Source organism: Chondromyces apiculatus DSM 436, assembly GCF_000601485.1.
GTDB classification, from domain to species: domain Bacteria; phylum Myxococcota_A; class Polyangia; order Polyangiales; family Polyangiaceae; genus Chondromyces; species Chondromyces apiculatus.
In genome coordinates this window covers 1-115,343 of the sequence record NZ_ASRX01000038.1, presented here as the reverse complement: position 1 = coordinate 115,343, position 115,343 = coordinate 1, and the positions used below count along the sequence as shown (strand labels likewise).

Genomic DNA, 115,343 nt, shown 5'->3' with positions numbered 1-115,343 from the left:
ATCTGGCGCGCCCGCTGGGCGGCATCGTGATGGCGCACTTCGGCGACCGCACCGGCCGCAAGAAGATGTTCACGCTGAGCGTGTTCATGATGGCCGTGCCGACGCTGCTGATCGGGCTCCTGCCGACGTACGCGACGGCCGGCTACGCGGCGCCCCTGCTGCTCCTGCTCCTGCGCATCCTCCAGGGAGGCGCGGTGGGCGGCGAGGTGCCAGGGGCGTGGGTGTTCGTGGCGGAGCACGTGCCGGAGCGCCGGATCGGGTTCGCCTGCGGGACGCTGACCGCGGGGCTGACCTTCGGGATCCTGCTCGGGTCGCTGATGGCGACGGCGGTGAACAAGGCGTTCACCCCGGCGGAGGTCCTGGCGTTCGGGTGGCGGGTGCCCTTCCTGGTCGGCGGGGTGCTCGGGTTCTTCTCGGTCTTCCTGCGCCGCTGGCTCGCAGAGACGCCGGTCTTCGAAGAGATGCGGCAGCGGCGGGCACTGGTCGAGGGGTTGCCGCTCAAGGCCGCGCTGCGCGGGCACGGCGGCTCGGTGGTGGTGTGCATGCTGCTCACGTGCGTGCTGACGGCGGGCATCGTGGTGGTCATCCTGATGACGCCGACGCTCCTGCAGAAGCTGCACGGGATCACGCCAGCGCAGGCGCTCGCCGCGAACAGCCTGGCGACGCTGACGCTGACGCTCGGGTGCGTGACGTTCGGGGCCCTCTCGGACAGGTTCGGGGCGCCCTGGGTGCTCGGCCTGGGGCTCGCGGCGCAGCTCGTGATGACCTACCTGCTCTACCAGGGAGCGCGGGAGACGCCGGAGCATCTCGCGGCGCTCTACGCGGTGACGGGGTGGTTCGTGGGGACGACGGGCGCGATCCCGGGGCTGATGGTGCGCTCGTTCCCGCCGGCGGTGCGGTTCTCCGGGCTGTCGTTCTCGTACAACATGGCGTACGCGCTGTTCGGGGGGCTCACCCCGCTCGTGGTGACGCTGCTGCTGAAGACGACCCCGATGGCGCCCGCCCATTACGTGGCGGCGCTGTGCGCGCTGGGGGTGCTCGTGGCGATCTACCTGCCCTTCCGCCGCGGGGCGCCAGCGCGAGGATGAGGTGCCGCTGTTCCGCCGGTGACCCTGCGCCGGCGACGGGAGGAGGGAGCCCATGATCGCCGACATCGACATCACCGCGCCCGAGGTCCTTCGCAACCCTTACGCGCTGTTCGCGGAGCTGCGCCGCACCTCGGCGGTGGGCCGCCTGCAGCCCCAGGGCTTCATGGCCGTGGGGCGCTACCAGGACGTGGCGCGCGTGCTCCACGATGCGAAGGGATTCTCGAACCGGGGCTGGGCTGCGAGCCTGCCCAGAGGGGTGAAGTGGGACACGAGCATGCCTCCCTCCATCGTGCAGGTCGATCCGCCCCGCCACGGGAAGCTGCGGACCCTGGTGACGAAGGCGTTCACGCCGCGCACGGTGGCGCAGCTCGAACCGCGCATCCGCGACATCGCCCATGAGCTGGTGGACGGGCTGCGGGGGAAGAGCACCTTCGAGGCCACGGTGGAGGTCACCGTCCCCATGCCGATGATCGTCATCGCCGAGATGCTGGGCGTGGCGCCGGAGCGGCGGGCGGACTTCAAGCGCTGGTCGGACGACATGGTGGGGTCGCTGGCGCTCGTCCGCGTGGGCAACGCGGCGCAGCTCGAGCGATCGACGCAGGAGTTCTACGCCTACTTCAGCGAGGTGCTGGAGGAGCGGCGTCGAGAGCCGCGGGAGGACCTGATCTCCCAGCTCCTCGCCGCCGAGGTGGACGGCGAGAAGCTCACGGCGGGGGAGGTGCTGAGCTTCGCGAACACGCTGCTCATCGCCGGCAACGAGACGACGACGAGCCTCATCGGCAACGCGCTGGTCGCGCTGACGGACCACCCCGAGCAGCTCGCCGCAGCGCAGGCAGACCTGTCGCTCGTGCCCGCGGTGGTGGAGGAGGTGCTGCGCTACGAGAGCCCGGCGCAGTGCATCTTCCGGCAGACCATGACGGACGTGGAGATCGGGGACGAGCGGATCCCGGCGCGCTCGGTGGTGCTGCCGCTCCTGGCGTCGGCGAACCGTGACGAGAGCAGGTTCCCCGATCCGGACCGCTTCGACATCCACCGGGACACGAAGGGACACCTCGCCTTCGGGCTCGACATCCACTTCTGCATCGGGGCGCCGCTCGCGCGCCTGGAGGCCAAGGTGATGCTGGAGGTGCTGCTGGCGCGCCTCGGCGACATCCAGCGGGTCTCGCAGGAGGTCTCGTGGTCGCCGTCGTTCTTCATCCGGTCGCCGAGCACGTTGCCGCTCCGGGCCACGGTGGCGAGCGCCTGAAGCGCGCCCCCGAGCCCTCCCCGCTCAGCACTTCACTGTACGAGGATCCACTTGATGCCGCTGCGCACCTCCATGTGGAGGTGGTCGCGGTGGGCCCAGTCGTGGTTGGGTGACAGGATCAGGTTGAACGAGCGGAGCGCGCTCGTCTCGCACACGACGGCGCGCCAGAGCCGCGCGCCGGGGGTGTCGCGGCGGGGCTTCGCGGCGCCGTCGCCGCAGGTCTTCACGCCGCGCATGCCCTGGAAGTCGCCGCGGACCCCGTAGGTCTTGCCGTCCGCGAGGACGAGGTTCACGAGGTCGATGGCGCGCCCGCCCGGGTGGCGCATGCCGCGCTTCATGAAGCCGGCGCCCCGGCGGCGGTACATGGAGAAGTACTCGGCGCGGACGACCTGGTGCTCCGCGAGGACGCTGGCGAGATCATCGAGCGCGAGGACGAGGCGGCAGTCGGCGATGGTGCGGTCGTCCTTCTCGGGCGGGGCAAGGGCGTCGATGGGGACGAAGCGGACGCCGTGGAGGAAGCCCGTGAGGCGCACCGGAGTGTCCACCCCGCGGGTCGGGGCGACGGGCTGGAAGGGGACGTCGCGGAGCGCGAGGAGGGCGAGGCAGTGCTCGCTCTCCATGGCGCCGTAGCGGTAGGCGCGCGCCAGCATGGCGTCGGGTGGCTCGATGGCGTAGCGGTTCGCGGCCGCCGCGGGCGGGGCGACCGCGAGCGGCAGAAGGAGCGCGACGACCGCCACGAGGAGCAGCAAGAGCGCCCGCGCTCTCACGCCCGCGCCCGCGCCGCCGCCCACGTCGCTGCCCACGCCCTCCACGGGTTCACAGCGTACACCCGGCCAGAGGACACGCTACGTCTGCACCTCTGCGCAGGAAGGCGTGGGCGTGTGTTCGTGCCGCGTGCCGCGATGCGTCGCGCGCGCGCCTGGTCGGGACGGGGCCGTGCCGGATTGCCGCACTCGAACACTGCTGTTGAACGGCGCGCGTTCCTCGTGCTACCGGCCCTGGGGAGGGACCATGAAGCTGGCAACGCTGCGAGGGCCGGGGCGGGACGGAACGTTGATCGTCGTGCGCAGGGACGGGCTCTCCTATGCGCCGGCCGGCACTGCATTTCCCACGCTGCAGTCCGCACTGGACGACTGGGAGCGCGCCGAGCCCGCGCTGCGCGCCCTCGCCGACGCCCTGGAGAGCGGGAACGCGGCGGCGGAGGCGCTCGATCCCCACCGGCTGCACGCGCCGCTGCCGCGCGCTTACGAGTGGGTGGACGGGTCGGCGTACATCAACCACATCGTCCTCGTGCGCAAGGCGCGTGGCGCCGAACCGCCGGAGACGCTGCGCACCGATCCGCTGGTGTACCAGGGCGGCTCGGGTGTGCTGCTGGGGCCCACGGACGACATCGTGCTGCGCGACGCCCGCTGGGGGCTCGACTTCGAGGCCGAGGTCTGCGCGATCCTGGGGGACGTGCCCATGGGGACCACGGCCGAGGAGGCGGGGCGCCACGTGCGGCTGCTCTGCCTCGCCAACGACGTGACGCTGCGGAACCTGGTGCCGGCGGAGCTGGCGAAGGGGTTCGGGTTCTTCGGGTCGAAGCCCGCGACGGCGTTCTCGCCCTTCGCGGTGACGCCTGACGAGCTGGGAGACGCATGGCGCGGCGGGCGGCTCCACCTCACGCTGCGCTCCACGTACAACGGCGCGCTGGCGGGCGATCCCGAGGCGGGACCGGAGATGCACTTCTCGTTCTTCGATCTCATCGCGCACATCACGAAGACGCGCGCCTTCACGGCGGGCACGATCCTCGGCAGCGGCACGGTGTCGAACGCGGACCGGGCGCGCGGGGTGTCGTGCCTGGCGGAGCGGCGGATGATCGAGACGCTGGAGCAGGGCGAGGCGAAGACCCCGTTCATGCGCGAGGGCGACACCATCGCCATCGAGATGCTCGACGAGGCGGGTCACAGCGTGTTCGGGCGCATCGCCCAGAAGGTGGTGGCAGGATGAAGCTCTACGGCTACTGGCGCAGCTCGGCCACGTGGCGGGTGCGGATCGCGCTGGCGTACAAGGGGCTCGCCCACGAGGTGGTCCCGGTGAACATCATCCGCGACGGCGGGGAGCAGAACCAGGCGCCCTACACCGCGCTGAACCCGATGCGGCAGGTGCCCACGCTGGAGCTCACGGTGGACGGCAAGGCGCTGCACCTCGCCCAGTCGATCGCGATCATCGAGCTGCTGGAGGAGATCCATCCGGCGCCGCGGCTCCTGCCGGAGGACCGGGTGCTGCGGGCGAAGGCGCGGCAGCTCGCGGAGATCATCAACGCGGGGGTCCAGCCCTTCCAGAACACCGGCACGACGGGCTACCTCAAGGAGCTGTTCGGCGACGACAAGGGGTTCTCGCGGCGCTTCATCGCGCGCGGCCTCGATGCGTTCCAGGCAGGGATCGAGGAGACGGTGGGGCGCTACTGCATCGGCGACGAGGTGACCCTGCCCGACCTGTTCCTCGTGCCGCAGCTCTACGCCTCGCGGCGGTTCGGGGTGGACGTGTCGGCGTACCCGGCGCTCCTGCGCATCGAGGAGGCCTGCATGCAGCTCCCGGCCTTCCAGGGGGCGCACCCCGACCGGCAACCCGACGCCGTGAAGGCGGGCTGATCCTCGTGGCGCGCGTGTCCGGAGCGCGCGAGGCACGTCGCCCTGCGCCCCGAAGAGCCCCTGGATCAGGGCACGCAGCGCCGGAACGCGGTACACCGCGGTACACTCAGGGAGAATCACGCCGGCGAGGGCCGGCGAGGAGCGGTCACGACATGAGCAAGGTGGAGTCGATCGGGATCAAGCGGCTGGAATCCATGCACTACTACGTGCGGGATCTGGAGCGGAGCCGCAGGTTCTACACGGAGAAGATGGATTTTGCCGAGATCGCGTCGAGCTCGCCGGATCTCGAGGCGAGCGCGAAGCAGCGCTCGGTGGCGTTCCAGGCGGGCAACTGCGTGGTGCTCTGCTCGCAGCCCCTCGGCGAGGGCGGACGGGCGTCGCGCTTCCTGCGCAAGCACCCCGACGGGGTCGGCACGCTGGTGTTCGAGGTGGAGGACATCGACCGGGCGTTCCGGCTGCTCGACAGCCGTGGCGGGACGCCCATCGACGAAGTCTACCGGCACGAGGAGGGCGGCGGAAAGTTCGCCTCCTTCTCCATCACCTCGCCCTTCGGCGACACGACGTTCCGGTTCGTGCAGCGCGACGGCTACCGCCCGCTGTTCCCCGGCGCCGTGCATTACGACATCCCCCGGGGCGGCAAGAACGCCTTCGGGATCAACGACTTCGATCACATCACCACGAACTTCCAGACCATGTCCCCGGCGCTCCTGTGGATGGAGCACGTGCTCGGGCTGGAGAGGTTCTGGGAGATCCAGTTCCACACCGAGGACGTGAACAAGGGCTCGGACCACGGCTCGGGGCTCCGCTCGGCGGTGATGTGGGACCCGGCATCGGGGGTGAAGTTCGCGAACAACGAGCCCTACCGGCCCTTCTTCAAGAGCTCGCAGATCAACATCTTCAACGAGGAGCACCGGGGCGACGGCGTGCAGCACGCGGCCATCACCGTGACCGACATCCTCGGCGCCGTGCGCGGGATGCGGGAGCGCGGCGTGCAGTTCATGCCGACCCCCGGCTCCTACTACGACGCCATGCCCACCCGGCTGAAGCAGCTCGGCATCGAGAACATCGACGAGGACGTGGACACGCTGCGGGGCCTGGAGATCCTCGTCGACGGCGACGCGAAGCACTCGTACCTCCTCCAGATCTTCCTCAAGGAGTCGGCGGGGACGTACGCCGACCCGGAGGCGGGCCCGTTCTTCTACGAGATCATCCAGCGCAAGGGTGACCGCGGCTTCGGCGGCGGCAACTTCAGGGCGCTGTTCGAGAGCATCGAGCGGCAGCAGAAGACCGAAGGCAAGGTCGCGTGATCGAGCGGGTCGCCAGGGGCACCTTCCCCCGCAAGCACCACATCGCCCTGCGCGGCGACGACGGCGCGCTGCGGTGGGAAGAGTGCCTGACCCGCAAGGGCTTCGACGGCCTCTACACCATCGCCTACCACGAGCACCGCCCCCACGAGCACCGCGTGGCCAGCGTGGAGCATGGCTTCACGCTGCCCGTGGCAGCGCCCCCGCAGGGCATGGCCAAGCGCCACTACCGGAGCCTCGACGTGCCCGTGCGCGCTGGCGCGCAGGTCGACGTGCGGGTGCCGCTCCTCTTCAACGAGGACGTGGTGGTGGGCATCGCCAGGCCCGACCAGGCCGATCCGGTGTACTACGCCAACGCCGACGCCGACGAGGTGCTGTTCATCTTCCAGGGCGGCGGGGTGCTCCGGACCATGCTCGGCGATCTGCGCTTCGAGCAGGACGACTACGTGGTGATCCCGAAGGGCCTCTTCTACCGGACGCTGCCCGACGCCGGCCCCCAGACGTGGCTGACCGTGGAAGCCCTCGGCGGCGTCCACATCCCCACCCAGTGGCGCAACGAGGCGGGGCAGCTCCGGATGGACGCGCCCTACTCGCACCGCGACTTCCGCGCGCCCACCTTCGTCGGCCCACTCGACGAGGGCATCCGCCAGCTCCTCGTGAAGCGCGGCCACACCTTCAGCGCGTTCACCCTGCAGCACTCCCCGCTCGACGTGGTGGGCTGGGACGGCGCGGTGTACCCGTTCGTGTTCCCCATCCTCAACTTCCAGCCCCGCGCCGGCCTGGTGCACCTACCGCCTGACTGGCACGGCACCTTCGCCGCGCGGGGAGCGCTCCTCTGTAGCTTCGTGCCCCGGGTGGTCGACTTCCACCCCGAGGCGATCCCCTGCCCGTACCCGCACTCGTCGGTCGACTGCGACGAGGTCCTCTTCTACTGCCGGGGCAACTTCACCTCACGGCGTGGCGTGGGCCCAGGGAGCATCTCGTACCACCCCGCAGGAATCCCGCACGGCCCGCACCCGGGCGCCTACGAGGCCAGCCTCGGCGCGCAGCGCACCGACGAGCTGGCGGTGATGATGGACACCCTCCGTCCCCTGATCCCCACCGCAGCCGCGCTCGCGGTCGAGGATCCCGGCTACCAGGACAGCTTTATCTCGTAGTCCCGACGAGGGGACGCGGGTCCCCTCGACCCGCCGGGATTCACTCCCCGCGAACCGCTCGCGCCCGCAGGCGACGGAAGCGTGACTGGGCAGAGCGTCCAGCACGCTGAGGCCGTCGCTCGACGTCACCGGACGCGCGCCCCCCTCGCGGAAGGGACGGGGCAGCCGCGGGGGCGGGCGCTGTCCCTGCACGAATGGTCATGGTACGAGGAGACTTCCTCATGGGTTTGCCGAGGCTCATCACCATCACCTTCAGTCATTACTGCGAGAAAGCGCGCTGGGCGCTGGAGCATGCGGAGGTGGCGTTCACCGAGGAGGCGTATCCCCCTCCCTTCCACGCCACGGCCTCCTGGCGGGCCGGAGGGCGGCGCACCGTGCCGGTGCTCGTCGCGGACGACGGGGTCTTCGCGGACTCGTCCGACATCGTGCAGTGGGCGGATCGCAAGGCGCCCCCGGAGCGGCGCATGTTCGGAGACGGCGCGGCTGAGAGGCGCGAGATCGAGACCCTCGAGGAGCAGTTCGACAAGGTCCTCGGCCCCCATGCTCGCCGCGGCATCTACTTCTACGTGCTGCCCCGCCGCGCCATCATGATGCAGCTCGCCGCGCAGGGCGCGCAGCCCTGGCAGACGGCCATGTTCACCCTGATGCTGCCGGTGGTGTGCTTGACGATCCGCAAGAGCCTGCGCATCGACGCCGCGTCCGCGGCGCGCTCGTTCGACAAGGTGCGCGCCATCTTCGACCAGGTGGGTGAGAAGCTCGCCGACGGGCGGCCCTTCCTGGTGGGCCAGCGCCTGAGCGCTGCAGACATCACCTTCGCCAGCCTCGCGGCGCCGCTCCTCTTGCCGGCGCGCTTCGGGGCGCGGCTGCCGCCGGTGACCGCGCTGCCCCCGGAGGCGGCGTCGCTCATCCACGAGTTCCGCGCGCACCCTGCGGGCGCGTGGGCGCTGCGCATCTACGAGCAGCACCGGGGCGCCTGACCACCGCCGCCGGTCCGTCTCAGGCCCTCGCGTCCCGCTCTCCCCTGGTCCGTCTCAGGCCCTCGCGTCCCGCCCTCCCCTGGTCCGTCTCAGGCCCTCGCGTCCCGCCCTCTTCTGGCAACGGGGGTAGCGACCATCGGGAGCGTAGGGGCCGACAGGCCCCTGCACCAGGGTACGCAGTACCTCAGTCGTCGTCGGGTTCGACGGTCAGGCGGAGGGGCATGCCGTATTCGCGTGCGTGCTCGAGCACCTGGGCGGCCTTGGTCTCGGCGATGTCCTTCGTGTACACGCCTGCGACGCCACGACCGTGCTGGTGCACGATGAGCATGAACGCGGTCGCGGTGGTCTCGGACATGTGGAAGAAGGTCGTCAGCACGTCGACCACGAACCACTTGGTCGTGTAGTCGTCGTTGTGGAACACGACCTGGAAGCGCTTTGCGCGCTCGACCTTGCGCTGACGCTGGACGGCGACGCCGCTGTCCTCGCCGTTGTCCGGGTTCTGCTCGCTCGCCATGACCTCTTTGATCCTACCATTCCCCCGCTGTGACTCGCCACGCTGGGCATGAGGCTGCCCTGGGATAGATAGAGGCTCCACGTGCCCGACGTATTCCCCGGATACGCCCCGCCGCTACACGATGCACCACGCAGCCGCCGCGTTGCTCGTGCGGCCGGAGATCCAGGCGCTGCGGTGAAATGGAAGCACATCATCCGGCGCCTCCGCTTGACCTGCGGCGTCACCCCCTGTTGGCTTGGCTCCATGGATCCTCTCACCCCCGTAGCCGGGCTCTCGGTCGAGCAGTACGCAGAGATCTGCGCCGAGGTCGCGGATGCCCCTCACGACCCCGGCCGCGTCGCTCAGGCCCTGGCCCCGCGTGGCATCGCCCGGGCCGACTGGGAGACGGCGCGCTCGGGGTGGACGACGCGCCTCCAGGACCTCTCGCTCGGTGGCGCGGTGGTGCTGCGCTTCCAGCAGGCGTACCAGGCCGCGCTCACGAACCGACGCGGACCTGCGCCGCTGCTCTCGTTCGAGGACTACGCCGCGGTTTGCGGTGAAGCGATGGCCTCGGGCCTGACGGTGACCTTGCTCCGCGCCGGCATCGAGACCCTGCGCTGGTCGCAGATCGCGTTTCACTGGAATACACGCATTGCCCGCGAGCCGACCCGGTTTGCTCCGTTCATGGCCATGGTCGAACAGGAAGCTGCGCGGCTCGCCTCCGGTGGCGTGCCGAGGCCCGCACCGAAACCCGTGTCGGCACTGGAAGCACCTCCGCCTGAGCCAGCGCATGCGGCTCCCCTTCCTGCAGCCCCGCTGCCCGAGCCCGTAGGCGTGGCTCCCCTTCACCCGGCCTCGCCTCCGCCCGACCCGGCCCGTGGCGCGCCCTTCCAACCGGTCCACCCGGCCTCGCCCCTGCCTGACCCGGCCCATGCAGCGCCCCTCCACCCGGCCTCTCCGGCGCATCCTGTTGCACCGATGACGCCTGCCGCCGGTGCTTACGCGTCGCCTCCTCCGGGCGCCGTGCCCCCTCCAGCGCCTGGGCAGCCTCAGGGTGGCAAACGGCTCGAGCAGCAAGCAGGCCAGGCGGTCGCCTCGGTGGGCTCCGCGCTTGTCTCGGGCTTCAAGGAGCTGGGCTCTGCCCTCGACGCCTTCACCAAACCTGCTCCCCGCGTGGGCGCGGGTGTCCTCGTCACATGGTCGGATGGCAACCGATATCCGGGGACGGTCGTCCAGCTCGCACCCGGTCAGGTCCTCGTCTCCATGTCCGATGGGCGCCAGCACTGGGTCCCGGACACTGCGGTGAAGTCCGGCTGACCTCGGTGGACACACCGACATGCGCGATGCCTTCGCCACCTGAGGCGCTATGCGACCACACCTCCGCGGCTCAGGCACAGAATCCGCTTGACCGATTTTCGTCCCTGACCATACGGTCATAATAGAGACATGGCTGTGCTCGCTGCACGGCCGTACGGTGAGCGCGAATCGATCGACGTATTGATCTCGCGTTGCGGACGGTGGGAGGGTAAAGCAAACCTGCCAGCCGTGACGCCTTTGCGCCTGAATGCGTCACGGATGCCATGCGGCTGCCTGGTATGTGTTGCGCGTCCGTGCCTGTCCGGGGGGGGGAAACGAGCCAGAGCGAGAAACCTCTGGCAGGGTGTACGGAAGAGCCTGAATGCCGGCAGCGGCGTTGGTGCTTTCGTGTAGCCACGGGGGAGGTTTTCGTAGCCACGGGGGGTGAGTAGCCACTGGGGGGGGTCTGTCAGAGTGAATCGTCAATGCATTGCCCGGTCGTTCGCGATCGAGGGGCATCGGCAGGTGCACCAATGAGCTGTTCGGAACGACCCCAGGGGAGCAATGACACCACCAAGCGAACCGCGAACCACATTCGTTCACGAGACATTCGCGGCGTATGCTGCACGACAGCCCCAGGCCGAAGCCATCATCTCCGACGCCGGTCTCCTGAGTTACGAAGCGCTGAATGCGCGGGCCAACCGGCTGGCGCATCACCTCAGGGCCCTCGGTGTGGGTCCGGACGTCCTCGTCGGCCTCTATGTGGAGCGCTCCGAGGACATGATCGTCGCGGTGCTCGCCATCCTCAAGTCGGGCGGCGCCTACGTACCCCTCGATCCTGCATACCCGAGCGAGCGGCTGCGCTTCTTCATCGAGGATTCCGGGGTGCGGATCGTGGTCACCCACCGGGGGCTCGCCGCCACCTTGCCGTACGCCGGGCTGACGGTGCTCGACCTGCAGGAGGAGGAGGCCCTCCTCGCCACGCAGCCTGACGAGGACCCGGCGCGCACGGTGACCCCGGAGCACGCGGCTTACGTGATCTACACCTCGGGCTCCACGGGCAAGCCCAAGGGGGTCGTGATCCCTCACGGAGCGCTCGGCAACTACACCCAGGCGGCCATCGAGGGGCATGGCTCGCGCGCCGGAGACCGCGTGCTGCAGTTCGCCTCGATCAACTTCGACGCGAGCGCGCTGGAGATCTACCCGTGCCTCGCCGATGGCCGGACGCTCGTGCTGCGCGACGATCGCATGCTGGAGTCCATTCCCACCTTCCTCGCGCGCTGCGAGCAGCTCGGGGTGACGGTCCTCAGCCTGCCGGCCGCGTACTGGCACGAGATCGCCGGCAGCCTCGACCGCCCCGGCGTGCGCTTGCCGCCTTCGGTGCGCCTGGTCCTCGCGACCGGCGAGATGATCTTGCCGGCGCGCCTCGCCGCGTGGCGAGAGCGCTTCGGGGAGTGGCCCAGGCTCCTGAACGGATACGGCCCGACCGAGACGACCATCGTGGTGTCGATGGCCGACATCACCGCGCCCGCCGCTCCTCCGGGCGACGAGGCGCGGGAGAGCATCCCGGCAGGGCTGCCCATCCGGGGCGCACGCGCCTGCATCCTGGATCCTGCGCTCCAGCCCGTCGACGCTGGAGCCGTGGGGGAGCTTTACCTGGGCGGTGCGGGGCTCGCGCGGGGGTATCTGCGGCGTCCGCAGCTCACGGCGACCCGGTTCATCCCCGATCCCTTTCACGGTGGCGGCGAGCGCCTCTACAGGACGGGAGATCTCGCGCGCTTCTTGCGGGATGGCAGCCTCGAGATCCTGGGCCGCGCGGACAACCAGGTGAAGCTGAGGGGGTTCCGGATCGAACTCGGAGAAATCGAGAGCGTCCTCTGCGAGCACCCCGGCGTGCTCCATGCCGTGGCGGTCGTCCGGGAAGATCCGCCCGGTGACAGGCGGCTGGTGGCCTACGTCGTCAAGAAAGCCGCGAAGACCTCCGGAGCTTCCGGAGCTTCCAGCGCCGCCGAGACGGGGGCCCATGCGCGCGCGCCCAGCGCGCAGGCCGCAGGAACCATCGTGACCGGCGAGTCCGTGAAGCAAGACGCGGACGAGCTGCGGGCCTTCCTCCGCAACAAGCTGCCTCACTACATGATCCCCTCGCACGTGGTGCTGCTCGACGCGATGCCCATGACCCAGAGCGGAAAGCTCGATCGGGGGGCGCTCCCGGCGCCTGCACGGAGACTGGCGGAGGAGGAGGGCGAGGTGCCCCCGCAGTCGGCCGTCGCGCAGGGGCTCGCCAGCATCTTCGCAGCAGTGCTGGGGCTCGACCGGGTGGGTCTCAGTGACAGCTTCCTGGAGCTTGGAGGTCACTCGCTGCTCGCGATGCAGGTGGTGGCCAGGATCCGCGGCGCCTACCAGGTCGAGTTGCCGCTCCGGCGCCTGTTCGAGACGCCCACCGTCGCCGCGCTGGCCGGGGTGGTGGAGGCTGCGCTGCAAGGGGGAGCCGAGCGCCCCGCGGATCCCGCAGCGTCCGAGGTTGGCGCGTCCGAGGCCGAGGCGTCCGAGGTCGGCGCCCTCCAGGCCGGCGCACCCGAAGCTGCGATCACGCGGGTGCCGCGCGGCCAGCGTATCCCCCTGTCGTGCGCCCAGCAGCGGCTCTGGTTCGTCGACCAGATGACGCCTGGACACGCCTTCTACAACTTGCCGGAGTCGGTCCGGCGCATCGTCGGCCCCTTGAACGTGCCTGCCCTGGAGCGGGCGCTCGCCGAGATCGTCAGGCGCCACGAGGTGCTGCGCACCACCTTCGACACGGATCAAGGTGAGCCCGTCCAGCGCATCCAGCCCCACCTGCGGCTGCCGCTTCCCGTCGCAGACCTTCGTGGCTTCGCGCCCGAGGTCCAGCAATGGATGGCGCGCACCATCCTCGCGGAGGACATCCGGCAGCCGTTCGACCTGCGCGAAGGCCCCCTCGCCCGGGTCAGGCTCCTCCAGCTCGACGAGGAGGAGCACCTGCTGGTGCTCGTCGTGCACCACATCGTGTGCGATGGCTGGTCGCTCGGGGTGCTCTTCACGGAGCTTGGGATCCTCCACGAAGCCTTCGCCTCCGGGCTCCCCTCGCCCTTGCCCGAGCTGCCCATCCAGGTCGCCGACCACGCCGTGTGGCAGCGACGCTGGCTCCAGAACGCGGCCTGCGCGTCGCAGCTCGCGTACTGGCGCAGGAAGCTCGATGGCCTGACCACCCTGGAGCTCCCGACCGATCACCCCCGGCCCTCGGTGCCGACCTACCGGGGCGGCAGCCACCCGGTGCGCCTCCCGGAGGAGCTCACCGCGCGCCTCCGGCGCCTGGGCCAGGAGGAGGGCGTGACGCTCTTCATGACGCTGCTCGCGGCTTACCAGGTGCTGCTCGCGCGCTACAGCGTCGCCGAGGACATCCCGGTGGGTGTCGCTGCCGCCAGCCGGACACACCGCGAGCAGGAAGCGCTGATCGGCTTCTTCGTGAACACCCTGATCGTGCGCGGTGATCTCTCCGGAAACCCGAGCTTCCGCGCGCTGCTCCGGCGGGTGCGGGGCGTGGCCCTGGAGGCTTACGCGCACCAGGACCTGCCCTTCGATCACCTGGTGAACGAGCTGCAGCCCGAGAGGAATCCGAGCCGGCATCCGCTCTTCCAGGTGGGCTTCACCTACTACCCCGAGGCCCCTGCCGCGAGCGCCTCCTCGGAGCTCCGGTTCCTGCCCGTGGACGCGCACAATGGCACCTCGAAGCTCGACCTGCTCCTGATGCTCGCGGAGACGCCGGAGGGCGTCCACGGCACGCTCGAGTACAGCACCGACCTCTACGAGCACGACACGGCGAAGAACATGGTCACGCACTTCCTGACCCTCATGGATGCCCTCACCAGGGAGCCGTCCGGAGACATCTGGACCGCGCGCCTCCTGCCTCGGTCCGAGGAGATGATCCGCCTCCAGGCCCGCGGCACCGAGGCGTCGACGCGCAGGGCCTGCGAGGGCGTCCACGCGCTCTTCGCGCAGCAAGTGGCCCTGTCCCCGGAGGCCACTGCCGTGACCTTCGAGGGCACGACGCTGACCTATGCGGAACTCGACAGGAGATCGAACCAGACCGCGCACCACCTGATCGCCCGCGGCGCCGGCCCTGGCTCACGCGTGGGCCTCTGCATGGAGCGATCCCCGGACCTCCTCGTGGCCATCCTCGCGGTGCTCAAGGCAGGCGCGGCGTACGTGCCCCTGGACCCGGCGTACCCCGAGGAGCGGCGCGCGTTCATGATGCAGGACGCGCGCGTACAGCTCCTGCTCACGCAGCAGCCCCTCCTCGGCGCGATGGCCGGGCACGGCGCCGAGGTCCTCTGCGTCGACGCGGACCTGGACGCCGCCGGGCAATGCCCCACGACACCGCCCGGGTGGCGCGCGACGGCCGAGGACCTCGCCTACGTCATCTACACCTCGGGCTCCACGGGCAAGCCCAAGGGCGTCATGGTCACCCACGGCGGCGTCTGCAACCTCGCGGAGGCCCAGCGCAAGCTCTTCGACATCGGCCCGCAGAGCCGCGTGCTGCAGTTCGCATCGGCGAGCTTCGATGCGTCGGTGTGGGAGATCCTCATGGCGCTCACCGCGGGCGCGACGCTCTGCCTCGCCCGGCAGGACGCGCTGCTGCCAGGACCAGGGCTGCTCGATCTCCTCGACGCGCAGAAGATCGACACCATCACCCTCTCCCCTTCCATCCTCGCGGCGCTCCCCTACCGCGACCTGCCATCGCTGCGGACCATCATCGTCGCCGGAGAGGCGTGCTCCGCGCAGCTCGCCGCGACGTGGGGCCGTGGCCGCCGCTTCTTCAACGCCTACGGACCCACCGAGTCCACCGTCTGCGCCACGGTCTGCGCCACCGCGGGCGCCTGCGCAGCCGGAGGCCGCAAACCGCCCATCGGGAAGCCCATCGACGGCGCTCGGGTCTACCTCCTCGATCGCCACCTCGCGTCCCTGCCCGCGCTCGTACCGGGTGAGATCTACCTTGGGGGCACGGGCATCGCGCGGGGGTATCTCGCCCGGCCCGCGCTGACGGCCGAGCGGTTCCTCCCCGATCCCTTCAGCCCCATCCCCGGCAGCCGCATGTACAGGACCGGAGACCGAGGCCGGGCCCTTGCCAGCGGCGACCTCGACTTCCTCGGCCGCATCGACCGCCAGGTCAAGGTGCGCGGCGTCCGCATCGAGGTGGGCGAGCTCGAGGCCGTGCTCGGACAGCACCCGCGCGTCACCTCGGCCACCGTCGTGGTCCGCGAGGACGCGGCCGGCCAGAAGAAGCTCGTGGCGTACGTCACGACGTCCACCCCCGAGGAGGAAGCGGCCGCATCGCAGCAGCGCCTCGTCGACGCTCCCCCGAGGAGCGAGCCCTCCGGAGCGCTGATCCGCGAGCTGCGCCGGTTCCTGCAGGACAGGCTCCCGAGCACCATGGTGCCCTCGTCCTTCGTGTGGCTCGACGCCCTGCCCCTGTCACCGACCGGCAAGGTGAACGTCGACGCCCTCCCTTCCCCGGAGGAGAGCCGCGTCATCGAGACCACCTACGTGGCGCCTCGCACCGAGATGGAGCGGGCCGTGGCCCGGACCTTCTGCGACGTGCTGCAGGTCGAGAGCGTCGGCGCGCACGACAACTTCTTCGACCTCGGGGGCAGCTCGCTCCAGACGACCCAGGTGCAGACCAGCCTGCGCCAGTCCCTGGGCGTGCGGATCGCCATCATCGACCTCTTCAAGCACCCCACCGTCTCCGCGCTCGCCCAGCTCATCCGGCAGGTGCTCATGGAGCAGGAGACAGTGCCTCGCTCTGCGCCTGGCTCGGGCCTCCGGACACGCGCCGAGCCCCCCGATCGCATCGCCCAGCAGCAGGCCCGCTTGCAGGCAAGGAGGGCGACCCGTGGCCCCGTCTGATCCCTCTCCGCCCGACGCCATCGCCGTGATTGGCATGTCCGGGCGCTTCCCGGGCGCGCCCGACCTCGCGCAGTTCTGGCAGAACCTCCGCGACGGGGTGGACTCCATCGCCATCTTCTCCGCGGAAGAGCTGCGCCGGGTGGGCGTCGACGAAGCCCTCCTCCGCGACCCGCGCTACGTCCCCGCGAGGGGCGCGCTCGACGGCATCGACCTGTTCGACGCGCCGTTCTTTCAGGTCAGCGCGCGCGAGGCGGAGCTGATGGACCCCCAGCACCGCCTCCTCCTTGAGTGCGCCTGGGAGGCGCTGGAGCACGCGGGCTACGACCCGCAGCGCTACGAAGGCGCGATCGGCGTGTTCGCCGGCGCGGAGAGCCTGGACGGCTACTTCCTGAACAACCTCTACCCGAACGCCGCGCTCCGGGCGGAGGTGGGCGACTATCAGCTCTTCCTCTCGAACGACCGGGACTTCCTGAGCAGCAGGGTCTCGTACAAGCTGAACCTGAGGGGCCCGAGCGTGAACGTCCAGACGGCGTGCTCGACCTCGCTGGTGGCGGTGAGCATGGCCTGCGAGAGCATCCTCGGCGGCCGCTGCGACATGGCGCTCGCGGGGGGAGTCTCGGTCAGCGTCCCCCAGCGCGTCGGCTACCTGTACCGGGAGGGGATGATCCTGTCTCCGGACGGGCGTTGCCGCGCCTTCGACGCGGAGGCGTCCGGCACGGTCCCCGGCAGCGGCGTGGGCATGGTGCTCCTCAAGCGGCTCGACCTGGCGCTCGCCGACGGCGACATCATCCACGCCGTCATCCTGGGCACGGCCGTCAACAGCGACGGGGCCTCCAAGGTCGGTTATGCGGCGCCGAGCGTCGAGGGCCAGGCCGAAGCCATCGCCATGGCCATGGCCATGGCCGGCGTCGAGCCCGAGACGATCTCCTACGTCGAGGCCCATGGCACCGCCACCCGCATCGGGGATCCCATCGAGATCGCCGCGCTCAAGCAGGTCTACGAGCCGCGGACGCAGCGGAGAGGGTACTGCGCCGTCGGCTCGGTGAAGACCAACGTCGGTCACCTCGGCGCCGCGGCCGGCATCGCGGGCTTCCTCAAGACGGTGCAGGCCCTCGCGCACCGCGAGATCCCCCAGAGCCTCCACTTCCGCGCCCCGAACCCCCTCGCCTCCTTCGAGGACAGCCCCTTCCACGTGAGCACCCGGCTCACGCCCTGGACCACGGCCGGCGGGCCGCGCCGTGCTGGCGTGAGCTCCTTCGGGGTCGGCGGCACCAACGCCCACGTGGTCCTCGAAGAGGCGCCCCGACAACCGCAGGCGACGCCTTCAGCAACGGACGAGCGCCTCGACGAGCGCCCGCACCTGCTCCTGCTCTCGGCCCGATCGCGCACCGCCCTGGAGGCCGCGACGGACAGGCTCCGGGATCACCTCGCGCAGCACCCGGATCTCGACCTCGCCGACGTCGCCCACACCCTGCAGGTGGGGCGGCAGGCGTTCGCGCACCGGCGGGTGGCCGTGTGCGTCGAGGCATCTCCCGGGGACGGCGGCGCCGCAGCCGCAGCCTCGCTCGACCCGGCGCGCCTCGCCACCACCGTCGCCGCAGCGCAGCGCTCGGTGGCGCTCATGTTCCCGGGCCAGGGCACCCAGCACCTGCACATGGCCTCCCGGCTCTACCGGACCGAACCGGTCTTCCGCGAGCATCTGGACGCCTGCGCCGAGATCCTCAGGGCCGAGATCGGCCATGACCTGCGGCAGATCCTCTACCCCCAGGCCGACGCGCAGAGGTCTGCCGAACTCCTCAACCAGACCGCGATCGCCCAGCCCGCGCTCTTCGCCGTGGAGCTGTCCCTCGCCAGGTTGTGGATGTCCTGGGGCATCGAGCCCGACGCCTTAGTGGGCCACAGCCTCGGCGAGTACGTCGCGGCTTGCCTCGCAGGCGTCTTCTCCCTCGACGACGCGCTGACGCTCGTCGCGCGGCGCGGGCGGCTCATGCAGCACATGCCCCCCGGGAGCATGCTCGCCGTGGCCCTCCCCCCGAACGACCTGCGCGCCCTCCTCGGAGACGACCTCTCCCTGGCAGCCGTCAACGGCCCCTCATCCTGCGTCGCGGCCGGCCCGACCGCATCCGTGGCAGCGCTCGCGGAGCGGCTGACGGTGCGCGGCGTGCAGTCCACGCGGCTGCGCACCTCGCACGCCTTCCACTCCGGCGCCATGGACGGCATCCTCGACGCCTTCGCGGGGGAAGTGAGCAAGGTCGCGCTACGGAGGCCCGAGATCCGCTTCCTCTCGAACGTGACCGGCACCTGGATCACCGACGATGAAGCGACCCACCCGCGCTACTGGGCGCGGCACCTGCGCCAGACCGTGCGCTTCGGAGACGGCCTCGCGGTGCTCTTCGAGGAGCCCACGGCGGTGCTGCTCGACATCGGACCTGGCCACACCCTGGCGACGCTGGCCCGCAAGCACCCGGCCCGCGCCCCCTCGCACGCCGTCGTCGCCGCGCAGCCTGCCCCCTCCGATCCCCGGAGCGACGTCGAGGCCATGGTGAGGGCGCTCGGCGACCTCTGGGCCTCGGGCGTGGACGTCGACTGGCGCGCCTTCAACGATCACCGCCCTCGCCGCCGCGTGCCGTTGCCCACCTATCCCTTCGAGCGGCAGCGGTACTGGGTCGACCCACCAGCGACAGCGCGCGCCCCGGAGAGCCCCCCGAGCGCACAGCACGCGGACCAGAAGGCCTCCTCTGGCGAGACGCCCCCCGCCTTCGCCCCGGCGAGCGCCACGTCCTCGGACCAGGAGGCAAGACCTCCTGCCGCACAAGCCGCACAAGCCGCACAAGCCGCACAAGCCGCACAAGCCGCACAAACCAAGCACCCGCGGCCCGAGCTGCGGAGCGGGTACGTCGCCCCCGGCACGGAGGTGGAGCGCGCGATCGTGCAGCTCTTCGAGGAGCTGCTCGGCTTCCGGCCGCTCGGCATCCACGACGACTACTTCGAGCTCGGCGGCGACTCCCTGCTCTCCGTCCGCCTGAGCGCACGGTTGCACGGCCTCCTCGGTGTCCCCCTCTCGTCCGGGGACGTGCTCGCCGCCCGCACGCCGAGGAACCTCGCGGCGCGCATCGAGGCCGCGCGCTCTCTCCGCCACGAAGCCCCCCCGGCGTCGCCCCGGCCCACCCTCCTCCAGTCCGGGCAGGCCGGGAGCGCGCTGGAGCCGCTCTTCCTGGTCCATCCCATCGGAGGCACCGTGCTCTGCTACGCCCCGCTCACGCAGCGGCTCGGCAGCGAGCGCCCTGTCTACGGGATCGAAGCGAAGGGCCTGGATGGCGTGTCCACCCCCCGCGACCGCGTCGAGGCGATGGCGGAGGACTACGTGGCGCAGATCAAGGCGGCGCAGCCCTCCGGCCCCTACTTTCTCGGGGGCTGGTCCTTCGGCGGCATCGTCGCGTTCGAGATGGCCCAGCAGCTCCGCCGGAGCGGTGAGCGCGTCGCCCTCCTCGCCATCATCGACAGCGGCATCACCGAGCGTGGCCTCCCGCTCAACGAGAGCGACAGCGAGGCCATGCTCGCCTGGTTCGCCGCCGACATGGGCTGGTGGCCAGCGACGCGCCTCGGCGAGCTGGTAGCCCGCATCCGGCAGCGTCCGTCGGGAGCGCAGCTCGACGCCTTGCTGGAGGTCGCGCCTCCCATCGACGCCAGCATCGCGCGCACCCTCCTGCGCATCTTCACGGCCAACCTGCACGCCATGGGGAGCTACGTCCCGCAGCCCTACCCGGACCCGCTCGTCCTGTACCGCTGCACCGAGATGCCGGCCATCTTGCGCTCGGACGTACCCCCCCTCGGCATGCTCCCCGACCCCACCGATCGCACCTGGGGGTGGAGCAAGGTCTGCCTCCGGCCCGTCGAGCTTCACGAACTCCCCGGAGAACACGCCGCGATCCTCAGCGAGCCTCACGTGGCCTCTTTGGCGCAGCTCCTCGCGGATAGGCTCTCCGAGATCTCGGCCGGCGGGGGTAGACTCCGCCCATGAGTGAGAGCACCACCCCCGACCGCAGCGGCGCTGGCGAGCCCGCCACCCCGCAACGCAGGCCCGAGTTCACCGTCACCGAGACGGCGCCCGATCAGTTCCTGTTCTACCAGCGGGTGGTGCTGCGCCAGCCCATCGAGAAGGTCTGGGCCGAGGTCCGCGACGGGCGGCGGCTCGTGGGGCTCGTGCTGCCCGAGGCGAAAGACACCTTCGCCTGGCTCGACGGAGGAAATGCGGAGAAGGTGCCCTCGCGCTTCGAGATCTCGGTCGGCGGCGCCGCGCTCCGCGAGGAGATCACCTTCCGCGACGACGACCACCATGCCCTGCGCTACCGCCTGACCGAGCCTGGGCTGGGCATGCAGACCTACCAGGCGGAGCTGAAGCTCACCCGGGCGGCCGAGGGCACGACGAGCTTCGTCTACGCGCGCAACATCACCCTGCAGCCTGGCTTCAGCGTGGAGGTGCTGAAGCAGGTCGTCGAGAAGGAGATCGCCGACGTGCAGGCGTTCTTCGCCAGGTGATGCCCCCACGGGGGCGCGCCCTCCTGCCGCCCCCTCCTGCCGCCCCCTCCTGCCGCCCTGCCCTGCCCCTGCCTCACCGCTGGCCCTCCCGCGTGCACGCGAGCTGCCGCAGCGTGCTCCCCGTCCCCAGCTCCCCGCCATCCGCGCGCTTCCCTGCGAAGTCGCTCCGCACGAACCTCACCGGGCCGGTCCCCACCTTCACGGAGGCCCCCACCTTCACGGGCGCCCCCACGGAGGCCTCCACCAGCGCCGTCGCCTGCGCCAGGCAGGCCTCGCGTTCGTGCACCCGCACCTCGTACACCGCCGACCGGATGCCCTCCTGCACGCCGTCCACGGTCGCCCTCCCGCTGGTCTGCCGGATCCGGTAGAGCGCTCCCTGGGACCGCGCCCCGCAGCTCGGGAGCAGTCCGACGAAGTCCAGCAGCTCGGTCGTGGACGTCCAGCCCTCCAGCGGGAGCGTCGCTGCCCCCTGGTGCTGCGCGGACGCCACACCTTCGCCTCCCCTCGGCGTGAGCGGCGCGAGCGGCGTGAGCGGCACCAACCGCACGATGGGCCGCTCCACCCGGGTCAGCATCAAGGGCACCCCGGCTTGTGTCGGCCTGCCGATCAGCATCCGTCCGAGGGGCGCTGGCACATCGACCAGGATCCGCGGCTGCTCTCCGCTCAGCCACACCACGACCTGCCCCCCGCGCACCCACGCGATCGCCTCCCCTCTCTCCGCCCCGAAGACCACATCGCCGCTGGGGAGCATGTCCCACGGCACCTTCGCGACCTCGACCCCCCCGGACGACTTCACCCTGACGAGCAGGTTGTTGCTCCCGGACCGCAGCGTGAAGAGCGCCCGCCCCCCCGCCGCGCTCACCTCGCTCAGGTCGACCCCCCACGTCGTCCCGGAAGGCGCTGGCCCTGTCCAGGTGTGCGGCCTGGCGCCCACCTCCAGCGGATCGAACCAGCGCAGCGTCCAGGCGACGGGCGCCCCCGCGGGCGAAGCCGGACGCCTCTGCTCCAGCAACCCCGAGGCGTTGAGCGTCTCACGGTTGCCGAGTCCAGCAACGCTCACGATCCGCGTCACCCCCGTCGGGACCGACGCCGCGCCTCTACCGAGGAGCGCGCTCACCTCCGCGATGGTGGTGGGCAGCGACGCCCCCGGCGTCGTCCCCCGCGAGACGCACGCGATCGCATGCGCCGTCCCGGTGACCTGCGGCCCCCCGCGGCGCGGCAGCAGCGTTCCTGCACCAACCGACGTCCCGCCCGACGTCCCGCCCGACGTCCCGCCAACCGCCGGCCCTCGTCCCTCCTGCCCTGCCGCGCTCTCGGGCTCTCCCCAGCCGATCCTGAGCTGCGTGTCGAGCTTCATGCCCAGCGCGCTCACCGCGAGCGACCTCCCCCACTCGTCGGCGAAGAGATCGCTCTCCGCGACCGCCGCCTTCACCTGCACCGGCAAAGCGATCGGCGACCACGTGCGCCCCCCATCGCTCGTCCCCAGCACCTCCCCCTCTCCTCCCACCGCCACCCCGTGGTCCTGGTGGATGCGCGCGCTCATCATCCCCGCGAGGAGCTTGAACGACGCGGCCTGCTCGCCGCGCGGCACCACCACCGCCCACAACCCCTCCTCTCCCCTGAGCACGAAGGACAGCGCGTGATCCTCGCCCTCCTCGATCGGGCTCAGCACCGCCATCGCCTCCGGGACACCCCCCTTCATCAGCGCGCTCCCCCACCCTGGAGAGCCCACCCGCGCCACCTGGCCGTCCTCCCTCACGGTCGCCACGAACGGTCCCACCCAGCGCTCCAGCGCCTCGTCGTCGCTCTCCTCCGGCGCGTCCTTCCCGCCCTCCTGCGCGCGCGGCAGCACATCGCCATCCCAGAGCCCTCGCACCAGGGCCACCTGCCCACCGCGCAGCGCCCCCGCGCCGTGGTCGCGCGGGTGCACGTCCGTGTCCACCGTGACCCACTTGCCGCTGGGCTGGCGCACGCACGCGGTACCCTGATCCCCGTCACGGCACGCCCCCAGCAGCATCGCGCCGCCACTCGGCGACGTGCGCATCTCCGTCTCGTCGCCATCGCGCACGAACACCGGCCGCTCGACGGAGAGCCGCTCTCCCCCGAAGGACACCCGCATCACCGCGAGGGGGTTGTAGACGTCCTTCGGGGACGACTCGCCGAGCATGCAGGCGATCCAGGCCCCGCGCGCAGTCCCGCCCACGCCGCAGGGCTCTGCCCCTTGCACCTTGTCGAACTCGGCGACCTCCAGCACCTCCCCGGTCGCGAGCGCGACCCGCGCGACCAGCCCCTGGTCCGCCACCAGCGCGGCGCCTTCCCCCGCGGCCACACCGCTCACCACCGCGGCTTCCAGCGGATCGCGCCCCGTACGCCGCACCCAGCGCAGCAGCGCTGGCTCCGAGGCCCTGGACGGGGGCCGCCCCCGCACCGTCCCGAGCCGCGCCTGCACCGGATCGATCTCCGCGACATCCCCGTCCGCGGAGAGGAGGGCGCGCAGCCCCTTGCCCTCGACCCGCAACCCCTGCACGCGCAGCGCATCTCTCGGGCTGGCCCCGGACGCGAGCCGCCAGGTCGTCCCCCCGTCGCTGGTCACCGCGAGCCCCACCACGTCGAGGACCGCAGCGCCCGCCTGCGCATCTCGGAACGCGATGGCCATGAGCTGCGGCAGCGGGAGGCCCTCCAGCGGCTTCCCCTGCCCCGTCTCCACCTCGACCATGTGCGGCGCCACCCGCCCCACCTGGAAGATCGCCACCCTCCCGGGCGCCGATCCCAGCGAGCCGATCTCCACCTCCGACCGCGCGATCGGCGAGAGCGGCCCCAGCGGATCGTCCAGCCGGTAGACGCCGAGCATCCCCCGCAGCACCACCCGACGCTTGCCCGTGGCCCCCGCCGCGGGGACCTCGATCATCTCCTGCAGCGGCTCCGGATCGTCCCCCGCCACCACCCGCAGCGCCCCGTCCGCCGACACCACCCCGCGCCGCCCCCCGAGCAGCACCAGCGTGCCGCCCTCCACCTCGGGGCCGACCGCGGTCACCCCGCCCGACGCCACCCAGCGCGCCGGCATCGACCCCGGATCCGCCGCCGGACCAGGCTCCTTCGACGGGAGCGCGCCCGTGGCGCGCGACGCCAGCCTCGCAGGTGCAGACGGCGCTCCCGAGCACCCCGAAGCAACACCGCACAGGAGCGCGGCAACGGACACGCTCGCGCGCACGAAGACCCTCCGAGGCTCCGCGCGGTCGGATGTGCCTCGGTCAGCGGGCGCGAAGGAGCCGTCGGCGACGCGATCGAAGAAGCGGCGGGACATGCCGCCGGAGCGTACCCCAGGCGTACCCCAGGCGCCCCGGCCCGATGCTTCCCTATCCGCGCGACGCGAACACGATCACCAGCGCCCCGAGCACGATGCGGTACCACCCGAAGGGCGACAGGCCGAAGCGCTTCAGGTAGCGGAGGAAGCCCGAGATCACCAGCAGCGCCACCACGAACGACACCACCAGCCCCACCCCGAGCGCCAGCAACCCCCCGGGCGCTTCGAGCAACGCGCGCCCGTTCTTGATCAGATCGAAAACCGTGGCCGCGCCCAGCGTGGGGATCGCGAGCAGGAACGAGAACTCCGCAGCCGCCGCGGTGCTCAGCCCCACGAGCTGCCCCCCCAGGATGCTCGACATCGACCGCGACGCCCCCGGCCACAGCGCGAACGACTGGGCAAGCCCGATGATCAGCGCGCGCCGCGGCGTGACGTCCTCCAGCCGCGTCAGGCCCTCCTGCCCGCGCTTCCGCTGCAGCCGCTCCACCCCGATCATGACCACGCCACCCACGATCAGCGCGAGCGCCACCGGCATGGGCCCGAAGAGCACCTCCTTGATGATCTTGTGGAAGAGCAGCCCGAGCGCCGCGGCCGGCACGAAGGCGATCCCCAGCGCGAGCACCACCTTCAGGCTCCCCGGATCCCGCGCGAGCACCCCGCGCCCGAGGTCCACGAGCCGCGCCCGGTAGTACATCACCACCGCCAGCACGGCCCCGAGCTGGATCACCACCTCCAGCGTCTTCGCGGCCTCGCTCTCGTGACCAAGCCACGACCCGAGCAGGATCAGGTGCCCGGTGGAAGAGACCGGCAGGAACTCCGTCAGCCCCTCCAGGATGCCGAGGAGAATCGCGTCGAACCAGCTCATCGCCCGCAGTCTAGTACTGCGTACCCTAGATCAGGGGCCTATCGGCCCCTACGCTCCCGGTGGTCGCTACCCCGTACTGCGTACCCTGGATCAGGGGCCTATCGGCCCCTACGCTCCCGATGGTCGCTACCCCGTACTGCGTACCCCAGATCAGGGGCCTATCGACCCCTACCGGCGCGGTGGCCGTGGCGGCGCTGGAGGCCTGGATCCCGGACCTCGACCGCCACCCTCCGTCACACCCTCGAACGCCCCCGGCATGTCTCCGGGCATCGCGGGCGACACCCCTCCGGGCATGGTGTTCAGCCAGCCATCCAGGCTGGCCCCTGACCGACGCTGCCCTGGCGGATCCGGCCGCTGAAGCACCTCTCGCGGCTCCGTATCGAGGATCTCGCTCTCCCACATCCCCGGGCTCACCGGCCGCGCCGGCGCCGTTCCCCCCTGCGTGGTCCCCCCGCAGGCCGCGAGCATCATGCCCAGCGCCACGAGGACGGCTGCCTTCGGCTTGCTCATCATGCCCTGGACAGGGCAAACCCCGCGCCGCCCAGGAGCCCCAGCCCCGTGACCACGGCGCACACCACACGCGCCTCGCTTACTTGAAGGTCGCCCGCTGCGCGACGCGCTTCAGGGCCTGCTCGGCGAGCCGCCGCGCGTAGGGGATCGGCCCGAGGCGCGGATAGGCTCCCCGCACCGGCTGCGCTCTCTCCTCGCCCTTGAGGAGCCGCTGGCCGAGCGCGCCCACCGTGTCCACCTCGAACTCGTCCGCGTGCTGCTGCAGGTAGCGGCTCACCCCGCGCAGCCGCTCCAGGTTGATCTGGTTCGGCCGACCCCGACGCCGCTCGGGATCGTCGAGGAAGAAGAACTCGAACGAGTGGGTCACCAGCGTCACCTCCCGCACCCCGAGGGCCCGGTAGCGGCGCAGGCAGCGGATGGTCTCTCCCACCGACACCGCGCTGATCTGCAGGTGCCGGTAACCTCCGCGCACCTCCTGGAAGTTGGTGATGGGCAGCTCCCACACCCCCTCTTCCGGCGAGACGAACAGCCCGAGGGCAGGCTCGTCGAGGCGCATGCGGCAGTTCTTGGAGAAGTAGCAGGGGTTGTAGTTGCTGCTGAGCGCGATCCCTGCCCCCTTCATCGCCCCCCAGACGGCGTTGCTCGCGCCGAAGTTGCCGGCGCGGTAGGAGACGATCTCGGACTCGGGCACCCCCGCCTCCACAAGCAGCGACTTCCCCTCGCGGAGCAGCGCCTCCTGCTCTGCCGGCGCATACGCGGCGATGTCGTCGGGCGCCCGCTGCTCCCCGCGGCTCATGAAGTCCGCCCGCCGCTGGATGGGGTGCATGTGGAGCTGCACGTCGTGCCCCCGCGCGCGGATGGCCGCGCAGATCTCCCGCAACTTGGCCACCCCGAAGTACCGCGCCCCGAGCGACTCCATGTAGAAGGTCCCGCGCTGCCCGCAGGCCTCCAGCTCCCGCATGATCCGCTCGATCCCGAGCGGCTCCCGCTGGTTCACGAGCCGCCCCCAGACGCGCACGTCGTAGCCGATCGGTGGCCTCACCCGCCCCTCGGCCCCGCGCTCCTCGGCGCACTCAACGTCGATGGTGATGTAGACCCGCGTCCTGTCGTCGCGCATGGGGACCCCTACGGCTTCTGCAGGATCATCGTGATGGTCGGAGAGACGAACCCCACGTGCGCCCCGAGAGGCAGCAGCACGCGGTTCGCCGCCGAGAGCACCTGCCGCCGCCTGCCGCCGACGCCCATCCGTGTCTTCAGGTCCATCAAGAGCTTCCCCCCGTCTCGAAGTCCCAGATCCCTGTACCCCGGGAAGCCCGCGCGCAGCCGGAACGGCGACACGCTCTCCACCCGGAAGCCCAGCACCGAGCGCTGTAGCGCGCGCGGCACGTAGCTCACCAGCCAGCGGGCGGAGTGGGTCTCCTTCGGCCACAGGCGGTTGCTCGTCCCGAGCACCACCACGTACCCACCCGGCGCGAGCACCCGGTCGATCTCCTTCTGGACCGAGGCGAGCAGCTCCGGAGGCACGTACTCCAGCACGCTGTTGCACGAGACCACGTCGAACGCCCCGCTCTCGAAGGGCATCCGCGTGGTGTCCTCCACGTGCAGCACGCGCACCCGATCGCCGAGCCCGTGCCGGTCCGCGTTGCGCTGCGCCAGCTCGACGTACTTCTCACTCACGTCGACGCCGGTCACCTCGGCGCCGAGCGACGCCAGCACGATGCCCGTCGCCCCCAGGTGGCACCCCAGCTCCAGCACCCTGAGCCCGCGGACCGACCCGAAGATCGCCTCGAAGGCGTGCCGGCTCCGCTCCCACTCCCAGGCCACGTAGCCGCCGACGAACACGTCGTCGGGGTTCCAGCCGAGGGCGAGGGCGCGCTCCCGGAAGAGCCGATCTGCCTCCGCGTCCACGACCTCTGGCGGACCGCCCGCCCCGCTGGAAGGCCGGCCCGCTTCTCGTACGCCCGCCGTGCTCGATGTGCTCGTCATCGCGTCGTTCAGGCCGCCGCCACGGCCGCGTCCTCGGAGCCAGGCGCGCGGTAGATGGCGAACAGGAAGGGCGAGAACCACGGGTTGCTGTCGCCGGGCACCACCCGGTTCGCCACGAAGCGGAGCGGCCCGGTCAGCCTGCGCACGGCCTTCTGCGCGATCACCGGCGCGTCGTCCTCCACCCAGAAGTGAAAGTGCCCGCCGGTGTACCGGGCCTGGAGCAGCTCGGCGTTGTTGCGCCGCGCCGCCGACTCGAGGAACGGCACGTTCATGATCTTGGTGTTGTGACGGAGCAGGTTCTTCCTGTCGAGGAGCCAGTGCAGCGCCCGCTGCCCGCCCCCGAAGTTCGGCATCCCGATCACCACCATGCCGCCCGGCTTGCACATCGCGAAGTGCCGGTCGACCACCCGGTCCGCGTCCTCGAAGTGCTCGATGAACCCGAAGGAGGCCACCACGTCGTAACGCTCCGGCGGCTCCCACGTGAAGAAGTCCGCCTTGTGAATCTTCCCCACGGTCAGCCCCCGCTTGCGCAGGTTGTTCTCGATCGACTCCGGCTCGGCCGTGTAATCCAGCCCGTGCACCGTGAAGCCGAGGCGCCCGCCGAAATCCGCAAGGATCCGCCCCGGAGCGCAGCCGACCTCGAAGAAGCTCTTGCCCTTCCCCGAGGGCAAGAACGGCGCGACGTCGTCGTAGATCTCGCAGCCCTCCCCGAGATCGTCGCCGTAGTCCTGCCAGTGCCGCTTCCAGTACTCCTGTGACGTCAGCCTCACGCTGCTCCTCCTCTATCGCGGCCCGACAGAGATCCGAGGCCGGACCTTCAATCTAGCCCGCGCGACCGAGCAGCGACAAGACACGGACGCCCCCGGGTGATGCGGAGGTCCCCCGAAGACGCGAACGCCCCCGCATGACGCGGAGGCGCCCTCAAAACGCGGACGCCCCCGCGCGAGGCGGAGGCGTCCAGGATCCCGATGGGTGAGCTCGTCCCCTGTGCTGCGGGGCAGTTGCGAGTGCAACAAAGTGCGTTCCCTTGGGAAACGCTGGCGCTCCAGTACCCTGATTCCGGGTCCACGGAGCCGGGTCGCCCCGGCTTCGTGAGAGCGAGTATGTCACCGTCCAGCGGCCTGGTAAAGGCCCGACGGCCTTCAACCCTGCCTCACCAGCGCCCCCCCGCGACCCGCCCCATGAAGTCGTACGGATAGCCCAGGTCGAACGCGCTCGCCTCGTCGAGCCGCTTCATCTCCTCGGCCGAGAGCTGCACCTCGGCGCCGGCCACGCACTGCTCGAGCTGCTCGATGCTGCGCGCCCCGAAAATCGACGACGTCACCCCCGGCTTCTGGATGCTCCACGCCAGCGACACCGCCGTCGGCGTCGTCCCTCGCTCCTTCGCCACGTCCCGCACGGCCGCCAGGATCCTCCAGTTGCGCGGCGAGTCGAAGGACGCGAACCGCTCCTTCCACTTGTCCCCCCGCGTCCCCGCCGGCGGCGGCTGGTCCTTGTCGTACTTGCCCGTCAAGAACCCCCCCGCGAGCGGCGACCACGGCAGCACCCCCAGCCCGAACTTCTGACACAGCGGCAGGTGCTCCCGCTCCAGCTCTCGCGCCACCAGGTTGTACTGCATCTGCAAGGTCACGAACCCTGCCCGCCCCTGGGTCTTGCTGATCCACAGGCTGTCCACCAGCCGGTACGCCGCGTAGTTGCTCGCCCCGAAATAGAGCACCTTCCCCTGGGTGACGAGATCATCGAGCGCCCGCAGCAACTCGTCCTCCGGCGTGTCGATGTCCTGCATGTGAATCTGGTAGAGATCGATCCGGTCCGTCTGCAGCCTCCGCAGGCTGTCCTCCACCGTGCGCACGATGCGGTAGCGCGACGCGCCCGTCCCGTTCGGCCCTTCCCCCATCCGGAACCTGAACTTCGTCGCCACCACCACCTGCTCGCGGTGCTTCCCCTTCTGGAGCCAGGTCCCCACCACCCGCTCCGACAGCCCGTCCTGCCCGTAGACGTCGGCCGTATCGATGAAGTTCACCCCGAGCGTGAGCGCCCGGCTCATGATCGCGTGCGACGTCGCCTCATCGCACGAGATCTTGTGCATCATGCTCTTGTCGTCGGCCTCGCCGAACGTCATCGCCCCGAGGCACAGGGTCGACACCTTGACACCACTCCTGCCGAGCGTGCGGTACTCCATGATCTCCTCCTCGCCTTGAAGGCCCCGGCCTACGAGCGCCCCGCCCCGGCGTAAAGCGCGGAGCGCCACGCACCGACGCACCTCCTGCCGCCGTCGTTTCGCCCCAACCACGCGCACGATGCGCCGCGTCAGTCACAACGAGCTGCAAAACCTGGCCCGATCCGCGCCACCTCTCGCTACCCTCCCCGCGACCCGATGGACTCCGGTGGAAGAACGCCCGCCACCCTGCCTGCCTCGATCCCGCTGAGCGGCTCGCTCCCCTCGCTCTCCATCGGCGACGTGCTGCACCGCGAGGAAGTCGCCCGCGCGCGCGTCTTCTTCCCCACCATCCTCGTCCTCGCCGCGCTCAACCTGGCCTGCGTCCCGCTCCTGCCGTTCACCGGAGACGTCCGCCTCGTCGCGGCCATCGTGCTCGTCTCCGGCGGCATCCTCATGGCCGTGGGCCGCTACCTCGCCGGCGATCCCGACCGCTACACCGGGCGCCGCCTCGCCATGCTCGCCGCAGGCTGCGGCATCGTCGCCACCGCCGTCCTCTACCTGATCGGCATCTTCTGCGCCGGCACCATGGTGCTCATCCTGGGCATCCACTTCTTCGCCTCCAGCAGCGATCGCCGCACCGCCATCGCCTCCTACGCCTCCATCGCGCTCCTCTACTTCGTCTTCTCCGCCGGCCTCGCCGCAGGCCTCCTCCCCGACATCGCCCTCTTCTCCGTCGCCAGCGTCCCCCCCGCCGTCCAGTGGTTCCAGGTCGGCATGTCCCAGTTCTTCTTCGCCATCACCCTCCACATGGCCCTGCGCAACCGGAGCACCCTGGAGCTCGCCATCCACCAGGCCCAGCGCGCCGCCATGCAGATCCGCCAGCGCGACGCCCAGCTCGCCGAGGCCCGCCGCGAACTCGACCGCGCCCTGCGAGCCGGCGAGGGCCGACGCACCGGCGACGTGCTCGGCGGATACCGCCTCGGCGAGCTGCTCGGCCGCGGCGGCATGGGCGAGGTCTACCGCGCCGAGGACGTGCAGACCGGCCGCCGCGCCGCCATCAAGATCATGCACCTCGGCCTCCTCGACGACGACGAGCAGGTCCGCCGCTTCCTCCGCGAAGCCGAGATCGCCGCCGCCGTGCGCAGCCCCCACATCGTCGAGATCCTCGACCTCGGCCGCGCCCCCGACGGCGCCCCCTACCTGATCATGGAGCTGCTCGACGGCCACGATCTCGGCTGGCACCTCCGGCGCCGCGGTCCCCTCCCCCTCGACGAGATCGTGGATCTCCTCGACCAGCTCGCCAGGGCCCTCATCGTCATGCGCGAGGCAGGCATCGTGCACCGCGATCTGAAGCCCGGGAACATCGTCCTCGCCCGCCAGCCCTCACCCCACCCCGAGCGCTCCCCCGCCGCCGGTCCGCTCCTCTGGAAGGTGCTCGACTTCGGCGTCGCCAAGGCCCTCGGGACGAGCAGCACCCTCACCCAGGGTCAGATCCTGGGCACCCCGTCGTACATGGCCGCCGAGCAGCTCGCCGGCGACGTCGACCACCGCACCGATCTCTACGCCGCAGCCGCCATCGCCTACCGCGCCCTCACCGGCAGCGCCCCCTTCGACGGCGATGACGCGGCGCAGATCGCCTACAAGGTGATGTTCTCCCAGCCCCAGGCCCCCTCCCACTTCGTGCAACTCCCCACCGACGCCGAGCTGGTCCTCGCCGTCGGCCTCGCCAAGAAGCCCGCCGACCGCTTCGACCGCATCGAGGATCTCGCCCGCGCCATGCGCCTCGCCGCCCGCAGCGAACTCGACGAGGTGACCCGCGCCCGCGGCTGGCGCTACCTCAAGACCGCCCCCTGGGAAGGCCTCCGCGGCGCCCCCTGGGAAGGCATGCGCCACGCCCCCTCCGACCCCGCCCAGGTCGCATAAGTACTGCGTACGGCAATTCAGGGACCTACGGTCCCTACGCTCCCGTTGGTCACTACCCCCCTTCGGGCGGAGTTGGTCACTACCCCCCTTCGGGCGGAGAAGAAGACGGCACGCAGTGGCGGAGAAGAAGACGGCACGCAGTGGCGTACCTGTAGCGCGGCTCCGGGAGGCGTGGGCGCTGCCGCGCCGCGACCCGTGAGCCCATCGCCGGAGTGCCGCGCTTCGGTTACGCTGCGCCGCGCGTCCCCTGCCGACGTCACCGTTCGACGTGACCAAAGGAGCCGACTCCCCGATGCGCAACGCCCTCTGTCTCCTCCCCTTGCTCGCCGCAGCCTGCTCGCCCAGCGGCACCACCTCGACGAGCACCGACACGGCGAACACGCCCGCCTCCACGAACCCCGCCGCGCCAACCACCAGCGCCGAGAGCGCCCCGAGCGCCACACCCTCGACCGCTCCGGCAGAGAGCGCCGCGGCCTCCGCCTCGGCCGCCACCTCCCCAGGCCCACGCCTCCCGCCCCCCACCGAGGCCGAGGCCAAGGCCCTCGCCGCGAGCACCAACGCCTTCGCCACGGACCTCTACGCCCAGCTCCGGAGCGAGCAGGGCAACCTCGCCGTCTCCCCCGCCAGCATCTCCCTCGCGCTCGCCATGACCTGGGGCGGCGCCAAGGGCGAGACCGCCACCCAGATGGCCAAGGTGCTTCGTTTCAGCGGCAACCCGGACGCGCTGTTCGGCAGCATCGGCAAGCAGCTCGCCACCTGGAACGACCCCGCCCGCACCGCCTACACCCTCCGGGTCACCAACCGCCTCTTCGGCGAGAAGACCTACACCTTCCAGGACGCCTTCCTGAAGCAGACCGCCGCCACCTTCGGCGCCCCCCTCGAATCCACCGACTTCCGCAGCTCCCCGAGCGCCCCCGATGCCGCCCGCGTCCACATCAACGGCTGGGTCGCCAAGGAGACCAACGACCGGATCAAGGATCTGCTCACCACCGGCGCGCTCGACACCGACACCCGCCTCGTCCTCGTGAACGCCGTCTACTTCCTCGGCACCTGGGCCACGCCCTTCTCCAAGGACGGGACCCGCCCGGCGCCCTTCCACGTGGGCGGCACCACGGCGAAGGACGTCCCCACCATGAACCTCAGCAGCCGGTTCAAGTACGCCGCCACCGACGGCCTGCGCGTCCTGGAGATGCCCTACGTCGGCAACGAGCTGGCCATGACCCTCGTCCTCCCCGACGCCAGGAATGGCCTCCCCGCCGTCGAGAAGAAGCTCACCGCCGACAAGCTCACGGCCTGGGTCGACGCCGCTGCCACGAAGAAGGTCGACGTCTTCCTGCCCTCCTTCGAGGTCAGCCCTCCGAAATCCTTCCTCCTCAACGATCCGCTCACCAAGCTCGGCATGCCCCTCGCGTTCGACCGCGCCCGCGCCGACTTCACCGGCATCGCCAACCCCCCGAACCCGAGCGACCGCCTCTCCATCAGCCGGGTGTTCCACAAGGCCTTCGTCAAGGTCGACGAGAAGGGCACCGAGGCCGCCGCCGCGACCGGCGTGGTCATGAGCACCCGCGGCATGCCCCGCCCCGAGGAGTCCGTCGAGTTCCGCGCCGACCACCCCTTCCTGTACTTCGTGCGCGACCTCCGCTCCGGCATGATCCTCTTCATGGGCCGCGTGACAGACCCCTCGAAGAGCTGAGGTCAGACGGAGAGCCCCCCCATGAAACTCGACAACGTGCGCCTCCTCGTCGTGCGCTTCGACGAGATGTTCCACTTCTACCGCGACGCCCTCGGCCTCACCCCCACCTGGGGCGACCCTGCCGGCCCCTACGCGAGCTTCGATCTCCCCGGCGGCGGCAGCATCGGCCTGTTCCGCCGCGAGATCATGGCCAGCACCGTGGGCACCGCCGCCCGCCCCCCCGAGGACAGCGCCCAGGACCGCTTCAACCTCGTCCTCCGCGTGGACGACGTCGACGCCCTCGCCGTCGCCCTCGGCCAGCGCGGCGTCGCCCTCCTCGGCGCCCCCCGCGACATGCCGAGCTGGGGCCTGCGCGTCGCCCACCTCCGCGACCCTGACGGCAACCTCCTGGAGCTGATCCAGGACCTCCCCGGCGACGCCCTCACCTCCTCATTCCACGAGGACGAGACCGTCTCGCTCGGCGGACAAGGCATCTGAAGCACCCTGACGCACGCCGGAGAGGGCTCCGCTCCCCTCCGTGGCCGAGGACCCATGGCATCCAGCGATGACGCGCAGTCCCCCGAAGCTCTCCGCCAGGAACTCGACACCCTCCGCCGCGAGAAGGCGGACCTCGAACGCGCCCTGAAGCAGCGAGAGATCATCCTCCAGGCCTTCCTCGACCACTTCCCCGGCCTCGCCTACGTGAAGGAGATCGGCGCCTGGACGATCCTGTTCATGAACCGGACCGGCACCGGCCTCCTCGGCACCGACACCACGGCCATCCGGGGCAAGGCCGAAGACGACCTCGCGCCGCCGGAGGTCGTCACCCTGTGGCGCCAGAGCGACCTGCGCCTCGTCGAGAGCGGCGCGCCCACCACCGAGGAGTACCCCGTCGTCGTCGGCGGCGACACCCACCAGCACCGCTCCGTCAAGTTCGTCATCCCCGACGAGCACGGCGCCGCGTACGCCATCGGCGGCTTCTCCACCGACGTCACCGCCCAGCGGCGCGCCGAGGAGCGCCTCGCCGCCGCGTACCGCGACACCCTCCAGAAGCTCAGCGCCCCGGTCATCCCCATCACCCGCGACACCGTGGTGGTCCCCCTCATCGGCGCCCTCGACGCGACCCGCGTCCAGCAGATCACCGAGGGCATGCTGGAGACCCTGTCGAGCCGGCAAGCCAGCCTGGTCATCCTCGACGCCACCGGCGCCGGCATGCTCGACATCCAGGCCTCCGACGCCCTGATCAAGGCCGCGCGCGGCGCGCGCCTGCTCGGCGCCGAGGTGGTGATGACCGGCATCAGCCCCGCCACCGCCCAGGCACTCGTGGAGTTCGGCGCTCACCTCGACGGCATCAAGACCCTCGGCTCCCTGCAAGACGGCGTCGCCTACGCCCTCACGCGGCGGCGCTGAAGCCTCGCCTGCGCCCGCACACCGTGGCGCGGACCTCCCTCACGACGAGAAGACGATCTTCTCCCGCGCGAGGTCGAGCACCGCATTTCCCCCGCCGAAGTTCGCGTCCCCGAACCCGTCCTCGATCCCCACGTAGAACGGCCCGAGCCCCTCCGCGTAGTCGTCGCACGCGACCGATGTCCCCCCGAAGTGCAGGAGGGCCTTGCTCGTGTGGAACGAGTACCGCGACAGCCCGAGCGCCTCCCCCTCCGGCGATTCGGGCGTCACGTACTTCCCCGCTGCACCGTCCTCGTCCTCCTCGTCGTCATCGTCGTCGTCATACCAGCCCGGGATCACCTTCCCCACGTTCGGATCCCCGACCCGCGCCCGGAGCTGCAAGAACGCCGTCGCCTCGATCTTCGCCCCTTCGGGCACCTCGCCCACCTCGCTCCCCTCGCTCCCCTTGCGCACCTCGCTCCCCGGCCCCCGCGCGAACGTCGCCGCGTCGAGCCAGATCACCGCGTAGGTCCCCCCGATCTCGTCCTCCAGCACCAGCGCATCCCCCTCGTGCCGCGGCGCGCCCTCCACCTCTTTCTGCGTGTGATCGTCGGCCTGGAACAGCGCGATGGCCACCTTCTCCGGACCCCGCACCCGGTACTCCGCGGGCACCAGCACCGTCCCCAGGTGCGCCATCGGCGCCCCGTCCCGCGGCGACCGCGGCCACGCTGTCAGCGCGATCGGCGGCACTCCGCCCGAGAACCCGTGCCCCACGTTCTTCTCCGACGGCACCGTGTGCCAGGCCCGGGTCGGCACCGTCTTCCCGCCCAGCAGCTCCGGATCGGCCTCCTCGTCGACCGGCGGTGGCGGCGGCGCCGCGGCATCGACCGCCTCGCGCCTGGCCCTCTCCTCCTCCGCGACCAGCACCGCCGACTTGAACGCCGGCTTCTCCGACCCGAGCACCGCCCACAGGTAGGCGAGCTGCGTCTCCGGAGGCGCATCCGGCCGCGCCGCGAGCCTCTCCAGCACCGGCTTCAGGATCGACGCCACCGCGTGGATCCGGTCTTCCGGCATCTTGCGCACCTCGTCCAGCACCCGCGTGAACAGCCCCGGCACCGGCACCTCCAGGAGCCGCACCAGCGCCCGCTCCGACCGGTTGAACGACGCGAGCCGCTTCAGCGACGCCCTTGCCAGCGCGGTCGGCGCCTGGTCGGCGTCTCCTGCCACGAACACCGCCGCGCTCGTGGACAGGAGCACCATGTCTCCCGGCGCGAGCGCCGTCTCCCCGGAGATCCGCTGATCTCCCAGCCACACGTCGCCCTTCCCGAGCACCGAGACGAGCACCTTCCCGTCCCGCAGCACGAAACGCGCGTGCTTCTTCTCGATCATGTCGTCGAGCTTCAGGTCGCCGCTGCGCCCCACCACCACGGGCTTGCCCGCGAGCTCCACCGACGCCGTCTCCAGCCCACCTGCTCCGTGCAGCCACACACTTCCCATGGAGCCCACGCTTACACGCAACCCCGCCGCCCCGGGAAGGTCCTCGGCCGCGAGCTTGGCCCACCTCGCCCCGATTGCCTACGCTGCGGCTACCGCGGACCGGAGCGGGCGCTCCGCTGGCGAGAGGGCCGTCCATGCAACTCATGAGCAACGCGAACGCGAACGGCGTTCGCGAGCGGCTACGCGCCGCGGGGGAGAGCTACCTTCACGATCTCGGTCCGGGGCTTTCCGCCGCGGACCCCGAGGGCACCGTCACTCCCCGCAGCCGGATGCTCTGCGCCTCCCTCGGCCAGCTCGGCGTCCTCGCCCACGAGGCCCTCGGCGGCCGCCGCCACAGCGCCACGTCCCGCGAGGTCGGCGTCGCTGCCGCGGCCCTCTCCCTCCTCACCAAGATCGACGACGAGGTCATCGACCAGCGCGCCTTCCACGGCGGCATGACCGCGAGCCGCCGCAGCGTGCGCGACAGGACCGAGGCCTTCCTCGCCCCCACCCTCGCCTCCCTCGGCTCCGGCCTCGCCGCCACCGACGAGCCCCGCTGTGTCTACGCCGCCTCCGTGGGCCGCCGCCTCGCCGAGCTTGCCGGCAGCCGGGTCCGCCTCGACCACGTCCTCGCCGTCATCGCCGAGGGCTGGCGCACCCAGGTCGACGCCGTGGTCACCCTGAGCAGCCACCCCGGAGAGGTCAGCCTCGCCGAGGTCGCCGGCGTCACCCGCCGCATCAGCGGCGTCTGGCTCCTGATGATCGCCCTCGTCGGCACCCTCCCCGACGACGCCGGCCGCACCTTCACCTCCGACGAGGAAGAGGCCATCCACGACTGGGGCTTCCACATCCAGCGCACCGACGCCCTCGCCGACCTCCAGAAGGACGTGGACGACGGCCTCACCTCCAGCTTCGCGGGCCGCATCCTCTGGGAGCGCGAACCCTCCCGGTATCTCCCCGCCTGCCGCGCCCGCGACGCCAGAACCCTCTACGACATGCTCGCCCGCCACCGCGTCGACGACGCCTGCCTCCGCGGCGGCGAGCCCCACCAGAACCTCGCCACCCGCCTCCGCGGCCTCGGCGAGATCCACCCCCTCCTCGCGTGGATCCACGGCTTCCTGCTCGACCGCTACCTCACCCACCCCCTCTGCCGCAGGACCCCCGAGGACCTCACCTACCCCTCTGCCGCGCGCCCTTGCGCCACCACCACCCCCATCCCTTGCCCGTCCGACGCCCGCGCCTCCGACGCCCGCGCGCCCGACGCCTGCGTGCCTGAACGCCTCCCTCCCGCCACCTCTCGCGCCGCCACCAGGGCCTGACCCGTGTTCGGTACCCTGCGCCCGCACCGCTGCGCCCTCGGCCCTGCCGATCGCGAGGCCTACGGCCGCCTCTACTGCGGCCTCTGCAAGACCCTCGGCGACGCCTACGGCACCCCCACCCGCGCCCTCGTCAGCTTCGACGCCGTCTTCCTCGCCCTCGTCGCCGACGCCCTCCTCGACGAAGCCGCGCCCCCCGACCGCTGCCGCTGCCCCATCGTCCCCGTCGTCCACCGCCCCACCGTGCGGCCCGACAGCGCCCCCATGCGCTTTGCCGCGGCCGTGGAGATCCTCCTCGCCGACCAGTGGCTCGCCGACCGCGCCGCCGATCCAGGCCGCTCCCCCAGGCGCATGCTCGCCCAGGTGGGCCGCCCCTTGCTCGCCTCCCGCGTCGCCCGCGCCGAGGCCGAGCTCACCGACCTCGGCGTCCCCCTCACCGAGCTGCGCGGCTTCGAGGAGCGCCAGGCCCGCTGCGAAGTCCTCGGCGAGACCGGCCCCGAGGACGCCGCCCGCCCCACCGCCGAAGCCCTCGGCCTCCTCTTCGGCCGCCTCCCCGACCTCCCTGGCGCCCACGCCTCCCTGAGCGCCCCCGAGGTGCGCCGCGACCTCCAGGCCTTCGGCCGCGCCCTCGGCGGCATCATCTACTGGCTCGACGCCCTCGACGACGCCCGCAAGGACGCCCGCCGTCGCGAGTTCAACCCCTTCCTCGTCCCCGCCTCGCGCATCTCGCCCACCTCGCGCATCTCGCCCACCTCGCCCACCTCGCCCACCTCGCCCATCTCGCCCATCCCCGCCTCGGGCATGGACACGGCGACCGCCCTCCTCGTCTCCCCTGCCCGCGTCGAGCGCGGCGCCCTCCGCCTCCGCGCCGCCTTGCTGGAGGTCCGCCGCCTCGCCGACGTCCTCCCCTTCCGGCGCCACCGCCCGGCCATTGCCAGCGTCCTCGCCAGCGAGCTTCCCGCCTCCGCCCGCCGCGCCATCGCCCGCGCCCGCGCCTGGGCCGCCGAGGACCTCGGCGCCGATCACCTCCCCCTGACCCTCGCCTCCCTCCCCTGGTTCGCGCGCTTCTTCCAGCGGGCCGTGATGCTCACCATGCTGGTCTGGACCTGGCTCCTCGGAGGCGCCGCCGCGCTCGCGCAGGAAGCCGTCCAGGAGAGCGGCCGCCGCAAGACCCCCTCGGTCCCCCCCAAAGCCGCGCCTTCCGACGCCACGTCCGAAGCCGCGCGGAGGGCTGCACGCAGGGCCGAGCTCCAGAAGGTGCTCGACGATCCCAGAAGCGACAGCAAAACCTACCGCGAGGCGTTCCACGAGTTGGCCGCGCTTGACGCGCTGATCGCCGCCGACGCCCTCGACGCCGGCGTCGACGCCGACGCCGCCGACGCGGCAGACGCCACTGACGCGGAGACCGACGCCTCCGGCCCTTCCCCCGACGCTGCCGACGCTTCCGGCGGCCCTGGCAGTCCCGGCTGGACCTGGCCCGACCTCCCCCCCGACGCCGGCACCCCTTCCACCGGAAAGCCTCCTGGCACCGAGGATCCCGGCCAGAACGACGCCACCACGAAGCCCGGCGAAGGCAGCACCTCCTCGGAGGCGCCCTCCGGAGGCGGCTCCCCCTGCGCGAAGGACTGCGGCTGCGCCTCGTGGTGCTCCAGCCTCTTCAAGCCCTGCGAGGACGGCTGCAGCATCTGCAAGAACTGCGGCGACTGCATGCGCGGCTGCGACGCCTGCAAGTGCTGCGACGGCTGCGGCAAGTCGTGCACCGACCCCTGCAAGTCGTGCGGCAACTGCTGCGGCGATTGCAAGGGCTGCGGCGACTGCAAGGCCTGCGGCGATTGCGGCAATTGCTGCAAAGGCGGCGGCGATTGCTGCAACGGCTGCAACAATTGCGGCAACTGTGGCAGTGGCTGCAAGTGCTGAGCGCCCACGCGTGACGCGGAGCGGGACCGCGCGACCTGCGCCCCTCCTGCTCCGAGACGCTGGGCTCTCAGCTCAATCGCAGATGGGCACCTGGAAGACGCCGTTCACCTCGAAGTCATCGTCGAAGTAGGCGTAGAGCGCTGCCGTGACCTGGGTGTCCGTGACCTCTCGGACGCTGATGCGCCCGATGTCCGTGACAAAGCTGACGCCCGGCTCGGTCAAGAAGGTCACCGAGAGGACGCCATAGTCGAGTTCGTACTCTCCCACGACCTTCGGGACATCGAGCATGATGGACGACATCTCGAAGGGCCCGCTATCGCACTGGTCGAGCGCCTCCCCGAAAAGATCGGTGTAGAACCCGGGCTCGCCTTCCGAGAACAAGGCGCTCACCAGCCCGGAGGCAAAGGTCCAGTCCTGCCCGTTGAACTTGCCGGACAGCGGCGTGTCGGCAAACGGCGGAATCTCCCTGGTCTCCGTGTCCGTGGAACTCGTGGTGTCGCCCCCACCCCCGGAGCCCCCGAACCCTCCGCTGCCGCCGCTCGCGCCATTCCCCCCGCTCCCGCCGTCGTCGTCGTCTCCGCCGCACCCCGCGAGCACGGCCAGGCACAGGCAACCCGTCCAGAGCCCTCTCTTCATCGTTCCGACAACCAGCATCGTGCCAACGTACTGCTCCCGCCGGGTACGCGGTCAAGCCACCACGCGCGTGCCCCATCGCCCAGTTCCGGCGTCGCCCCGCATCGAGCGGGGTAAGCGAATGACACGACGGCCCGAGGCGCACCGAGGTGCACCGAAGCGCACCGAGCCCCCCGCGTCCCGGCTCCCCTGCGCCCTGCGGATGGCACCTGGAAGACTCCAGTCTCACCCCCTCGCGGCGGCCGTGATAGCGTCGGAGCCCTCTTCGCGCCCGCATCGCGACCGCATCACGAGTGGGCCATCCAGCCGTCACGGGGGCGAATCCTTGAACCGAACATCCCTTGCTCTCTCCGCGCTGTTCCTGCTCACGAGCGGGTGTACCGCACCTCCCGAGGGCCTTTCCGGCGCGCACGAGCCACCTCCCGACACCCTCGCCGGCTCCGCCGCCCTGCCCCCGGCTGCGGTCCCTCCGGCACTCCGGGCCGCGCACATCGCCGCGGTGCAGGCCGCGGCCTCCGCCGCCTACCACCCTGCCCCTGCCGGCCCCGGCGTCCTGCGCGCGCACAACCCCGCCCACACCTTTGTCGCCGAGCTGGACGCCGCCGGCGTGCACCTCGCCTCCGACGCCGACGCCCGCCCCTTCGACCTCACCCTCACCGCCACCGCCTTCGGCTGCGAGGGCGCCCTCGCCCCCCTCCATCCCGTCGCGCCCACTTCTACCGGAGCCCGCATCGACTACCCCCGAGGCCCGCTCACCGAGTGGTACGTCAACGGCCCCCTCGGCCTCGAACAGGGCTTCACCCTCCAGGCCTCCCCCTGCCCTGCCGCGCAGGCCGCCGCGCTCCTCGAACTCACCGCCACGGGCCTCGACCCTGTGCTCCGCGCCGACGGCACCGGCATCGACTTCCGCGACGCGCACGGCGCCCCGACCCTCGCCTACACCGATCTCCACGCCGTCGACGCCACCGGCGCTCCCTTGCCCGCGACCCTGGCCCTCAGCGAAGGCCGCCTCGTGCTCCGCGTCGCGCTCACCGACGCCGTCTTCCCCGTCACCGTCGACCCTTTGATCTGGAGCCCGCCCCAGAAGCTCGCCCCCGGAAGCTACCCCGCCCCGGAGAACCGCCTGGGCACCTCGGTGGCCATCCACGGAGACCTGGCCGTGCTCGGCGCGCCCCTCGCCGACTTCGGCAACGACGTCGACCGCGGCCTCGCCTGGGTCTACCGGCGCAACGGCACCACCTGGGTCTACGAGAGCATCCTCGCCCCCTTGCAGAACACCGCGGGCGAGCGGTTCGGCGCCTCCGTCGCGGTCCTCGACGGCTCCCCCGGCCAGGAGTACGCCTTCGTCGGCGCCCCCCAGGCGACCATCGGTGCCAACGCCTCGCAGGGCGCCGTCTACGCCTTCCGCCGCGGCATCACCACCTGGGCCATGGAGAAGAAGCTCTTCGCCACCGGCGGCACGGCAAACAGCCAGTTCGGCACCTCCCTGTCCGTCACCACGGGCACCCTCGTCGTCGGCGCCCCCCGGGCCAGCGTGCTCGGGTCCTCCCTCGTGGAAGAGGGCCTCGTCCACGTCTTCCGGAGCTACGACGGATTCTCTCCGGTCGCGACGCTCCAGGCCACGGGCGGCACCACGGGCGACAGGTTTGGATCGTCCGTGGCCATCGACGTCAACCTGCTCGTCGTCGGCGCCCCCCGTGTCAACGCCATGCAGGGCGCCGCCTACATCTTCGAGCGCGCCACCACCTTCCCCTTCGCCTTCACCCAGACGGCGACCCTCGTCGCCAGCGACGGCGCCCCGAACGCCCTCTTCGGCACCGCCGTCGCGGCCTCGGGCGACACCGCCCTCGTCGGCGCGCACCACACCGCTGTCGGCCCCAACCTCCTCCAGGGCGCCGCCTACGTCTTCCAGCGCCAGGCCGGCGCCTGGCCCCTGCAGCAGCAGCTCGTCGCCAGCGACGGCGCCCCGAGCGACGCCTTCGGCTTCTCCGTCGCGCTCCAGGGCGACATCGCCCTCCTCGGCGCCTACACCGCCAACATCGGCGCCGCCAATGCCCAGGGCGCCGCCTACGCCTTCCTCCGCGAGGCCGGCACCTGGTCCCAGCAGCAGAAGCTCGTCGCCAGCGACGGCGCCGCGACCGACACCTTCGCCTGGTCCCTGGCCCTCTCCGGCAACACCGCCCTCATCGGCGCCCCCTTCGCCGACAACGTCGCCCAGGGATACGCCAACCAGGGCGCCGCCTACGCCTTCCGCTTCGGCCAGGAGCTCGGCGAGCCCTGCGCCACCAGCGCCGAGTGCCACAGCGGCACCTGCGCCGACGGCATCTGCTGCGACGCCGCCTGCACCGGCACCTGCACCGCCTGCACCCAGGCCCTCACCGGTCAGCCCGACGGCACCTGCGCCCCCCTCCCCGCCGGAACCGACCCCGACGACGAGTGCGGCGACTGCGCCCTCTGCGACGGCGCCGGCGCCTGCGCCCTCGCCCCTGCCGGCACCGACCCCAAGGACGCCTGCCCCCTCGACCCTGCCTACCCCGCTTCCTGCGGCCCCGACGGCCAGTGCGACGGCCTCGGCACCTGCCGCGCCTTCGCGCAGCCCACGGTCTCCTGCGGCGCCGTCACCTGCCAGGGCACCTCCGTCGTCGAGCCCCGCTGCAACGGCGCCGGCCAGTGCCTGAGCCTCCTGCTCTCCGCCTGCGCCCCGTACCAGTGCACCACCGCCACCGCCCAGTGCCTCACCACCTGCACCACCGCCGCCGACTGCACCCCGGACCACCACTGCTCCCCCCAGGGCACCTGCATCCCCGACAAGACCTACGGTGAGCCCTGCACCCTCGGCGCCGAGTGCGACACCGGCTTCTGCGCCGACGGCGTCTGCTGCGACTCCGCCTGCGGGGAGCCCTGCATGGCCTGCTCCACAGCCGCGAAGGGCGGCGGCATCGACGGCCTCTGCGACCCCGTCGTCCTCGGCGCCGATCCCGCCGACGAATGCCCCGGCGACCCCGCCTCCACCTGCGACCGGAGCGGCGCCTGCAACGGCATGGGCGCCTGCGGCCTCCACCCCTGGGGCACCGTCTGCGCCCCCGGCGCCTGCACCGGCACCCAGGAGACCGCACCCTCGACCTGCGACGGCTTCGGCACCTGCGTCCCCGCCACCCCCGCCCCCTGCGCAGAAGGCTACGTGTGCCAGGCCGACACCTGCGCGACTTCCTGCACCGACAGCAGCGCATGCGGCCCCGGCCACGTCTGCGATCTCGGCACGGGAGAGTGCGTGCCCGGCGGCGTCGGCGGTGCCGGTGGCTCAGGCGGCGGCAGCACCACCAGCACCACCAGCACCGGCGTCGGCGGCACGGGCGGCGCGGGTGGCGCGGGCGGCTCTGGCGGCGCAGGCACCAGCACCAGCACCAGCACCAGCACCAGCACCAGCAGCAACGTTGGCGGCGCGGGCCCCTCCCCGGATCCCGACCTCGAAGGCTCGGGCAGCAGTGGCGGCTGCAGCGCCGCGGCGACCGGGACTTCGCCCACGCAGCGTCCCCTGCCCCTCGCCCTCCTCGCCCTCGGCGCGGCCCTCACCTACCGCCGCCGTCGCCAGGACTGCGTACCCTGAATCAGGGGCCTTTCGGCCCCTACGCTCCCGGTGGTCGCTACCCCTGTCTCTCGCGCGAGCATCGCGCCAAGGAGCAGGGACGAACCCGGGAAACGCAGGTCTGACCCCTCCCGTCGTTCGTGGGGCGCTCGCGACGCTTTCCGAGTGAGCGCGCCGCCCTTGCCCCCTCGCGCCCTCGCCCTCACCCCTCCCGCAGCGCGGAGTCGAAGAACGCGAGCACCTGCCCGAAGTGCCGCTCGGCCTCGGTGGGCGAGTACACGGGAGCGTCGGTCATCGTCCAGGCGTGTCGGGCGGCGTAGTGCTCCATCTCGAAGCGCGCGCCACAGCGCTCCAGCGCCTGGCGCAGCGTCGCCTCGTCCTCGGACGTGAACGAGCCATCCTGCTCGGCGATCGCGAAGTACAGCCGCGCCTTGATCCGATCGGCGTCGCGGTGCGGGCTGTCCGGTGCGGCGGTGACCAGGTTCCCGCCGTGGATCGACGCCGCCGCGCCGATGCGCTCGGGGAAGTGCGCGGCCGCCATGAACGCGAAGCGCCCCCCCATACAGTACCCGAAGATGCCCATCGGTGCCGGCGCCTGAGCCGCCGCCTCGCCCGGAGCCGCGAGCCTGTCGAGGCACACCGCCACATCCTCCATCACACCCGCGGCATCGACCTGGGAGAGCACCTTGCGCATCTCCGCGAGCTTGTCGGGCGACGAGAACACCACCTTCGCGTCGAAGTGCACGTCCGGCCCGATGCGGTGAAAGAGGTCGGGCACGAGGACCCGGTAGCCCCCCGCCGCGAAGCGATCCGCCATCGGAAACAGCACCTCGCGAAACCCGAGACCATCCATCAGGAAGAGGAGCGAAGGATGAGGACCGGCGCCAGCCGGACCGACTTCGTACGCCCGCATCGGGCCAGAGGCCGTGGAGAGATCGACCAGGGAGCCTTGCATGGCTGCACTGTACACCCGGACCCACCATCCGCCGCGTCCCACCACCGGGTCCGACAAAACGAAAAGGCGCAGCGAGGACCCGCGTCCCGGATCCTCCCTGCGCCCTGCTGATTGCAACCCCGGTCGATCCGCAATGCGGATCACCCCGGAATCACCACCTCACGTCCCCGATCACTGCCGCTTCTGCACCGCGGTCTTCTTCTCGGGGGCATTGTCCCCCGGCGCCTCTCCGGCGGCTTCCTCGGCCGCAGCCTCCTCCGCGGCGGCCTCCTGAGCGGCGGCCTCCTCGTTCCGGCGCCGCGTCTTCACGGCCCGCTTGCCCACCTGCCCGTGGTACCGGACCGTGTCCTCGAAGGCCGTCATCATCGTGGGATCCGTGCGCTTCGCCGCCTTGCGCACGGCATCCACCACGAGCCCCACCACCGCCTCGCGCTCGTCCTCAAGGAAGGCCTCGGTCTCCATGGCCACCTCGGCCAGCTTGTCCACGGCCACCTTGAACGCGCGCACCTGCTCCAGCCGCTCATTCAGCGAGGTCACGTGCGTCGCCAGGTCCGGAGCGACCCGCAGCGTCGCCGCATGCAGCGGCAACCGCGTCGCCAGCTCCAGATCCACCCTGTCCCACTCGTCCTTTTCACGCCGCAGCCCACGCGTCCCCCCCTCCGGCAGATCGACCAGCACCCCATCCAAGTGCTGAAAATCCACGGCAAAAGACCCCGCATACGGCTTCACGAGAAGCGTCGTCGCCATTGTCGTCATTCCTTGTGTGTTGGTGCACTCCAGGACGGAGTGCGTGCGCAGTTAAAGTACCGACCGAGGGACGCTCGGTCGGTACAGCCATACTCAATGCATCCGCTCGAACCGATTGTCAATCCTCGCGATTGCAATTTCGAGAACGCACGCGACGCGAGGACCTATTCCACGCACCGCCCACGCACCGCCCACGACCCGCCCACGACCCGCCCACGCACCGCCCACGGCCGCGCACATGAACGAAAGGCACCGGCATACGACCGCGCACGCGAGTGCGATGTACCCGCGCGGCGGACCAACGTTCCAATCGTCTCGATGGCACAGGAGGTGCTAAACGCCGCGCAAAGCAGGGCTCGTGCCAGGATAAGGGCGCTGGTGCATCGCTGCATCCGGTCCAGCGGATGGCTTTCCAATCAATGGGCGGTTCCTGAAAGCGATTGTCATCCGACGCGCGCGGGCGCCATTCTCGTCACGGTGGAACGAGGTCCGGACCCACATGTGGGCAAAGCCGCGCACCGCATTGCGGACCGTTCGTGGAGAGGTCGGGGGACGCTCGGCGGAGGTGTCGGGGGGCTCGGCGGGGAGGTCGGGGGGGGCTCGGTACCAGCGGCGCATGGCCGGAGCCCTGTGGGGTGGCGCGCTCGCGGCGCGCTACAGGCGAAGCTCCAGGAACCGCGCGCCCTCGATGAGATTCGGGGTGTAGGGCGCGATGTCGCGGAACCCCAGGGCCTCGTAAAGCCCCATGGCCGCCTGCATCGACGGCACCGTATCGAGCCTCATCGCCTCGTACCCGGCCGACCGCGCCTCTTGAAGGAGGGCACCCGCGAGCCGCCGCCCCACCCCTCGCCCATGGAACCCGGGCCGGACGAAGAGCCGCTTCATCTCACAGAGCCAGTCGCCGAGGTCCCTGAGCGCGACACACCCCGCCACGTCCCCCCCGACCCAGGCCAGGAGGAGACGGCCAGAAGGCGGCGCATACCGGCCCGGGAGCGCCTCCAGCTCGCGGTCGAAGCCCTGGAAGGAGAGGGAGAACCCGATCGAGGCGGCGTACTCCTGAAAGAGGAGGCCCACGTGCTGGAGATCCTCGGGCGAGGACACGTGGGTGATCGCGACCGGCGCCATGGCGGCGACCCTAACGAGGGGTCGGCACATCGCCAATGGTCAGGCAGTGGGCAGGGTCACGCGCAGGTCGTCGAGGACCGGGTGAGGGTGGGTGGCGATGGGGAGGCATGAGGGAGTGGTCGCGGGGGCGTGAGTGGCGGGCGGCGGGGTGGGGATTGGTAAACCGGTGGAGCGAGGGATGGTCGGGTGGCGGGGGATCCGCAGCGCTGGAAGGGAAGCGCAGGTTGCGTGCCAGTGATTTCGTGAGGCGCGCCACTGGATGAGGTTCACGAGGACGTGAATGGGGTTCACGTCGACGCGAACGAGCTTCACGTCGACGTGGTTCGGGTTCGCGTCGACGCGGTTTGGGTTCACGTTGACGCGGTTTGGGTTCACGTTGACGCGGTTTGGCTTCGCGTCACCGGGCTCTCCGTCCCTTCAAGGGAAGCCCTGTTCACGTGACAGGGAAGCTCCTTTACGTGAACGCGAACGACCTCCACGTCAACGCGAACCCACTTCACGTGACAGCGGTGTGCGTTCCCCGATCGTCGAGCCGCGTTCACGTCAACGCGAACGACCTTCACGTCAACGCGAGCGACCTTCACGTCAACGCGAGCGCCGTTCATCCCACCGTGTGTGCAATCGCTCCTCGGTGAAGGACCTTCACGTGACGTCGAACCTGCTTCACGTGACGTCGAACCTGCTTCACGTGAACGCGAACGAGATTCACGTCAACGCGAACCCACTTCACGTGCCCGCGAACCGACTTCCAGTGTCAGTGGACGCAGTTCACGTGACAGCGACCCCACTTCACGTGACAGCGACCCCGCTCCACATGATAGCGCACGGATCTCACGTGAGGGTGGCCACAGACCTCCGCCTGTTCAAGGCGAACTGCGTGCCAGTGCCTCGCGCTGGGAGGTCGGCGAGCGTCCAGCGGCTCCAGGCGAGGGACACAACCGCCTTGGCAGGTCACCCTCCTCCACGAGGAGGCAGGGTCACGCTTCCAGGGCCTCGCGACCTCTGTGAAGCGGTCCCCGGAGAGCGCGCCAGAAACGTGCCACGACGAGAGGGAGGGGGCAGGCAGGCAGCCGCAAAGCCGCCTCCTCCGACGAGAGAGGGCCGACCCTGCGCGGATGGACGAAGGAGGACGGGCGCCAGCACCGTGCCCTCCTCTATAGAGGAGTGTGGTCGCGACCATGGGAAACGTGATCATCGAACCCTGAAGGGTCATGACTTCCTGTTCCCCCTTCGCTCCGACAATGCCTTCGTGACGAGCCACCCGACCTTCGCGCAAGGTGTCAGTTACGAGAACGTGCGTCTCGAACTCGGACCCGAGTTCGTGGACCTGGGCTTTGCGGGGGCCGTCGAGCGCCTGGACCATCGAGGGGGTGCCCCCCATGCACGCCATCGTGGGCGGCATCTACTACACGGGTCGGAGGTACGCGTAGATCGAGGCGGTGGTCTCTGCATTGGTCAACGCCAGTATGGACCTCGCGCCGGACGTGAAGCTCACGCGCACGTCGATCTATGGGCAATTCACCATCCGGACTTTCTTCCGAGGGGCCGCATGCACGTCGCCGTCGCACGCGAGGTGCTCCGCTGGCGGAGTTTCGTGCTGAGGTCCGAGGCGCGCAGGACCCAAGCCATGTGTACAACGGTCCGACGGTCTGTTAAATGTGCACCCCGAGCCAGAATAGGCAGAAGGCGAGGCAGGAAATGGCCGCTGACATGCTGAAAGTAAGCGATTTCGGGCGCACGCAGTACGGGATGACAGGTGCGCCCCGGCAGGCGATGATAAACTATGGCAAGGTGCTCCTGGTCATCGCGGGCGCGGATGGGGAGGTCAGCCCGAGGGAGTACGACTGGCTCATCGAGCATCAGCGCAAGTTTGGCGCTCCAGAGGACGTCATCGCCGAATATGAGAAGTTCGACTACAGGTCGGCAGATCTGCACAATCTCCTGGACGACATCCGAACGGATGTCGCGACCTGGAATCCCGCGCCGCACCTGATCTACCACGCGATCCAGATGTGCAGCGCGGACGGCGAATACGCCGCGGCCGAGCGGTCCAAGGTCGTCCGGGCCGCGCGGGCTCTGGGCGTCTCCGATGACACGGTGCTGACCCTTCACGCCCTCATCCAGATGGAGAAGGCCGTGTACGATATGCGCGCTGCCCTCTTCCGCGTAGCGGTCCTGGAGTAGGCGTCCGCGCGGCCTCCCCTCCCCGGCGAGTTGTGCCTTTGGTCGGGGAAAGTGTCAGACAAGGGGAGCCATCGTCCTCAACGCGAGGGCGCTTCAGGGTCACGCTTCCAGGGCCCCATGATCTCCGTGAAGCAGTCCCCGGAGAGCGCGCCAGAAACGTCCCAGGACGAGAGGGAGGCGCAGACAGGCAGCCGCAAAACCGCCTCCTCGGACGAGAGAGGGCCAACCCTGCGCGAATGGATGCAGGAGGACGGGCGCCAGCGCCGTCCCCTCCTCTATAGAGAAGCGTGGTCGCGACCCTGAGAAACGTGAGTGCAGTCGCCGTCGTGCTGGTGACCTTGGGCAGCCTGCTCGGGGGCAACGCGTGGGCGCAGGACACGGAAGCCGCGACGCCAGCACCGGGAGCTGCTGGCCCCACGCAAAGCCCAGACGCGGCGGCGAATGAGGCGACCGCCAACGACAAGCCGCCGCATGCAGAGCCGTCACCCGTCAAAGAGCAGGTGACGCGCGCCGAAGGCAGAGCGTCCGGCGCAGCGCTGAAGACCACCACGCCGCCCGATGCGCGCGGGGCGAAACCGCAGGACAAGGCCTTGCCCGGCAATGCCCCCAAGGCCCCATGCGAAGACGACACCACGTTCAGCGATCGGACCCTGAAGGGTCATGCCTTCCTGTTCCCCCTTCGCTCCGACAATGCGTTCGTGACGAGCCATCTGACCTTCGCGCAAGGTGTCAGTTACGAGAACGTGCGTCTCGAGAGCGGCCCAGAGTTCGTGGACCTGGGCTTTGCGGGCGCCGTCGAGCGCCTGGACATCGGCATCCGCTTCCACGAGCGCATCGGGTTCTTCGGCGGTGTCGACGCGCGCATCGCCGCCGGCATCGATCCCCTCACCGCCTTCTACTTCGGCGCCGACGCCTCCGTGAGCTGGAGAGCCGGCGCCGCGGGGATGATCCTGCGCTCCGAGCGCACCGGGACGCAGCTCGGCGCGCGCCTCTCAGCTCAAGGCGCCCTCGACCAGCAGGTCACCCCCTTTCAGCTCGTGGACGCCCTCATCGCGACCTCTGAGCAGGAGGAGATCACGAGGGCAGATCTCGACAGACTCATCCCTTCGTTGTTCTCCAGGACGAAGTCGATCGGGGGCCGCGGCTCTGTGAACCTGGCCCAGGCGCTCGGGAGGCATTTCTCGGCGCAAGCGTCGCTCGATGTCGACATCATGTCCGCCTCACGCCTCACGCACAGCGGAGCACAGGAGGTCGTCTATACCACGTCGAGCACCGCCCTGGGCGCCGGGATCGCGCTCACAATGGATGGGATGCCGTACGCGCCCGTGGCGCTGCTCGCCGAGTATCGGCTCGATGCGACCGTGGCAAGCTGGACCGACGGTCCGGAGATCGAGGGGGTGCCACCCATGCACGCCATCGTGGGCGGGATCTACTACACGGGCCGGAGGTATGCGCAGATCGGGGTGGTGGTATCGACACTGATCGATGCCAGCATGGATGTGGCCCCGGACGTGAAGCTCACGCGCACGTCGATCTATGGGCAGTTCACGATCCGGACTTTTTTCTGAGGGGATGCGGGATTGCAGGCCAGTGGCGATGCGGCCCGTAAAGGCCGTGCCACACCACTCCCTATATCGCTGGCAGACCTCAACTAACACGCAAGTGGCAAGCCAGAGATGCGCGAGACTGCCGTAGAGCATGCGTGGATGGATCTTGCGCACTAAACTCCAGCTTCCAGCAGACCGCAGTGGTCTTCCTGCTGCGGTAGGTAAGCCTAAATGACGTAAACGCCCGGTGGTCGCCATCGTGACCGGGCACTGACTGAGAGAAGGCCTTCGGGGTGCCATCGATGCAGCCTGGTGCCTTGCTCATAGATCCTGCTGCAACAAGAACTGGAAATCCGTTACCGTGTTGCGCGCAGCAAGCCAGTTGCTTGGACTGGAGAGCAGCCTTATAGGTTCAATCATTTGAGCGAGGGAGGCCGGAATTTTCGCATTCGCGAGAACCTGCATCGGAAGACGGCCCAGCGTGGCAGGCACCCAGGGGCTTCCGCTATTGACTCGGAAGATGAGCGCCTCCGCGACATGCAGCGAGCCGATTATGCGTAGAGCTTCCGACGCTGCCGCTTTGGTTCGACTCGATGAGTGCTGCACCAGCATATCGGCGAGTACCTCAATTACGGTCTTGTCCGTATCCGGCCCGAGTGCGGCGATCGCATGCAGGGCGACATCGTCCTCCTCGTCAGCAATGTACGTTGCGACGCTCGAATAGTGCTGAATCCCAAAGCGCCCAAGACCCCATACGGCCGCCTGTCGGAGTTCATCACCCTTAAGCGCGCGGTCTCCTGCAACCTTGTCGAGTGCAGTGGCCGATCTAGCGTCAGGGATCTCGGACAGGATGAGAATGGCCTCCATACGGAGATAGCCGGGAGACTTGTCTCCTTCGCGATTAATGCTCGACGCGAGATATTCGAAGCCAGCGTCTTCACCCAGGCGCGCCAACGCACCCGCGATCTCCAGGGCCGTTCTAGGCTCTGTTTCGCACTCAAGGGCATTTGCCAAAAGCGTCACAACGTTTACTGGCGCATCGGCCTTGCCGGACGCTAGCGCTTTAGCTGCGGCGTAGCGATCCGTGGCGACGTCGGAGCGCAGATCGTCTACCGGCGACCAGCGACGAGAGAGCATCAACGTTGGGTTGATGATGCGCGACACCGCTCCCGCCAAGAACGAGGCCTCCCCGGTAAAGCGATCTCCGACTTTCACGAGGGGCGTCTTGCCCTTGAGTTTATAACTTTGAAAGCGGCCCGGGTCCATCCGAACCCGAATCCGCTCGGCCGTAACCTCGACGACCTCACCGTTACCTGATGGAACGATCGAAGGCCAAGTAATGTCACGCTCAGCCCCTTCGCTCGCCGACTTTCGCTGACCAACCTTGGCCAGATGAACGGTCGCCCGAAGATCGCGAACGGCGATAAAGACAGGCGCGGCACGTACGTGAACTGCTGCCCCACCATAACACGAGACGAGTCCGATCAGATCCTCGTCGCGCAGCCCCGAGTCCCAGCGCCGTTCGAGGTTGGTAGGCGAGTCGCTCATCTTAATCTGTAGATCAGACTTTGCACGGATCTCGACGCGCAGACCGGTGCGCACACACAGAAGATCCGCCAGGCGCAATCGCTTCACCTTCGTTGACCAGATCTTGTTGGAAGTGCTGTACCGCTCTAGTTCGATTGGAGCGAATCCGAGTCCTTCAAGGAAGGCGACCGCTGCACGTGTAGCGGTCGCTCCCATCGTCAGCTTCTGAAGGAAACTCAGGTCGGCCTTGAAGCCCATCAGTCGCCCTCCTCGTCTCTAGGCGGCGCGAGAAGGTCGCGCGGCTCGCACTTCAGTGCTTCCGCCAACGCGAAGATGTTCTCAAGCGAGACGTTCCGGTTGCCCCGTTCCACCGAACTCACGTATGTTCGATGGAGACCTGAACGGGCGGCTAGCTCCTCCTGAGACAATCCGGCGCTGGTCCGCAACCGTCGAAGATTACGGCCGAATATCGCGGCGGGTGTGCCAGGGCCGACGTGTGTCACCAGCTAACCGTATGACCTTGATGACTTTGCGTCTGCAGACTATAGGTCACACATCTGGGGAGAACCGATGAGGACCAAAACTAAGACTAAGAGGACGGGCGCGACAGAGGTGGACCGCCTTCCCGTTATCGTTCACGCCCCTCGGACAGACGCAATCTACAACTGCCATGCATATCTGACGAAGGTGCCGGTCGACGCGATCAAGCCCTTTATCGAGGCCTTCACGAAGCCGGACGACGTTATCGTCGATATGTTCGCCGGCTCAGGCATGACCGGACTGGCGGCAGCATCGGTGGGTCGTATCGCGAAGCTGAGCGACATCTCCGTGCTGGGGCAGCACATTGGTAGGGGCTACATGTCGCAGGTCTCGCCAGCCGCAGTCCGCCGTTCCGCATCTGCGGCGATCTCGAACGCGAAGAAGGCACTAGGCGACCTTTATCTGACGCGTCGCGTTTCTGATGGATTCGAGGTTGATGTAATCCGAACGATATGGTCGTTCGTCTATATATGCCCCTCGTGTTCTGAGCAACTCGTGTATTTTGAGCACCTAGACGGCAATGGAAAGCCTGTCGACACGTGCCCTACATGCAATGGCACTTTCCAGCGTCGGTCGTGGTCGCGGGCGAGTGATGTTCCAGTCCGTGTTGTCGTGGACGGCGAAGATGGGAAGCAGGTCGAGCAAGCGGTTCAGCCTGCGGACCTGCAGAAGATCGCCCGCGCATGGAAGGACTCTCGGCAGGAGAAAGTCCCTTCGATGCGGATCTCCGCTGACAGGGAGATGTTTGGGCGGTCTGGCCTAGGGCGTGCTGGGATCATGGAAACCAAGCAGTTCTTCTCACCGAGGAATGCTCTTGCCCTGCATGAACTCTGGAGCGCGATCGGGAGCGAGAACGACGAGGTGATCCGGAACAAGCTGCGCTTTGCCTTCACGGCGTGCCTTGCACGCGCTTCGCGCCGCTATCAATGGGGCCCCAAACGGCCTCTAAATGCACAGAACCAGACGTACTACGTGGCTCCCGTGTACTTCGAGTGGAACGTGTTCGATTTGTTTAAGCGGAAGGTAGAAGCCGTGCTGCGTTCAGATGCTCTGCTCTTCTCGCGCGCGCCCCTATTCATCCGCGACTTCTCAGGCCGTGCTACCTACGAACTCGCTTCTGCGCACAATCTCTCGCATCTTACGGATGCATCAGTCGACTACGTTTTCACCGATCCACCGTTCGGCAGCAACATCTTCTATGCCGACATGAACCTGTTCCATGAGGCTTGGCTTGGCCGCGCCACCGACGACACGTCCGAAGCGGTGATGCATACTACGGGACCAAAGAAGAAGGACTCCGCAGAGCGATATGAGCGTATTCTTCGTGGTGCGTTCATAGAGGCGTTTCGGATCCTCAAGTCCGGGCGCTTCATGAGCGTTGTCTTTGGCAACAGCAGTGGTTCTATTTGGGCGCTTGTTCAGCGTGCTCTTCGCGACGCTGGCTTCTCCGATCCCCTCCACATCGCCATCCTGGACAAAGGTCAGCGTTCGGTGAAGGGACTAAACTCTGGCTCGGAAGGAGTCGTTACCGTTGATCTGATCATGACCGTCCAGAAGCCGGAGCGAAAACAGCGACATCACGCCGAGCCTCTGCCTCAGGTCGTGCGCCTTGCCGACGTTCTTGCGAATGCGGCCATGAGCCTCAACCCTGAGCATGCCCGCAACCCGAGCTATGTCTACGTGGCGGCGGTGAAAGAGGTCATTCGGCAGGGGCACGCTCTCGATAGCTTCCACTACAGCGATGTGCTCGTTGGGTTGCGAGAACTCGGCATCGCCCTGGACCCGAAGAAGGGACTGTTGGCAAAGCCACTCACGGCGGATGCTCTGGTTAAGTTCGAACGCTGAAAGTAATCACCTTCCCCGCTGGAGTGCCCAGCTCCCCATATGCGTGACGGCCTGAAGCTGTCGCTCGACCACTGCCTCGGCGCCGCTGATGACGTAACCGTCGACCAAAGGCATGGACCAGGGGCGGCTGCCGCTCTACGGCCCCCAGGTGAAGCTGGCCTCCGGGCAGGGCGCAAGCTGAGGACAGACGGGGTGCATGTCGCGTCAGTGAACGACTGGCCAGGCGATAGAGATTGGGACAGCCTGCTCGGCGCCCCGGGCGCCGGCCAGGACCTCACACTGGGGGGCGCTCGGAGTGGGGCGCATCGGCATCGCGGCGTGGTGCCTCGGCATCGCCGGCGCCGGGATGTCTTGTCCAGGTCGTCGGCGTCACACGACCGCCTCTGGGAGCTGGCTTTCCGCTACGCTCGCAGCGCCCTAGCTTCCCCTTCCCAGGAGAGAACACGGTGCTCTTCGATTTCGGCGAGATCTCGGAGGATCGCTTCTTCGAGCACCACTGGCGGCGGGCTCCGCTTCATCTGAAGGGCGGGGCCTCGCACATCCTCGGGTCGCGCGTGGATCGCGCCAGGTTCCTCGGGGTGTGTAACGCCCTGGAGGCGGAGTGGCCGTGGCTCGTGCACCGGACCGGAGAGGAGGTGGTCTTTGCCCAGATCATGGATCGCGCCGATCCGGAGCTGGCGGGGATCGCGCGGGCGTATGAGGCGTCGTTCTCGTGCCGGCGGGTGTGGTTCGATGGGGTCTGCGCTGCGGGGGGACAGGGGATCCGCAGCCATTACGACATCGCGGATAGCTTCGTGCTCCAGCAATCCGGTCGGAAGCGCTGGAGGGTCCACCCGCCGACCTCCATTCCGGAGGCCGAGGTTCGCCGGCGCATGCTCAAGGAGAGTCCGCTCGATGTCATGGACATGCCGGACGAGGCGCTGGAGGTCACGCTGGAGGCCGGGGATCTTCTCTACATTCCGCTGCTCTGGGTGCACTGGGGGGTCTCGGTGGGCGCGTCGACGAGCGTCTCGGTGGCGGTGAACGCGGAGACGGCGCTGGGGTTTCTCTGGCCGGTGCTGCGGCGGGGGCTCGCGTCGAGCGCGCGGTGGTGGGCGCCGCTCCCCGCAGGCGTCCAGGAGGGGGAGGCGCTCGATGCGCTGGTGGGCGAGCTGCACGCCGAGCTGTGCGCGGGGCCGGTGCGGCGGGGGCTGCGGGAGGCGTGGCTGCGGTGCGTCTACCGGCCCACGGCCGATGCGGACGACGGCGCGCCCGTGCCCGCGAAGGAGAGCGCGCTGCACCGGTTGTATCCGGCGTTGAAGGAGGTGCTGTCCGAGGAGCAGGCATGGTGGGGGCCGGTCCCGGTGGTGCGCACGGATCGGCCCCTGGGGGCGCTCTCGCGGGTGGTTCAGGACGAGGTGAACGCGCACGCGGCGCGCCTGTGGGCGCCCGTCGAGGCGGCGACGTTCCAGGCGCGGCTGAAGCGGGCCTGGCTGGCGCGGGTCGCGGGGGAGGTGGCGCGTTCACCGGGAGCTGCGCGGGACGGTGCGCAGCGGGATCTCGGCGGTGCGGCCGCAGCGTCTGGGGGGGGCTCTGAGGGAGGGGGCGCGGCGGCGCTGGAGATGCCTGTTGGCGCGGTGTGCGAGGAGCGGGATCGCATCGCGGCGGTCCTCCGGGCCACCGCCGAGCTTTCCTCTCCGTACAGGTGCGCTCCGGACGCTGGGGGTGTGGAGGAGGTGGCGCGGATCCGGAGGCGGGCCTCCCTCGTGCTTCTCGATCGGCTCTTGCAGACCGTCGAGGAGGCGCACGCGGCGCTCGTGCCGTCCGACGTCCGCGAGGCGCTCGCGGCGGGCATCACAGCGCTCCTGCGCATGCCGGCGGGGGCGCGGGAGAGGGTCGCGGCGCGTCCCGAGAGCCGCTCCTTCGCCTTCCGGGCCGCCGAGGCGCTGTATTTTGGCTATGCGCCGCGGCTCGATGCGGTGATGCGCCACTTCGGCCCGCTCTTCGCCCCGCTCCTGCGAGAGACGGGGTGGAGCGGTCCGTCGGTCCGCGCGCCGGACGGGTGGTGTCTCGACTTCTTCCTCCGGGGGGCGCGGGCCGAGGGGGTGATCGTCGATCGGGAGCCGTCCGGGGAAGCGCTCGCGCGGCTTGCAGAGGCGGTCGGCGCGGGGATTGCGGTGCTGGGAGAGGCGGCGCCGCGCGTACGGGATCAGGTCCTCGGGGCGATCGTGACGGTGGTGCCCCGGCAGGGGGACGGCGGCGTGAAGGACGCGGCGAGCGTCCCGGCGTTCAGCGGCATGGTGGTGATGGCCCCCCACTCCGGGAGCGACATGGCGATGGTGCTGGCGCGTGAGGCGGCGCGCTGCACAGCGCGGGACCTGCTCCTCGGGTTCACCTTGCTGGAGGGCGACCTGGAGGAGCCCTGTCCTTCCCCCTTCACGGGCCGTCCGCGCACGCTCGCGGGGCTGTTCGAGGATGTCTTTGCAGAGGTGCAGGCGCTCGCCCTCGCGCGCGTGGGCGGCGAGGCGCGCGTGGGCGGCGAGGCGCACGTGGGCGGCGAGGGGCGCGCGGCGGTCGAGGTCCTCGGGATCCTTCGCGAGGAGGGGGTGCCGACGTCAGCGGGACGGCAGCTCCTCGACGCGCTGGAGGCTGCCATAGGACGCAGGTAGGACGTGATCCCTCGACGCAGGTGTCCGGGGGTTTTGCCCGCTTCCCTGGTCGGCGACGCGCGCGGCGGGTATCCTTGAGTGACGTTCGAGCGATTCCCACGGCGTCGGAGGTCTCGCATGGCGAAACGGTCGATTCCGATGAGGCTGGCGCTCCTGGAGAGCACGGGGACGCCGCTCGCCGATGCCTCGACCCCTGCCTGTCAGGGCTGCACGGCGCTCTGCTGCCACGATCTCGCCTGGCCGATCGCGCGTCCGACGACGCCGGCAGAGATTGATGAGACCAGGTGGCGCCTCCACTTCGATACGGTGAAGATCTTCATCCGCGGCGATGCCTGGTACATGATCACCGAGGGGCGGTGCATCTACCTCGGCGAGGACAGCCGCTGCACGATTTACGAGCGCCGGCCGCAGCAATGCCGGACCCACGGGCCGCCTTACTGCCAGCGTTACATCCGGCTGGACGACGTCGAGATCACGACGCCGGAGGAACTCGAGGCGCACCTGGCGCGACGGTGAGCTGCCAGGGCCTCGCGGCGCTCGTCAGGAGCCCTTCTTGTCCTTTTCCGTGGGGGCCGCGGTGTACTTCTTCATCACCTGATTCGATTTCGAGATGACGTGCTCGATGACGGGGTTCTCGAACCCGCCCTCCTCGAGGAGCTTCCGGATCTCGGCCGGATCCAGCGCCTTGCCCTCACGCCCCTTCTTGACGATGAGCTCCTCGGCATTGGCCACCTGCGATTCGTCCAAAACGTCTTTCTGCGACATCGTGATGTCCTCCTCGCATGGACGGACGCGGGCGGCGCGTCCCCACGCTCTGCGAGCCGGTGAGCGATCGAGGGGGACCCGCCCTTTACCCTCGTTCCGCGGCCCATTCAATCATGGGCCTCTCCGCCGCACAATCGTCTCCGCCGTACAATCGTCTCCGCGGCGTCGGGATCGGCGGCACGCGCGCATCGAAGGAGCGCGCGCATCGAAGGAGCGCGTGCGCCTTGTAACGGCGCGCTTCACGGTGTTATCTGAGAGCGATTCTGCCGCACGCGCATGGCGGCGGCGGTTCTCCGCAATCACGACGCCAAAGGGGGATCCCATCTTCACGCTGGGTCACATCACGCTACGCCCGCTGGAGTTTTCCGACGCCGATCGGCTGTATGCCTGGGAGGGCGACGAGGAGCTCGGGCGGTTCTCGGGATGGAGCCGCCCGGTCTCGCGGTCCGCGTTCGCAAAACGTCTCGAGCGGCTGATCGAGGAGCCACCGTCCGATGCGGTGCTCTTCGGGATCGCGCTCAATGAAAAGCTGGTTGGACGGATCGAACTGGCATTGATTGATCGCCGGAATTCCCTCGCATTCGTGGGCATCTTCGTCGGGGATCGGGCAGCGCGGGGTCAGGGGGTGGGTGTCGCGGCGCTCCGGCTGGCGGCGGAGTACGCCTTCACCGTGGAGAACCTGGAAAAGCTCTGCGCCCACGTCTACGGGTTCAATGTCCGGGCCCAGCGCCTCATGGTCCGCGCAGGGTTTCAGCCCGAAGGCGTCCTGCGCAGCCATGAGGTGCACCATGGCGCCCGGCAGGACGTGCACGTCTACGGGCTCCTCAAGGCGGAGCTGTCGGTCGATCGGGACGCGGGGCACGCCGAGGGGGCGCCCGACGGGCTGGAAGCAGGTACGTGACGCTGGCGCGCGCGGTGGCGTCTTCACGCTGCCGCGCGGTGCGCCGGACATGGAGGACGGGATGAAGGCGCTCTTGATTTTCCCACCGGGTTGGATGCAGTTCGGGCCCTACCTGGCGCTTCCCCTCCTCAAAGGGTACCTGGCGAAGCAGGGCATCTCCGTCGACATCCGCGACATGAACATCGAGTTTTACGACTGGCTGCTCACCGAGCAGGTGGTCGCCTCGATGGCGCCGCGGCTCCAGGCGCGGGAGCGGCGGGGGCAAGCGGCGCTCGGGTCGAAGAGCTACGCCCGGCTCTGCAAGGCGCTCCTGGAGATTGACGAGGTCGCGACGTCCGTGGAGGCCGCGAAGGAGGCGCTGAAGACGCCGGCGCGCTACCTCGACACCGGCGTCCGCGAGCGCGCCAAGAAGACCATCGGCGCGGCGCTCAACATCGTCGAGTCGGGGTACGACCGCCAGCGCCTCACCCTCAATCAGATCCATTTCGGGTCGTGCGGGATGGCGCCCGACAAGATCCTGCCCTTCACGTCGTCGGACGAGAACGTGATCAAGCGCTTCTACGAGGAGCGGGGGCGCGCGCTCCTCTGCGGCGAGGGCTACGATTTCATCGGCTTCTCGCTGCCTGCGTGGGAGCAGCTCGTCCCGGCGCTGACGCTCGCCCGGTGCCTCCGGGGCGAGACGGGCCCGGACGTCCATTTCTGCATGGGAGGAAACTACGTCACCCGGCTCGTCGGGGCGTGGGGGAGCGTGCCCCACCCGTACACCTCGCTCATCGACAGCTTCAGCGTCTACGAGGGGGAGGAGTCGCTCCGCCAGTTGCTCGACACGCTCGCGACGGGGGGGGCGCTCGGGTCGGTGTCGAACCTCGTGTACCGCGAGGGGAAGCGGCTGTTTCGCACGGAGATCGGCACCGTCGACGTGAACGCCGTGCCGGCCCCCGAGTTCGAGGGGCTCCCGCTCGATCGGTACCTCGCGCCGGAGCCGATCCTGCCGCTCTTCACGTCGCGCAGTTGCCCGTACAAGTGCTCCTTCTGCACGATCCCCTACGCGAGCAGCGAGTTCCGGCAGCGGAGCGCAGAGCGCGTCGCCGAAGACCTGGCGACCCTCGTCGCCCGTCACGGGGTGCGCCTCTTCACCTTCGTCGACGAGACGCTCACGGTGCCGAGCCTGGAGGGGATCTCGCGCGAGATCGTGGAGCGCGGGCTCGACATCCGCTGGTACGGGGAGACCCGGTTCCACCCGCGCATCGATCGGCGGCTCGCCGCGCAGCTCTTCCGCTCCGGGTGCCTCAAGCTGCAGTTCGGGCTGGAGTCGTACAGCCAGCGCGTGCTCAACCTGATGAAGAAGGGGACGCGGCTCGAACACATCTTGCCCAACATCGAGCACTGCCTGAGCGAGGGCATCGCGATCCACCTGTTCACGTTCGTGGGGTTCCCGGGGGAGACCGCCGCCGAGGCGCGCAGCACGCACGAGTTCTCGAATTACGTGCTCAAGATCTCCGCCGAGACCTACGGGAACGACTTCTCGTCGCTCGGCCTCGGGCCCTTCGGCCTGGAGGTCTACTCGGACGTGTACCAGCACCCGGAGCGGTACGGCGTCGAGATCCTCAGCACGTTCACGGACGGCGACGTGGAAGAGATGTTCGAGGTGCGGTACCGGGTCTCCTCGGGGCTGTCCCACGAGGAGGCGGAGAGCCTGGTCGCCGAGTTCGAGGATCGTCTGGCCTTCGAGGATGTCTGCGCGGAGCTCGGTCTGATCTGGCTGGGGGCGCTCGCAGGATCCGGAACCAACGAGGACGAGGCGTTTCTCCTCTACAGCCTCACCGGGCAGGCGCGGATGCCCCGCGCCACCGAGGGCGTCGTCGAGGGGGCGTCGGCCGAGGACGCCGCCGAAGGGATGGCGCCGGTCGGCCTGGCCCACGGGGCCCACCGCCGTCCGCTGCGCCTCGGGCGGGGGGTGACGGTGCGGCGGTTCTCGGACGACTTCATGCGCCTCGACGCGGGGTCGGGCGGGCCTGTGCTCGCGTTCTACGACCACGCGCGCGGCACGGTGGTCAACGTGCCGGAAGGCGTGGGTCAGGTGCTGGAGCGATGGCTGGCCGACGGCGCCGTGCCCGCCGGTGGGCTGGGAGAGGCGACGCGCGCCCATCTGGAGCGCTTGCTGCGGCAGCGGCTCGTCACGGTCCCGGGAGACGGGGTGCGCGCCGTTCTGCCGGCGGCGCAGCTCGGGCGGGACGGTCTGGCGAGGGTGATGCTGAACCCGGACGTGGCGCTGATGCGGACCTCCGCGCGCGCCTTCGTGCTCTTCAACCGGGAGACGCAGGAGATGACCGCGGTCAACCCGGTGGTCGCCTGGATGGTGAGCCTCCTCGGCGGCGAACCCCGCGGGCCGTCTCCGGTCGAGGCGTTCATCCAGGGGGTGCTCGCGCAGGAGCCGCGGCTCTCCCACGCGAGCGTGCTCGCGGCGCTCCGGAGCCTCCTCGAAGGCGGGATGCTCCTGCTCCTCGCGCATGAGTCCGAGCCCGAGCCCTCGCGGGTCCGCTACGCCGAGCTGTCGCCCTGAGGGTCGGACGGGCCGCGGTGCGGCTCCACGCCGTGCCCGGGAAGCGCCGCCTCGGGGAGCCCCGCCGCGGCGAGAAGTTCCCGCCGGAGCGCGTCGACGCCTTCGTTCATCGTCGCCGACGCGAAGGTCAGCCGGCGGACGCGGTCGGAGGTGACGTCCGAGGTCTGCGGCTCGCGTCCGTGCAGCCACCGCCGATCGTCCACGAGATAGCCCTCGCCCGGGCGTAGCCGGAGGGCGATCCGCGCGGCGTGCATGCGCTTCTCGATCGCGTACGTCCACGGGTGGGTCCCGTGGAGCAGGTCGAAGAGGTCGTCGTACCTGTCGTCGCCCGAGCGGTCGAGCAGGAGATCCACGATCCTCCTGCGCGTCGCCTCGGGCATCGAGCCCTGGTCGTGGATCAGCGTGAGCAGCCGCGTGGTGCTCAGAAACACGGGTGTGCCGCTGTCGTCCGCGGGGACGTCGTCGAAGACGCTGAGCAGGTTGGGAGAGCGGAACAGGTCGGCGTGCAGGGGAAAGGCGGACCGCGCCCCCTCGGCAGGCGCGATCGGGGCGTAGTGCGCCGAGCCGTCACCACCCAGCGCCGAGAGCGCGTCCCGGAGGAGCGCCAGGAGGGAATGCATGGCGCGGCCGCCGGCGCCGCCACCGGAGAGCCCCGAGAGCAGCAGGATCCCGCCCTCGGGGAGGGGGCGGTGGTAGAGCGCCTCCGCCAGGGCGAGCAGGCCCTCCCGCAGCGCAGGGTCGGTGACGGTGTCCACGGGGAGGGAGTAGGTCACGTCGTGGTTCGGGCCGACGGGGCGGGTGAGGAGCGCGGGTTCAGCCATTCCCCCGATTGCCTTCGCGAACGCGGTCACGAGGTCTCTGGCCTCGTTCGACCAGGTGCACCAGGGGGCGTCGGCGAGCGCGCCGCGGGCATGTGCAGGCGCCTGGGTCGGGGCAAAGGCATCCATGAAACCTCCTGCGCCGGAGGATACCTGCTCTGGCTCGGGCTCGCGCAGGTCGGCGGGGCCGCGGGATCGGGGGCTCCTGCCGTGTGCACGCAGAATGCTCTCTGCTCGCGGTCGAGCCGCCTATGCTCACGCCGTGCTCCGCAGCGCTGCCCTCGTTGCCCTCCTCCTCTGCGCCTCGTGCCAGGCCTCGGAGCTGTCGACGCTCGCTCGCGCGCAAAGGGCTCCGCGAAGCAGCGCGCTCCCGTCCTCGCCCGCGCCGGCCTCGGCGCCCGCCCCAGCCGAGAACCGGAACGCGCCCACGGTGAGCGCAGAGATGACGTGCGTGGTGTCGGCACACTCGCCCTGAAGCTCGTCCGCGCGGATCTTGGGGAGGTTCGATTCGTAGCGGCCGATGATGGTCATCGCGACGTCGAGCGAGCCCGCCTTCTGGAGCGTGCCCTCGAACCTGGCGGCGTAGACCGGGATGTTCGCGTAAAGCTCGTCGCTGTTGTGGATGACGACGAGGTCGTTCTTGGGGGTGATGCCGGTGTACGCGTACTCAGCCGGCACCTTGCATGTGGTGACGACCTCCATGTCGCAGCCGACGTAGCGCACCGGGACGAGGCCCTGCTTGATGCGCCCCTCCAGCGCGGCCCGGTCCGAGGAGGGCCACTCGACGATGAGCGGGCGCGCCTGGATCTTGGTCGTGCCGCACCTGGGCTCTTTGTTCGGGTTCTCAGGAGCCTTCGCGATCTCGGAGGCGATGTTGCCACCACCGCACCCGGAGGAGGCTCCAAGCGCGATCAGAGCGAGGAGTGGGGCGATCCTGACTCTAAGATGCATGGAGAGAGACGCGACTCCACTGCAGCGGCTGAACGGAAGGGGGGCCGTGTGGCGCGCAAGGCGCGCAAGGCGCGTGGCGGGCCGCACCTTGCACGTCTCACGATCTGATCTGTCACGCCGCCATCACACCCTGTCACGTGCGCATGGCACCGTTACAGCGCCGTGACAGCTCCCGGGTGCCCCCTCGTCCATCACGTGATGACCGCCCTTGCGGCTGCTGTCAGCCGGGGAAGGGTACCCAGGCGCCTGCCGAGTGGCGGAAGCTCGCTGCCGCGTTGCCCACGTTGGTGATCTGGGACTTCGTCTTGATGTTGTTGGCGAAGAAGTCGGTGTACGTGACCCACTCGCCGTTCCCGCCGGTGCCCTCGGAGAGGACCTCCGTGTGCAGCAAGGCGAAGATGCTGCCGCCCGGGTTGGAGTGGTACATCGCGAAGGTGATCTGGTTGTCGGCGCCGGCGTCGGAGGCGATGCACGCGCCGTGGGTGTGGTAGGTGCCGCTGCTGCCATTCCAGGTGGAGAGCGGGTTGATCTGCTTCGGTGCCGGGTAGGTGGTGTTGTTGCTGTAGATGGAGGTGGAGTTGGCGAACACGGCATCCCAGCTCCCGTCAGGGCCGCTTCCCCAGATGCCGCTCGGGCCTTCCCAGCCCGCTTCGGTGCAGGGGCCAGTGCCGGTGTTGATGATAGCCGCCAGGGGGCCCAGGGGCACCGCGAGGCGCGCTTCGAGGCGGGGGGTGAGGTCCTGGCGGCCCTGGAGGGTGGCGAGCTCCTCGTGGTTGTCGAGGAGCAGCAAGGGCGCGACTTCCCCCGAGGGCGCCGTGGCCAGGAAGATCTCGAGCGGGGTGGCTTGCTCGGTGCCGATCATCGTGGTCACGAGGGGAGCTTCGTTCCTGGCGCCGACCTCGGCGACGCCGACGCGGCCCTCGCCCTCGTCCACGAACACGATGCGCCTGGTGGCGCTGAGCTGCACCTCGGCGATGACATGATCCGCGCCGTCCTGGGAGCTCTCGGTCTCGCCGCTCAGGCACCCGGCGCTGCCGAGGGCCACGAGGGAGAGCAGGGAAAAGAGGCCGATGGTCGATGAGATCTTGGTCCGCATGGTTACCTGTCCGTGGCCGGCGTGAGCACGAGCGTCGCCATCCGCCGCGGTCCATCCGCGCGCCATGGCGAGCCGCATTGTGTGCGTCCGGTCGGCAAGACTTCTCAGCAAGGATGGGGCCATCGCGTTCGTGCTGCGGCAGTGGCGGTACAGCCGCTCGATGCGGGAGTGGGCGCCCGGCGCTGGCCGGCGCGGGGACGCCGAGGAGTGGTCCTGGATGGCCAGCATCCTTCCACCGCATCGGTTGCGGGGGAGCAGGTGCCTCGGATGCCCAGCGCGCCGTCGTCGACGTCAGCCGCGTGTGCGTCCTCTGTCGGGCCGTAGGAGCCGGCGCACAGCGTCGGCGACGATGTCGCGTTGCTGCTGCGCCGTGGGGCGGGAGGTCGCCGCGGCTTGCTCGGGGTTCACGTCGGCCCACACCGCCGCGAGGTGCAGGATGAGCAGGAGGAGCACGTCGGGCGGGAAGTGCTTGGGGACGATGCCCTCGGCTTGGCCCTTCGCGATGGCGTCGATCTTGTGCCGGATGCTCGTGACCGAGAGCTGGACCGGAGGCTCGTTCGCGCGCTCGAGCCGGTTCCACGTCGCCAGCCGCAGAATGTCAGGGTGTTCCTGGTAGCCCCGCGCCAGCTTGGCGGCGTAACCGGGCAAGTCCGTCACGTCGATGGGCGTCTCCTCCACGGTGCTGGCGACGATGGACTCGAACACTGCCTTGAAGAGGCCGTCCTTGCTCTCGAAGTAATGATAGATCTGCGCCTTGTTCGATCCCGCCGCCTCGGCGATGCGATCGACGCGCGCCCCGGCGATTCCGAACTGCGCGAACTCCTGACGCGCTGCATCGAGCAATCTCTTTCGCGTGGCCTCGGAGTCTCTCATCTCTGGGTCGAGAGATATCTACTAACCAGATGGTTGACAACAGGCACCCTGGTCGCTAGTTCTAACCAACCAGTTAGAAGATAGCCGTTCGACCTGTGGAGGTCCGAACGATGGGGAGTTTCATGCCTTCTACAATCTCTGAGGCATTGCTCGACGGAGATGTCCACGAGCTGCCGCTCAACGAGCACCAAGGCCGGACGATCAGCCCGCAGGCGCGAGAGATCCTCGAGAGGGAACTCAGGCTGTTCACCCTGCCGGATGTCGCGGTGTCCGACGAGAGAATCGTCGACATGCGAATGCAATTCGCTGCTCTCGAGCGCCAGCAGCTCGAGGAGATGCGGACGTGGTTCCAGCCATCCATTGCGCGTACCTCGATCGAGGGTGTGAAGGTGGTGGTGGTGACGCCGCCCAGCGCCGCGGCGAGGACCGATCACGCCCTCCTGTACATCCACGGCGGCGGGTACGTGATGGGGTCGGCGACCGATCGCACGGGGATGCTGATGGCCCACGAGCTCGGTCTGAAGATGTACTCCGTCGATTACCAGGTCGCTCCCGAAGCGAAGTTCCCGGTGGCGCTCGAGGAGTGCCTCAAGGTCTACCGCCACCTCGTCAAGACCTACGCCCCGTCGAAGGTCGCCGTGGTGAGCACGTCCGCGGGGAGCGGGCACGCCCTGGGAATGCTCCTCAAGGCGCAGGAGGAGGGATTGCCGATGATCGGAGCGAGCGCGCTCCTCTCGCCGTCGGTCGATCTGACCCAGGCCGGTGACTCCATGACCTCGAATGCAGGGCGAGACCTGATGACGTACGAAAATCACGCCGACAAGCTTTACATCGCGCCGTTCGTCGGTTCAGCGCGGCTGGATGATCCGCTCGTGTCACCCGTCTACGGCACTTACCGCGAGGGATTCCCGGCGACCGTGATCGTCACCGGCACGCGCGACGTTTTCTTGAGCGGTTCGACGCGCCTTTACTGGAAGCTACGCAGGGCCACCGTGCCGGCAGAATTGCTGGTCGCGGAGGGCATGTGGCACGCATTCACCAGCTACCCCGACCTGCCCGAGGCGGTGGAGTCGCGGCAGGCCGTGAGGTCTTTCGTAGAGGCGCACCTGGGCGCGCGCGCAGAGGGCGGCGCGCCAGGAGCCCGTCCGCGCATGCAGCCAGAGATCGAAGCACCCGAAAGGACCACCCCATGACGACCACTCCGAAGGCCAGATGGACGGTTGCAGACTTCCCCCGCGTCGAGGGCAAGACGGCCCTCGTGACGGGCGGGGCGAGTGGGATTGGATTCCAGATCGCCCGGGCGCTGGCTTCCCGGGGTGCGCGCGTGATTGTGCTGGGGCGCGACACGGCGAGAGGAGCGTCCGCGGTCGCAGAGCTTCGAGGTGCTGCCGGTCGTGCAGAGGTGACGTTCCAGCAGGTCGATCTCGGGAGCCTCGCGTCGATCAATGCATTCGGCGAGAACTGGCGCGCGCGCGGCGAGCCCGTGCACTTCCTCATGAACGTCGCTGGTGTCATGGCGATCCCGCAGCGGAGGACCACGACGGACGGCTTCGAGATGCACATGGGCACGAATTTCCTCGGTCACTTCGCGTTGACCGGTCTCCTGCTCCCCGCGCTGCACGCAGGGAACGCGCGCGTTGTCACCGTCAGCGCCGCGGTGGGTAGGTGGACGATGGCGCGCCTCGATCCTGCAGATCTGCAGGCCGAGCAACAGAGATACACGCCGATGGGCGCCTACGCGCGGAGCAAGCTGGCCGAGATCATGTTCGCCGCGGAGCTTCAGCGCCGGGCGGCGAGCACAGGAATCTCGAGCGTCGCCGTCGATCCTGGCACCGCAGTCACGAACTTGCAGCGTCACGTGAAGGGCGCCGCCGGGAGCATCAGCCGCGCGCTTGCGACCATGATCGGGTATCCCATCGAGCGGGTCGCGGAGAACGCGCTGTACGCGGCGATCATGCCGAACCCGACGGACACCACGCTGATTGGACCGTCACACTTCATTCAGCGCTGCGCGTCTCCGAAGGACGTGGGGATTCCCCCGCTGGCGCGCGAGGCGGGCGTCCGCGACGCGCTCTGGCGCAGGGCTGAAGCCGTCACCGGCGTGACCTTCGGGCTCACGGGTGGGGGGCAGGCGTGACGACATGCTGGATCTCATCAGAGACGACTACGCCGCAGAGCGAGTCACGGCGCTCCTCGGCCTCGCCGTCGGCCTCGGATGGCTGGTCATCTCGGCCGCTCTCTGGATCCATTCGGGTGGTCCTTCGCTCGGTCGAGGAACGGCCTATGGGCTCATTGTCTTCGGTCTTTTTGCAGCCATGAGGGTTGTACAGGTGGATGCAGGCCCGGAAGAATCGGCGTGGACGTCGCCCCGTGGCTCGACCTAGGCTCGCCTGCGAGGGATGGGTTTCATGCTGACGTTTCGTACTGCTTCTTCGCTGGTCGGGGTGGTCTTGGTCGCATCGCTCGGGGGGTGTGGAGGGGGTTCGGAGGACCAGGGCTCGCCGACGGGGAGCGGAGGCGGCGGCGCCAGCCAGGGGGGCGGCGGCGCGGGTGAGGGCGGCACGGAAGGCGTCGGGGGGATGGGAGGCGTCGGGGGCTCCGGCGGTGCCGGTGGCGCGGGGGGCTCGGGCGATGTCGGAGGTGCGGGAGGGGCCGGGGGGAGCGGCGGTACGGGGGGCAGCACGCCGTTGCTGTGCGGCAATGGCATGCTCGACGCGGGGGAGCTGTGCGATCCCGCCATCGCCACCGGAGAGCCCGGCGCGTGCCCCGTCGCGTGCGACGACGGGGATGCGTGCACGGTGGACAGCCTCGCCGGAGCGGACTGCGACGTCCACTGCGCGACGATGCCGGTGCCGGCCATGGATGGAGACGGATGCTGTCCGGCGGGGCAAATGGTGGGCACCGACGGCGATTGCGAGCCGCTCTATCCGCTGGGGTCGGCGGTGACTGTGTGCACGGGCGCGTTCCAGGCGCCGAGCCTCGCGGCGACGGGGGCAGGGTTCGCGGTGGGGTGTACGCCCGATGGCAACCAGAACGTCACGCCGCAGGTGAAGATCGTGGACGGGGCGGGGGCCCTGATCGCGGCCCACACCCTCCTCACCTCGGACGGGTACTACTACACGCCGATCCAGCTCACGGGCCACGATGGGCGCTATCAGGCACTCTACCAGTACAACTGCGACGACAACGGGTCCTGGCAGGTGGGCTGGGGGTGGGGCTGCATCGATTTCCGGGAGTACGATCCGATGACGGGGGCGCTGGTGAGCCCGTCGCTGGTGTTCGGGGAGACCGGGCACAATGGGCATCCGGTGCTCGACTGGAGCGGCACGGAGTTCGGGGTCGGGTGGGTGAGCTACGACGACGTTTACTTCCGGCGCCTCGACGCGAACCGGCAGCTCGTGGGCGGCGGCAGGCTCGACAACATCCTGGTGGGGGCCGATCCCCTGAACAGCGATGCGAGGGACAGCGCCCGCACGGAGATCCTCTGGGACGGGAGCGGCTACGGGATCTTCAGCGTCATGGGCTACCGGCTGTACTTCGCCCGGGTGAACGCGATGGGGGCGGTGGTGACTCCCCTGGTCGACATCGGGTCGGCATATACCCAGACCTTCCGGGGGCAGCTCTCGGCGGTGTACCAGAACGGCGCCTACTTCGTGGCGCACCTCAGCGGCGGGTCGGGGACCGGGGTGAGCTTCCTCAAGGTGTCGCTCACGGGGAGCGTGCTGGCCAGTACGGTGGTGACCACGACGGGAGCCGATCGCACGGTCGACGTGCACGCGATGGGGGGCCTGTTCTACCTGGTGACGCAGGACGGGGCGGGGAACGCGGTGATGACGGTGCTCGACGAGGCGGCGGCAGTCGTGCCGGGGATGAGCGGGGTGCTCGGAGATACGCCGATGCGCTATCCGGCAGTGGCGCGGGATCCGGTGAGCGGGGACGTGGGGGTCGCGTACCTGTCGTCGGGATGGGGCGGCGCGGTGAGCTTCCAGCGCTTCAGGCAGGGCCCGTGAGCTGAAGCTCCTGCCTGTCGATCCGGCGTCGCCACAGTCGCGCCGCGCGCTCGATCGGGCCGATGCGACCCGTCACGCACGTGCACGCAGGGGCACGGGCGAGGACGCTGACGGTGGCGCCGAAGAACCGGCGGTATTCACGGCTGAACTGAGACTCGCTCTCGTAACCCACGTCGTGGGCGACGGTCTTCACCATGCTGCCCGCATGGAGGAGCTGGCGCGCTCGCGGGACGAGTCGTTGTCATCACGGGAGCATCGAGCGGTATTGGTGAGGCGACGGCGAAGGCGCTCGCCGCCCGCGGGGTGCGCGTGGCATTGCTCGCGCGCCGGAAGGACAGGCTCGATGCGCTCAGCGATACCCTCGGGAAGGCCGGTGGTCAGTCGGCCGCGTGGCAGGTCGACGTGACCGATCGGGAGGCCGTCGAGCGGGTCGCCGCAGAGGTCACCGAGAAGTTCGGGCGCGTGGACATCGTCGTGAACAATGCCGGGATCATGCTGCCGAATCCGATCGACGCGAAGCGTGTCGAAGGCGTTCGTGACACAGCTCTCGATCACCCTGCGGGCGGAGCGGGGCCCCAAGGGGGTGCGGGTGAGCGCCATCGAGCCGGGGGTCGTCGGCACGGAGCTGCAGAGTCACGTCGACGTCCAGGGCACCCTCGATTGGCTGGAGGGGTCGAAGGCGCAGATGGAGTGGCTGGCCCCCGAGGATGTGGCGGAGGCGATTGCGTTCACCGTGGGGCTTCCGAAGCGCGTGAACATCCAGCAGGTGACGATCATGCCAACCAAGCAGGCCTCGTAGGCCGGAGCCAGGCAGGCGGCTGTCGGTGCTTCCCCCGAGGCTCGTCGGGCGAGGTCTCTGTTCAGAAAGAACCGCGGAGCAGGAGGCCGGCACCGTCGAGGGAGGGGCGGTGGGCGATCTGGGTGGCGGTGTGGCCGGAGTGGCCCACGGAGCGGACGAGAAGCAGGGTGGCGCCGGTGCCGAGGCCGAGGCCGCCGACGGTGAGGCCCACCATGGAGGCCGCGGTGAGGCCGGGTTCGTCCTCGCCGGCGGCGAGGATGCCGGTGACCAGGCCGATGCCGAGGCCCACGGCGCCGACGCCGAGGGCGACGATGGCAGGGGCCATGGAGCGGCGGGGGTTGAGGGGGGATGGGAGGAGGGAGATTTCGAGGCGGGTGGCCTTGCCCTCGGGGACGACGATGGCGCGGGCGACCATCTCGCCGCCGCCCTGGAGGCGGGCGATGACCATGTGCTCGCCAGGGTCGACCTGGATGGGCTGGTCGAGGTGGGGGGCGTCCTTGCCGTCGACGGTGATCTTCACGGCGGGCTCGGGGGCGTCGGTGACGGTGATGCGCAAGGTGGGAATGCGAAGGCGGATCTTGGCAAGCTCGACGCTGGCCTCGGCCTGGGCCTGGATGAACTCGCGCGGGGACATGGGGGGGAGGTCGTCCTCGGTGAGGCTCGTGAACTGCGCGCGGGCCTCCAGGAGGCGGCCGAGCTTCACGAGGCACTGGGCGCGCGAGAAGGCGATGGGGGGGGCGTCGTAGCGCTGGAGGGCTTCGTTGTAGAAGTAGTAGGCCTCCTCGTACTTGCCGTCGTCGTACAGCTCGTCGCCCTTGTGGGTGAGGGCGCGGGCCTGCTCCTTCAAGACGGCAGCCTTGCCCCAGCCGCCAGCCTGGGGCGAGGTCTGGGAGGCTTCGCGCCGAGGGCCAACCTGGGCCAGCGAGGGGGCCGACCACGCGGGGCCGATGGCCGCGAGCAAGAGAAGCATCGGGAAAGAGCGCATCGTCACCTTCTTCTCGTCCGCGTCCTCAGAATCCGAGCCGCCGCTTGGTGCGGGGAGGGCGCAAGGGGCCTTCTGCTTCGGGCGACGTCGCCGGCGTGGGAGGGCGCTGGGTGCTGCCGCCACGTTCGAAGGTGCCAGCGGCTGCAGGAGACTTCGGGTCGGTGTGGCCAAGCGCAGACGCGGTATGGGAGGCGGCAGGGGCCGGCGCGGGCTCGCCCAGGGGCTCGGCAGGGACGACCTCCACGGCTCCGGAGGCCGCGGGGTCAGGGACGCCAGGAGGCGCCGGGACCACCAGGGCAGGTACGGTGAGGGTAGGCTCCGCGGACATGGACAGCGACGGCGCCGGGGCTTGCTGGGCAGCGGCGGGATCGGGGTCCGAGGGCCTGCGGTGGGACAGCACCAGCACGAGCACCAGGACGGCGATGCCGGCGATGCCCATGGCGGCGCCGAGGATCATCGCTTTGCGGCGCGGTTGTGCGGGCGCGCCGGTCCTGTTGAACAGGCTCACCAGGGTGTCGGTGAGGGGCTGCGCGGCCGCAGCGCCGGAGGCGGGCGCGCCGGGGTCCGACGGGCTGGGCACTCCGTGCAGGGGTGACGCGCCGGGGGGCGCTGACGCGCCGGGGGGCGCTGACACGGCCGCAGGGCCCTGGGTCAGAGAGGGGCGCGACAGGGTGGGGCTCGGGGTGGAGAGGTAGGGCATCGACACGGCCGCAGGGCGGGTGCCGAGCACGTCGAGGAGGGCGTCCACCATCTCGCGCGCGGACTGGAAGCGCTCGGAGGGCTCGCGAGCAAGGGCGCGCTGGAAGAAGCGGTCGATGTCCACGGGGAGCTCCGGGGCGAGCAGGGACGCGGACGGGAGGGGGGCGGTCAGGATGGCGGCGATGAGCGCGCCGATGCCCTCGGCGCGGAAAGGCATCTGCCCGGTCATGGCCCGGAAGAGCACCACGCCGAAGGACCAGAGGTCGCACTGGATGCTGAGCGTCTTGGCGCCCTGCACCTGCTCGGGGCTCATGTAGTGCGGCGAGCCGATGATCTCTCCGGTGCGGGTGCTCTCTCCGCTGCTACGCGTGCCCTCACCCGTGGAGACGCTCACGGACTTGACGATGCCGAGGTCGAGGAGCTTGACCAGGATCTCGCCGTCCTCGGCCGTGATGAGGAAGATGTTCGAGGGCTTGAGGTCGCGGTGGACGATGCCGGCGTCGTGCATGCGCCGCAGCCCGCGCCCGATCTGGACGGCAAGCACGGGGATCTCTCCTGGCGCGATCTTTCCTTCCCGCTTGAGGCGCTCTCCCAGGTCCTCGCCCCTGAGGCGCTCCATGACCAGGTACTGCTGCTCGCCAATGATGCCGTAGTCCTGGACGTGGACGATGTTCGGGTGGTTGAGCTTCGCCGAGACCTTGGCCTCGCGCTCGAACCTCGCCCGCGCGGAGCTCGAGGTCGCCGCGTCCGAGGCCATGAACTTGATGGCCACCTCGGATCCGAGCTGCATGTGGTCGGCGAGCCAGACGGACCCCATGCCGCCGACGCCAATCTGGCGCACCAGGCGGTACCGCCCTCCGACCACCTTGCCAGGTGCAGCGACCGCGACGTTACCCACCAAGTCTCCTGGGGGCGGGACTTTATCAGGGCTGCTGCACCCGGAGAAGCAAGAGACGCGGGCGTGGCGCTGGATGGATGGAGGCACGAGAAGATTCCGCGAGGATGCCGGCAGCTCACCTGGACTGGCGAGGACAGGATCTCGGAGTGATTACGTGCCATTGCGGCTCCAGGTGCCACGGCGTGCCGCGCCGCGGCGCGATGCGTCGGACCTGCCTGGTGACGAGGTCAGCCCAGCTCTCGCGCGGTGACGATCATGCCGACCAAGCAGGCGTCGTAGGTCGGAGCCAGGCAGGCTGTCGGTGCTTCGTCCGAGGTACAGCCCAGACATGGATGGGGGTCCGTGCTTCGTGGGGTGGCAGGGGAAGGTCGCGAAGCCCTCGGTGCCGCCCCGCGCGCTCCCCTGGGCTCCTAGAGGCGAGGCATCGATGTCCGACACACGCTCCCTCCACCGCGGCTCCTGGGCGAACGGCGACCCGCTGATGTGCACCTACCACGACGAGGAGTGGGGGGTGCCCGAGCGCGACGCGCGGGCTCTCTGGGAGAAGCTGATGCTCGACGGGTTCCAGGCCGGTCTGGCCTGGATCACAGTGCTGCGGGAGCGCGAGACGTTCCGCGCTGCGTTCGCGGGGTTCGAGCCGGCGAAGGTGGCCCGCTTCGACGCGGCGACCATCGTGCGGTTGCTCGACAACGTCGGCGAACGGGACATGCTGAGAGGGCGCCTCAGACGTCATTGCCCCCAGAGATCGCAGATTCTCTCTTGCTTCTTCACGCACGAATTACCAAAACAAATCCGACATAAGAGGCTTTCATTCGCCTGGTCTGTGCGTAATCGGGAGGCTATGGCTTCCCTGTGCTCCCGCCGGATCTCACGACGCTGCCGACTGCAACGCTCCTCGAACACCTGAGGACCTGTGGGTACGACGTGCCTCCAGGGCTCCCCGAGGAAATCGTACGCCGGGGAGGGGAAATCCTCGGGCCACTATGCGCGCTGGTGCGTGACGAGGCGCTCTGGGAGGCCGAGGAGCCCCGCGATTACATGGCGCCTCTCCATGCCGTGCACCTGCTCGGGGCGATCGGAGATCCTGCCGCCACGCCCGCGCTGGTGGCGATGGTGAGGAGCCGGGACGAAGACGACTTGGTGATGGAAGCCGGGGCCTCAATCCTTGCTGCCCTCGGGCCAGGCGCCATGGGCCGGCTCATGAGGTCCGCAGGCGACAGAGGGCTCGACGCGTTCCAGCGCCAGATTTTCACGCGGAGTCTCTATGTGATCGCAGCGCGCCATCCGGCACACCGCGCGGAGGTGGCCGCCTTTTTGACGCGGCTGCTGCGCGATCCGGACGAGGTGTTCGTGGCGATGATGATCGAGGACGTCGCCAGGACGGGCGATCCGGCAGCCCAGGCGGCTGTCGACATGGTGTTCGAGGAGGGCCGAGCCTCCCCGAGCTTCATCACGCGGGAGGACATCGAGCACGCCCGCGCGGAGCCGCTCTGGAAGGTGCCCAGGGACGTCGACGATCCCATGAGCTACTTCCGGGACGAGGCGCTCGCAGCGCTGAAGCAGCAGTGGAAGCAGTGGCTGCACAACGTCGCGGAGCGCAAAGCGCGGCTCAGGCGCGCCTCGGCCAGGCGGGTCCTCCCGAAACGCGGGCGCAACCAGCGGTGCCTCTGCGGGAGCGGGAAGAAGTACAAGAAGTGCTGCCTGGTGCTGAAAGAGAGGCGGGAAGGCGCGGCGGTGACAGGCTGACCTGGCGGGGAGGGGGCGTCCGGATTCCGCTGCCTGCCGGCCCGTGGTAGCGCATGGAACATGAGCCTTGTCCTCCATCGCTTTCCGCTCAGTCACTTCGCCGAGAAGGTGCGCGCGTGTCTCGACTTCAAGGGCCTCGATTACCGGGTGCAGGATCATTACCCCGGGCTCGGGCAGATCCAGGTGTACCGGATCTCCGGGCAGCGGCAGGTGCCGGTCCTGGAGCACGACGGAAAGATCATCACGGACTCGACGGAGATCGCGCTCTACCTGGAGCGCACGTTCCCCGAGGGGCGGCGGCTCCTGCCCGAGGATCAGGAGCAGCGCGGCGAGGTGCTCGCCCTGCAGGACCACATCGGGAAGACGCTGGGCCGGGGCTCGGGGCTCCTCGCGTTCCTGCGTGCCGATCGCGATGTGCGCATGCAGGAGGCGCTGAAGCTCGGGACTTCGGCCACGATGTTCGGGGTGATCAAGACCGTGGCCTTCGCGGCCCGGCACGCGAGGAAACACGTCGCCTCGGTGGAGGAGAAGCTCGGCAAGGTGGAGCAGATGGTGCGGGCGTCGCTCACCGACCTGACCCGGCGGCTGGAGGCGTCGCCCTACCTCACCGGCGACAAGCCGACGCTCGCGGACATCGCGGCGGTGACGCTGGTGATGCCGCTGAAGTTCCCCCTCTCGCGCCACGTGGCAAACCCGCGGCTGATGGGCCTGGTGGGGAACCCCATCGCGACCGAGCTGGAGTACGCCCGCTTCTTCGAGTGGCGCGAGCAGTTCTACCGCGACTACCTGCAGTGATGGCTGGCCGCGCCTGGAGGGGGCCGTTGCCTCAGCCGTCCAGCTCGGGGGCGAGCGGGAAGTCGATGGGGACCTGGGTGGTGCTGTGGAGGTAGTTGGTGACGGTGATGACGCCGATCGCCATCACCACGTCCACGAGGTGGCCCTGACCGAAGCCAGCGTCGAAGAAGGCCTGCAAGGCGGCGGGGTCGGTGTGGCCGCGCTCGACGACCACGCTCTTCACGAGCTTCGCGAGGGCGTCGAGGCGAGGGTCGAAGGGGGCGTGGCCGCGGCGGACCTGGAGCACCTCCTCGTCGGAGAGGCCGTACTTCCTGGCCAGCATGGTGTGGGCGCTCAGGCAGTAGCGGCAGTGGTTGATCTGGCTCACCACCAGGTTGACGGTCTCGCGCTCCTTGGGCTTGAGGGAGCGCCTGGTGTTCTGGAAGGCGAGGTAGCTGCCGAGCGCGGTCTCGGAGTGGGCCATGGTCGCGTAGAGGTTGGGCACGAAGCCCATGGCCTTCTTGAGGTTGTCGAGGAGCGCCTGGTCGGCTTGCGAGACGTCGTCGTGGGCAGGGACGGTGATGGTGGTCATGGTGAACCCACCTCACAGAGCGCGTCCCTCGGGGCAAGCGAATTCACGGGGCCGGGAGGGGCTCCCTGAAGGGTCAGGAGGTCTTCGCGGCGAGCGCTGCGAACTCCTCGCGTCCGAACGCCGTGCCGGCGATGCCCCAACCCCCCTCCGCGGCCTCCGTGAGCAGGACCCAGGTGCGCGCGGCTTGCGAGGGATCGCCGGACACCTTCGCCACGATCTCGGTGGCCTCGGCGACGAGGCGCTTCTGACCCGCCCTGTCCAGCACCCCGGGAGGGGTCAGCACCTGGATGCGCACGGTGCGGGCTCCGCCAGCGCGCGCGGTGTGAACCGCCTCCGGCGGGAGGCGGTGGATGTACGCGGCGGTGTTGTCCAGGTGCACGGGAGAGGGGGTGGCGACGCCCTCGGCGCGCAGCACGGCCTGGGTGAGGGCCTCGGCGAGTTGACGATCGGTGCCGGCTGGGAAAAGGTCAGCAGATGCGTAGACGTCGATGATGGGCATGGGGCATTCCTGGCGGTAAAAGTATGTTGAGCAGCAGCGACTATGACGACCTGCATAGAGTGACTATGATGATCGTCATAGTCAAGAGGAAGCATGGCCGGTAAGGTGCGCGAGCGGATGGTGGAGGCGGCGGCCCAGCTCCTGTCCCGGCAGGGGTTGCAGGCCACCTCGTTCTCCGAGGTCCTGGAGGTGACGGGAGCGCCGCGGGGCTCGGTGTACCACCACTTCCCGGAGGGCAAGGACCAGCTCGTCGCCGCTGCGGTGGACCTCGCCGGCACCCACCTGCTCGACCTGATCGAGAAGAAGGCCGGGGCGAGCGCCGAGGAGGTCACGGAGCATTTCCTGCTCATCTGGCGCACCATCCTGTCGCGCTCGCAGATGAAGTCCGGCTGCGCCGTGCTCGCGGTGACCGTGGCCACGGACTCGCACGCGCTGCTGAACCACGCCGCGGCGGTCTTCCGGGGCGTGCGGGCGCGGCTCGCGGCGCTCCTCGAACAGGGTGGTCTTGCGTCAGGGGAAGCAGCGCAGTTCGCGGCCACGCTCGTCGCGTCGAGCGAGGGCGCGGTGGTGCTCAGCCGCGCCGAGCAGAGCATGGAGCCCTTCGAGCTGGTCGCGGCGCAGCTCCGGGATCAGATCCGCAGGATGGTGACGAAGCCGTAGGCGCGGCTCAGAGAATAGCCGCTTCAGTTTCGGGCACCACCTGGCCGCCGTCCACGACCAGGGCGGTGATGAACTTGGCCTGCGGGGAGGCCAGAAACAGCGCTGCGTACCCGATATCCTCCACGACCCCGAGCACCCTGGCGGGGATGGCGCGCACCATGGATGCCGCGTAGTCCGGGCCCAGGGCGGCGATGCCCTCGGTGCTGATGTTGCCCGGCAGGATGGCGTTCACGGTGATCCCGGAAGGCGCGAGTTCCAGCGCCGCCGTGCGCATGAAGCCGAGCTGCCCTGCCTTGCTCGCGGGATGTCAATCCAGCGAGTTGCAGGGGGAGATCACCGGGGCACACGGCGCACGTGCTGCTGGTAGCATGACCTGATGCTTCGCCCTCCTTTTGGCTTCGCGCCGTCTCGGGCCCTGCTCCTGCTGACCCTCGTCTGCGCAACGGCGTCGGGTTGTGCGCTCGTGCTCGGGCTCGACGACTACGATGACCAGGCACCTGGAGAGGGTGGCGGTGGGACCGGAGGCGCGGGCGGCGGGGAGCCGGTGAGCTGCACCCCGGGCGTCGAGGAGGCCTGCTATGCGGGCCCCGAGGGCACCCAGGATGTCGGCCTGTGCAAGGGTGGAACCCACGTCTGCAACGAGAGCGGCGATGCCTGGGGGAGCTGCGAAGGCGAGGTCCTGCCCGCGGTGGAGCTGTGCGCCGAGAGCGAGGACGAGAACTGCGACACGCGCGAATGCATCGTCTGGGCGACGGCGTTCGCGCAGGAGGGGCGGTTCGAGGTCTACGGCATCACCAGCGACAGGGACGGCCACATCCTCGTGACCGGGATGTTCGACGGCACGATCACGGTGGGTGCGCAGACCTTCTCGGCGGCGGGTGCCACGGACGGGATGCTGATCAAGCTGGAGCCCACCGGAGAGGTGATGTGGGCCAAGAAGATCGGCGACGTCGACCAGGACTTCCTGGCGGCGGTGGCCACCGATGAGGGCGGCAACATCTACATCGGAGGGCGCACGCTCACGGGCATCAATCTGGGCGACGGGACGATCGCGCCGGGGGTGTACGCCGCCAAGCTGGACCCTGAGGGCGGCTACCTCTGGAGCACGAGCCTGGGCGGCAATGGGGGCTTCGCGGACATCGCCATCGACTCCATCGGGAACGTCGTGGCCGTGGGGTTCTTCAGCGGACTTCTCAACTGGGGCGAGGGCCCCGTCCCGGCGGCGGGAGGCAAGGACATCCTGGTCGCCAAGTTCGACAGCGAGACGGGCTCCCTCGCCGGCACCGACGGCGGCTGGGTCCGCACCGTGGGCGACGCGGAGGATCAGGTGGCGAACGCCGTGGCGCTCGACGCCTCCGACAACGTCTTCGTCGTGGGTGACTTCAAGGGCCAGATCGACATCGGCGGCTCGGACGGCCAGGCCACGGCCTTCGGGACCGACGAATACGATGGGTTCCTCGCGAAGTTCACGCCCGGCGGGAACGGGAGCTGGCTCTTCGGCGTCATGGGCAACCTCGAACAGCACGTGTACGACGTGGCGGTCGATAGCCAGGGGCAGCCCTTCATCGTCGGGGAGTACGAGGGGATGGTCGAGACCGACCCCTATGTCCTCATCTCCCAGGGAGGCAAAGATGCCTTCCTCATGCACGTCGGCGCCAGCGGGAACGTGCTCTGGGTGGACTCGTTCGGCGAGAGCGGAGACCAGCTCGCCAGGACCGTGGCCCTCGACGGCGAGGGCAACATCCTCCTCGGCGGCTATGCGGAGGAGGCCATCGATCTCGGGGGGGGTCCTCTGACAGTTGCGGGCGTCATCGGCTCCTACGTTGCCAAGCTCGCCCCCGTGGGCACGGGGACGTACCTCTGGAGCCGACTCTTGAGCGGTGAAGACCAGTCCGGCGTGTTCGCCATCGCGGTGTCCCCGGAGCAGGAGACGCTCACGGCGAACATTTCGGAGGCCCCGAATCCCGACTTCGGTACCGGTCCCCTCGGCGCCTCGCCCGGCGCGACGTCCCGTCTGGTGATCGCCAAGCTGGGCAAGTGAGCCACGCCCAGCGCGCCCCGCGCCCGCACGCCCGAGCTGGTAGGATGGCCGCATGCTGCGCAGCCGCTTCCCTCCTGCCCGCCTCGCCTCCCGCACGCTGCTCCTGCTGACGTTGGCCTCCGCCACGGCCTCCGGGTGTGCGCTGGTGCTCGGGCTCGACGATTACGGCGATCAGGCGTCTGGTACCGGAGGAGATGGCGGCACCGGGGGCACGGGCGGCGACGGGCCGGTGAGCTGCACGCCGGGCGTGGAAGAGGCCTGCTACTCGGGCCCCGACGGCACCGAGGGGGTGGGCCTGTGCAAGGGCGGCGACCGGGTCTGCAACGACACGGGCGATGCCTGGGGGATCTGCGAGGGCGAGGTGGCCCCCGCCGTGGAGCAGTGCGCCGCGGCGACCGACGAGAACTGCGACGGTCTGGAGTGCATCGTCTGGGCCACGGCGTACCAGCAGGATGGCGCCGTCGAGATCTTCGGCAACGCCACCGATCCGGAGGGCAACGTGCTCGTCGCCGGGTTCTTCACGGGCGTGATCACCGTGGGAGACCAGACCCTCTCGTCGGCGGGCTCCACGGACGGCCTGCTGCTCAAGCTCCGGCCCAGCGGCGAGGTGGCGTGGGCCATGAAGATCGGCGACATCCTCGAAGACATGGTCGGGGGCGTGACCACCGACGCGACCGGGAACATCTACATCTCGGGCCGGCTCACCTCCGACATTGATGTCGGAGGCGGCGTGATCGGCGCAGGCCTGTACGTCGCGAAGCTGGATCCAGACGGCGGCTACCTGTGGAGCACGAGCCTCGGAGGAGACGGCGTCCTCATCGACGTGGTGGTGGATGGATCGGGAGACGTGATCGCCGCCGGCTTTTTCAACGAGCCGATCACGGGCAACGACGGACAGCTCTCGCCAGCCGGCGGCGATGACATCCTCGTGATCAAGGCCGACGGCGCGAGCGGCTCCATCGCCGCCGTGGACGGGGGCTGGGTCCTCGCCGTGGGCGACGCTGCCGATCAGACGGCGTACTCCGTGGCGGTCGACGCCTCCAAGAACGTCTTCGTGTCGGGGTATTTCGAGGGGACGATCGACTTCGGAGGGTTCTCCACCGAGGCCACCGCGGTCGCGGGCGCCGCCGACGGCTTCCTCGTGAAGATCACCCCGGGCGGGAGCGGAAGCTGGCTGGAAACGCTGAGCGGCTCGGGCTACCAGGAGATCTACGGGGTGGTCATCGATGCCCAGGGGCGGCCGACGGTGGCCGGCCAGTACACGGGCTCGTTCACCGCGGGCGCGGACACCCTGACCGCCGTGGACAGCGCGGACGCCTTCGCGGTGCACTTCAGCGCCACCAGAGAGATCCTCTGGGCGAAATCGTTCGGCGGCGCGGGCTACCAGGGCGCGCGCGCGCTGGCCCTCGATGCAGAGGGGAACATCCTCGTCGGGGGCTACGCGTCCGACGCCATCAACCTCGGCGGCGACGACTTGACGGTCACGGGCGACAGCGTCGACGGCTTCATCGCCAAGCTCACCCCTTCCGGCGATCACCTGTGGAGCCGCCTCATCAGCACCGACGAAGACGATGCCGTCAACGCCCTCGCCATCTCCCCCGACCAGGAAACCGTCGCGGCCTGCGTCACGGGCGCAGAGAACCCCGACTTCGGTACCGGGCCTCTCGGTGCCGCCGAGAACTCCAATCAACGCCTCGTGATCGCGAAGTTCGGCCGCTGACCGCCGACCGCCGAGGAAGCAGCCCCCACTTGCTCGGGGGATCCTGCGAGCCTCACTCTGGTCGCGCTGCCCCGTCCGCGCGATCTGCGTGGGCAGAAGCGTGCCACCTTGGGCGCTCGACCAGGGCACGCCGGACACGCCTGGAGGCACACATCTCCGTTCACCGAAAGCACACGGCGATGGCGCACCAGGTCGCGCGGCTCATCCAGGGTTCGACCCGCTCCGGCGCGATCGCTCAGGACTTCCCCGACGATCGGGGTGCTGCCGAAGCGCCAGCCTTGCCCAACCTGCGCGGAGCCAGCGCGAGACGCCGCGTGTGGACGGCGCCCGCGCGCGCGATCTCCTGGACGAAGCGCGCCCATCCAGCCCTCGATCCACCGGGCCGGGCTGTGGTCGGGACGGCTGGCTCGGGCGTTGCTGACAGGACGACCATGAGCTTCGAGGACGTACACGGCAGCGACGCAGGTGAAGCCGGGACATCGTCGCTGCCCCCCTGGGAAGAGATCACGGGGGAGGTGTGCATCACATCCATGCTCACGGCGATCTCCGTGACGAACAGCGACGGCGTCCTCCACCGCGACGGGCGCATGGAGCGGGTGACGCTGGAGCGGGTGCAGTCGGAGGGCGGGAGCTGGGGATTCCGTCTCGCGGACGCCGCGGCGAGCTGGGGCGAGGCGCCCTACGACGTCTCCATCGTGGGATACAACTCGGTGTACCACCTGCGGCTCGCCGGAGGCGCGCTGAAGGGCACGTGGCTGATGGCGACAACCCCCGAGCGCGTGGTGCGGGCGCGCCACCGCGAGCACCGGCGGAGGCCAGCTCCCCAGGAGCTGCGGGCGCGCTTCCAGCACCCGCGCTCCGGCGACCCGGAGCTGCGCGAGCGGCGGATCCGCGACCTGTCCCAGGGGGGCCTTTCGCTGCAGCTCGACGTCGAGGATCGGCTCGTCGCTGGGCTGTCGCTCTCGCTGAAGGTGAAGCTCGGCGATGAGGAGCCCGTGGATCTGCAAGGAGAAGTGCGTCACATCTCTGGCGCGAGAGATGAAGGCCGCAGGGTCTGCGGCCTGAAGGTGCAGACCCGCTCCGCGCGCGACGCCGCCCTGTGGAACCGCCTGGTCCGCCAGGCGCGCGTGCCCACGCTGGGCGCGTCCAGCCGCGCTGGCGACCTCCCTGCCGTTCCCTGGGACCTGTATGCCATCTCCGATTTTCTGCGGTCCTCGGAGGAGGCTCCCTCCCACCGGGACGACGCCCCGGCGAGCATCTGCCCCCCTCCCCTCTCCACGTCCTTCCCGCAGGGCCGCTTCGACGCGACACTGACCGATGTCCTCATCCAGCAGGGTTGGCCCAGCACGCAAGGAGAAGTGGCCGGTTCGCCCGGCTCCGTGCGGCGAGCCCCCCGGCAGGTGCCCACGCCGAGGCACGTGACCTTCGTCATCCGTGACCCCCTCGACGAGATGTTCGAGGAGTAGAGCGGCGCGCTCAGAGGGGCGACACGCGGCTACGCGTCGCGCTTCCCGCCATCTTCTCCCGATGGCGCACGCTCACCCTTGTCCTGTTCCTCCCTGCCCTCCGCGGCTGCCCCCTGCGTGTCGTCGGCCTGGCCCGAGAGGTGGGGTTCGCCGCGGGAGACGTAGACGGCGGCGGCGAGGTCGCCGGTCACGTTGAGCACGGTACGGCACATGTCCAGGAAGCGGTCCACGCCGAGGATGAGGCCCAGGCCTTCGACGGGGATGTTGAACATGCCGAGGATCATCGCGACCACGGGGAGAGAGCCGCCCGGCATGCCCGCCGTGCCGATGCCGCCGAGGATGCAGATGAGCATCACGATGGCCTGCTTCGAGAGGGGAAGGTGGACGCCGTAGAGCTGGGCGAGGAAGAGCACGGTGATGCCCTCGAAGAGGGCCGTGCCGTTCTGGTTCATGGCCGAGCCCGCGGTGAGGACGAAGCGGGAGACGTGGGGAGGGAGGTGGAGTTCTTCCTCGGCGACGCGCAGGGCCGTGGGGAGGGTGGCGCTGGAAGACGCGGTGGAGAAGGCGGTGAGGATCGCGACGCGGCAGCCGCGGAAGAAGGCGATGGGCGACATGCCGCCGAAGAAGCGGACGGAGAGGGAGTAGACGACGAACATGTGCACGCCGAGGCCGAGGAGCACGGTGCCCACGTAGGCGGCGAGCTGGACGAGGATGTGCACGCCGAGGCGCGAGGTCATCGTGAAGAGGAGGGCGGCGACGCCGATGGGGGCGAGGCTGATCACCGCGTCGATGAGGCGGGTGGTGACGTCGTAGAGGCCCTGGATGGTCTCGCGGAGCCGGGCGGCGGCCTCGGTGCGGGTGAGGGTGAGGCCGACGCCGAAGAACAGGGAGAACGTGATGAGCGCGAGCATGTCGCCGCTCGCCGCGGCCTTGATCACGTTGTCGGGAAACATGCCGATGATGAGCGCCACGGGGGAGGCGTCGGCGGGCGCAGCAGCCGCGGTGACTGCGCCGCCACGGGCAGCGTCGCGGAGGGCATCGGGGAGGCCCTCGCCAGGCTGGAGGACGTTGACGAGGAAGAGGCCGATGAGGACGGCGATGGTGGAGATGACGACGGTGTAGCCGAGGGTGCGGGCGCCGAGGCGGCCGAGGTGGCGCAGGTCGATCTCGCTGATGCCCATCACCAGCGCCGAGAAGAGCATGGGGATGACCAGCATGAAGAGCAGCCGGAGGAAGATCTGGCCGGCCGGATAGGTGAGGTGGTCGATGACCCAGTTCAGCCAGGGGGCGCCCGCGGCGAGGCCATTGGCGGCGAGGCCCGCAGCCGCACCAACGCCTATCCCGAGGAGCATCTTCAGCTGCGGTGACATGGAGCGACCTTACCTGAGCCGGGAAATCCGTGCGAAGCTCGCGGCTTATGGCGCGGCGTTTTGGGAGAGCCTCTGCGGGGTGGTCGGGTGGTCGGGTCGTGCGTCGCGCGCTCCTCGTGGTGGCTGCTGCGGCGCTGCCCACTGCAGGGACGCTGGCGCTGGCCGAGGATGTGGACACGAGCCGGCCGGCGATGATCGTGGTGGGAGAGCCGCGCGGGTTCGCGGCGAGCGACAGGCTGGATGGTCAGCGGCGGGGGATGTCGAGGTCTCCCTTGCCGGAGGCCCCGAAGGAGCTGTGGCGGCGGCACATCAGCGGAGGGATCGACGCGTCGCCGCTGGTGGACGCGCAAGGAAACGTGGTGGTGACCTTGACCGTGCCGGAGGTGGTGAAGCTCGGCGCGGACGGCAAGGAAGTGTGGCGGGTGCGGATCGGTAGCAACGCGCCGCTCGCGCCCGCGGTGCTGACCAGCGATGGGACGCTGGTGCTGGTGACCTCGGCCGGGGTGGCGTGGGGCCTCGGGCCTGCGGGGACCACCCAATTCACGACGACGCTCGGGGTGCGGGGGCGAGACGCGGACGTGACGCCGCTCGCGCTCGATGATGGCGCGGTGGTCATCGCGGCTGGGCGATCGCTGGTGGAGATCTCGGGGGGAGGTGGGGTGCGGGCGCGGGCCGAGGTGGGAGAGCGCGTGGTGGGGGCCGTGCTGCGGGGGCCCGAGGGCTCGCTGGTGACCACGGAGTCGGGGGAGGTGCTGGCGTGGCACCCGCCTGGGGCGCCACGGAGGGTGGGGTCGTTCGGGGGCGCGCCGAGGCGCGGGGCCGTGCTGGCCGATGCGCGGACGCTCCTGGCCGTGGTGGATGGGCGGCGGCTGATGGGGCTGGACCTGCGGACGGGGCTGGCGAGCACGCGCGCGAGCGGGGCGTCAGGGATGGGAGCGTTCGACGCGCCGCCTGCGGTGGGCGCCAAGGGCGTGGCCGTGACCGGAACGGCGGCAGGGGTGCTGGTGGGGGTCGACGCGGCAGGAGGCGAGTCGCTGCGGGTGGCCGTGGACAGGGCGCCGCCGGTCTCCATCCCGCCTGATGCGGGCGCTGGAGCGGCGACGCTGGGGCTGCTGGGAGTGCTCCAGGACGTGAAACCGAGCCCGCCGGTGGTGCTGGATGGCGAGGGGCGGGTGGCGTTCGCGCGGGCCGGGGGTCGGGCGGGCGTGGTGCAGCCGGATGGCTCGCTGGCGCTGGCGACAGAGCGGGTATGTGCGTCTCCAGTGGCCGTACTGCCAGGAGGCGCGCGGCGCATGCTGGTGGCATGCCGGGACGGGACGCTGGTGATGCTGGGAGATTGAGGCAAGCGGCGGGGGTACGCGCCCCCGCCGCGCGGAGGGCGTTAGACCCAGGTGCGTGTGGTCTCGTCCCAGAGCTTCCAGGTCTTCGAGGCGTCGTCGAACATCTGGAGATCCTTGGTGCCGGCCACGGTCTTGAGCTGGACCTTCTTCACGAGACCGAGGAGCTCAGCTTCGCGGCCGGTGTAGTTGTTGGCGACCTCGGCGGCAGGGATCTGGTGCATGGTCACCATGAACTCGTCGGCAGTGACCTCGGCGACACAGAAGCCGTTGTCGCTGCTGTTGGCGTAGGCGAGGTAGGGGTTCGGGACGGTGGTCGTGCTCAGCAGGTAGGAGTCGACGGCCTCCGCGAGCAGGGAGGCGGTGGGGATCGCGCTGAGGATGGGATCGGCTTTGATCTGAGAGAGGAGCTCCTGCTTGAAGGTCTTCGAGGCCATGGAGGAGCCGACGAACTCCACGATCCGCCGGGAGGGGTCGCTCAGGGCGCTGGGGAAGCCGGCGTAGAAGGCATGGATGTCGCCGGTGACGGCGACGACGTTGCTCAGGGCGCCGATGCGCTCGATCAAGGCGCTCCTGCGGTTGGGGAAGCCATCCCAGGCGTCGACGTTCATGTAGAACCGGCGCTGAAAGGACTCGGGGATGGGCAGGCCAATGAGGTTGACGGCGAGCTGCACGAGGCAATACTCGTTGCCCCACACCTTCCAGGTGCGATCCGATTTCTGCATGGTGTCGAGGAACCACTCCTCCTGCTCGCTGCCCATGACCTTCTCGTTCTCGCCCATGGAAGCGCTCCAGGTGACGCGGGCCATGGCGTCGAAGGCGTCCTGGTCGACGAGGTAGCGCGAGCCGATGGAGGTGTTCAGCCCGAACTTGGCGAGGTCGACGAAGGCGATACCCCGCTTGAGACCGGTGGGATCGGTGGTGTCGATGAGGGGCGTCGCGTCGCCGGCGGCATTGAGCTTGGCGATGATGCCATTGATGTAGGAGACGCTGATGTTCCCGGTGATGAGCGCCGGGTCATACCCCTCGGTGGTGGCGGCTTCGCGGAGCTTGGTCTGGTAGGTGCCGGTCTGGTACGTGTCGATGGGCACGTAGAACCCGGCGGCGTCGGGCACGACACCGAGCTGCGCGATGAGCTGCTCCTGCGTCGTGACGACGGCACCGGGGAAGCCATTCTCGGGGATGAGGTGGTCGTCGCGGTAGGAGCGGAGGTCGGTGAGCACGAGGTGGAGGTGCTTGCCGAAGCGAAAGTCGCGGTAGATGGTGATGTCCTTGAGGTACTCGACGGCGGCGTCGTACTCGAAGTCGTCGCCGGCGGCGTAATCGACGGGCATGTACTCGAACCAGGCCTGGTTCGCCGCCTTGCGCCGGGTGACGTCCAGCTCGTCGGCGGCGCCGTCGAAATAGGCAGCGGTGGCCCCGAAGCAATCGTTGGAGTACTCGTGGTCGTCCCAGATGGCCACCACGGGGAAGCGCTCGTGGAGGGCCTGGAGGCCGCGGTCGGAGCGGTACGTGCGGTAGAGGTCGCGGTAGTTGCCGAGCGAGCGCGCGGCATAAAAAATCGTGTCGCCCGAGCCGAGCTGGATGGCAACGGACTCGTCGGAGAACTTGACCACGCGGTTTTTGAGATCTTCGCTCACCTCTTCCCCTTCGGACGCCGACCCCTGGAAGCTGGGGTCACCCGTGGTCTCGTAGACGTAATCGCCAAGGACGACGAAGAAGTCGAGGTCCTCCTGCGCCAGGGCGAGGTGGGTGTTGTAGAAGCGGTGGATGTAATCCTGACAGGAGATGTACGCGAAGCGGACCGGGACGTCGGCGCTCTCGTCGGGGGCCGTCTTGGTGCGGCCGGTGCGGGAGACGTAGCAGGTGCCGCCGCCGTTGTAATAGAAGCGATAGTAGTAGGTCGTGGCGGGGGCGAGGCCGGCGAGCTTCACCTTCACGCAATGGCCGTAACGCTCCTTGGCCGTGAGCAGCGCGAAGGAGCTGCCTGCCTCGTCGGAGATGGCGCGCCGTTCCGATTCGACGGTCACGTTCATCAACTGGGTGAACTCCTCGTCGAGGGCGACCTGCAGGTGGACCTCAAGGTCCCCGCTCGCGGCGGCGTCTGCGAGGCGGGTCCAGAGGATCACGCTGTCAGGGCGAGGATCGCCGGAAGCGACGGACTGCGGGAAGACCACGGAGCTGTCCTCCGCGACCGGACATTCGCCTCCAATGGTCTCACCGTCATCGCAGGCCGCGGGTGCCAGGACGGCGCCGACCGTCACCAGGGTTGCTCGAAGGAAGTCTCTGCGTCGCATCGTCGGTTTCGTTGCCATCCGGGTCTACCTCAGCTCGCAGCGATAACACCCTGGGACCTGCGCAGGCAACCGGATGGCAAGGAGGAGGCACAGATGCTTGACGGCACCTTCGAGCCCTGCATGTGCTGGCTTTCGAAGCGGTGGAATCTGGGGATGACGCACTGCGCGCACGCCGCAATCCGCTCGAGGAGATCACGATGAGCACGCTGCCTGCGGAGTTGGTTGTGTCGCTGCAAACCCGGCTGGAGGCTCCGGGGGGTGGCCCGGGTTCCGGTGGGGCGGCGGACGTGATGACGCATGGGCGGGCGCCGGTGCACACGGTGTACGGAGGGGCGCACCTCTTCCGGGCCGATGCAGCGCAGAAGCTCGGGGGGCTCGCGCTGCGGGCGCTGGAGGCGTACGCGCCCGACGCCAGCGCGTTCGCAGGGGCGCTGGGGTTCCCAGGAGGAGACGACGAGGCGTTCGCGACGGCGGTGTATCGGCAGGTGCTGGAGAAGCTGCGGCGGGAGCCGGTGGAGGATCTCCGGATCGATTTCGAGGACGGCTACGGCGTGCGGTCGGAGGGAGAAGAAGACGGGCACGCGGAGGCCGCAGCGCGGGAGGTGGCGCGTGGGCTCGGGCTCGGGAGCCTGCCACCGATGCTGGGGATCCGGGTGAAAGCGCTGACCCCCGAGCTGTGCGGGCGGAGCCTGCGGACGCTGGACCTGTTCCTGTCGACGCTGGTGGAGGCCACCTCCGGGGCGCTGCCCATGGGCTTCGTGGTGACGCTGCCGAAGGTGAGCGCGCCGGGGCAGGTGGAGGCGCTGGTCGACGCGCTGGAGGCGCTGGAGCGCGGTCTGGGGCTCCAGGCAGGCGCGGTGGGGCTGGAGATCATGGTGGAGACGCCGGAAGCCGTGGTGGGGCCCGACGGCTCACTGGCCGCGAGGAGGCTGTGCGCGGCAGGGCGGGGCCGGTGCGCGGCGGTGCACTTCGGGCCGTACGATTACACCGCGAGCCTGGGGATCATGGCGGCGCACCAGCGGCTGGATCATCCGGCGTGCGAGGCGGCGCGGGAGCTCCTGCAGGTGGCGCTGGCGGGGACAGGAATCCGGTTGTCGGATGGGCCGACGAACGTGCTCCCGGTACCAGTGCACCGGGTGGGCGGGGCGGCGGCGGGAGCGGCGGCGGGGGCGGTGACAGAGGGGGCGACGCTGACGGAGGCGCAGGTGGAGGAGAACCGTGGGGCGGTGCACGGAGCGTGGCGGCTGCACGCGGGGCAGGTGCGGAGGGCGCTCACGCAGGGCATCACCCAGGGGTGGGATCTGCACCCGGCCCAGCTCCCGGCGCGCTACGGGGCGGTCTATGCGTTCTACCTGGAGGGGGTGCCGGCTGCGGGGGAGCGGCTGAGGAACTTCCTCGATCGGGCGGCGCAGGCGACGCGGGTAGGTGTGGTCTTCGATGACGCGGCGACCGGGCAGGGGCTCCTGGGTTTCTTCTTGCGGGGCGTGGCCGCGGGCGCGTTCACGGAAGCGGAGGCGCTGCGGTGGTCGACGCTGACGCCAGAGGAGCTGCGGAGCCAGTCCTTCGCGCGGATCGTCGGGGCGCGCAGGTGAGTGCCGGAGGGGTGCCGGTCCTTCGCGCGGAGCGGCGGCGGCCGTGGGGGCGCGGCGCCATGGGGCGCGGCCAGGTCGCTGGTTGTCGTCACCCAGGGGCGTAGAGGCGGCGCCAGGCGGGGGGGTTGGCGATGCCTTCGTCGCGCATGGCGCCCTCGGCCTTCACGACGAGGGCGCGGCCTTCTTTGCCGCCGAGGAGGTGCCCCTTGCGGAGACGTGCGCAGGCGACGTGCAGGTACATGCCGGCCGCGTCGAGGCGCCTGATGGCCACGTCGAGGTGGGAGATGGCGGCGGAGGTGTCGCCAGAGAGGGCGAGGGCGCCGGCGAGGAGGAGATCGCCGAGGCCGCTGCACTCGCCGAAGTCGAGGTCGATGAGGAAGCGGGCGTCGCGCTGGACGGCGCGGAGGTTGCGGCGCGCGGGGCGGCCGGCTGCGATGTCGGCGGCGGCGCCGGCGAGGGCGACGGTGCCGCGGAGGAAGTGGGCGTCGAGGGCGAAGAGGCGGACGCGGAGGAGCTTGGAAGCTTCAAGGGTGCTCCAGGCAGCGTCGAGGCGGCGGCTGGCGGCGTCGACGTCGCCGTCGTGGAGGTCGCACCAGACCTCGACCTTGAGGGCGAACCAGTGCTGGTAGGTGAAGGCCTGGGCGTACCAGCGCGACATGGCCTCCGCGGCGCGGGCCCGGGCTGCCGGGATGTCGCCCGAGGCGAGGTCGACGGTGGCGCAGAAGAGCTGGAACTCGACGATGCTGAAGATGTCGCCGATCTGCTCGGCGTCGCGGAGAGAGGCGTTGGCGATGCGGCCGAGCTCGCGGAACTCGCCGAGCCAGATGAGGGCGCTGCAGGAGCCGGAGGCGCAGGTGCTGACCTCCCAGCGGACGGCGCTGCAGCGGCTCTTGAGGATCTCGCTGCCGGCGGCGAGGTGAGAGATGCCTTCGTGGAAGTTGCCGGCGCTGACGGCGGCGATGCCCTTGCAGCCGAGGATGACGCCGTCGAGGTAGGGGCTCGCGAAGCGCTCGGCGATGCGCTCGGCTTCGGCCATGAGCAGGTTGCCCTTGCGGATGCCGCGGCGGGTGCCCTCGTAGACGGTGAGCATGCCGAAGAAGACGAGGGCGCGGGCGATGTGGCGCGGCTCTCCGGCCTGGAGAGCGAGGAGGACGTACTTGAGCAGGAAGGCGGCGGCGCGGATGGAGTCGAACGAGAGCAGGCCCTTGGCCGCCCACCAGCAGACATCGAGGCGCAGGAGGTCCTCGGGAGAGAGGGCGCTCTCGTCGCGCTCGCGGTAGCGGCGGCCGCGCAAGGAGATGCGGAGCATGCGGCCGATGACGAGGAGGAGGGCGCGGCCGGGGCTCGCGGGGTACGAGAGGCCGACGGCGCGGAGCGCGGGGGCGAGCACGGTGACGCCCTCGCCGATGCGGCCGCTGCCGAGGAGCTGCTCGGCGGCGCGGCCCCGGAGGCGGAGGGCCTGGAGCTTTGGCAAGCTCTCGGCGGCGGCGAGGTAGATGGGGGCTGCCTCGGCGCCGCGCCCGGCGTTGGCGAGGGCGTCGGCGAGGCGGCCCTGGAGCGGGGCGATGTGGGTAGGGAGGGCGTCGAGCTCGGCGTGGCACGCCACGGCGATCTGGTAGAAGTCGGCAGCGCGATCGAAGGCGAGCGCGGCGGCGGCGCGCTCGGCCGCGTGCTCGGCATACTCGGCGGCCCTGGCGAGGTCACCGCCGCCGCGGAAGTGGAGCGCGAGCTGCTCGGGCTCGGCGGCGCCGCCCGCTTCGAGGGCGCGGGCCAGGCGGAGGTGGAGCCGCGCCCGCGCCGCGGGTTCGAGGCGGGAGCTCACCGCGTCGCGGATGCGGTCGTGGTAGACCTCGACGGCGTCGCGATCGCGGGAGCCGCGCGTGCGCACCAGGTGCCTGCCGCGCAGGAGGGCGAGGGCGGCGCGGGAGGAGGGGCCACCTCCCATGGCCTCGGCGGCGATGCCCTGGCGGATGGGGCGGCCGGCGAGGGCGATCACCTCGAGCAAAGCGCGGGCATCGTCGGGAAGCTCGGTGATGCGCGTGGCGAGGAGGGCCTCGAGCGAGACGATGAGGTCGGGGGGCTCCGCGGGATCGTCGGGTGACGAGGCGTCGAGATCGGCGCTCCGACCATCACCGCCCGTGTGGAGGTAACGGACCAGCTCCTCGACGAAGAGGGGGCACCCTTCGGATTCGTCGGCGATGCGGGCCGCTCGTTGGCTCGGCTCGGCGCCCTCCTCGCCGAGCATGGCGCGCGCGAGGCGGGACGCGTCGCGGTGTTCGAGCGGGCCCACGTCGAGGATCAGCGCTTCCAGGGAGGGCACCTCCGCCTGGAACAGCTCGCGCAGGAGGGGGCTCGTCTCTTCTTCCTCGGTGCGGTAGGTGCCCAGGAAAAGGAGGAGCGGGGCGTCCGGCGGCGCGAACAGCTCGGTGAGGAGGTGGGCACTGTCGCGGTCACCCCACTGGAGGTCGTCGATCCAGAGGATGAGGGGACGCGCGCGGCCCATGCGCCGGAGGAGCGCCTTGAGGGCGCGGAAGGCGTGGCGACGGCGTTCGAGGAGATCGATGTCGGCCTCTGGCTCGGGCTGCGTGGCGCCAATGGACTCGACAGACTGGAGCACCGGGAAGAGGCGCGCGAGGTCGAGGGCGCCCTCGGGGAGGAGCTGGGCCACCTGCTCGGGCTGGAGCTTCTGGAGGTGACGGGCGATGGCGTCGGCGAGGCTGTCGAAGGCCTTGTAGGGGACGTTCTCGCGCTCGTAGCAGCGGCCTTCGAGCACGAGGGCGCCGCCGCGCTGGCGGACGTCGGCGAGGAAGCTGCGCACGAGGGCACTCTTGCCCATGCCGGAGCGGCCGTGCAGGTAGACGGTGGCAGCGCTGCCGTCGCGGAGGGCCTGGTAGGCGGCTTCGAGCGCGGCGAGGTGTGTCTCGCGGCCGATGAAGGGGGGGCTGAAGCTGCGAGGGCCGACGGAGGAGCGCGCGCTCGTGGGAGAGGAGGGCGTCGCGGAGGGGATGGGGTTCGCGCTGATCGAGGGGTTGGAGGAGGTGGTCCGGAGCGAGGGGATCGGTGCGGAGCTCGGGGGACCGAACCTGCGGCTGGAGACGGGAGAGCGGGAGCTGGAGACCGCGAGGTCGCGGTCCTGTGCGAGCAGGCGCGCTTCGATGTCAGGGCCCGTGGGGCGCGCCTCCGGGTTGAAGCTGAGGAGCTCGAGGCAGAGCGCGCCGAGGTCGGCGGGGACTCCCGGAGCGTGGGACGAGGGGTGGCGCGGGGGGTTGTCCTTGCGCTTGGCCTTGATGATCTGGTCGACCGAGCCCTCGTAGGGAAGGCGCCCGGTGAGCGCCTGATAGAGCATCACCCCGACCGCATACCAGTCGGTGGCCGCGGTGGCGGGCAGCCCGAGGACCTGCTCCGGCGCCATGAAGGCCGGGGTCCCCGCCGTGACGTCGTTCGCGGCCATGCCGGCCATGGAGAGGCTGGCGGCGAGGCTGAAGTCGAGGATCACCACCCGGCCGGTGTGGGTGACGATGACGTTGCCGGGCTTGAGATCGCGGTGGATCTTGCCAGCGGCGTGGAGGGCGTTCACGCCTGCCGCGAGCTGCCTGAGCGCCAGGCGCAAGCGCTCGGTTTGCACCAGGGGAACGGCGGGGTTCGGGGAGAGCGCGGGAGGCGCCAGGGAGGCGCCTGGCCGAGGAGGAGGCTCGGAGGTGACGCTGGTCGTGATCTGCGCCGCTTCGGTGGCCTGGATGGAACTCATGGACACCGTGCGGGCAACGCGGATGGCCGCGTCGTCGCGCACGTGTTCGAGGAAGCTCACCCCGTCGAGGAGCTCCATGGTGAAGAACACCATGTCGTCCGTGGCGACCAGCTCGTGGGTCACGACGAGGTTGCGGTGCGCGATGTCGACGGAGGAGCGGAACTCGTTCTTGAGGCGGGAGACGCTGTCGGGGTCGACGCGGTGCAAGGTCTTCAGCGCGACCAGCTCGTTGCGATCGATGTCGGTGGCCTTGTAGACCACGCCCATCCCGCCCTCACCGAGCTTGGAGACGATGCGGTAGTGGCCGATCTGCTCGCCAGGTTCGAGGCGGCGCGCGGAGGGGCCCGATCGCGAGGGGCGCGGGCGGCGCGCGTCGGCCGCGCGGGTCGACGAGCCGAGGCGCGATTCGGTCGGGGCGTCCGGCTCCGCGGCTGGACGGGCGGCGCGGAGGGTGGGCTCGGCGCGTGGCTGGCCCTGCGAGGGTAGGGTGCGCTCGGGTGGGGTGCGCTGCCGCGCAGCGGCGCCATCGCTCGAAGAGCGCGGGTCGTGGGGCAGCGGGGTCACCTCGTCCAAGCGTCACGCTCCAGCGGTCATGATGGCGCCGCACACTCCCGGGGCAAGAAGCTATCGACGATATCCCTGACAGGAGCGTCCCTACAAGCGCGCTTCGTGGCGGAAAGCGGCGATGAGCGAGGCGTCCGAGCCAGAACTTTACGGCAGCGTCGATGAACGGGGCGGCTGCGTCGGTAGACAGGGCGGATCAGGGGCGGCTGAGGATGCGCTGGAAAGAGGTGAACCGGCGCGGTCGAGGGGCAGGAGGCGCAGCAGGACGCGCGCGCGGGGGTTGAGGCGAGGGGCGTGGGAAGAGGGCCGTGGCAGGGGGGCTGGCGCTGAAGGGCTGGACGGAGAGGACGCGCATGAGGGCTTCCACGATCTTCGTCAGCTCCTGGATGCCCTTGAGCTTCTCGCGCTCGGCCGGGGCGCTCCTGGCGAGGTCCTGCTGGCAGAAGGCGTGGCCGGAGCCCACGAGCGCGATGGCGGCCTGGGTCATCTCGGCCGCCCAGATCGGGGTGATGGGGTCCGGTGGCGGGGAGAGCAATCCGGTCTGGACGAGCGCCTGGACGAGCGCCTGAGCGAGCCAGATCTGCAGGGCGGCAGGGTCCCTGCGCCAGGGCTCCGCGCTCGCCTCCCAGGCCTGCACGTCGATGCGGGTGGCAGCGTGGAGCTGCTCGGCGAGGAGGGTCAGCGCCTGCTTCACCTGGTCCAGGGTGAGGGCGGGCGGCTCGAAGACGGGTGGAGATGCGGTCGGGGGTTTCGGAGAGGTGCGGGGAGGCCGGGGCAGCTTGCCGAGCACCTGGGCGGCGACGTAGCGGCCCGAGATCACGGCGCCGTCGAGGTAGCCGAGGCCCTGCCGGTGGTCGGAGTAGACGCCGGGCTGGGTGGGGTCCGTCGAGGGGGTGTAGGTGGGGGCGGTGGTGGGCGCGAGCTTGCGCGCGGTCTCGGCGGAGGCGAAGTAGACGACGCCTCCCCAGGGCTCGTTGAGGAGGCGGGCGATGTTCCCGGCGCCGGAGAGCATGCCTGGTTCGAGGAGCATGTTCGGTCCGCCGCCGACCCAGCTCTCCGCGGCGTTCCAGGTGGCCGCGGCGAGATCGATGAAGTGGGGCGAGGTGGAGAGGGCGCGCGTGTCGTTGAAGAGGAAGGCGAGGGCCTCGGTGACGTGGCGGGTGATCGCTTCCTTCGTGGGGAACGGCCCGAGCCCATCGGCCTGTGCGCCGACGGTGAAGGTCATGAGGGCGTACACGCCCCTGTTGTCCGGGCCAGGAGGCGAGTCGTCCATGACCCACAGCACGGGGTGGTTCGCGGCCCCCGCATAGCCGCTGCACTTGTTGCCGTTGCTGTCGCGCCACCAGGGAGTGTCGTAGAAGACGCGGCACTTGAGGGTGCGCCCCATGGTGGACTCGAAGAGCCGCTGGCGCGCCGGTTCGAGGGGCGGGTCGTAGGAGATGCGCCCGGCAGTGGAGGGCGACATGGCGACGATGACCTTGCTGGCCTTCCAGACGGTGCCGTCCTGCAGGGTGACCTCGACGTAGCGGGCGCCCTTCGAGGCCTTGCGCTGGGCGATGCGCTCGACGGGCTTGCCGAGATGGATGCGGTCGCGGAAGGGGCGGGCGATGCGGTCGAGGAGCGCGCCGACGCCGGTGGAGAGATAGAACTGCTGGGGGCCGCCCAGGCCGTCGTTGATGAGGTGGAGGAAGCCGCCCGAGCAGGCGCAGTACCAGAAGAAGTAGAGCGCGGAGACCTCGGTGGGCTCGGCGGAGAGGAGCGCCTGCACGGAGATGGTCACCAGGTCCCGAGCTTCCTGGGGGATCCAGGGGCGGGAGAACCACTGGGCCACGGTGAGCTGGTCGAGCGGGAGGATCTCGAACGCAGAGGACCAGGGCTCGGCCACGTTGACGGCCTGCTCGATGGCCTCGATCTCCTGGATGAGAAGGAGGACCGCGACCACCGTCCAGAGGCCCATCTCGGGCGGTATGCCGCCGATGCCGAACAGCCAGCTCTCGCTGTCGTTGACGTACCGCTTGCCGTTCAGCACCGTCACCTGATCGGGCCAGCCCTTGCGGGCCGTGTAACCGTCGATGACCGCGTGGGGGAGGTGCTCCTGCGCGAGGCGCCAGATCTCGGTCTGGGTCTGGCCGATGTACTGGGCGCCCTGGTCGAAGTGGTAGTCCTTGGAGCCTGGTCCGCACGCGGCGCGGGCCATGGTCTTCACGCGGCCGCCGATGCGCTCGGGGTGGGCTTCGAGGAGCGCGAAGCTCACCTTGGCGCGGTGAAGCTCGGCAGCGGCAGTGAGGCCGGTGAGGCCGCCACCGATGATGAGAACGTCGGCAGTGAATGCGTCAGAGCCCGGCATGATGCCCCCTGGGTACGCGCCAAACCGACATGGCTGGCATGTTGAGGACGGTACCGAGGCTGCGACGCGGCCGCAATGTCACGCCGTGGCGAGATCTCCTGCGAAGGCGTCGGCCTGGACGAGGAGGCCCGGGAGGCCACCCGTGTGGAGGAAGAGCACCCGCTTGCCGGCGAGCTCGCCACGCTCGGCCATCTCCCACAGGCCAGAGAAGGCTTTGCCGGTGTAGACGGGATCGAGGGCGAGGCCTCCGAGGCGCGCGGCCTCCACGATCCGGCGCCGCTGCTCGGGCGTCGCCACGGCGTACGCAGGTCCGCGGGCCCGCTCGTCGACGCGTAGCGTCGCGGGGCTGCCGAGGGCTGGTTCGAGCGCGCGGGCCTCGTCGACGATGCCGGCGATGATCCGCTCGAAGGTCGGGGCGTCGTCGCACACGACCATGGTGCGGACCTCCTCGGCGACCTCGTAGTGAGCAGCCCCGAGGGCGAGGCCTGCGGCGGTCCCGCCGGAGCCGCAGGCGTGCACGATGACGTCGAAGGGCTTGCCGGAGGCGAGGCCGAGGTCGAGCTGGCGCCGGACTTCCTCCATCGCCCGCACATAGCCGAGCGCGCCGAGGCCGTTCGAGCCTCCCTCGGGGATGACGTAGGGTTTGCCGCCTGCAGCGCGGACCTCGGCGGCGACCGAGGCGAGGAGGGCGACGCGATCGCGGTACTGCTCGGGGGTGATCAGGCGGATCTCGGCTCCGGCCATGCGGTCGAGGAGGACGTTGCCGGCGAGGGGAGCCCCAGCGGCAGGATCCGCCGTGCGCAGGACCAGGATCGAGCGCAGGCCGAGAGAGGCGCCGAGCAACGCGGTGGCGCGGGCATGGTTGGACTGGATGCCGCCGCAGGTGATGAGGGTGTCGGCCCCCTCGGCGAGCGCGGCAGCGAGAAGGATCTCGAGTTTGCGGATCTTGTTGCCGGCCTCCGCGCCGCCGGTCATGTCGTCGCGCTTGACGTACAGGTCCACGCCGAGCGCCTCGGCGAGGCGCGTGGGGCGCTGGAGGGGCGTGGGCAGGTGCGCGAGGTTGATGCGGCGGACCATCAGTCCACCTCGAGGAGTCGAGCTCCCCCTTCCACCGTGGCCCCCGGGGAGACGAAGATCTGCTTCACCACGCCGTCACGCTCGGCCGCGAGCTCGTTCTCCATCTTCATCGCCTCGACCACCACCAGCGGTTGACCTGCGCGGATCGTATCGCCTTCCTGGACGAGCACCTTGAGGACCCTGCCCGGCATGGGAGACCGCAGCAGGCCCGCGCCCTGCCCCTGGGCCTTCGAGATGCCGATCGCGTCGCGGGACCGCTCGCTCTCCACCTTGATCTGGTAGCGCTGACCGGAGGCCACGACCCCGAGCTGAGGAGGCGTTCCCTCCAGCCAGAGGTCGACCCCGCGGCCTTCCACCAGGAGGTGCGTCGCAGTGCCACTGCCGAAGGCGTCCACGTCGACGGTGCGCCCCTCCAGCGCCGCCTGGAGCCGACCCGAGGGTAGCTGACTCACGTCCACGGGGATCTCTCGGCCGGAGGGCAAGGTGACGAAGTACCGCATGTGGTCTCCCGACAGGTGAACGACTCCTCATAGAGCAGCCCGGTCAGAAAGTGGAGCGTCGTTGCAGGAATCCACGAGAGCCCATGGTTTTTCGGGCCGCGGGGAGGACGTCCGTCGCCCATCGGCGAGAGGCGACCCGAGGGGGGGGGGACGCGCGAGGTGCACAGACGTACATGGGTGGAGATGGTCTCCATGGAGCGTCACCAGAGCGTCACCCTGCGCCATCGGCTCACCTCGTGTGCCCAATGGCAATGAAGGGAGCCAGAAGGCGACACCAGCCCACTCTTCTTTCGCCATTCAATCGGCTCCGGCGAATTTGCTTGAAGTAAACGAGTCGCTCTGGCTTGGTGCAATGGCACTACCGCCAGCTCCGCGATGGTTCCCGCAGCGAGGGCCTGGATTGGTCGATGTCATCCCGACGAACCCATTGCATCGAGGAAGACACTCATGACGCATCTCGCCCGCTGCTTGTCGAAGATCTGTCTGTCCGTGGCGCTGGCCGGTTCCTTCACGTTCTTCGCGGAAGAAGCCTCAGCGCAGCCCGCTCTGTTCTATGACTGGGCCCAGGATCTGGTCGACAATGTAGGCCCTTCCAACAACGACTACGGAACGAGTCCTTTCTTCATCAAATGGGCCGGCATCGGCGGGTCCATGCAGTATGAGAACCGAACACTCTGCAGCAACTTTCTGACGGCACTGCTCCAGCACGCCTACCACCTCAGCCCGGAAGACATCCGGGTGTGGACGGGCAGCACCAGCCCCAATGCGCTGAAGTATTACCAGACCATCGTCGCGCAGCGAGGATTCACCCGGATCCAGCAACTGGCGGAGCTGGAGCCTGGCGACATCATTGCGATCCGTTACACGACGGGCACCAGCGCCAGCGGTCACCTGTCCATCGTCGAGGATTACCCGTCGTGGCGGGCGTCGACGAGCCCCATGGTCTCCGGGACGGTGCAGTACGAGGTCGCCATCATGGACTCGACGGAGCGGGGACATGGTGAGGGCGACAGCCGGCTGCAGGCGGATGGGGTCACCTGGAACAAGGGTGCAGGACGCGGCACCATGCGGTTCTACGCGGACGCCAATTCAGGCGTCATCGTGGGGCATACCTGGAGCCTCTCGCCCTACTCCGTCTTCTACAACATGTCGGAGCGCACCGTCGCGGTGGGCCGTCTCGACGAGAATCAGATGTAGTGCACGGGAGAGGCGGGCTCTTTCTTCGGGGATCCGGCAACGGGGTACGAAACCGGAGGGGTCTATACTAGATACCCTCCCCGTGCCGACCCTCAACAGCCCCCAACCCGTCCTCCTCGGCCGCCCTCTCACCCTCACCGACATCGAGGATGTGGCGCGCCGTCGCCGTCCCGTCGCCGTCTGCGATGAGGCTCGTACCCGCACGGCAGCCTCGCGGCAGGCCATCGACGACATCCTGGCAGATGGCGACGACGCTCCGGCTGTCTACGGCGTGAACACGGGTTTTGGAGCCCTGGCCGAGAAGCGGATCGCCCTGCACGACATTGCCACGCTCCAGCGTAACTTGGTACGCAGCCACGCTTGTGGCGTCGGCCCCGACCTCGGCGATGCCGAGGTACGGGCGATGATCCTGCTACGGGCACAGGTGATTGCCCTGGGATACTCCGGGGTGCGCCCGCTCGTGCTCGATGCGCTCGTCGGATTGCTGGAGTCCAACGTGTGTCCGCGGATTCCGGCCCAGGGCTCGGTCGGCGCCTCGGGGGATCTGGCGCCCCTCGCGCACCTGGCGCTGGCGCTGATCGGAGAGGGAGAGGCCCGGCACGGGGGGACGCTGTTGCCGGCGGCCGAGGCGCTCGCGCGGGCAGGTCTCGCGCCCGTCGACCTGGTCGCGAAGGAGGGGCTCGCGCTGATCAACGGCACGCAGTACATGACGGCCATCGGCGCGCTGGCACTGCGCGATGCAGCAGCGCTCTGCGCGCTCGCCGACGTGGCGGGCGCGATGAGCCTGGAGGCGCTGATGGGGTCACGCCGTCCCTTCGACGATCGGCTGATGCAGGTCCGCCCGCATCCTGGGCAGATCTCGGTGGCGCGGAACCTCCGGGTGCTGCTCGCGGAGAGCGAGATCATGGCCGCCCACGCCGACTGTTCCAGGGTGCAGGACGCCTACTCGCTCCGGTGCATGCCGCAGGTCCACGGCGCGTCACGGGACGCGCTGGGGTGGGCGACCGAGGTGCTCCACCGCGAGGCCAACAGCGTGACCGACAACCCCACGGTGTTCCTGAGGGAAGGTGCGGCCGATCTGCTGTCGGGGGGGAACTTTCACGGGCAGCCGGTGGCGCTCGCCCTCGACCTCGCCGCGATCGCGGCGGCGGAGCTTGCGAACATCAGCGAGCGCCGGGTGGAGCAGCTCGTCAACCCGTCGCTCTCGTGTGGGCTACCGTCGTTTCTCGCGCCGCAGAGTGGCCTGAACTCGGGCTTCATGATCGCCCAGGTCGCGAGCGCGGCGCTGGTGAGCGAGAACAAGGTGCTCTGCCACCCCGCTTCGGTCGACTCGATCCCGACCAGCGCGAACCGCGAGGATCACGTGAGCATGGGGAGCATCTCGGCCCGCAAGCTCTCGCAGGTGATCGACAATGTGCGCTCGTCCATCGCGATCGAGCTGCTCTGCGCGGCTCAAGGGCTGGACCTGCGGCGTCCGCTGCGTCCGACCGCGGGGGTGGCCGCTGCCCACGCGGCGATCCGGAAGGTGGTGCCAGAGCTCACCACGGACCGGCCCCTCTACAAGGACATCGCCCTCGTCAGTGATCTGATCCGCGGCGGGGAGTTGCTGCAGGCCGTGGAAGCCGTGACGGGTTCTCTTCAGTGAGCGAGCAGGCCGGCGGAGAGAGTGCTGTCTACTGATGGAAACTTGCTGAACACGTAGGCAATGCTTCCCGAGGTCGAGCGCTGTACCTTGGGCCTGTGTCGACGGCGGTGCATGGGTCCGGTGGTGCTGGTGGCTCCCGAGAACCTCGCGCTCCCGGAGCTGCAGGCCAGGCGCTGGGCGACTTCCCGCTGGACGAGGTGCGTGATCTGCTCGGGGTGGTGCGAGCCGTGTACGCGGCTGCGCGTGAGCGGGGTGCTGGGCGGGGTGAGCTCGCCCGGATCAGCAAGGTCGGGCAGGAGCTGGGCCGCGCGCTCGATCTGGCGGAGGCGTCTCGACGCGACAGGGCCGCGGGGGAAGCGGCGAAGTGCTGCCTGGAGGAGGCGCTCGCCAGCGCGGCAGGGCTGGTGGACCCGTTGACGCCTGCAGCACCGATCGTTCAGGCGGCGCGGCAGCGCGTGGCAGCGCCTCGCGTTTCTGTCCGCCGCAAGCCTGACCAGCGCTGAGCCTCGTCGCGCAGGGTCGCTCAGTGGGAAGGGGTCGAGGGGTCGAGGTCCCCGGTCAGGGAGCGCGCGCCGGAGCTCAGCGGTAGAACGCCTGGGCTTCGTACTGGCGGGCGCCGCGCTGGCGGGCGTCCCGCCGGAGGCCCTGCATGACCACCTTCACCAGCTCCCGGACGTAGGCCCGGCGGTCGTGGTGTGTTTTGTCCGGCAGCCTCAACCCCAGGGACCGGCCGAGTCGTTCCACGTTCTCGACCCGGGCTTCTCGCAAACAATCAATATCAAGATCCATTCGGCGCGCGCCTCTTACCGGAGATGACACGGTCTTGTCCAGAACGGAGCTGCACGGAAGGAATTCAGGGTTTGCTTGGTAAAGGGAAACTTGCGGCTCCCGGTGAGGCGACCCTATGTCGGGTGGTGAGATGGGCCGTGCCAGGGCCCAGCGGCAGGTGTGGGCCGGCGTCCCCCTGACCCGATCATGTCGTCGGGTTGAGCGCGCGCACGGCAACGCAACCATCCGGAGGGCTGCACGATGGCAGAGTCAGGGAAGAGACCGCATGTGGTGATCGTCGGCGGGGGGTTCGGGGGCCTCAACGCTGCCAAGGCGCTCGGCAAGGCGAAGGTCGACATCACCCTGGTGGACCGGACGAACCACCACCTCTTCCAGCCGCTCCTCTACCAGGTGGCGACGGCGAGCCTCTCGCCGGCTGACATCGCCGTTCCCATCCGGGGCGTGGTCTCGCCCTACCGGAACATCCGCGTGCTCATGGCCGAGGTCGTCAAGGTCGAGCTGGAGCAGCGGCGGGTCGTCCTCGATCGAGGTACGCTCGATTACGACTACCTGATCCTCGCCGTGGGGGCGCAGACCAACTACCGCGGCCACGCGAGCTGGGCTCATGACGCGCCTGGGCTGAAGAACCTGGCGGACGCCATCCTGGTGCGCGAGCGGGTGCTCCGTGCTTTCGAGGCCGCCGAGCGTGAGCCGGACCCGGAGGTGCGAAGGCGCCTGCTGACGTTCGTGGTCATCGGGGGCGGCGCGACGGGGGTGGAGATGGCGGGTGCCTTCGCCGAGCTGTCGAGCTTCGTGCTGAAGCGCGACTACCGCGTCGCTGACGCCGCGACGACGCGCGTGGTCCTGGCTGAGGCGGGGCCGCGGACGCTGACAGCCTTCGCCGAGCCCCTGTCCAGGAAGGCCGAGGAGCAGCTCACCTCGCTCGGGGTGGAGGTCCTCCACCGTACAGGGGTGAAGGGCATCGACGCGCGCGGGGTGACCTTCGAGGACGGTACCTTCGTGCCGGCAGCGACGGTGCTGTGGGCCGCGGGCGTGCAGGGAACCCCGCTTACGGCGTCGCTGGGGCTCGAGATCGATCGCATCGGTCGGGTCAAGGTGCAGCCGGACTGCTCTCTCCCGGGTCACCCCGAGGCGTTCGCGATCGGCGACATGGCGGCGCAGCGTGACAAGAACGGGGTCGATGTCCCCGGGCTGTGCCCGGCGGCGATCCAGCAAGGGAAGTTCGTGGCACGCTGCATCCTCGACGATCAGCGGAGCCGTCCCCGAGGGGAGTTCGCCTACCTCGACAAGGGGACGATGGCGACCATCGGCCGTTCACGCGCCATCGCGCAGGTCGGGCGTCTGAAGCTCACCGGGTTGCTCGCGTGGCTCGCCTGGATGGCCGTCCACATCCTGTTCCTGATCGGTTTCCGCAACCGCTTCATCGTGATGTTCGAGTGGATCTGGCAGTACATCACCTTCAAGCGAGGAGCGCGGTTGATCACCGGCGTCGATCGCGAGGGGGCCGAGCCGCCGTCGCTGCGCGCGCAGCTCAACGTCACCACCCGGGAGCCGGCCGAGGTCGCGGGCAGGACTGCCTGATCCTGGCGCGTCAGGAGCGCGGGGCGCTCACCCCATCCACTCGCTGACGCCGTCGAAGAGCTGCTCGGCTTCACCAGAGGACAGCCCGAGCTCCCGCGCCAGGGTCCCGAGCGCCGTGGCTTCGCCCCGCGAGAGATCACCATCGACGAGCGCGACGCCCGCGGCGAGCTGGAAGGCTTCGTAGCGCGCGTCGAGGCCACGCAGCATCGTCCCGGCCCGGGCAAGGCAGGCCTCGAAGCCCTCACGCCGCTGCGCCTCGGTCCAGGTCGCGAGCACCTCTCCCACCACCGCCCTGTCGAGGATGCCATCCGCGGCGATCACGATGGACTCCAGCGTCTCCTGAGGTGCGGGCGCAGCGCTCTGCCCGGGAGCCGTCGAGACCAGCAGGACTGCGCCGAGGATCCCCGACAGCGTGTCTGCCGCCACGCGGTCCTCGGAGGAGCCTTCTCCCGTGCCCGGCGCGCGGCGACGCTGCCAGGCCGTCTGGCGAGCGCGCCACGGGGATGGCACCCCCTCGTCCTCGTCACCCCCCGAGAGCGCTCCCAGGCTCTGCTGCCGTTCGTGCAGGGGCTCACCTTCGAAGCGCCGCTGCGGCTCGCGGCGGAATCCCAGGGCGCCGGGAGCGTCGTCGAGGGCACCGGCATCCAGGTTCACCTCACCCGTACAGACCATGGAGCCAACGCTACCAGAGGGTCATCCGTCTGACCTCTTCTCTCACCCTGAAGCCGGGCGGCGACCGAGGTACCAGCGTTGTTCACATGTCGTTTCTGGGCCAGACGTGGCCAGAAAAGCGAGAGGGTGAGGCCCGTGGCTGGCCATCGTTGACCGACGGCCGGCCAGGTAGCCGGCTACCCCTGCAGCATCTTTCCCGGGTGTTGCCGCCCCACACCACCGGGTGGGATCCACGCCGCGCGGCTCCTCCGAGCCACGCGCATCGTGGTCCCTCTGCGGCCCGTGCGCCTCGCATCACGTGCAGCCTTCTGCACCTGCGCGTGGCCGCCCGACAGGCGAAGTTTCCCCCTGATCATCCCCTTGGTAGCCCCGTCCGGAGTTGAACCGGAATGCCCTCCCGGGCAATGGATTTTAAATCCACCGCGTCTGCCAGTTCCGCCACAGGGCCAAGATCTGCTGACCGCGTCCTCCCCTTCCCCGCTCACCTCCTCCCCCTGAGATCCGCTGCAACCTGGCGCCTCTCTCGCGATACCCGAGGGAAGCCGCCCCACCCGCGCAGGGTCTCTCTCACGCTGCGTGCGCGCTTCCGAGCAAACGCCAGACCAACGAGGCACCTGCGACGAGACACCTATCCTACCTTCCAACACCTCGGGCAGGTGTCTCCTACAGTTCCCCCTCGAAGCTCGGCACGCACTCCTCTCCCGACGCCCGCGCGCTTCGTAGCGCAGGTCAGTGCGTGCACCCATTGTCACAAGCTCCTCACGCGAAGAGCAACGGTCGTCGAAGAGAATCGAGGCGAGCCTCTGCACCGCGCGCGCCCTCGACACACGCATGGGTGTTCCGGACGCTAGACGTTCGACGAGATGCGAACGGCGAGCCGGGTCGCTCCGTTCTCGACGCGTCGAGCCGCGCACGCGGCAGGGTGACCTCGGGTGACGACGCCGGAACGCGCTCGACGCGGCCAGAACACCTGCGGGAGATCTCCGTGGGGTGGCAGAAAGTCGCGCGATCCAGGGGCCCAGACTGGCGCTGCACGCGCAGGGCTTCACAATTCGTGCCCAGCCATCACGCACCGGCGATAAATAGGAGAGGTATGGCATGCACAGCCCCGCGTTCGCCCCACGGCCCTCGGGTCCACCTTCAGGCGGCAGTCGTCAACGTCACGAAGGGGGAGCGCACATGACCGATCTCCACACCAAGAAGGCGCGCTCGTTCCAGTGCCGAGACGTGCTCTGGGAGGCGATCGAACAGATGTCCGGCGAGCTGGAATGCTCGGTCGACTACCTGCTCAACGAGGCGCTGAAGCAGTACGTGAAGCAGCGCGGGCAGCGGTTGCCCGTGGTCATGCGCTTGAAGGACGAGCCTGCCGCGATGCTCTCTGCCGGTCCCGCAGGGCATGCGCCGGCGCACATCCCCGCCCAGCCTCCTGCCTTCCAGCCGCCTTCCCTGGTGTCGCACGAGGGCATGCCTGCACAGGTACAGCCTCCGCAAGCAGCACCGACGATGCCGCCGGCTGCGATGCCCATGCAGGGGCAGCCGCCCATGCACGTGGCGCCACCGGCGATGCACCAGCCGCAGGTTCCCCGGATGACGACGCAGCCGATGGCGGCCACGCCGACGCCGCCTCCCGTGCGGCCCGGCGCGCAGCCGACGCCGCCGCCCATGGTGGGCCAGGGTGGCGGCCTTCCGGCGATTCCCTCGGGGCGAACGACGCCACCGCCCGCAGATGGGCCGGTCGGCAAGCAGACGATGACGCCCTTCCCGCCGCCCGCGAGGCCCATGGAGCGGCCCACGGCGACGAACGTGCAGATGGGCGGCATGCCACCAGGGCCCGGCTTCTCACCCCCGCGCTACCCCAGCATGGCCGGCGCGCCGCAGGGCATGCCCGGGACCGTCACCCCGCCCCCGGTCGCGGTGGGCAGCAACCCGTACGGCACGCCGGTCAGTGGTGGCGGTCTGCCTCCGCCGCCCATGCCCTCCAGCGCGCTGCAGCGTGAGCCGACGATGGCGCCGCCCGCGCCCGTGCCGCCGAGCGCGCCGCCGCCGGCGGTGCCCGTGGGGCCTGGAGGCGCCCAGATCCCCTCGCCTCCGCTCTACGTGATGTACGGCGGCCAGCGGATGCAGGTGAACAAGGACCGCTTCATCATCGGTCGCGGCAAGCAGGCGGTGGACCTGACGATCAAGGACCCGAACATCTCGCGCCAGCACGCGATGGTCGAGTTCTCGGGCGGCCAGTACTACATCGTGGATCTCGGCTCCACGAACGGCATCGAGCAGAACGGGGCGCGCCTGTCGCGCAAGGTGCTGATCGAGGGAGACCTCATCCGCATCTGCGACCACGAGCTGCGCTTCACCTACCGCTGACCTACCCCCGCCGGCGCCGTCCCCGGGGCGGTCGGCGCTTTGCGCCACGAGATCTCCACCTGCCGTGCCCCGAGCTGCGTCGCCAGCGCGGTGAGCTGGCGCTCGGCCTGCGCCCGCGCCCGGGAGAGCGCGTCGGCCTCGATCGCGGCGCGCTCGATGGCCCGGATCGCCTCCTGCCTTGCCCGCGCTTCGAGCTGCTCGTTCCGGCGCGCGAGCAGGTCGGTGGCGCGCGTGTACACGTAGGTCCCCTGCTCGTCGAGGCGGGCGGAGAAGACCTCGGGCTCCGGCAGGACGAGGCGCGCGACGCCGGTCTCGGGATCCAGGGAGATGTCGCCGTCGCGGACCTTCGAGAGGTCGACGCCCAGGGTGGCCTGCCCCGCGGCGACGAGCAGCAGGGCGTCGCGCGCCTGGATGAGGCCAAAGAACCGGCTCTGCCGATCGCTGAGGTCCACCACCTTCTCGACGTGCACCTCGGCGGTCTCCAGGCGCGAGAGGTCGCGGATCGCGGTGACGATGGTCGCCGTCGGGCGCACCACCGGGCCTGGCGCCGGGTCGGGGGTCGCGAGCCGCATGACAGCGATCGCTCCCCCGGCGCCGAGCGCAGCCGCGACGAGGGCCACGCCAAGTCCCCGGAGCACGCTGGACGCAGGTCTCGGCCCACGGCGCGCTGCGAAGGTGGTGTCGGCTCCGTCGACTCCGGCGAGCGGGAGGCCATCTCCACGCCGTCCACCAGCGTAGGGGTCGTTGATCGGCTGCGACATCCAGGATGTCTTAGCGCGTGCGGACCGACCAGCCAGCGGTGAATGGGCGGCCTCCGCGTCGGCATCCTGCGCGGCGGCCTCCGCGAAGCGCCGCGCCTCCTCTCCGCCCGCCCGTTCGCCGGTGCACGTCGGGGCCATCTTCGGTGGGCGCGGGTGCAGCGCGTGGCTATCCTGTGCCAGTGGATCCGACCTGCGCCCGTCGTGCGCCCTTTCATGCCGCGATGGCCGCAGCGGTGCTCTGGATCTTCCTCACCCCAGGAGCCGCCAGCGCCGAGGAGCGGGAGCCTCCCGAGGTGGAAGCGCAGCGCCTCGTTCACATGCTGACGTACGTCGGCGCCGACTACGCGGCTGCCGTGCAGGATGGGCGCATCATCAGCCAGCTCGAGTACACCGAGCAGCTCGACATGATCGCCGACGCCAGGCAGATCGCGGCGCGCATCGAGGTCGATGCACCGGACGGCGCGCCCGACCTCGCGGCCTCCGTCGCCACGCTGCGCGTCCAGATCGAGTCCCTCGCCGCGCAATCCGACGTCGCGCATGCGGCCACCACCCTCGCCCGCCGGGTGGAGGCGGCCTTCCACCTCGCCGACGCGCCCCTCGCTCCCCCGGACGCCGCGCGCGCCGCCTCGCTCTTCGCCGAGCACTGCGCGACGTGTCACGGCGAGACCGGCCGCGCCGACACCCCGCGCGCCGCGACCCTCACGCCGCGGCCGGTGAGCTTCCACGACCCTGCGATCCTCGGCGGGATGAGCCCGCTCCGCGCCGTCAGCACCCTCCGCTTCGGCGTGCCCGGGACCGCCATGACGCCCTTCACCTTCCTCTCCGACGAGGAGCGCTGGGGCCTCGCCTTTCACGTGATCGGCCTCCGGTACCGGGGCACAGAGGCCGGGGGAGCTGCGGAGGGCACCGCGGTCGGGGCAGCGCCGGGCACGCCCCCCGCGGGCTACGACTTCGTGAGCCTCGCGATCCGCTCGGACGAGAGGCTGCGGGGCGAGCTCGCTGCCCGCGGGATGGCGGAGGCCGACATCCCTCGGGCGCTCGCCGCCCTCAGGCTCCGCGCCCCCTCCGACGCCACGCGCGCGATGCACCCGCTCCTGCGCGCACGGACCGAGATCGTCCGCGCCCGGGCAGCCGCGCGCGGGGGCGATCCAGGAGGGGCGCGCGAGCCGCTCGCCACCGCGGCGGGCATCGGCTTGACGAGGGCCATGGCGCCGCTCCGCGCGCATGGCGTCGACACCACGATGCTCGACGACCGGATCCTCTGGGCGCGCGCGGCGCTCGATCGGAACGCGGCGCCCGACGCGGTGGAGTCGACACTGAGCGCCTTCCTGCAGGAGACCACCTACGCCGAGGTGATCCTCGCCTCGCCCGGAGCGAGGCCGAGCGCTGCGGCATCCCTGGTGACGGCTGCCGGCGTGGCGCTCCGCGGCGGCGTGGGCGCGGCCCTGGCGGCGGCAGCGCTGATCGGGACGGCGAGGCACGTGACGAGGAGCGCCGCGCGCGCGTGTCTGCTCCTCACGCTCGCGGTGCTCGCCGGCGCGGCAGGAGGATGGGCCACCCGCGATGCGGCGCGGGGCTTGCTGGATCTCACGGGCGCCCTGGCCCTCGCCGGCGCGGCGCTCCTCGCCCTCGCGGATGCCACTCGTGGCGAGGAGGCCCGGGTCACCCCGACGAAGCACCGCCACCTCGTCACGAACGCGCTCCTCGGCGCCGGGGCCGCCCTCGGCGCGGCTTGCTGGGCGCTCGACGCCGTCGCGCTGGGGGCCTCGCCGCTCCTCGCGGAAGGCGCGCCGACCTGGGCGGTGCTCGCCGGGATCGTCACCACCGCGGCCCTGCTCGCGCTCGCGGTGCTCACCCTTTCCCGCGCGCCACGACCGCACGCCTCCGCTCCCCGGGAGGGCTCCCCGCCGCACAGCGCTCCCTTCTCCACGCGTGCCTCCACGCGCGCCTCCACGCGCGCCTCCACGCGCGCCTCCACGCGCGCCTCCACGCTCGCGCGCGCTGGAGCCCTCGTCCTCGCCGCCACCGGAGCGTCTGCGCTGGAACGCGCAGATCGCCTCCCGCTGCGCGTCATGACCCTCCCGCGGCTCCCGCTGCTCGACGCGCGCCCCACGGTCGCCGCCTGCGCCGTCCCCGCGCTGCTGCTCGCGCTCTGGATCCTCGGCGCCGTGCGGGCCCGCGGACGACGCCAGCACGCGGCGTCACCCGGCTGATCCAGCGCCCGACGGAGCGACCTCCGGATCGCTGCCCCTTCGCCCCATTGCATCGCCCTCCCGCCTGGACGAGCATCCTCGGCGCCTCATGCGCCTCCCCAGACCCCTCCGGTGGAGCCTCGCTGCCACGCTCGTCGCGCTCGCCGCCGCGTGTGGAGCGCGCTCTTCCCTCTTCATCGACGAACGGGCAGCCGGCGGAGGCGGGGGCGCCCCCCTCGAAGATGCCGGCGCCGACGTGCGGGACGCTGGAGATGCCAGCGACGCCGAGCCCGACGTCTACGTGGCCGACTGCGTGGAGGCGGGCGTCACGTACATCTACCTCGTCTCTCAGGAGTACAACCTCTACAGCTTCAACCCCGGGGACGGCAGCCTCGTCCTGCGTGGCTCCCTCGACTGTCCCACCACGGCGAGGCCGTTCTCCATGGGCGTCGATCGCCGGGGCACGGCCTACGTGGTCTACGATGATGGCCAGCTCTACAAGGTGAGCACCCTCGACGCCTCGTGCGAGCCCACCCCGTTCGTCCCGGAGCAGCACGGCTTCCGCGTCTTCGGCATGGGGTTCTCCACCAACGAGGGCGGCCCCGACGAGACGCTCTACGTCGCCGAGATCAACTTCAATGGCCCCTCCCTCGGGCTCGCCACGATCGACACCGACTCCTTCGAGCTCTCCCCCGTCGGACCCTTCTCCGAGAACCCTGGCACCAAGGTCGAGATGACGGGCACCGGGGACGGGCACCTCTACGGGTACTTCATGGGCGACAGCCCTGGCGGCTTCGTCGTCGAGATCGACAAGCAGAACGCCACCATCCTGTCGAGCACGCCCCTCCCCACGGGCAGCGCAGACAACGCGCTCGCCTTCGCGTTCTGGGGAGGCGACTTCTACATCTTCACCTCCCAGGGAGGCGGCATCACCGTGGTGACCCGATACCGGCCGAGTGACGGCTCGGTCGAGGAGCTGCCCTCGCTCGGCGCCACCATCGTGGGCGCTGGCGTCTCGACCTGCGCGCCGCAGTGACCCGCTGACGCGCTCCGCGGGTGCGCTCTGCTCAGTAGGGCTTCTGGCCGTTGAAGTTCCCGGGCGGATCGTAGTTGCAGACCCACATCTCCCACGGACCGTCGCCGAACGGTCCGTTGTCGGTGCAGGCCGACATCCCGCACCCGAGCCGCTCCGACGCGGCCCAGACCACCTGGGTGTAGTGCCCGCAGACGTCGGAGCACCCGTTGCTCGCGTAGTCGTAGTTCTCCTTCTCGGAGACCCAGGAGCCCACCACCTTGTCCGGCGTCGAGTTGCCGCTGCTGGCGTAGATGTTCTCGCCGTAGGGGTTGCCGCTGTGCTCGAAGGTGCATTTCGCGGCGTGAGCCTGGGCGACGGAGGCCACGTCGTGGGACCACACGAGCGGCGGGATCGGCGTCGCCGCAGGGGGGGATACGGTCGCGCGCGCGGCGTTGTGAAGCTCGGTGATCCCCTCCAGGTTTGCCGGCTCGTCAGCGCCGTTGGTGTCGCCATTCCAGACGGTCTCGCCGTTCCCGGTGGTGGTTCCATCGCCGTTGCCATCCCCGCTGTCATCGCCGCCGTCATTCCCGCCATCGTCGGAGCTGCACCCGGGGGCGAGCATGAGGGCGAGAGGGAGCGCGATCAGAAACCTGGACAGCCGAGGAGCTCGCATCCGGGCAGTGTCCCACGCCCCGCGCCGGCACCTCAAGCGCGTGGGGCGCAGGATCGTGCATCGAGGCGGCCTCCGGATATGTTGCCACCGTACACCTCCACCGCTTCCAGCATGGCCCGAGCATCCGATAACCTGCTGTGGTGGTGGATGTCGAAGATCCCGAGACGACGACCGATGTGACCGAAGACGTGGAGGAGACCAGCACCAAGGCTCCTTCTCCCCCGGCCCCTCCTGCCCGTGAGCCAGGGCGATCGCAGGGTCGGGGCCGCGGCTCCCGCCCACACATCTCGCGGCGCTCGGCGGCAGCGCTCCCGGGTGCCGTGGTGCCACCGGAGTCGCTCGACGACGCGCCGCCGGTCCGGGTCTCCAACCTCCCGCCACCTCCGCCCCTCGACAGTTCCCCCACGGGCCCCACGGGCCGTCGCGGCACCCTGGTGGCCCAGCGACCTGCGGGCGCGCTGCCCCCACCCGCGCCGAAGGTCAGCACGCCCCCGTCGCCATCCGCACTCAACATGCCGTCATCACCGCCACCTCCTCCCGTGAACAGGCCACCTGGCGCCGTCACCCGCTCCGCGCCGCTGACGGCCGCCTCGCAAGCGGCGCCGCTGGTGCCATCGGGCACGCGATCGGTGCCGCCTCCGGGAGCTTCCACCCAGTCTGCGCCGCTCGCCGCGGCCTCGCAGTCTGCGCCGCTCGCTGGCGCGTCGCAGTCGGCTCCCCTCACCTCCGCCTCTCAGGCCGCACCCCTCGTGGCCGCTCCCGGCAGATCGACGCCACCTGCGGCGAGCGCCACCCAGTCCGCGCCGCTCGGGGCTGCTCCCGGCAGGTCGACGCCGCCCGCAGCGAGCGCCACCCAGTCCGCGCCGCTCGTCGCGTCCGGTGCCAAGCCGCCCCCGCCTGCAACGAGCGCCACCCAGGCTGCCTCGCTCACGAGCGCCCGGGGTCGCCGGGGGACGGTCGTCGTTCAGCAGCCGGTCCGCAGCTCCGCGTCGCCGCAGGAGGCCTCCTCGCCAGCCGCGTCGCCCGCTCCGGCCGCGTCGAGCGCCGCGGGGCTCGTCGCCTCGGCCACGGGCTCCGCGCCCCTCTCGCCGGCAGCCACCGGCGCGGCTCCCCTCGTTCCCAGCGCCACGAGCGCTGCGGGGCTCGTCGCCTCGGCCACCAGCTCCGCGCCTCTCTCGCCTGCGGCCACGGGCTCCGCGCCCCTCTCGCCGGCAGCCACCGGCTCTGCATCGCTCGTCCCGTCCGGCGCAGGTAGCATGTCCTCCCTGGCGCGCGCCTCGACGAGGCCGCCGGCGGACCTCTCGGCCCGCCCCGTGGCGGACGCCACGCTCGCGCGCAAGGATCAGGAGATCGCCCGCCTCCGCGACGATCTGGCGCGGCGCGAGAAGGAGCTGTCCGAGGCCCGACAGGACGCGCTCGACTACCGCCGCCGCAACACGGAGTTCAGCGACAAGCTCCACGAGTCCGACCGCCAGAAGGGGGAGCTGCGCTCCCAGGCGGCCTCGCTCAAGGCCGAGAAGGACCTCTCGGTGAAGCGCACCGAGGAGCTGCGCGCCCGCACCACCAAGGCCGAGGCGCAGATCGAGAAGCTCCAGGTCCAGCTCATCGCCCAGCGCCAGGAGCTCGCGGGCGCCGACGCTGCGCCGCGCGAGCTCCTCCAGCGGGTCGAGGAGGAGCACCGCAAGCAGCTCGCCGAGCTGACCACGGCGTACGAGGCGGAGATCGGGGCGGCCGACGCCGCACACGCCGAGAAGGTCCGGGCGCTCTACGACGAGCTGGCACGCTCCGAGGAGCGCTCCGAGGAGGCGCGCCGCGTCGTGGCCGACGCCGAGCGCCAGCAGCGCTACAAGCTGGAGGACACGCTCCGGCTGGAGCTGCAGGGGCGGGACGAGGCCCACCGCAAGGAGATCGCCCGGCTCACGGAGGATCACCAGGCGGAGGTCGCGCGCCTCGAAGCGGCCAGCAAGATCGAGATCGACGCGGCGAAGCAGGCGCTGGAGAGGGCGGAGGCGCGCCACGCGGACATGACGCGCGCGACCTCGCTCACCCACGAGGAGCAGCTCCGCCGGCGCGAGGCCGACCAGGCCCGGGAGCTCGCCCGCCTCACCACCGCCCGCGACGAGGCGCAGTCCCGGCACGCCGCGCTCCTCAGGATGCTGGAGGAGCGGGACGAGCGCCTGCGCGTGCTCGAACAGGAGCGGCAGGCCGACCAGAGCGCGACGCTCGCCCTCTCCGCCGCGCGCGACGAGGAGCACCGCGCCGAGCTGCGCCGCCTCGACGAGGTGCACCGGACCGCCCTCCGGCGCGCCGAGGAGACCCACCGGGCCGCCACCGCGGCCGCCACCGAGAAGCACGCCGAGGAGATCGCGAGGCGCGCCGAGGCGTACCAGGCCGCCCTGCACAAGGCCGACGAGGCGCACTCCGGGGCGCTCGCGGCCGCCGAGGAGCGCTACCGCAAGGAGGCGCGCATCATCGCCGACGAGCACGCGGCGCTCCTCCAGAAGCGCGACGAGCACATCCGCGACGCCGAGGAGCTGGCCCAGAAGCGGGTCGCCCGCGCGCAGCAGGACATCGAGCAGCTCAAGGGCGAGCACACCGCGGAGCTGCGCCGCGCCGAACAGGCGCACACCCAGGAGATCTCCTTCATGGAGGAGGCCCACCAGCGCGAGATCGAGAACCTCCGCCGCGCCCACGCCGCGGAGGTCACCGCCGAGAACGAGGCACGCGCGAAGGCCCTCGACGAAGCGCGCGCCGCCTACCAGCAGGGCCTCGCCGCGCGCGAGGAGGCGCACCGCGAGGCGCTGCGCGTCGCGCAGGAGGATCACGTCCGCCGCCTCGCCGACGCCGATCGCTCCGCGGCCGCGCATGCCGAGGTGAAGGCCGACCAGTCGCGCGAGTCGCTCCGGGCCGAGCTCCTGGCGATGCACACCCACAACCTGGAGCTGGCCCGCGCCGAGCACGAGCAGGCCCTCGCCCGGGCCCGCGAGGCCATGGAGCGTGAGCTGCGCGCCCGCGAGCAGGAGCGCTCCCGCGCCGACGAGGAGACCGCGCGCAAGATCAAGGAGCGGATCATCCTCCGCGAGCGCGAGATCCAGGAGCGCCACATCGCCGAGGTCCACCGGGTCGAAGCCGACCACGAGGCGGCCCTGGGTACGATGGAGAGCGCCCACGGCAAGCAGCTCGACGCCCTGCGCGCGGAGCTGGACGCGGCCGCCGACCAGGCGGAGAAGCAGAAGTCCGACGCGCTCTCCCGCGCCGCGTCCCTGCACCGCGCCGACATCGCCGTGCGGGAGGCAAGCTGGGAGGCGACGAAGCAGGACCTGCAGAAGGAGATCAAGGCGCTCTCCATCGACGTCGAGCGCCTGCTCGACGATCTCGAGGCGGCCGCGACCCAGGCCCGCGCCCGCGAGGCCGCCAGCGAGTCCCGGCGCAAGGCCTACGAGAAGCTGCAGGCGGAGATGGACCAGATCCGCAAGGCGATCCTCGGCTCCGCCGGGCAGCTCGAGCACGCGGCGCGCCGCCCGATCGAGCCGCCCGCGGCGGGTGGCAAAGCGGACGCGCGCAAGGCGGAGGCCGGCAAGGCCGACGCGAGCAAGCAGGAGGCCGACACGGCCGACGCGAGCCGCTCGGAGGGTCGCGCGAGGGCCGACGCTGGGAGCGCCAGCGCCGGGAGCCTCGACGCGAGCAAGCGCGAGCCCGAGAAGGCCGAGACGAGCAAGGCTGACGGCAGCAAGCAGGAGAGCGGCAAGGCCGACACGGGCAAGGCCGACACGGGCAAGGCCGACGCGGGCAGAGCAGACGCCGGCAAGGTCGACGCTGGCAAGGTCGACGCTGGCAAGGTCGACGCTGGCAAGCCGGAGGGCGGCAAGGCGAAGGAGACCGACAAGGGCGGCGCGCCCGAGAAGGCCTCGAAGAAGAACCGCGCCGGCAAGCACGAGGCGAGCAAGGAGGCCGCGGCCGAGAAGCACGCAGGTGCCGAGAAGGGCGGCGGCTTGCACCCCGACGTCGACGCCGCCGAGGTCACCACCAGCGAGGCCGGCCGCGACCGCGTCCACGACGAGGACACCTCCGAAGATCCGCGTCGCCGCTCCATCGACGAGGACGAGGACGCCATCCGTACCCGCTACTGACCGAAGGCACTGGACGGAGCCAGGGCGCAGGCGCCGCGGGCAGCACCGCCTGCCCGCGCCCCTCCTCCACCCCGGATGGCCTGCCCCCGGCAGGCCCGGAGCGCTACGCTCCCCGCGTGCCTCGCTCTGTGTCCCTCACCGCCGCTGCGCCCATCGCCGCCGCGGTCACCCTCGCGGTCGCCACGGTCTCCGCCCTCGCCCTCGCCGTCAGCGCGGGCGGGTGTCGTCAGCGCAGCACCGCGCGCGTCGAGGGACGCATCACCCCTCCCCCTGGCGCTCCAGGCGCGCTCGTACTTCCCCTCGACGGCGCGCGCGACCCGTTCCCCGTGGTCCCCGGGACGGGCGCCTTCACCGCCCGCTACGGCGCCATCCACGTGCAGCCCGCCTCCATCCACCTGTTCGTGCACATCCCTGGCCGGCACCCGCTCATCCTGAAGCCCGAGCGCGACTTCAAGCTCCAGCCCCGTGACGGCGACCTGGTCGCCAGCGCCACCTTCGACACCGCGCAGATCCCCCTCCCCCGCCTCCTTCCGCTGACCTGCCTCTCCGAGGCCTGCACCGCCGATCTCCCGGCCGACGCCGACGGGTGCCGGGCGTCCGCCATCCTCCTCGATGGCCCGCGCGCCACGCTCCTCGCCCCCGGGGAGCGCGACGTGAAGGCCGGCGCGAAGATCCGGGCGCCCCTGCCGATGCGCGAGGGGCGCCCGCGCTCGCTGGTGCTGGTGGCGACCTGCAAGAACGACGACTACGTGTCCGACGTGGCGGAGTTCGACAACCCCTGACCTCCGTCCGCGGCCTGCATCAGGCGTGACGTACCGCCCGGCGCGCGAGCCTCACCGCACCCCACACGCCCGCCCCCATCAGCACCGCCGCCACCCCCAGCAGCGGCACCCGCACCGGCACCCCCGTCACCAGCCGGTGCACCTCGATCACCACCGCCTGCGCCATGTGCTGCGCCAGGTACGCCGCCGCCACGAACCCTGCCGGCGCCGCCGCGCGCCCCCCGCGCAGGAGCAGCCAGGCCCCCGCCAGGTAGCACCCTGTCGAGAACCCGGTGTCCACGAGCGCCGCGGTCCACAGCAGCGAGGTTGCCCCTGCCTCCTGGTAGGAATGCGTGCTCCGCCCGGTCAGCACCAGATCTGCCGCCACCCGCCCCCAGATGAACCACAGGAGCCCCGCGGAGATCACCAGCACCGCGGCCATCCACCGCCCCTCGCCGCGCCCCACCCGCACCTGCGACAGCGGCACCGCGACGCGCCCCAGCGCGGCCCCGGCGAGCGGCAACCCCAGCGCGGTGACCACCACCATCAGCGGCTGCACGGCGAGCGCTGCGCCGGTGCGGGTCACGCCTGCGCCCTCTGTCACCAGCAGGATCGCCAGCGAGAAGAAGAGCAGCCCGCACGGCAGCACCACGTACGCCGCCCACGCGCGCCCCCGCATCCAGCCCACCGCGGCGCCGGCCAGGAGGATGCTCCCCGCGAGCCCTGCGGCGGCAGCGCCCTGGGCCTCGGCGGCGACGGTCGGGTGCAGGTCGGGTGCGTGAGGGGCCCGCCAGGCGATCGCGGACAGCACGGCGACCCCGAGGAGCAGCGCGCCGCCCACGGTGCCGGAGCGCTTCTCATGTCCGTCCTCGGAGCGGCCAGACGACTGCATGACCCAGGCGTACCACACGGACTGGCGCACGCCCGGCGGCAGGCTCCTCGCGTGAGGCGCTGGCGACTTTCTTGGGCCACCCTGCCTGGAGGCGGTACACCTCGGATCGTCCCCCGATGCGCCCCTCGCCTCCCGCGCACGCACCGCTGCGAAGCCCCTCCCCCGCGGGCGACTCGGTGCCGCCGCTCGCCAGGAGCTCCATGGACACCGAGGCCAGGCCTGACGAGCCCTCGTGGCGCCGCGTGGCAGTGACGCTGGTGCTCGCCATGTCGGTGGGCACCGTGGCGGGAGCCACCGCCTCGAAGGTGTGGCCCCAGGGCGACGTCTGGCAGGGGGCGGTCGCGCCCGCGCCCGAAGACCGTGCCGACGACGGCGCGGAGCGTGCCAGCAACGCCAGCGCGCCCACGGACGACACGACCGATCTCACGACGCTTCCCCCCTCCACACTCCCCCTCCCCCCTCCCCTCCACCCTCCCCT

Annotated in this window: 87 protein-coding genes, 1 tRNA gene and 2 pseudogenes (1 of these 90 running past the window's edge); 50 read left to right on the top strand and 40 right to left on the bottom strand. The window is 70.3% G+C overall.

Translation table 11 applies throughout. The annotated features are described in order from the left end of the window. Positions 1-1,088, top strand: the 3' portion of a protein-coding gene (locus CAP_RS23430) for an MFS transporter (protein ID WP_044244867.1). The gene continues 238 nt to the left of window position 1, outside the view; the window shows 1,088 of its 1,326 coding nt (coding positions 239-1,326); its start codon lies beyond the left edge, outside the window; its stop codon occupies positions 1,086-1,088. A 52-nt stretch (positions 1,089-1,140) separates the two neighbouring features. After that, positions 1,141-2,334 carry a cytochrome P450 gene (locus CAP_RS23425; protein WP_044244829.1) on the top strand — a complete coding sequence of 398 codons (1,194 nt, stop codon included), beginning with the start codon at positions 1,141-1,143 and terminating at the stop codon, positions 2,332-2,334. A gap of 32 nt (positions 2,335-2,366) precedes the next feature. Here the strand turns inward: CAP_RS23425 and CAP_RS23420 are convergent, their stop codons facing one another. Next, a complete protein-coding gene (locus tag CAP_RS23420) occupies positions 2,367-3,146 on the bottom strand; it encodes an extensin family protein (protein WP_156041074.1) in 780 nt (259 codons plus the stop codon). A gap of 199 nt (positions 3,147-3,345) precedes the next feature. Between CAP_RS23420 and CAP_RS23415 the strand changes: the two genes are divergently transcribed. The 5 genes from CAP_RS23415 to CAP_RS23395 all read left to right on the top strand — a co-directional run bounded on the left by CAP_RS23415 (position 3,346) and on the right by CAP_RS23395 (position 8,405). Further along, positions 3,346-4,323, top strand: a complete 978-nt coding sequence (locus tag CAP_RS23415) for a fumarylacetoacetate hydrolase family protein (RefSeq protein WP_044244825.1) — start codon at positions 3,346-3,348, stop codon at positions 4,321-4,323. Further along, positions 4,320-4,967, top strand: a complete 648-nt coding sequence (gene maiA / locus CAP_RS23410; protein ID WP_044244823.1) for a maleylacetoacetate isomerase — start codon at positions 4,320-4,322, stop codon at positions 4,965-4,967. Before CAP_RS23415 ends, maiA begins: the two co-directional genes overlap by 4 nt. 152 nt (positions 4,968-5,119) lie before the next feature. Beyond that, positions 5,120-6,274 (top strand): 4-hydroxyphenylpyruvate dioxygenase family protein, encoded by a 1,155-nt coding sequence (locus CAP_RS23405; protein ID WP_044244821.1) that lies wholly within the window; start codon positions 5,120-5,122, stop codon positions 6,272-6,274. Next, positions 6,271-7,428, top strand: a complete 1,158-nt coding sequence (locus tag CAP_RS23400; RefSeq protein ID WP_044244818.1) for a homogentisate 1,2-dioxygenase — start codon at positions 6,271-6,273, stop codon at positions 7,426-7,428. The genes CAP_RS23405 and CAP_RS23400 overlap by 4 nt, the downstream gene beginning before the upstream one ends. A gap of 221 nt (positions 7,429-7,649) precedes the next feature. Further along, positions 7,650-8,405 carry a glutathione S-transferase family protein gene (locus CAP_RS23395; RefSeq protein ID WP_052375713.1) on the top strand — a complete coding sequence of 252 codons (756 nt, stop codon included), beginning with the start codon at positions 7,650-7,652 and terminating at the stop codon, positions 8,403-8,405. A 184-nt stretch (positions 8,406-8,589) separates the two neighbouring features. Here CAP_RS23395 and CAP_RS23390 read toward each other — a convergent pair whose 3' ends face one another. Further along, a complete protein-coding gene (locus tag CAP_RS23390) occupies positions 8,590-8,919 on the bottom strand; it encodes an ATP-dependent Clp protease adaptor ClpS (RefSeq protein ID WP_044244815.1) in 330 nt (109 codons plus the stop codon). A gap of 243 nt (positions 8,920-9,162) precedes the next feature. Here CAP_RS23390 and CAP_RS45375 point away from each other — a divergent pair, with 243 nt between their 5' ends. From CAP_RS45375 to CAP_RS23370, 4 genes are all read left to right on the top strand, one after another. Continuing rightward, a complete protein-coding gene (locus CAP_RS45375; RefSeq protein ID WP_052375710.1) occupies positions 9,163-10,215 on the top strand; it encodes a tudor domain-containing protein in 1,053 nt (350 codons plus the stop codon). 543 nt (positions 10,216-10,758) lie between these two features. Beyond that, entirely contained in the window at positions 10,759-16,113 is a 5,355-nt protein-coding gene (locus tag CAP_RS23380; RefSeq protein ID WP_081865178.1) for a non-ribosomal peptide synthetase, read from the top strand. After that, a complete protein-coding gene (locus CAP_RS23375; protein ID WP_052375707.1) occupies positions 16,100-20,134 on the top strand; it encodes a type I polyketide synthase in 4,035 nt (1,344 codons plus the stop codon). Before CAP_RS23380 ends, CAP_RS23375 begins: the two co-directional genes overlap by 14 nt. Beyond that, the gene (locus CAP_RS23370) at positions 20,131-20,652 is read left to right on the top strand and encodes an SRPBCC family protein (RefSeq protein ID WP_044244814.1); all 522 of its coding nucleotides are present in this window, start codon (positions 20,131-20,133) and stop codon (positions 20,650-20,652) included. Before CAP_RS23375 ends, CAP_RS23370 begins: the two co-directional genes overlap by 4 nt. A gap of 73 nt (positions 20,653-20,725) precedes the next feature. On the opposite strand, the gene CAP_RS23365 is transcribed toward CAP_RS23370, so the two are convergent. The 7 genes from CAP_RS23365 to CAP_RS23335 all read right to left on the bottom strand — a co-directional run bounded on the left by CAP_RS23365 (position 20,726) and on the right by CAP_RS23335 (position 29,499). Continuing rightward, positions 20,726-23,956: a hypothetical protein gene (locus CAP_RS23365; RefSeq protein WP_044244812.1), complete on the bottom strand. Its 3,231-nt coding sequence runs from the start codon at positions 23,954-23,956 to the stop codon at positions 20,726-20,728. 52 nt (positions 23,957-24,008) lie between these two features. Continuing rightward, the gene (locus tag CAP_RS23360; RefSeq protein ID WP_044244810.1) at positions 24,009-24,821 is read right to left on the bottom strand and encodes an undecaprenyl-diphosphate phosphatase; all 813 of its coding nucleotides are present in this window, start codon (positions 24,819-24,821) and stop codon (positions 24,009-24,011) included. A gap of 168 nt (positions 24,822-24,989) precedes the next feature. Continuing rightward, positions 24,990-25,334, bottom strand: a complete 345-nt coding sequence (locus CAP_RS23355; RefSeq protein ID WP_044244808.1) for a hypothetical protein — start codon at positions 25,332-25,334, stop codon at positions 24,990-24,992. A gap of 76 nt (positions 25,335-25,410) precedes the next feature. After that, a complete protein-coding gene (locus tag CAP_RS23350; protein ID WP_044244806.1) occupies positions 25,411-26,448 on the bottom strand; it encodes a polysaccharide deacetylase family protein in 1,038 nt (345 codons plus the stop codon). 8 nt (positions 26,449-26,456) lie between these two features. Further along, positions 26,457-27,317 carry a class I SAM-dependent methyltransferase gene (locus CAP_RS23345; RefSeq protein ID WP_044244804.1) on the bottom strand — a complete coding sequence of 287 codons (861 nt, stop codon included), beginning with the start codon at positions 27,315-27,317 and terminating at the stop codon, positions 26,457-26,459. Positions 27,318-27,325: 8 nt separating this feature from the next. Beyond that, on the bottom strand, positions 27,326-28,087 hold the full coding sequence (locus CAP_RS23340) for a methyltransferase domain-containing protein (protein WP_044244802.1): 762 nt from the start codon (positions 28,085-28,087) through the stop codon (positions 27,326-27,328). A 383-nt stretch (positions 28,088-28,470) separates the two neighbouring features. Further along, positions 28,471-29,499: an aldo/keto reductase gene (locus tag CAP_RS23335; RefSeq protein WP_044244801.1), complete on the bottom strand. Its 1,029-nt coding sequence runs from the start codon at positions 29,497-29,499 to the stop codon at positions 28,471-28,473. 195 nt (positions 29,500-29,694) lie between these two features. Between CAP_RS23335 and CAP_RS45370 the strand changes: the two genes are divergently transcribed. The 4 genes from CAP_RS45370 to CAP_RS45365 all read left to right on the top strand — a co-directional run bounded on the left by CAP_RS45370 (position 29,695) and on the right by CAP_RS45365 (position 34,483). Continuing rightward, complete coding sequence (locus CAP_RS45370; RefSeq protein WP_052375706.1) at positions 29,695-31,401, top strand: serine/threonine-protein kinase; 1,707 nt, start codon at positions 29,695-29,697, stop codon at positions 31,399-31,401. 292 nt (positions 31,402-31,693) lie between these two features. Then, positions 31,694-33,094 carry a serpin family protein gene (locus CAP_RS23325; protein WP_052375705.1) on the top strand — a complete coding sequence of 467 codons (1,401 nt, stop codon included), beginning with the start codon at positions 31,694-31,696 and terminating at the stop codon, positions 33,092-33,094. Positions 33,095-33,115: 21 nt separating this feature from the next. Continuing rightward, a complete protein-coding gene (locus CAP_RS23320) occupies positions 33,116-33,571 on the top strand; it encodes a VOC family protein (protein WP_044244799.1) in 456 nt (151 codons plus the stop codon). Positions 33,572-33,625: 54 nt separating this feature from the next. Next, on the top strand, positions 33,626-34,483 hold the full coding sequence (locus tag CAP_RS45365; protein WP_052375704.1) for an STAS domain-containing protein: 858 nt from the start codon (positions 33,626-33,628) through the stop codon (positions 34,481-34,483). A gap of 39 nt (positions 34,484-34,522) precedes the next feature. Here CAP_RS45365 and CAP_RS23310 read toward each other — a convergent pair whose 3' ends face one another. After that, positions 34,523-35,956, bottom strand: coding sequence for an FHA domain-containing protein (locus tag CAP_RS23310; protein WP_156041072.1), 1,434 nt, complete (start codon positions 35,954-35,956; stop codon positions 34,523-34,525). A gap of 134 nt (positions 35,957-36,090) precedes the next feature. On the opposite strand from CAP_RS23310, the gene CAP_RS23305 reads away from it, so the two are divergent. Both CAP_RS23305 and CAP_RS23300 read left to right on the top strand, forming a co-directional pair. Then, positions 36,091-37,254 (top strand): hypothetical protein, encoded by a 1,164-nt coding sequence (locus CAP_RS23305; RefSeq protein ID WP_156041071.1) that lies wholly within the window; start codon positions 36,091-36,093, stop codon positions 37,252-37,254. Positions 37,255-37,257: 3 nt separating this feature from the next. Then, complete coding sequence (locus CAP_RS23300; protein WP_044244792.1) at positions 37,258-39,168, top strand: DUF5685 family protein; 1,911 nt, start codon at positions 37,258-37,260, stop codon at positions 39,166-39,168. 72 nt (positions 39,169-39,240) lie between these two features. Here CAP_RS23300 and CAP_RS23295 read toward each other — a convergent pair whose 3' ends face one another. Beyond that, positions 39,241-39,804, bottom strand: a complete 564-nt coding sequence (locus CAP_RS23295) for a hypothetical protein (RefSeq protein ID WP_044244790.1) — start codon at positions 39,802-39,804, stop codon at positions 39,241-39,243. 322 nt (positions 39,805-40,126) lie between these two features. On the opposite strand from CAP_RS23295, the gene CAP_RS23290 reads away from it, so the two are divergent. Next, positions 40,127-43,408, top strand: coding sequence for an FG-GAP repeat protein (locus CAP_RS23290; RefSeq protein WP_044244789.1), 3,282 nt, complete (start codon positions 40,127-40,129; stop codon positions 43,406-43,408). Between the two features lie 181 nt (positions 43,409-43,589). Here CAP_RS23290 and CAP_RS23285 read toward each other — a convergent pair whose 3' ends face one another. The 4 genes from CAP_RS23285 to CAP_RS50835 form a co-directional block, all read right to left on the bottom strand. Further along, on the bottom strand, positions 43,590-44,342 hold the full coding sequence (locus tag CAP_RS23285) for a dienelactone hydrolase family protein (protein ID WP_052375703.1): 753 nt from the start codon (positions 44,340-44,342) through the stop codon (positions 43,590-43,592). Positions 44,343-44,513: 171 nt separating this feature from the next. Next, positions 44,514-45,089: a hypothetical protein gene (locus tag CAP_RS23280; protein ID WP_044244788.1), complete on the bottom strand. Its 576-nt coding sequence runs from the start codon at positions 45,087-45,089 to the stop codon at positions 44,514-44,516. Positions 45,090-45,743: 654 nt separating this feature from the next. Continuing rightward, a complete protein-coding gene (locus CAP_RS23275; protein ID WP_044244854.1) occupies positions 45,744-46,214 on the bottom strand; it encodes a GNAT family N-acetyltransferase in 471 nt (156 codons plus the stop codon). Between the two features lie 39 nt (positions 46,215-46,253). Beyond that, entirely contained in the window at positions 46,254-46,589 is a 336-nt protein-coding gene (locus tag CAP_RS50835; RefSeq protein WP_156041070.1) for a hypothetical protein, read from the bottom strand. Positions 46,590-47,491: 902 nt separating this feature from the next. On the opposite strand from CAP_RS50835, the gene CAP_RS50830 reads away from it, so the two are divergent. The 3 genes from CAP_RS50830 to CAP_RS23265 all read left to right on the top strand — a co-directional run bounded on the left by CAP_RS50830 (position 47,492) and on the right by CAP_RS23265 (position 49,966). After that, positions 47,492-47,644, top strand: a complete 153-nt coding sequence (locus CAP_RS50830; RefSeq protein ID WP_156041069.1) for a hypothetical protein — start codon at positions 47,492-47,494, stop codon at positions 47,642-47,644. Positions 47,645-47,912: 268 nt separating this feature from the next. Beyond that, positions 47,913-48,398: a TerB family tellurite resistance protein gene (locus tag CAP_RS23270; protein ID WP_052375702.1), complete on the top strand. Its 486-nt coding sequence runs from the start codon at positions 47,913-47,915 to the stop codon at positions 48,396-48,398. A gap of 308 nt (positions 48,399-48,706) precedes the next feature. Then, positions 48,707-49,966: a hypothetical protein gene (locus tag CAP_RS23265; RefSeq protein WP_156041068.1), complete on the top strand. Its 1,260-nt coding sequence runs from the start codon at positions 48,707-48,709 to the stop codon at positions 49,964-49,966. A 300-nt stretch (positions 49,967-50,266) separates the two neighbouring features. Here the strand turns inward: CAP_RS23265 and CAP_RS50825 are convergent, their stop codons facing one another. After that, the gene (locus tag CAP_RS50825; protein WP_156041067.1) at positions 50,267-51,730 is read right to left on the bottom strand and encodes a HEAT repeat domain-containing protein; all 1,464 of its coding nucleotides are present in this window, start codon (positions 51,728-51,730) and stop codon (positions 50,267-50,269) included. Further along, the gene (locus CAP_RS48565) at positions 51,730-51,975 is read right to left on the bottom strand and encodes a helix-turn-helix domain-containing protein (protein WP_231511640.1); all 246 of its coding nucleotides are present in this window, start codon (positions 51,973-51,975) and stop codon (positions 51,730-51,732) included. Before CAP_RS48565 ends, CAP_RS50825 begins: the two co-directional genes overlap by 1 nt. 67 nt (positions 51,976-52,042) lie before the next feature. Between CAP_RS48565 and CAP_RS23250 the strand changes: the two genes are divergently transcribed. The 3 genes from CAP_RS23250 (at position 52,043) to CAP_RS45360 (ending at position 57,021) form a co-directional block, all read left to right on the top strand. Next, complete coding sequence (locus CAP_RS23250; RefSeq protein WP_044244779.1) at positions 52,043-53,857, top strand: DNA methyltransferase; 1,815 nt, start codon at positions 52,043-52,045, stop codon at positions 53,855-53,857. A gap of 446 nt (positions 53,858-54,303) precedes the next feature. Next, on the top strand, positions 54,304-56,505 hold the full coding sequence (locus CAP_RS23245; RefSeq protein ID WP_044244777.1) for a JmjC domain-containing protein: 2,202 nt from the start codon (positions 54,304-54,306) through the stop codon (positions 56,503-56,505). A 138-nt stretch (positions 56,506-56,643) separates the two neighbouring features. Then, the gene (locus CAP_RS45360; protein ID WP_052375700.1) at positions 56,644-57,021 is read left to right on the top strand and encodes a YkgJ family cysteine cluster protein; all 378 of its coding nucleotides are present in this window, start codon (positions 56,644-56,646) and stop codon (positions 57,019-57,021) included. A gap of 24 nt (positions 57,022-57,045) precedes the next feature. On the opposite strand, the gene CAP_RS52520 is transcribed toward CAP_RS45360, so the two are convergent. Next, positions 57,046-57,270 (bottom strand): hypothetical protein, encoded by a 225-nt coding sequence (locus tag CAP_RS52520; protein ID WP_197041317.1) that lies wholly within the window; start codon positions 57,268-57,270, stop codon positions 57,046-57,048. Positions 57,271-57,487: 217 nt separating this feature from the next. Between CAP_RS52520 and CAP_RS52515 the strand changes: the two genes are divergently transcribed. Continuing rightward, positions 57,488-58,171, top strand: coding sequence for a GNAT family N-acetyltransferase (locus tag CAP_RS52515; protein WP_197041316.1), 684 nt, complete (start codon positions 57,488-57,490; stop codon positions 58,169-58,171). Between the two features lie 61 nt (positions 58,172-58,232). Then, positions 58,233-60,734: a B12-binding domain-containing radical SAM protein gene (locus CAP_RS23225; RefSeq protein ID WP_044244772.1), complete on the top strand. Its 2,502-nt coding sequence runs from the start codon at positions 58,233-58,235 to the stop codon at positions 60,732-60,734. Here CAP_RS23225 and CAP_RS23220 read toward each other — a convergent pair. The 4 genes from CAP_RS23220 to CAP_RS23205 form a co-directional block, all read right to left on the bottom strand. Then, positions 60,713-61,681 (bottom strand): hypothetical protein, encoded by a 969-nt coding sequence (locus tag CAP_RS23220; protein ID WP_044244770.1) that lies wholly within the window; start codon positions 61,679-61,681, stop codon positions 60,713-60,715. The two genes, CAP_RS23225 and CAP_RS23220, sit on opposite strands and share 22 nt — an antisense overlap. Positions 61,682-61,807: 126 nt before the next feature. Next, complete coding sequence (locus CAP_RS23215; protein WP_044244767.1) at positions 61,808-62,503, bottom strand: hypothetical protein; 696 nt, start codon at positions 62,501-62,503, stop codon at positions 61,808-61,810. A 220-nt stretch (positions 62,504-62,723) separates the two neighbouring features. Beyond that, complete coding sequence (locus tag CAP_RS23210) at positions 62,724-63,599, bottom strand: hypothetical protein (RefSeq protein WP_044244765.1); 876 nt, start codon at positions 63,597-63,599, stop codon at positions 62,724-62,726. A 291-nt stretch (positions 63,600-63,890) separates the two neighbouring features. After that, on the bottom strand, positions 63,891-64,472 hold the full coding sequence (locus CAP_RS23205) for a TetR/AcrR family transcriptional regulator (RefSeq protein ID WP_044244763.1): 582 nt from the start codon (positions 64,470-64,472) through the stop codon (positions 63,891-63,893). A gap of 290 nt (positions 64,473-64,762) precedes the next feature. Between CAP_RS23205 and CAP_RS45350 the strand changes: the two genes are divergently transcribed. Genes CAP_RS45350 through CAP_RS52510 form a run of 4 tightly spaced genes read left to right on the top strand, consistent with a single transcriptional unit; the run spans position 64,763 to position 68,482 of the window. Then, on the top strand, positions 64,763-65,665 hold the full coding sequence (locus CAP_RS45350; protein ID WP_197041315.1) for an alpha/beta hydrolase: 903 nt from the start codon (positions 64,763-64,765) through the stop codon (positions 65,663-65,665). Next, positions 65,662-66,609 (top strand): SDR family oxidoreductase, encoded by a 948-nt coding sequence (locus CAP_RS23195; RefSeq protein ID WP_044244762.1) that lies wholly within the window; start codon positions 65,662-65,664, stop codon positions 66,607-66,609. The genes CAP_RS45350 and CAP_RS23195 overlap by 4 nt, the downstream gene beginning before the upstream one ends. A 4-nt stretch (positions 66,610-66,613) precedes the next feature. Next, positions 66,614-66,856, top strand: a complete 243-nt coding sequence (locus CAP_RS48555; protein WP_156041066.1) for a hypothetical protein — start codon at positions 66,614-66,616, stop codon at positions 66,854-66,856. Positions 66,857-66,880: 24 nt separating this feature from the next. Further along, positions 66,881-68,482: a hypothetical protein gene (locus tag CAP_RS52510; protein ID WP_197041314.1), complete on the top strand. Its 1,602-nt coding sequence runs from the start codon at positions 66,881-66,883 to the stop codon at positions 68,480-68,482. Here CAP_RS52510 and CAP_RS55070 read toward each other — a convergent pair. Further along, positions 68,466-68,678, bottom strand: coding sequence for a helix-turn-helix transcriptional regulator (locus CAP_RS55070; protein ID WP_044244759.1), 213 nt, complete (start codon positions 68,676-68,678; stop codon positions 68,466-68,468). The two genes, CAP_RS52510 and CAP_RS55070, sit on opposite strands and share 17 nt — an antisense overlap. A 47-nt stretch (positions 68,679-68,725) precedes the next feature. Between CAP_RS55070 and CAP_RS55820 the strand changes: the two are divergent. After that, positions 68,726-69,281 (top strand): annotated as a pseudogene (locus CAP_RS55820) (SDR family oxidoreductase). Positions 69,282-69,342: 61 nt separating this feature from the next. Here CAP_RS55820 and CAP_RS23175 read toward each other — a convergent pair. Both CAP_RS23175 and CAP_RS45335 read right to left on the bottom strand, forming a co-directional pair. Further along, positions 69,343-70,266, bottom strand: coding sequence for a tetratricopeptide repeat protein (locus tag CAP_RS23175; protein WP_156041065.1), 924 nt, complete (start codon positions 70,264-70,266; stop codon positions 69,343-69,345). Positions 70,267-70,291: 25 nt separating this feature from the next. Continuing rightward, entirely contained in the window at positions 70,292-71,863 is a 1,572-nt protein-coding gene (locus tag CAP_RS45335; RefSeq protein ID WP_156041064.1) for a serine/threonine-protein kinase, read from the bottom strand. Between the two features lie 427 nt (positions 71,864-72,290). Between CAP_RS45335 and CAP_RS52505 the strand changes: the two genes are divergently transcribed. From CAP_RS52505 to CAP_RS23155, 3 genes are all read left to right on the top strand, one after another. After that, positions 72,291-72,770: a DNA-3-methyladenine glycosylase I gene (locus CAP_RS52505; protein WP_081865182.1), complete on the top strand. Its 480-nt coding sequence runs from the start codon at positions 72,291-72,293 to the stop codon at positions 72,768-72,770. An 86-nt stretch (positions 72,771-72,856) separates the two neighbouring features. After that, a complete protein-coding gene (locus CAP_RS23160; RefSeq protein WP_044244754.1) occupies positions 72,857-73,609 on the top strand; it encodes an SEC-C domain-containing protein in 753 nt (250 codons plus the stop codon). A 60-nt stretch (positions 73,610-73,669) separates the two neighbouring features. Further along, positions 73,670-74,404: a glutathione S-transferase family protein gene (locus CAP_RS23155; protein WP_044244752.1), complete on the top strand. Its 735-nt coding sequence runs from the start codon at positions 73,670-73,672 to the stop codon at positions 74,402-74,404. Positions 74,405-74,435: 31 nt separating this feature from the next. On the opposite strand, the gene CAP_RS23150 is transcribed toward CAP_RS23155, so the two are convergent. After that, positions 74,436-74,975, bottom strand: coding sequence for a carboxymuconolactone decarboxylase family protein (locus tag CAP_RS23150; protein ID WP_044244750.1), 540 nt, complete (start codon positions 74,973-74,975; stop codon positions 74,436-74,438). 73 nt (positions 74,976-75,048) lie between these two features. Then, positions 75,049-75,474, bottom strand: a complete 426-nt coding sequence (locus tag CAP_RS23145; protein ID WP_044244747.1) for a tautomerase family protein — start codon at positions 75,472-75,474, stop codon at positions 75,049-75,051. 93 nt (positions 75,475-75,567) lie between these two features. Between CAP_RS23145 and CAP_RS23140 the strand changes: the two genes are divergently transcribed. Then, entirely contained in the window at positions 75,568-76,134 is a 567-nt protein-coding gene (locus CAP_RS23140; protein WP_052375693.1) for a TetR/AcrR family transcriptional regulator, read from the top strand. A 7-nt stretch (positions 76,135-76,141) separates the two neighbouring features. On the opposite strand, the pseudogene CAP_RS23135 reads toward CAP_RS23140, so the two are convergent. Continuing rightward, positions 76,142-76,435 (bottom strand): annotated as a pseudogene (locus CAP_RS23135) (SDR family oxidoreductase); the annotation flags it as partial. Between the two features lie 75 nt (positions 76,436-76,510). Here CAP_RS23135 and CAP_RS23130 point away from each other — a divergent pair. The 3 genes from CAP_RS23130 to CAP_RS23120 all read left to right on the top strand — a co-directional run bounded on the left by CAP_RS23130 (position 76,511) and on the right by CAP_RS23120 (position 81,361). Continuing rightward, a complete protein-coding gene (locus CAP_RS23130; protein ID WP_052375691.1) occupies positions 76,511-78,175 on the top strand; it encodes an NHL repeat-containing protein in 1,665 nt (554 codons plus the stop codon). A 52-nt stretch (positions 78,176-78,227) separates the two neighbouring features. Continuing rightward, a complete protein-coding gene (locus tag CAP_RS23125) occupies positions 78,228-79,895 on the top strand; it encodes an NHL repeat-containing protein (protein ID WP_044244745.1) in 1,668 nt (555 codons plus the stop codon). A gap of 179 nt (positions 79,896-80,074) precedes the next feature. After that, a complete protein-coding gene (locus CAP_RS23120) occupies positions 80,075-81,361 on the top strand; it encodes a PilZ domain-containing protein (RefSeq protein ID WP_044244742.1) in 1,287 nt (428 codons plus the stop codon). Between the two features lie 29 nt (positions 81,362-81,390). On the opposite strand, the gene CAP_RS23115 is transcribed toward CAP_RS23120, so the two are convergent. Continuing rightward, positions 81,391-82,731 carry a dicarboxylate/amino acid:cation symporter gene (locus tag CAP_RS23115; RefSeq protein WP_081865170.1) on the bottom strand — a complete coding sequence of 447 codons (1,341 nt, stop codon included), beginning with the start codon at positions 82,729-82,731 and terminating at the stop codon, positions 81,391-81,393. Positions 82,732-82,829: 98 nt separating this feature from the next. Here CAP_RS23115 and CAP_RS23110 point away from each other — a divergent pair, with 98 nt between their 5' ends. Continuing rightward, positions 82,830-84,071, top strand: a complete 1,242-nt coding sequence (locus CAP_RS23110; RefSeq protein ID WP_156041063.1) for a PQQ-binding-like beta-propeller repeat protein — start codon at positions 82,830-82,832, stop codon at positions 84,069-84,071. Positions 84,072-84,112: 41 nt separating this feature from the next. On the opposite strand, the gene CAP_RS23105 is transcribed toward CAP_RS23110, so the two are convergent. Next, on the bottom strand, positions 84,113-86,245 hold the full coding sequence (locus CAP_RS23105) for an alkaline phosphatase D family protein (RefSeq protein WP_231511638.1): 2,133 nt from the start codon (positions 86,243-86,245) through the stop codon (positions 84,113-84,115). Between the two features lie 317 nt (positions 86,246-86,562). On the opposite strand from CAP_RS23105, the gene CAP_RS23100 reads away from it, so the two are divergent. Further along, positions 86,563-87,957: a DUF6986 family protein gene (locus tag CAP_RS23100; RefSeq protein WP_081865180.1), complete on the top strand. Its 1,395-nt coding sequence runs from the start codon at positions 86,563-86,565 to the stop codon at positions 87,955-87,957. Between the two features lie 88 nt (positions 87,958-88,045). On the opposite strand, the gene CAP_RS23095 is transcribed toward CAP_RS23100, so the two are convergent. The 4 genes from CAP_RS23095 to CAP_RS23080 all read right to left on the bottom strand — a co-directional run bounded on the left by CAP_RS23095 (position 88,046) and on the right by CAP_RS23080 (position 96,175). Continuing rightward, complete coding sequence (locus CAP_RS23095) at positions 88,046-92,269, bottom strand: serine/threonine-protein kinase (protein WP_156041062.1); 4,224 nt, start codon at positions 92,267-92,269, stop codon at positions 88,046-88,048. 196 nt (positions 92,270-92,465) lie between these two features. Beyond that, positions 92,466-94,616 carry a flavin monoamine oxidase family protein gene (locus tag CAP_RS23090; protein WP_044244733.1) on the bottom strand — a complete coding sequence of 717 codons (2,151 nt, stop codon included), beginning with the start codon at positions 94,614-94,616 and terminating at the stop codon, positions 92,466-92,468. 78 nt (positions 94,617-94,694) lie between these two features. Then, a complete protein-coding gene (locus CAP_RS23085; RefSeq protein WP_044244732.1) occupies positions 94,695-95,693 on the bottom strand; it encodes a D-cysteine desulfhydrase family protein in 999 nt (332 codons plus the stop codon). Beyond that, positions 95,693-96,175 carry a biotin/lipoyl-containing protein gene (locus tag CAP_RS23080; protein ID WP_231511637.1) on the bottom strand — a complete coding sequence of 161 codons (483 nt, stop codon included), beginning with the start codon at positions 96,173-96,175 and terminating at the stop codon, positions 95,693-95,695. Before CAP_RS23080 ends, CAP_RS23085 begins: the two co-directional genes overlap by 1 nt. Before the next feature lie 465 nt (positions 96,176-96,640). Between CAP_RS23080 and CAP_RS23075 the strand changes: the two genes are divergently transcribed. From CAP_RS23075 to CAP_RS23065, 3 genes are all read left to right on the top strand, one after another. Beyond that, the gene (locus CAP_RS23075) at positions 96,641-97,390 is read left to right on the top strand and encodes a hypothetical protein (protein ID WP_052375688.1); all 750 of its coding nucleotides are present in this window, start codon (positions 96,641-96,643) and stop codon (positions 97,388-97,390) included. An 82-nt stretch (positions 97,391-97,472) separates the two neighbouring features. Continuing rightward, the gene (gene hutH / locus CAP_RS23070; RefSeq protein ID WP_044244728.1) at positions 97,473-99,035 is read left to right on the top strand and encodes a histidine ammonia-lyase; all 1,563 of its coding nucleotides are present in this window, start codon (positions 97,473-97,475) and stop codon (positions 99,033-99,035) included. Positions 99,036-99,130: 95 nt separating this feature from the next. Next, the gene (locus tag CAP_RS23065; RefSeq protein ID WP_231511636.1) at positions 99,131-99,538 is read left to right on the top strand and encodes a hypothetical protein; all 408 of its coding nucleotides are present in this window, start codon (positions 99,131-99,133) and stop codon (positions 99,536-99,538) included. A 76-nt stretch (positions 99,539-99,614) separates the two neighbouring features. Here CAP_RS23065 and CAP_RS23060 read toward each other — a convergent pair whose 3' ends face one another. Then, entirely contained in the window at positions 99,615-99,779 is a 165-nt protein-coding gene (locus CAP_RS23060) for a hypothetical protein (protein WP_197041313.1), read from the bottom strand. A 285-nt stretch (positions 99,780-100,064) separates the two neighbouring features. On the opposite strand from CAP_RS23060, the gene CAP_RS23055 reads away from it, so the two are divergent. Beyond that, the gene (locus CAP_RS23055) at positions 100,065-101,405 is read left to right on the top strand and encodes an NAD(P)/FAD-dependent oxidoreductase (RefSeq protein ID WP_081865169.1); all 1,341 of its coding nucleotides are present in this window, start codon (positions 100,065-100,067) and stop codon (positions 101,403-101,405) included. A 27-nt stretch (positions 101,406-101,432) separates the two neighbouring features. Here CAP_RS23055 and CAP_RS23050 read toward each other — a convergent pair whose 3' ends face one another. Next, a complete protein-coding gene (locus CAP_RS23050) occupies positions 101,433-102,077 on the bottom strand; it encodes a tellurite resistance TerB family protein (RefSeq protein ID WP_044244725.1) in 645 nt (214 codons plus the stop codon). A gap of 361 nt (positions 102,078-102,438) precedes the next feature. Next, positions 102,439-102,525 (bottom strand) — tRNA-Leu (locus CAP_RS23045). A gap of 731 nt (positions 102,526-103,256) precedes the next feature. Between CAP_RS23045 and CAP_RS23040 the strand changes: the two genes are divergently transcribed. Then, the gene (locus CAP_RS23040; protein WP_044244723.1) at positions 103,257-104,441 is read left to right on the top strand and encodes an FHA domain-containing protein; all 1,185 of its coding nucleotides are present in this window, start codon (positions 103,257-103,259) and stop codon (positions 104,439-104,441) included. Here CAP_RS23040 and CAP_RS45325 read toward each other — a convergent pair. Next, positions 104,432-105,202, bottom strand: coding sequence for a DUF4230 domain-containing protein (locus CAP_RS45325; protein ID WP_081865179.1), 771 nt, complete (start codon positions 105,200-105,202; stop codon positions 104,432-104,434). The genes CAP_RS23040 and CAP_RS45325 overlap by 10 nt on opposite strands. 221 nt (positions 105,203-105,423) lie before the next feature. On the opposite strand from CAP_RS45325, the gene CAP_RS23030 reads away from it, so the two are divergent. Further along, complete coding sequence (locus CAP_RS23030; protein ID WP_044244721.1) at positions 105,424-107,415, top strand: c-type cytochrome; 1,992 nt, start codon at positions 105,424-105,426, stop codon at positions 107,413-107,415. 88 nt (positions 107,416-107,503) lie between these two features. Continuing rightward, positions 107,504-108,430, top strand: a complete 927-nt coding sequence (locus CAP_RS23025; protein ID WP_044244719.1) for a hypothetical protein — start codon at positions 107,504-107,506, stop codon at positions 108,428-108,430. Between the two features lie 31 nt (positions 108,431-108,461). Here CAP_RS23025 and CAP_RS23020 read toward each other — a convergent pair whose 3' ends face one another. Continuing rightward, positions 108,462-109,082, bottom strand: coding sequence for a CAP domain-containing protein (locus tag CAP_RS23020; RefSeq protein WP_044244717.1), 621 nt, complete (start codon positions 109,080-109,082; stop codon positions 108,462-108,464). A gap of 143 nt (positions 109,083-109,225) precedes the next feature. On the opposite strand from CAP_RS23020, the gene CAP_RS45320 reads away from it, so the two are divergent. Both CAP_RS45320 and CAP_RS23000 read left to right on the top strand, forming a co-directional pair. Then, positions 109,226-113,212 carry a hypothetical protein gene (locus CAP_RS45320; RefSeq protein WP_156041060.1) on the top strand — a complete coding sequence of 1,329 codons (3,987 nt, stop codon included), beginning with the start codon at positions 109,226-109,228 and terminating at the stop codon, positions 113,210-113,212. A gap of 116 nt (positions 113,213-113,328) precedes the next feature. After that, on the top strand, positions 113,329-113,994 hold the full coding sequence (locus CAP_RS23000) for a hypothetical protein (protein ID WP_156041059.1): 666 nt from the start codon (positions 113,329-113,331) through the stop codon (positions 113,992-113,994). Between the two features lie 19 nt (positions 113,995-114,013). On the opposite strand, the gene CAP_RS22995 is transcribed toward CAP_RS23000, so the two are convergent. Beyond that, a complete protein-coding gene (locus CAP_RS22995; protein ID WP_197041312.1) occupies positions 114,014-114,865 on the bottom strand; it encodes a hypothetical protein in 852 nt (283 codons plus the stop codon). A gap of 200 nt (positions 114,866-115,065) precedes the next feature. Here CAP_RS22995 and CAP_RS22990 point away from each other — a divergent pair. Beyond that, the coding region (locus CAP_RS22990) for a hypothetical protein (protein ID WP_044244708.1) at positions 115,066-115,343 on the top strand (278 nt) is incomplete at its 3' end.

What these genes read in the sequence shown, in the direction of transcription:
- CAP_RS23120 (WP_044244742.1), top strand. Translation starts at nt 80,075, where the DNA reads ATGGCGCACCAGGTCGCGCGGCTCATCCAGGGTTCGACCCGCTCCGGC.
- CAP_RS23115 (WP_081865170.1), bottom strand. Translation starts at nt 82,731, where the DNA reads ATGTCACCGCAGCTGAAGATGCTCCTCGGGATAGGCGTTGGTGCGGCT.
- CAP_RS23345 (WP_044244804.1), bottom strand. Translation starts at nt 27,317, where the DNA reads ATGACGAGCACATCGAGCACGGCGGGCGTACGAGAAGCGGGCCGGCCT.
- CAP_RS23195 (WP_044244762.1), top strand. Translation starts at nt 65,662, where the DNA reads ATGACGACCACTCCGAAGGCCAGATGGACGGTTGCAGACTTCCCCCGC.
- CAP_RS23415 (WP_044244825.1), top strand. Translation starts at nt 3,346, where the DNA reads ATGAAGCTGGCAACGCTGCGAGGGCCGGGGCGGGACGGAACGTTGATC.
- CAP_RS23140 (WP_052375693.1), top strand. Translation starts at nt 75,568, where the DNA reads ATGGCCGGTAAGGTGCGCGAGCGGATGGTGGAGGCGGCGGCCCAGCTC.
- CAP_RS23395 (WP_052375713.1), top strand. Translation starts at nt 7,650, where the DNA reads ATGGGTTTGCCGAGGCTCATCACCATCACCTTCAGTCATTACTGCGAG.
- CAP_RS23040 (WP_044244723.1), top strand. Translation starts at nt 103,257, where the DNA reads ATGACCGATCTCCACACCAAGAAGGCGCGCTCGTTCCAGTGCCGAGAC.
- CAP_RS23150 (WP_044244750.1), bottom strand. Translation starts at nt 74,975, where the DNA reads ATGACCACCATCACCGTCCCTGCCCACGACGACGTCTCGCAAGCCGAC.
- CAP_RS23020 (WP_044244717.1), bottom strand. Translation starts at nt 109,082, where the DNA reads ATGCGAGCTCCTCGGCTGTCCAGGTTTCTGATCGCGCTCCCTCTCGCC.
- CAP_RS45365 (WP_052375704.1), top strand. Translation starts at nt 33,626, where the DNA reads ATGGCATCCAGCGATGACGCGCAGTCCCCCGAAGCTCTCCGCCAGGAA.
- CAP_RS23090 (WP_044244733.1), bottom strand. Translation starts at nt 94,616, where the DNA reads ATGCCGGGCTCTGACGCATTCACTGCCGACGTTCTCATCATCGGTGGC.
- CAP_RS23210 (WP_044244765.1), bottom strand. Translation starts at nt 63,599, where the DNA reads ATGCGGACCAAGATCTCATCGACCATCGGCCTCTTTTCCCTGCTCTCC.
- CAP_RS48555 (WP_156041066.1), top strand. Translation starts at nt 66,614, where the DNA reads ATGCTGGATCTCATCAGAGACGACTACGCCGCAGAGCGAGTCACGGCG.
- CAP_RS23225 (WP_044244772.1), top strand. Translation starts at nt 58,233, where the DNA reads ATGAAGGCGCTCTTGATTTTCCCACCGGGTTGGATGCAGTTCGGGCCC.
- CAP_RS23125 (WP_044244745.1), top strand. Translation starts at nt 78,228, where the DNA reads ATGCTGCGCAGCCGCTTCCCTCCTGCCCGCCTCGCCTCCCGCACGCTG.
- CAP_RS23370 (WP_044244814.1), top strand. Translation starts at nt 20,131, where the DNA reads ATGAGTGAGAGCACCACCCCCGACCGCAGCGGCGCTGGCGAGCCCGCC.
- CAP_RS23100 (WP_081865180.1), top strand. Translation starts at nt 86,563, where the DNA reads ATGAGCACGCTGCCTGCGGAGTTGGTTGTGTCGCTGCAAACCCGGCTG.
- CAP_RS23405 (WP_044244821.1), top strand. Translation starts at nt 5,120, where the DNA reads ATGAGCAAGGTGGAGTCGATCGGGATCAAGCGGCTGGAATCCATGCAC.
- CAP_RS52510 (WP_197041314.1), top strand. Translation starts at nt 66,881, where the DNA reads ATGCTGACGTTTCGTACTGCTTCTTCGCTGGTCGGGGTGGTCTTGGTC.
- CAP_RS45360 (WP_052375700.1), top strand. Translation starts at nt 56,644, where the DNA reads ATGAGGCTGGCGCTCCTGGAGAGCACGGGGACGCCGCTCGCCGATGCC.
- CAP_RS23055 (WP_081865169.1), top strand. Translation starts at nt 100,065, where the DNA reads ATGGCAGAGTCAGGGAAGAGACCGCATGTGGTGATCGTCGGCGGGGGG.
- CAP_RS23350 (WP_044244806.1), bottom strand. Translation starts at nt 26,448, where the DNA reads ATGCGCGACGACAGGACGCGGGTCTACATCACCATCGACGTTGAGTGC.
- CAP_RS23310 (WP_156041072.1), bottom strand. Translation starts at nt 35,956, where the DNA reads ATGGGAAGTGTGTGGCTGCACGGAGCAGGTGGGCTGGAGACGGCGTCG.
- CAP_RS23365 (WP_044244812.1), bottom strand. Translation starts at nt 23,956, where the DNA reads ATGTCCCGCCGCTTCTTCGATCGCGTCGCCGACGGCTCCTTCGCGCCC.
- CAP_RS23305 (WP_156041071.1), top strand. Translation starts at nt 36,091, where the DNA reads ATGCAACTCATGAGCAACGCGAACGCGAACGGCGTTCGCGAGCGGCTA.
- CAP_RS23295 (WP_044244790.1), bottom strand. Translation starts at nt 39,804, where the DNA reads ATGAAGAGAGGGCTCTGGACGGGTTGCCTGTGCCTGGCCGTGCTCGCG.
- CAP_RS23215 (WP_044244767.1), bottom strand. Translation starts at nt 62,503, where the DNA reads ATGCATCTTAGAGTCAGGATCGCCCCACTCCTCGCTCTGATCGCGCTT.
- CAP_RS23335 (WP_044244801.1), bottom strand. Translation starts at nt 29,499, where the DNA reads ATGGAGTACCGCACGCTCGGCAGGAGTGGTGTCAAGGTGTCGACCCTG.
- CAP_RS23085 (WP_044244732.1), bottom strand. Translation starts at nt 95,693, where the DNA reads ATGGTCCGCCGCATCAACCTCGCGCACCTGCCCACGCCCCTCCAGCGC.
- CAP_RS23360 (WP_044244810.1), bottom strand. Translation starts at nt 24,821, where the DNA reads ATGAGCTGGTTCGACGCGATTCTCCTCGGCATCCTGGAGGGGCTGACG.
- CAP_RS23355 (WP_044244808.1), bottom strand. Translation starts at nt 25,334, where the DNA reads ATGATGAGCAAGCCGAAGGCAGCCGTCCTCGTGGCGCTGGGCATGATG.
- CAP_RS23320 (WP_044244799.1), top strand. Translation starts at nt 33,116, where the DNA reads ATGAAACTCGACAACGTGCGCCTCCTCGTCGTGCGCTTCGACGAGATG.
- CAP_RS45375 (WP_052375710.1), top strand. Translation starts at nt 9,163, where the DNA reads ATGGATCCTCTCACCCCCGTAGCCGGGCTCTCGGTCGAGCAGTACGCA.
- CAP_RS45325 (WP_081865179.1), bottom strand. Translation starts at nt 105,202, where the DNA reads ATGTCGCAGCCGATCAACGACCCCTACGCTGGTGGACGGCGTGGAGAT.
- CAP_RS23390 (WP_044244815.1), bottom strand. Translation starts at nt 8,919, where the DNA reads ATGGCGAGCGAGCAGAACCCGGACAACGGCGAGGACAGCGGCGTCGCC.
- CAP_RS55070 (WP_044244759.1), bottom strand. Translation starts at nt 68,678, where the DNA reads ATGGTGAAGACCGTCGCCCACGACGTGGGTTACGAGAGCGAGTCTCAG.
- CAP_RS23075 (WP_052375688.1), top strand. Translation starts at nt 96,641, where the DNA reads ATGACGCATCTCGCCCGCTGCTTGTCGAAGATCTGTCTGTCCGTGGCG.
- CAP_RS23325 (WP_052375705.1), top strand. Translation starts at nt 31,694, where the DNA reads ATGCGCAACGCCCTCTGTCTCCTCCCCTTGCTCGCCGCAGCCTGCTCG.
- maiA (WP_044244823.1), top strand. Translation starts at nt 4,320, where the DNA reads ATGAAGCTCTACGGCTACTGGCGCAGCTCGGCCACGTGGCGGGTGCGG.
- CAP_RS52505 (WP_081865182.1), top strand. Translation starts at nt 72,291, where the DNA reads ATGTCCGACACACGCTCCCTCCACCGCGGCTCCTGGGCGAACGGCGAC.
- CAP_RS23380 (WP_081865178.1), top strand. Translation starts at nt 10,759, where the DNA reads ATGACACCACCAAGCGAACCGCGAACCACATTCGTTCACGAGACATTC.
- CAP_RS23270 (WP_052375702.1), top strand. Translation starts at nt 47,913, where the DNA reads ATGGCCGCTGACATGCTGAAAGTAAGCGATTTCGGGCGCACGCAGTAC.
- CAP_RS23030 (WP_044244721.1), top strand. Translation starts at nt 105,424, where the DNA reads ATGGCCGCAGCGGTGCTCTGGATCTTCCTCACCCCAGGAGCCGCCAGC.
- CAP_RS50825 (WP_156041067.1), bottom strand. Translation starts at nt 51,730, where the DNA reads ATGGGCTTCAAGGCCGACCTGAGTTTCCTTCAGAAGCTGACGATGGGA.
- CAP_RS23250 (WP_044244779.1), top strand. Translation starts at nt 52,043, where the DNA reads ATGAGGACCAAAACTAAGACTAAGAGGACGGGCGCGACAGAGGTGGAC.
- CAP_RS23145 (WP_044244747.1), bottom strand. Translation starts at nt 75,474, where the DNA reads ATGCCCATCATCGACGTCTACGCATCTGCTGACCTTTTCCCAGCCGGC.
- CAP_RS23425 (WP_044244829.1), top strand. Translation starts at nt 1,141, where the DNA reads ATGATCGCCGACATCGACATCACCGCGCCCGAGGTCCTTCGCAACCCT.
- CAP_RS23130 (WP_052375691.1), top strand. Translation starts at nt 76,511, where the DNA reads ATGCTTCGCCCTCCTTTTGGCTTCGCGCCGTCTCGGGCCCTGCTCCTG.
- CAP_RS23275 (WP_044244854.1), bottom strand. Translation starts at nt 46,214, where the DNA reads ATGGCGCCGGTCGCGATCACCCACGTGTCCTCGCCCGAGGATCTCCAG.
- CAP_RS23205 (WP_044244763.1), bottom strand. Translation starts at nt 64,472, where the DNA reads ATGAGAGACTCCGAGGCCACGCGAAAGAGATTGCTCGATGCAGCGCGT.
- CAP_RS23175 (WP_156041065.1), bottom strand. Translation starts at nt 70,266, where the DNA reads ATGCGCTCTTTCCCGATGCTTCTCTTGCTCGCGGCCATCGGCCCCGCG.
- CAP_RS23050 (WP_044244725.1), bottom strand. Translation starts at nt 102,077, where the DNA reads ATGGTCTGTACGGGTGAGGTGAACCTGGATGCCGGTGCCCTCGACGAC.
- CAP_RS22995 (WP_197041312.1), bottom strand. Translation starts at nt 114,865, where the DNA reads ATGCAGTCGTCTGGCCGCTCCGAGGACGGACATGAGAAGCGCTCCGGC.
- CAP_RS23025 (WP_044244719.1), top strand. Translation starts at nt 107,504, where the DNA reads ATGCGCCTCCCCAGACCCCTCCGGTGGAGCCTCGCTGCCACGCTCGTC.
- CAP_RS23280 (WP_044244788.1), bottom strand. Translation starts at nt 45,089, where the DNA reads ATGGCGACGACGCTTCTCGTGAAGCCGTATGCGGGGTCTTTTGCCGTG.
- CAP_RS23285 (WP_052375703.1), bottom strand. Translation starts at nt 44,342, where the DNA reads ATGCAAGGCTCCCTGGTCGATCTCTCCACGGCCTCTGGCCCGATGCGG.
- CAP_RS52520 (WP_197041317.1), bottom strand. Translation starts at nt 57,270, where the DNA reads ATGTCGCAGAAAGACGTTTTGGACGAATCGCAGGTGGCCAATGCCGAG.
- CAP_RS23220 (WP_044244770.1), bottom strand. Translation starts at nt 61,681, where the DNA reads ATGGATGCCTTTGCCCCGACCCAGGCGCCTGCACATGCCCGCGGCGCG.
- CAP_RS23155 (WP_044244752.1), top strand. Translation starts at nt 73,670, where the DNA reads ATGAGCCTTGTCCTCCATCGCTTTCCGCTCAGTCACTTCGCCGAGAAG.
- CAP_RS45350 (WP_197041315.1), top strand. Translation starts at nt 64,763, where the DNA reads ATGCGAATGCAATTCGCTGCTCTCGAGCGCCAGCAGCTCGAGGAGATG.
- CAP_RS45370 (WP_052375706.1), top strand. Translation starts at nt 29,695, where the DNA reads ATGGACTCCGGTGGAAGAACGCCCGCCACCCTGCCTGCCTCGATCCCG.